This window comes from Stenotrophomonas sp. 22385, assembly GCF_052045085.1.
GTDB lineage: Bacteria > Pseudomonadota > Gammaproteobacteria > Xanthomonadales > Xanthomonadaceae > Stenotrophomonas.
Map to the genome: position 1 here is coordinate 469088 of NZ_JBQEOG010000001.1, position 112162 is coordinate 581249.

The window sequence follows — 112162 nt, forward strand, 5'->3', positions numbered from 1 at the left end:
CAAACCCAGCCTTGAACGTGTCGGGCTTGATGAAGCCGAAACCGTCGCTCCCGGTTTCGATCACGAACTCAGGCGTGGGTGCGAAACCGGTGTAAAGCTGCGCCGTGGTCTCGCCCGCATCCGGCGCCAGCGCTGACACGTAGACCAGCCCGGCCACCTTGTCGTGCACACCCGCTTCGGTGATCACCGTGCCGCCCCACGAATGCCCGACCAGGATGGCTGGCCCATCCTGGCGATCCAGCACGCGCTGGGTGGCCTTCACGTCGTCAGCAAGCGAAGTCAGCGGGTTCTGCACGATCGACACGTGGTAGCCACGCGCGGTCAGGTCGTCATACACCCCGCGCCAGCCGCTGCCATCGGCGAATGCGCCATGCACCAGCACGACGTTGTGCACCGGTTGGCCGCGTACGGCATCGCTGGCCTGGGCGGGTGAGAGGGCGGCCGCCAGGGCGACCGCGAACACTGCAGGGATGAGCTTGAACATGGACGACTCCTCGGGATGGTGGGATTGCGGGGGCGGCGTTGGCCGGCAGGGGTACTTTGCCGGGCCCAGCTGAACGATCGGTCGCATAAAGTCCTGATAAATTGATCAAGCGTCCAAATCGGCCGGACCTGTGTATCTCATACCGTCGGCACCGTCCCGCCGTCGATGGTGTACTCCGTGCCCGAAATCGACGCCGCCCGTGGCGAGACCAGGAACGCGATGAGGTCGGCCACTTCGCCCGGCTGCGCCGGTCGTCCCAGCGGAATGCCGCCCAGCCCGTCCATGACCCGTTTCCTGCCGCCTTCGTAATCAGTCTGCGCTTCCGCAGCGATGCGTTCGACGAAGGCGACGGCGGCGTCGGTTTCAATCCAGCCCGGGGCGACCCGCACCACCCGCACGCCCTTCGGGGTGACTTCCTTCGAGAGCGCTTTGCTGTAGGTGGACAGGGCGGCCTTCGCGGCGGCATAGGCGGTGGTCGCCTCCGGCAGCGGCAGGGTGCGCTGGATCGAGGTGACATGCATGATCACGCCGGATCCCTGCGCGATCATCGCCGGCAGCAGTGCGCGATCCAGCCGCACGGCGGACATCAGGTTGAGGTCCAACGCGCGTGCCCATTCGGCATCATCCAGCGCCGCGAACCCACCGGCAGGTGCCGATGAGCCACCCACCACATTGATCAGCACGTCGATACCGCCAAGGCGATGCAGCGTTGCCTCGCCGGCCCGGAGGGCGCCTTCGGCGCTGGCAAGATCTGCTTCCATGTAATGCACCCCCTTGATGGGGGCCTGTGGCAAGGAACGCGCTGTTGCCACCACACGTGCGCCCAGCCTCGCCAGCAGCTCGACCACCGCCGCGCCAAGTCCGCGCGTGCCGCCGGTCACCAGCACGCGCTTCCCGGTCAGTTCCAGATCGAAGTTCATGCCCCGATCTCCAGCCGGGCGATCTTCCCGCGCTCGAGGGTGAAGGCGTAGCGCAGGTCCAGCGGGCTGCCGGGGAAGTCGCCCGACACGGTGCTGGTGACCAGGTAGCTGCGGCCATGGCGTTCCAGCGCGTGCGGCGTGGCCGTGTAGGTATATCGGGCGGATGCATCGGTCTTCCACGCCTCGATGGCCGCAGGCCCGGTATGGGTATGGCCCTCGTCCAGGACTACCCCGTCGCGGGTGAAGCAGCGGGCCACGGCCGCCGCGCCCTGGCTGTCGGCCTGGAAGTAGGCGGCTATCGGCTCGGGCAGGTTCAGGTCTTTCATGGCAATGCTCCAGTGGGTGTGGAGCAAGGTTGAGCTTTCCTCATAGCGAAGAGAATCGCCTATGATCGAATCAGGTCATGTAGAGAACGGTGCATAATGCGCGGCTCTGAATTTGCGGAACTCAAGGCCTTCGTGGCCGTGGTGGAGCGGTCCAGCTTCGCCCGCGCAGCCGATCACCTGGGGCTGTCGCCGTCCGCGCTCAGCCAGGTCATCCGCCAGCTCGAAGCGCGCTTGGGCGTTCGGCTGTTGAACCGCACCACCCGCAGCGTGTCGCCTACCGAACCCGGACGCCGCCTGCATGAGCGCATCGCGCCGATGCTGCGTGACATGGACGACGCGGTTGCGCAGGCCGTGGGTGCCAATGCGCGTGCGGCGGGCACGCTGCGGATCAACACGTTGAGCATGGCGGCGAAGAAGGTGATCGCGCCCCGCCTGGGTCGGTTCGCGCAGGCGCATCCCGAGGTGGTGCTCGACATCGTGATCGACGACGGCCTGAGTGATATCGCCGGCGAGGGATTCGACGCCGGCATCCGCGTGGGTGGCCGCCTGCAGAAGGACATGGTGGCCGTGCGGCTCACCCCGGACATCGAGCTGCTGGCGGTGGCATCACCCGGGTACCTGGCAAGGTTCGGTGAACCTGGAACGCCGGCGGACCTGAGCCAGCACGCCTGCATCAACTGGCGTTTCCCGGGCAGCGGAAAGCTCGCCGGTTGGGAATTCAGGAAGAAGGGAAAGACCGTCGAGTATTTCGGCGAGGGCACGGTGATCTCCAACCACCAAGACATCATCGTGCCCGCCGCGCTGCAGGGGCTTGGCATCCTGTATGCCTACAACGATGACGGCATCGCCGAGGCCTTGCAGGATGGACGGCTCAAGCGCGTGCTCGCTGACTGGTCACCGACCGTACCGGGGCTGTTCCTTTACTACTCCAGCAGGCGCTATCTTCTTCCCGCACTTCGCGCCTTCATTGATTGCCTGCTGGATCGTGATCTGGGCAGTGACGATCCCACCCTTACAGCCAGTACCGGAGTGCCATGAGCATCAGACGCGGTTTTTCCTCACGCACCGTCGCGCTGCTTGCGGTTGCCTCGCTCCTTCTCACGGCATGTGGGCGAACCAGCCGGGAGCCGGTGTTTTCATCGGGCCCGCTGAAGGTGGTGGCGGTGACGGAAAGTACGCTGGACATCAACAGCAGCCAGTACCGGCACCACACGACCTACGTGCTTTACCTCGACGGCGAAACGCTTTCCGACGCCGGGTTTGCCACCCTGTTGCGCGACGCGGATGCCGCCAACCAAACGTTCGTGCATACCGAGGCCATCGCCCTCGACCCGAACGCCGTGCTGCTCGCCTCCGCGACCCGGGACGGGAGGCAGTGCTGGTCGACCCGGATTGCAGTGAAGGGCGCGGCGGCCGCGCTGGAGACCATCAACAAGGGCAGCATTGACTGCAGCACACGAACAGCGCCCTCCGGCTGGCGGGCGCTGTATGACGAATCCAGCAGCCTGCTGCTGATCCGCGACCACCCCTTCCATGCCTATCCAGTGGCGGGATATTGGTATCCGCTGTGGATAGAGGACGATGTCGTTGCGCTCTATCAGGAGCAGGAAGAAAAGGAGCGCCTGGTGGTGAAGCTCGCCCGGATCTCCTCTGGGCAGACGCTTGCCGAGCAGGCGTTGCCCATGGCGCAATTTGCCGAACCCGAGCTGCTCAACGCATCGGCGCAAGCGCGGCAGCAGTGGCTGTTCGACAACTTTTCCGTGGCTTTGGCGCCGCAGGCATCCATAACCCTTCGACCCGACAACCAGCTCAAGACGATAACGCCGGAGCGGTGGGCGGAGTACAAGGAAATCGAGCGCCAGGACCGGGAGGCGGATGCGAGAGCACGCGCGGCTGGTGAGGCATGGGACAGGGCACAGCGCGAGGCGCTGACGAGGGACGAGGCGGCGAGGCAGCGCCGCCCCGGTGACTGACGCCGGACGTACAGTCCGGCACCGGATCATTTCTGCTGCAGGAACGCCAACAGATCCTGGTTGACCTTGTCCTTGTGCGTTTCGGTCAGGCCGTGCGGCGCGCCGGGGTACACGATCAGCTTGGCACCCTTGATCAACCCGGCCGACATACGGCCGCCGACACTGATCGGTACGATCTGGTCGTCGTCGCCATGGATCACCAGCGTCGGGACGTCGAACCGCTTCAGATCCTGGCGGAAGTCAGTGGCCGAGAACGCGGCAACCGAATCGTACGTGCTCTTGAGTCCTCCCAGCATGCCCTGCGCCCACCAGGAATCGATCAACGCCTGATTGGGCTTCGCTCCAGGGCGGTTGTAGCCGTAGAACGGACCGCTTGGAATGTCCTTGAACAGTTGCGCCCGGTTTTCCAACTGGCCCTTGCGCAGGCCATCGAACACGTCGATGGGGACGCCGCCGGGGTTGTCTGCGGTCTTCAGCATGAGAGGCGGCACGGCGCTGATCAGCACGACCTTCTTGACCCGACCGGTACCATGGCGCCCTACATAGCGCGCCACTTCACCGCCACCGGTGGAGAAGCCCACCAGGGTCACGTCCTTCAGACCGAGCGTGTTGATCACCGTGGCCAGGTCGTCGGCGTAGTGATCCATGTCGTTGCCGTCCCATGGCTGGCTGGAGCGGCCATGGCCGCGGCGGTCGTGCGCCACCACGCGGTAGCCGTGGTTGGCCAGGAACATCATCTGCGCGTCCCAGCTGTCCGAATCCAGCGGCCAGCCGTGGCTGAAGGTGACCACCGGGCCATCCTTCGGGCCCCAGTCCTTGTAGTACAGCTGCACGCCATCGGCGGTGGTGATGGTGCTGGGGGTGTGAGCAACGGCGGTGACCGCGGCTGGATTCACCGCTGCCGCCGCCTGTGCGGCGGCGCCGGACTGGATGGCCAGGGCCAACGCAGTGGCGGCCAGGGTGCGGGTAAGCATGTTCATGGGATGGTCTCCTGCAAAGGGAAAGGGATGCGACAGGCGCTAGATTGAACCCCTCGGCTGGACTCGGGATGTCTGAAAATCCTTGAAACTTTACCGAGGGTACAAACTGCGACGCAGGAGTCAGAAGTCCCAGAACACCGGCACCCAGCGGAAGACCTCGCCGTCGGCCGCAACGCGGCCGACCGACGGGAACGGCAAATGGGTGGCCACCAGCATCTCGCCGGTGCCGGCCAGTTCGTTGAGAAGGGTGATACGCACCTGCGCAGCACCTTCAGGATCGTGCTCAAACCCGTTGTGCCAGTTTGGCTGCTCGAAGCCGACCGCGAAGATGGCATCACCGGCAAAGGTCAGTGCATCGCCGTTCGAGTTCAGACGCACCACGCTGTGGCCGGGCGTATGGCCGCCGGTGCGGTGCGCGCTCACGCCGGGCGCGATCTCGTGCACATCGTCAAAGGTGTGCACGTAGCGTCCGTACTCGTCGAGGAAGTGGGTAGCGGTGGCGCGCAGCGCATCCGGGAAGCCGGGCGGCATGTTGGTGCGGGTGAAGTCGGGCGCCTTCCAGAAGGCCACTTCGGCGGCGGCCACGTGGATGCGCAGCTCGGGATGCAGTTGCTTCTTTACGCCGTCCACCAGCAGGCCACCGATGTGGTCCATGTGCAGGTGGGTGATCACCACGTCGGTGATCTCCCCAAGGTTGATGCCCGAAGCGCCAAGACGGCGGATCAGCTGGCCAGCGCGCGGCAGGTTCAGGTCAGGGTCCATGCCCAGGCCGGCGTCGATCAGGATGTTGCGGTCGCCGCTGCGCACCACCATCACGTTCAACGCCCAGTCCAGCGCATCCGGCGGCAGGTACATCTCTTTGAACCACGGCGCGCGCTCGGCGGCGGAGACGTTGTGGCCGAGCATCTGAGTGGGCAACGGCAACACGCCGTCGCTGACCACCAGCACGTCGATATCGCCGACCTTGAGCGCGTAACGTGAAGGAACCAGTTCGTCGAGCGCGGGCGGGTGCGGAGCTACGGTGTTTTCCAGGCTGAACATGAGGAAATCTCCTTGGCGGGATCCACGGCAGGGGCGCCGTGCAGGATCAGCCTGGGGGAGCGGCCGCGCGGCCGGTAGATCCGTGGGCGGGTACGCGGTGTTGTCCAACCGGCAGCAATGGAAGCGAGCGATTTCTGAAAGCCGCTTCCAGCGGATGACGCTCCAATACCTGCTCGCCGTGTGTGGCGAGAAACCGCGAATGCAGTCGTTGGCAACGGGTTATGGCTGTATGAAGCAGAGAGGATGCGTTGCGGACGCGGGTTCGATTCCCGCCAGCTCCACCACCTGTGCATCCGTCGTGGTGCCCAGCTGAAGGGGCTGCACTGGTTTCGACGTGGCGAGCAGTCAATGTGGACAGCCCGAGAGGCGACCGACGTAATCGGCGCAAAAACTGTAATCGCCAATGATGATTACATCGATCAGAACGAACAGGGCACCCTGCTCGCAGCCTGATTCACGCAAGCGCACGTGATCACCAAACGCGCAGCCACCCCGCCGGCAACGGCGGGGTGGCACTTTGAGTTCCGAGGGCGGGAGGTACGCCTCAGCATGGACTTGCGCAGGAACATTTATTGTGCATACAATAAATACATTCGAACTGACCTATGACGCTGCCAAAAGCGCTCGGAATGTAGTTCAGCGCGGTCTCTCTTTTGAGCTTGCGCGCACGTTCGATTTTCAAACGGCGTTGTTTACCGTGGACGAGCGAAAGGACTACTGAGAGGTGCGTCACCGTGGCTTGGGATGGGTTGGCAACCGTCTACACGTTCTGGTGTTCACCGAAACGTTGCACGGAATTCGGGTGATCAGTTTCCGCAAGGCCAACGAGCGAGAGGCGAGGCAGTATGAAAAGGCAGATGGGTGCCGAGGCCCCTGACCTGGAAAATCCGGAATGGTCTTCAGCCGATACCAGTCGCGCGGTAAAGTTTGATGGTCTGCCGGAGACGCTGCAGCGCAAGTTGCGTGGTCGTCCCAAGGCAGTACAGACCAAAGAGCGAATCACCATTCGGCTTTCGCCGGACGTATTGGAGGCGTTCCGTGGAACAGGCGCTGGCTGGCAGACCAGGATGGATTCGGTCCTGAGGGAGTGGGTGTTGGCCCATAAGGGAAAAAGCCGCGTATAGGCACGCGGAGGGTCCGCATGGATGACGTAGTCAGGAAGTATTGGATATGGGGTGCGCTGCAGATCGTGCTCGCCGTAGCAGTGTCTGCGCTTGTCTTCTGGCTGCAACGCCGTCAGTGGATGGCGGCGCCACCCGAACCTGGCACCGAGATCTACGCCCATGACTGGAGCTTCCAGTGGATGGTCTTCGCTGTGCTCTGGGCGCCATCGGTATTACTGGCGACCTATGTGCTGCTGGGCCTTGAGCTGCTGGCGCTCAGGATAATGCGGCCCAAGGCTTTCGAGCAGGGCAGGCAAAAAGCATGCGATGGACCATGACGGTGACCATCGCATGCCCAACTTGCCTGTATCAGAACTTCCAACCCACCCGCGCATAATAGAACCCGCCGTTGAAGCCATACGGCGAATGCACCGGGTACTCCGCGCCGGCCACGCCGGACCACGGGTTCTTGGCCGGGGTGCGGTCGAACAGGTTCTGTGCGCCCAGGCTGAAGTACAGGCCCGAATCGAACTTCCAGCCCACTTCGGCATCCACGATCAACGCACTGCCGCCGTAGATCGGCAGGCCGCCATCGGCCGCCGAGATCACGCCGCTGTCCAGGTGATCCTCATACCAGGAGCTGTAGTAGTTGAAGCGCAGGTTGGCGTTGAAGATCTGCCGTTGGTGGTGGACGCTGAAATAGCCCTTGGTCTTGGGCAGTGATTTCTCCAGCTTGTACACGCGCGCTTCGTCGATGAAGTCCGGATTGAAGCGGTCCACCTCGGTCTTGTTCCAGTTGGCCGCCAGTGAGTACGTGGTGGTGCCACCGAAGTGGTCGCTCTTGAAGCTGGTGACCAGATCCACGCCGGTGGTGGTGGTGTCGAACGCGTTGCCGAAATAGGTCACCTGCGAGATCGAGGCCGCTTCCGGGTTGCCGCCGGCCACCAGCGCCGCACGTTCTTCCGGGGTCACCGCGAAGCTGGTACTCAGCGCGATGCGGTCTTCCACCTTGATCTGGTAGCCATCCAGGGTGAGCAGCCAGTCGCCTTCGGTCCATACCGCACCCAACGAAAGGTTCTTGGACTCTTCCGGCGTCAGTGGCTTTGCGCCCTTGAGCTGCGCGATGGGATTGGTCGGCGGCAGGGTGGCGATGTCTTCCAGTGCGGTACCACCGAACACGGTGCTGATCTGGCTGATGTTGGCCTGCCCCGGCGTGGGCGCGCGGAAGCCGGTGTTGTACGCGCCGCGCAACGCAAAGTGCTCATTGAAGTCGAAGCGTGCGGTGACCTTGCCGTTGGTGGTGCTGCCAAACGAATCGTAGTCCTCGAATCGCACTGCGCCGGCCAGCAGCAGGCGTTCGGTGACCTGTGCTTCCAGGTCGGCATAAGCGGCCCAGTTGCGGCGGTCAAAGGTGCCCGCGGTGCGAGCGCTGAAGCCGTTGAAGCCGTTGGAGCCCAGTGCAAAGCCCTGCTCGGTGAGCGGACCGATGGCGGTGGAGGGGCCGTCGCCGGGACTGATCTTGAAGCTCTCTTCGCGCCACTCCGCACCGGCCGCCAGGCGCAGCGGCTGGGCAGTGAAGCTGGCCGCGATATCCCGCGTCACATCGACATTGAAGCTCTTCTCGGTCTGCGTGTTGCCACCGGGACGGAAGTACAGCCCGTCAGGTTGATCCGGGCCGAGCGAAGCATTGACGGTGTTGTAGATGATGAACTCGATATCGTTGCGGCCCCAGGAACCGCTTACGTCCCAGTACCACTCGCCCAGGTTGCCCTTGGCACCGGCGAAGATCGAGCTGTCTTCCAGCTTGCCGCCGAAGCGGGGGGTGAAGCCGCCGGGCAGGCTGGAGAGGAACGTGTAGCAGTTGGCCGGCAGCGCAGCCACCGCCGCCCCCACCCCGCTGTAGGGCAGCAGGTTGCCGGCGCCATCGCGCAGCGCGATGGTGGGGCACGCGCCGACGCCGGTAAGGTTGCCTACCAGCAGCGTCTCGCCACCGTCGTTGGAGTACACACCCGAGCGTGCGGTGGGGTCGCGGAAGTAGAAGCCGCCGTCCACGTCGCGCTTGGCGTAATTGCCGAACAGATAGAAGTCCACCGCGTCGGTGGTGAGGCCAAGGTTGGCGACCAGCTTCAGGTCGTCATCGACCTTGGGCGAACCCCATACCTGCGCCGGGTCGCCCACGCCGGGGTAGCCGGCGGCGATGGCGGCCGCCGCGTCATCGCGCTGCACGCTGCGCGAGGTATCGTCGGCCTTGCGCCACTCGGCCGTGAGGGTGGCAAAGCCGCGCTCGGTCAGCGGCAGGCCGATCTGCGCCGAGTACTGGGTGGTGAGGCCGTCGCCCTTGTAGTACTGGCCGGCGAACACTTCGGCGGTGCCACCTTCGCGCAGTTTCTTCAGGCCGAAGTTGATCACGCCGGCAATGGCGTCCGAACCGTATTGGGCGGCGGCGCCGTCGCGCAGCACGTCCACCTGTTCCAGGGCCAGCGAGGGAAACACGGAAAGGTCCGGGCCCTGTGCGCCGTCGGACAGACCATGGCCCAGGAAGGTGATGACCGCCGCGCGGTGGAAGCGCTTGCCGTTGACCAGCAGCAGGGTGTTGTCGGGAGGCAGGCCACGCAGGTTGGCCGGGCGGATCAGGCTGGCCGCGTCATCGATGGGAATGGTGCTGACGTTGAACGAAGGGACCAGCACTTTGAGCTGGTCAAGCGCATCGGTGGCGCCCTGGTTGCGGAATTCTTCGCCGCTGATGATGTCGATCGGGACGGCCGAGGAGGAAACGGTGCGGGGCTTGGTGCGGCTGCCCAGTACCGACACTGTATCCAGCGTGGTGGCCTGTTCGCCGGAACCCGATGTGCTGCTGTCCTGCGCCATGGCCACTGAACTGGTGACCAGCAGCGCGGCGGCCAGTGCCGCCTTTACCGCAGATGCCAACGGCGAAATTGCTTTCGGAGCGTGAACACACTTGCCAATGCGGTCGTTCATGCATGCACCTTGCAGTCTGATTGTGGGTAGGTCGTTCTCGTTACGTGCTCATCCGGTTGGTTCTCCTTGCGTGCCAGGGGGCTGGTGCGCTGCACAAATACTTAACAGAACGTAAACAGTACTGCAACGTATCTTTCGTTTTGACCTCATTCGTTCAAGCCAAGTGAGGCAAGCGGCGCCCGCTTTCGCCGCCCGCGCGGGGGGCAAAACGGGGAAAAGTGTGAGTCTCATCCCGGACGAAATCAGATCTTCTGCGCGATTTCGGAGGGGGCTGGCGTCGCAACCCCTCTGGAATCAGGGCGCGTCCAGGGATGCCTGCAAGGCGGCCGCGAGGGCCGCATCGCCGCTGACCAGGTCCTCCCAGCGCAGATCGAGCCCCTTTCGGTGGCCTTTGCGCACCAGCTTCAGACCCTCGGGGTCGAGGGTCAGTGTGTAGGACTCATCGCCGATCTGGACTTCGCGGCGCAGGGGTTTGTCGAGCGGCGTCATGGACGTGGTCTGCCGTCATTCGTCCTGCAGCGATCCGCGGATCGATCGCGCCAGGTCACTGCGGGTAAACGGCTTGCCCAGGATCGCGATGTTGCGGCCAGCCGCGCCACTGGCGTCGATGTCGCGTGGGTAGCCGGAGGTGAACAGCACCCGCAGCGCGGGTTTCTGGGCCTGCGCCCGCTTGGCCAGTTCCCAGCCGGACATGCCGGGCATCACGATGTCCGAGAACAGCAGGTCGACGCTGACGTCGGTGCGCTCAAGCAGGCGTATCGCCGAGGGACCGTCGTGCGCTTCGAGCACGCGGTAGCCAAGCTGGCGCAGGGTGTCCACGGTGTACGCACGGACGTCATCGTTGTCTTCGGCGACCAGTACCGTGGCTTCGTCCTGCATTTCGTAGCCGCCCAGGCCACGCTGCTCGGTCTGGGCCGCTTCGGGCAGTTCGACCGCCGAGCGCGGGAACAGCAGGGTGATCGAAGTGCCGGCGCCGGGCACGGAATCGACCAGCACATGGCCACCGGACTGCTTGACGAATCCATACACCATGGACAGCCCAAGCCCGGTGCCGCGGCCGACCTCCTTGGTGGTGAAGAACGGCTCGAACACGCGGGTCAGGGTTTCGGCGGACATGCCGTGGCCGGTGTCCTTGACCCGCAGCATCGCGTACTGGCCCGGCGGCACGTCAGGGTTCTGCGCCGTGAAATCGTCGTCGAGGTGGGCGTTGTCCACCTCGATCACCAATCGGCCGCCCTCGGGCATCGCGTCGCGTGCGTTGACCGCCAGGTTGAGCACCGACGCTTCGAGCTGGCTGGGGTCCACTTCCACGCACCAGATGTCCGGGTGGTGCACGATCTCCAGCTGCACCAGCTCGCCCAGCGAACGGTGCAGCATGTCTTCCATGTCGCGCACCTGTGCGTTGAGGTCGACCGGCAGGCTGCGCAACGGCTGTCGGCGTGAGAAAGCGAGCAGGCGCTGGGTTACGTTGGCCGCGCGCATCACGCCCTTGAGCGCGTTGTCCAGTGCGCGCGCTGAGCCCTCGGCGGCATCACCGAGGCGATCGGTAAGCAGCTTGGCGTACTCCACGTTGCCGGCAATCACCGTCAGGATATTGTTGAAATCGTGCGCGATGCCGCCGGTGAGCTGGCCCACGGCTTCGATCTTCTGGCTCTGTCGCAGCGCTTCCTCGGCCTGTCGGCGCGCAGTGGTTTCCACTGCCTCGGAGACCACCGCCGTGATGGACCCCTGGTGGTCAAGCAGCGGCCGGAAGGAGAACTCGAAGGTTCGCTTGCCCGTGGGCAGGCGCAGGTCCAGTTCGTGGCGCGAGGCACTGCCGGCAGCGGCCTCGAGCACGGCCTGGCAGACGATGGCCGGCACACCCTCGGTATCGGCAAACCAGGCGGCCTCGCAGTACAGCGCTCCGCGCACCTCCTCCTTGGTTGCCAGGATCGCGGCCAACGAAGCGGAATTGGTATCGATGATGTGCCCATCGAGGGTCAGCAGGTTCTGGTGCTGGAAACTGGATTCGAACAGCGCCTGCAGGCGGCTTTCACTGCGGTGCAGTGCCGAGGTGCGTTCGTTTACCTGCCGCTCCAGCGATTCGTTGCTGGCCGTCAGCAGCGCCTGGGCCTGCTTGAGCTCGCTGATGTCGCGGGCCATGGCGTAATAGCCCAGCACCCCGCCGCCCGCGTCCAGCTCGGGAACGAAGTCCACCTGGGCATGGCGCGGCGCGCCGACCCTGCGGTACGCCAGCGTTTCGAAACTGACCCTTTCGCCCCGCAGCACCTTGTCCAGGTGTTCCTGCAGAACGGCAAATCCCTCGTCACCGACCATCTCGCGGGCATGCCGGCCAACCATTTCATCAGGCGTAAGGCCGTGCCATTCCATATAGGCCTGGTTGGCGAACCGGTAATGATGGTCACGGTCGAGATAGGCGATCAGCGCCGGCAATGAGTCGGTGATCAGGCGCAGCCGCTGGTGGCTTTCGCGCAGCGCATGCTCTACCTGCAGCAACCGGCGTCGCTCCTTGGCTTCGTTTATCGCGCGCAGGATCGCGTCGGGCAGGCGTTGCAGGCGTGACTTGACCACGTAATCGCGGGCGCCGCGCTTCAGCGCTTCGACCGCCAGTTCTTCGCTGAGGGTGCCGGAGACGAAGATGAAGGGCACCTCTGGTGCCAGCGCGCAGGCCAGCTCCAGCGCCAGATCACCGCTGAAGCCAGGCAGCACGTGGTCGGCCAGGATCACATCGAAGTCGTGCGCTGCCAGCGCGTCTCGCATGCCCTGGTCGGACCAGGTGCGCTCGAAGGTGAACGGCAGGCCGGCGCGCCGAAGCTGCAGGGTGATCAACTCCGCGTCGAGCGCGCTGTCCTCCACCATCAGGATGCGGATCGGTGTGGCGGGCAGATCGTCAGCCATCTTTGCGGCTCTTGGCGCCAAAGAGCGTGCCGTGCGGCGGCGGCTGGTTGGTGATGCCCCAGAACATGCCCAGGCCCTGGATTGCCTCAAGGAACTCCTTGAAGTCCACCGGCTTGACCACGAACGCGTTGACGCCCAGCTCGTAGCTGAGGATGAGGTCCTGTTCTTCGCGCGAGGAGGTCAGCATCACCACCGGGGTGCTGCTGAGCGCCGCATCGGTACGGATTTCCTTCAGCACTTCCAGTCCATTGAGCTTGGGCAGCTTCAGGTCCAGCAGCACCACCACCGGGCCGCCGTGCATGGCGCCCTCGTAGCGGCCTTCGCTGCGCAGGTACTGCAGCGCTTCCACGCCGTCCCGCACATGGGTGACTTCGTTCAGCAGCTGGCAGCGCGCAAGTGCAGCCAGCGTCAGCTCAGCGTCCTTCGGATTGTCCTCCACGAGCAGAATCGGCCGCAGGTCTCTCATACTTTGTCTCCAGTAGCAAAGGGAATGGTGAAGAAGAATTTGGCGCCCACTCCCAACTGGCCTTCGGCCCACGTCCTGCCGCCGTGACGGGTGATGATGCGGTTCACGTTGGCAAGGCCAATGCCAGTGCCTTCGTATTCGTCGGAATGATGCAGGCGCTGGAAAACGCCGAACAGCTTGTCCACGTAGCGCATGTCGAAACCGCAGCCATTGTCCTGGACGAAGAACACGTGCTCGGTATCGGTGCGGTAGTGACCCACTTCAATGACCGGGTGCGCGGTGTCCCGGGTGAACTTTATCGCGTTGGACAGCAGGTTCTGCCAGACCAGGCGCAGCATGCCAGGGTCGGCCTGCACGCGCGGAAGGCTGGGCACCCTCCAGGCGATGGTGCGACCTTCGTACTCCATGTCCAGTTTGTGTCGTACATCCTGTACCAACGCTGTCATGTCCATCGAGATCTGACCCATCGTAGACCTGCCCATCTGCGAGAAACTGAGCAGGTCGTCTACCAGTGTTCCGGCAGATTGTGCGGATTCGACGATGGTATCGAGGTATCTCTTTTCTGAATCGTTCAACCTTTCTCCTGCAGCTGCCCACAGCAGTTCCGAATAGCCCACGATATGGCGGAACGGTGCGCGCAGGTCATGGCTGACCGAGTAGGAGAACGCCTCAAGTTCCTTGTTGCTGCGCAACAGCTGCTCGTTGAGCGCGGCCATCTCTTCTGCCTTGCGCAGCACGATGTCGACGATGGCGGTGCGCAGCTCCATTGCAGCATCGCGGTCGACCTCGTTCCATGGCAGCGACTGCTTGCGCACCGTTTCCTTCCAGCCCTCGAACGAGGTGCGTGGCGACAGCGGCAGGCCGGTATCCTCCTTGCGCGGGTCGCCGCCCCAACGCACGGTCCGCACCACTTCCGGCCGGAACCACAACACGAAGCTGTCGTGGATCTGGGAAATGGAAATGGCGAGCACGCCGCTGGCCACGTCCGAGAAGGCATCGGCGGGGTCCCACTCCAGCGGCAGGCGATCGGTGCAGATCAGGTCGCCTTCGTCCTGCCGGGCGGTCAGCCACTGCACCAGCTGCATCACCTGGCTCTGGCTGGGACATTCACCGTGCAGGATGCATTCGCCCCGGTGCACAATCGCCGCGCCAGCAGACTGGGTGAGCGCCAGCAGGTTCTGCTGGTCGCGGCCCAGTGCGGCCATGAAATCCTGATCGCCGGCCATTCGTCCGAGCAGGCGCACCTGGATGGCGCGGCGCGCGATGCGCTCTTCCACCATTGCAGCGCGTTCCTTCAGCGAAATCTGCAGGGACAGGATCTGCCCGATGAATTCGCAGGCCGTGCGCACGTGGTACGGCACCCGCTTGGGTGCCTTGTTGTGGCAGGAAATCAGGCCCCACAGTTCGCCTTCGCGCAGCAGCGAGATCGACATCGAGGCACCGGTGCCCATGTTGCGCATGTACTGCAGGTGCACCGGGGAGACGCTCCGCAGCATCGCCGGGCCCAGGTCGGTCGGCGGCGCTGAGGTGACATCGGCCGCGCGGACCAGGGGCACCGGCTGATAGTCATTGTCGGCGATCAGCCGCACCCGGTTCTGCCGGTACAGCTCACGGGCCTGGGCGGGAATGTCCGATTCGGGAAAGCGCAGGTCCAGGTAGCTTGGTAGCACGCCGTTGCCGTTCTCGGCCACCACCGCGCCATTCCAATCCGTGTCGAACTGGTAGACCAGCGTGCGGTCGAAGCCGGTCAGCGCGCGGATCTGCAAGGCCGCCAGTTCGCACAGCTCGCGGGTGCCCGGTACCCGCTCGATCTCCACCATGAAGGCACGGATGGCGGGGTACAGGTCTTCCAGCGAACCCGGTTCGCCCGGTACGGGCTCTTCGAGCTCCACGATCAGATCGTCGGCCAGGCGGTGCGCAAGGGTGTGATGCCCGCCATGGCCACCGACAGGGTGCGCACCAAGAAACTGGGTCGAACCCGGCGCAAGCGCTTCCAGCGCCGGTCGACAGCTCGCCAGTGCGCCACCCAGCACCGTATCAATGGTCTGGCCCAGCGGGTCGCCCAGCGTCTCCATCAGATCCGCTCGCGCGAGGGCACGGGCTTTGACGGTCAGCGTCCGGGGGTCCAGGACGAGGACCAGGCCGTAGGGTTGAATGGCTCCTGGAGTACGGATCGGTTCCCTGGCACAGCTGTTGAGATCCAGGGCGTTGTGTTTCGAGTTCCAGGACGACATTCGTTCAATCCCCCAAGGGGTGCGTGCTAACGCCCATAGCTTCGCATATCCCCACCTCCGTCTCTGTGAGGAGGCCGGGTGTGAGGCGCGCTACGGCCTGGGTGGGCGTTCATAGTCGTCGGGGGTGGCGGTGTGCTCCTGCTCAGGCATGTCCTTGTCCTTCCACCGGGCATCGTCATTGCGAAGCTTGTCCGGGGTATGTGCCTTCTGCTGGTCGTCCTCGCCTTCCAGCGGATTGGAAGAGGGCGCGTTCATAGGCAGGACTCCGATGTTCATGGGATTGAGACAAGCTTGCGGGCGTGCAGGTGAGCGCGGCGTCCGTGCCGGGTGCACGACATCCACACGCCGGGCTCACCCCCCAGCCACAGGGGGCGCGGTATCCCTTGGGCATGGACCAGATTTCCGAACATGCCGCGCCGGCGCTTGAAGCAGCCGCGCGTGAGGTGCTTGAGCGCCAATCCTCGTTGCCGCTCCCTGGCCGGGGGCACACTCTGGAGCGTTGGCGTGCGTTGGCCGCCATCGCCGGACGCGACCTGTGCGTTGCCAAGGTGATGGAAGCACACTACGACGCACAGGCCATCCTGGCCGATCTGCATGCGCCCGCATTGGCCGAGGGCCTGCTGGCGGCGGTGTGGGCGGCCGAGGGACCGCAGGCGACGCTGCGGTTCGATGAAGAAACCAGCACCGTGAGTGGCGCCAAGCCTTGGTGCTCCGGCGCCGGCCTGGTCGATGTCGCCCTGGTCACCGCGCACTGTGGCCAGGGTTCGCGCCTGGTCTGTCTGCGCACCGATGCCCCCGGCATACTGCTGCAGCCGCAGAGCTGGCATGCGACCGGGATGGCAGGCATTCCCAGTGGGACGGTGCAGTTTGACCGCGTGCACGTCGAGGCCGTCGGCGCCAGGGGCGCCTACCTGGCCCGGCCGGGCTTCTGGCACGGCGGCGCCGGTATTGCAGCCTGCTGGTATGGCGCGGCGGTAGCGTTGGCGTCGCCCCTGCAGCGCTCACCGCGCGTGGACAACGATGCACAGACCGCTGCGTTGCTGGGCCAGGCCGACATGGCACTGGAGTCCTCGGCCGCACTCCTGCGCGAGCTGGCTGCCTGGATTGATGCGATGCCCGCCCAGCCTCATCAGTCCGACGTTATAAGGGTGCGCAGCGTTGTGGAGCGCAGCTGCATGCAGGTGCTGGACATCGTAGGCCGTGCGCTTGGGCCGGGGCCGATGTGCCTGGAGCCGGACCATGCCCGGCGCTGGGCCGATCTCACGGTGTTCATCCGGCAAAGCCATGCCGACCGCGACTGGGCCGCACTGGGTCGGGCCATCAAGGGTCAGGAGCAGCCATGGACGCTGTAGCCGTCCGGATCGAAGGACAGGGCACGCCGGAGTCGGCGTGGCAAGGCTGTGCGTGGTTGGAGGCATTGCCCTCGGTGGAAGCCGACACCGTTCTGCTGGGGGCGCGACGGCTCATCGTGGTGTCCCCCCATCCGGACGATGAGGTGCTCGGTTGTGGCGGCCTGATGCAGGCCGCCGCCGCCCAGGGCTGCGCGGTGCAGGTGATCTCGGTGACCGATGGCGAAGCCTGCTATCCCGACCATCCGCGCCTGACACCGGCACGCCTGCGTGACGCGCGTCGCCGCGAGCTGGCCGTGGCCCTGCAGGCCTTGGGCATGGACGCCACGCATGTGACCTCGCTGGGGCTGCCCGATGGCGCGGTGGCGCGCCACGAAACCGACCTGGCCGCACACCTCGGCGCACGCTTGTCGGCAGGGGATGTCGTGTTGGCACCTTGGATCCATGATGCGCATCCTGACCACGAAGCGGCAGGGCGCGCGGCGCGTGCCGCGGCAGCCAGTTGCGGTGCCAGGAGCCTGCAGTATCCGGTCTGGGCGTGGCACTGGCTGGATGCCCAGGCACCTGCCGGCCCTTGGACGTCCGCGCAGCGCATTGCCCTCTGCCCGGCGGCACGCGCCCGCAAGCGGGAGGCAATCGCGGCGTTCGCTACGCAGACCGGGGAAGGGGAGGCGCTCGGCTGCGAGCCGATCCTTCCCGAGCACGTGCTGGACCGGTTCCGGCGCTCTTTCGAGGTGCTGATCGGATGAACACCCGCGCCTACTTCGAGCAGATCTACCAACAGCCCGATCCCTTCCAGTACCGCAGCCGCTGGTACGAGGCGCGCAAGCGCGCGCTGACGCTGGCGTGCCTGCCCCGGCAGCGGTACCGCAACGCATGGGAACTGGGGTGTTCCAATGGCGTGCTGAGTGCGGAGCTGGCAACGCGCTGCGACGCGCTGCTGGCGACCGACCTCAGTGAGGCGGCCCTGCAGGACGCGGCCGGCTCGACCCGGCACCTGTCGAACGTCCGCCTGGAGCAGGCCCGCCATCCGGAACAATGGCCTGACGGGCGCTTTGACCTGATCGTGGTCAGCGAGGTCGGCTATTACCTGGCGCCGCAGGCCGTGGTGGCGATGGCGGAAAAACTGCGCGCCAGCCTTGCCGATGACGGCCTGCTGCTGGCGTGCCACTGGGTACATCCATTCGATGAGGCGCTCAGCTCAGCCCAGCAGGTGCACCGCGCGTTTGCCCGGGGCCTGGATGAGGCCTTCTGTTACCAGGACGCTGACCTGCTCATGCAGGCGTGGAGTCGCGAGCCGACCAGCGTTGCCCGCTGGGAAGGCCTGCGATGATCGGCGTGATCGTGCCCGCACACAATGAAGCGCATGCCATCGGTCGCTGCCTGGCGTCGATCGCCGTGGCTGCCGCACATCCCGGTCTGCGCTGCGAGCCGGTGCGGGTGGTGGTTGCGCTGGACGCATGCAGCGATGCCACGGCGGCGGTATGTGCCGAGCATGGGGCGCTCACCGTGGTGGTGGACGCCCAGTGCGTCGGTACTGCGCGGGCAGCGGCGGCCAGCCACGCATTGGCGCAGGGCGCGCGCTGGATCGCCAGTACCGACGCCGACACCGCCGTGCCACCGGACTGGCTGTGGCGGCAAAGTCGATGCGGCGCCGATGCGTTCTGCGGCGTGGTTGAAGTGGCCGACTGGCTCGACTATCCAGAAGGCGTGCGCAGGGCATTCTCCGAGCGGGAAATCGTGCAGGACGGACACCGGCACATCCACGGAGCCAATCTGGGGATGAGCGCAGCGGCTTACCTGGCGGTGGGCGGCTTCAAGGCCCTCCGCACGGGAGAAGACGTTGCACTGGTTGAAGCACTGGCCGGCAACGGCGCCCACATTGCCTGGCTGGCCCGGCCCGCCGTGGTGACAAGTGCCCGGCGCACGGCGCGTGCGCCGCACGGCTTCAGCGGCTTCCTTCGCGCGCTGGAACGGGAGGTGGTAAGCGCCGGGACCTCGCTGCTGCCCGCACGCATGGTGCCCGAATGATGGAGCAGCCCGCCGACCTGCTGGGTTGGGCCGCCACGGCCGTGTTGATCGCCACGCTGGCGCGGCAGATCTACAAGCAGCACCAGGCCGGGTCGGTGGAAGGCGTCTCCACCTGGTTGTTCGTCGGTCAGATCACGGCCTCGCTGCTGTTCATTGCTTACAGCGCGCTGCTCGGCTCTACGGTGTTCGTGGTGACCAACAGCCTGATCCTGATCACGGCAGTGGTCGGGCAGGTGCTCGCGATACGCCGGCGCAAGGTGTCGAAGCGGCCAGTCGGGCATGGGCAGTGAGCGGCAGGGTCCCCGGATTCTGAATAATTCAGGCATGTGCGCGCGACCTCCAGGTGTCAAGGGTTGCCGTCATGGTCCACGTAGCTGAATTCATTTAAGCTCAGTCTCATTCCAGGCCCCGGCGCGTCGCGTGCCGGGGCCTTCCCCCTTCCTACCCGGGATCTCCTCATGGCGGCCATGCAGCAGCGCACCATCGACCTTCTTCGTACCCGCCAGGACTTCGTGTTGGAGCAGTGGGTCGACCATCTGGCCGCTTCCGGCCAGAGCCAGGATGCCCGCCTCAGCGCGCGTGAGCTGGACGCACAGGTACGCGAATTCTGGCGCCTGTTCCAGGCGGCCCTGTCCCCTGCCGGCAATGGCGTCGCCGGCAGCGAGTGGCAGGAAACCCGCCAGTTCCTGGAACAGCTCTCGCGCGACCGCGTGCTCAAAGGCTTCAGTTCCTCGGAAACCGCCAGCTTTCTGTTCTCGCTCAAGCGCCCGCTGTTCGAGCTGGTCCAGCAGAACTTCGCCGACGATCCCAAGGCGGTCGGTGAACAGCTGTGGGCGATCTCCGAGCTGATCGACGGTCTTGGCCTGCACAGCGTCAACGTCTACCAGAAAACCCGCGAGGATGTGATCCAGCGCCAGCAGGAAGAAATGCTGGAACTGTCCACCCCGGTGGTGAAACTGTGGGAGGGCGTGCTGGCGCTGCCGATGATCGGCACGCTCGATTCGCAGCGCACCCAGGTGGTGATGGAATCGCTGCTGCAGCGGATCGTCGACACCGGTTCGGAAATCGCCATCATCGACATTACTGGCGTGCCCACCGTGGACACGCTGGTGGCCCAGCACCTGCTCAAGACCGTCACCGCCATCCGCCTGATGGGCGCCGACGCGATCATCAGCGGCGTCCGGCCGCAGATCGCACAGACGATCGTGCACCTGGGCCTGGACCTGCAGGGCATCGTCACCAAGGCCAACCTGGCCGATGCATTGGCACTGGCGCTCAAGCGCACCGGCCAGACGGTGACCAAGGCGGCCCGCTGAAATGGACCGCATTCCGATCCTGCAGATGGGCGATCTGCTGCTGGTGACCATCCAGGTCGACATGCATGACCAGCTCGCGCTGACCCTCCAGGATGACCTGACCGAACGGATCCAGAAGATCTCCGCGCGCGGCGTATTGATCGACATCTCGGCGCTGGACATCGTGGATTCGTTCATCGGCCGCATGATCTCCACCATTTCGTCGCTGGCGCGGATCATGGATGCCACCACGGTCGTGGTGGGCATGCAGCCCGCCGTGGCGATCACGCTGGTGGAGCTGGGTCTGACCCTGACCGGTGTACGCACCGCGCTGAATGTCGAACGTGGCATGGATCTGCTGCGCATGGACCTGATGCGGCAACCTGACGAAGAGGCGCCATGACGGCGGTCAGTGGATCCTTGCCGATCCGTGTCGAACAGGACGTCGTGCTGGCCCGCCAGGCCGCCCGCCAGGCGGCCGTGGCGTGCAGGATGCGGCTGATCGACCAGACCAAGCTGGTCACCGCGGCCAGCGAGCTGGCCCGCAACGCCGTGATCTACGGCGGGGGTGGCAGCATGGAGTGGGACGTGGTGGACAGCGGTCTGCGGCGTGGCCTGCGCCTGGTGTTCTCCGACAACGGGCCCGGTATTCCCGATATTGCCCAGGCGCTGACCGATGGCTGGACCTCCGGCAGCGGCATGGGCCTGGGCCTGTCCGGCTCGCGCCGGCTGGTGGACCAGTTCCAGCTTGAGAGCGAGCCCGGCAGGGGCACCCGGGTTTCCATCACAAAATGGATCTGAACTTCTCTGGCCGGGTGACACGGGTCGTGGTGGTGGAAGAGGTCACGCAGGTAGGGCAGGCCCGGCGCGAAGCGCTGGCCATGGCCGACGCCATCGGCTTCGATGAAGTGGATGCCGGCCGCGTGGCCCTGGCCGCCACCGAGCTGGCCACCAATGTGATCAAGCACGGACGCGGCGGGCGCATGTACCTGTCGGTGGTGTGCGGTCGCGGGGGGGAGGGTATCGAGCTGTGCACGCTCGATGCCGGGCCGGGCTTCTCGCTCGCGCAGTCGCTGCCTGACGGCTATTCCACCGGCGGCACCCAGGGCCTGGGGCTCGGCGCGATCCAGCGCCAGGCGACCGTCCTAGACGCCTGGTCCGACGACAAGGGCAGCGTGATGGTGGCGCGGATCTATGCCAGCCTGGCCGCCCGCAACGTGGACGTGCCCTATGGCGCGCTGCGCCTGGCCATGCACCATGAGGTGGCCTGCGGCGACGCCTGGCACCTGCATGCCGATGCCCAGGCGGTGGTCGTGACGTTGATCGACGGACTGGGGCACGGGCTGCCCGCGGCCGATGCCGCCCACGCCGGCGTATCGGCCGCGGCCGCGTGCGGCGTTGCTGCGCCGGCGGACGTGATCGCAGCGATGCACGCCGGCATGTCGGGAACCCGGGGCGGCGCAGTGGCGGTCGCCCGTGTGGAGGTCGCCAGCGGCGCGCTCCAGTTCGCCGGCATCGGCAACATCTCGGCAGGCCTCCACGAGGCGACCACGACGCGCGGCATGGCCTCGCATCCCGGTATCGTCGGGGTCCAGTTCCGCAAAGCGCAACCATTCCATTTTCACGCGACCGCAGGCACGCTTCTGCTCATGCACAGTGATGGATTGCAGGCCCGTTGGAGCCTGCGCGACTACCCCGGCCTGTTCCATCGCCACCCGGCCCTCATAGTGGCGGTGCTGCAGCGCGATTTCGATCGTGGCCGCGACGACACCGGCCTCATCGCCCTGCGGCTTGGAGACCTGCATTGAACGCGCTTTCGCCCGAACAGGAAATCGTCCGGCTCCGCGCGCAGGCCGACGCACTGCGCGCGGAGCTGGAAGAAACCAACCAGGGCGTACTGGCCCTGTACGCCGAACTGGACCAGCAGGCCGAGCAGCTGCGCGAGGTCTCCGAACTCAAGAGCCGGTTCCTGTCCTACATGAGCCACGAGTTCCGCACCCCGCTGGGCTCCATCCTGAGCATGACCCGGCTGCTGGAAGACGGCATGGACGGCCCGCTGACCGACGACCAGCGCCGCCAGGTGCGGTTCATCAGCGGCTCGGCGACCGAGTTGCGCGAAATGGTCGACGACCTGCTGGACCTGGCCAAGATCGAAGCAGGCCGGATCACCATCTCGCCGGCCTGGTTCGACCTGATGGACCTGTTTGCGGCGCTGCGCGGCATGTTCCGGCCACTGATTGAAGAAAACCGGGTGGACCTGGTGTTCGAAGATCCGCCGGCGTTGCCCCTGCTGTACACCGATGACAAGAAGCTGGCGCAGATCCTGCGCAACTTCATCTCCAACGCGCTGAAGTTCACGCCCAATGGCCAGGTGGTGGTATCGGCGACGCTGCTGGACGAGCACTCGGTGTGTTTCAGCGTGCGTGACACCGGCATCGGCATCCCGCAGGACCTGCTGCCTACGTTGTTCGAGGATTTCGTGCAGGTGGACACCCCGCTGCAGAAGCGTCTGCGCGGCACTGGGCTGGGTTTGTCGTTGTGCAAGCGCTTTGCCGAACTGCTGGGTGGCCAGGTCGGCGTGACCAGCGAACTGGGCGTCGGTTCGGAGTTCCATGTGAAGCTGCCGCTCAAACTGGCTGCCGCGGAGGCCGCCGATGCCGACGCGTGACCGGATCCTGATCGTCGATGACAACGCGGCCACCCGCTATTCGGTGCGCCGGGTGCTGGAACACCACGGGTTCCGCGTGGAGGAAGCCGGTACCGGCAGCGACGGCCTGGCGCAGCTGAACGCGCAGGATTTCGGCGCTCTGGTGCTGGACGTCAACCTGCCCGACATGAGCGGTTTCGACGTCGTTCGCCAGTTGCGCGAAGACCCGCGCATGCAGCTGCTGCCGGTCGTGCATGTGTCGGCCGCCTCGATCGCCACGGGGGACCTCATCACCGGCCTCAACGCCGGCGCTGACGCCTACCTGGTGCATCCGGTGGATCCGGACGTGCTGCTGGCTACCCTGCGCAGCCTGCTGCGTGCGCGCCGCGCTGAAGATGCCCTGCGCGAGGCCGAAGCGCGCTTTGGGGAGATTTTCCGCCAGGTCAACGCGCCGATCGGCGTGCTGGATGCGCACCTGCAGGTGCATGAAGCCAACGACGCCTTCAAGCGGCTGCTCGGTGGCAATCTGGAGCCTGGACGCATCGAGGCATTGCTGGGCCACCAGTTCGGGCCGATGAGCGCGCTGAAGGTGGCGGTGGGTGAAGGCGAGCGCTGGCAGGGCACCTTTGCACTGCAGGTGCAGGGCAGCCGGCGCGTGACCGAATGGCGGGTGACGCCCTACAGTGCGCCCGGCCTGGGCCTGGTGCTGGTCGAAGACATCACCGAGCGGCACGTGCGCGAACTGGAGCAGCGCCAGGAACTGGAAAGCGCCAACAGCGAGCTGGCGTTCCAGATCGCCGAGCGCGAGCGCACGGAAATGGAGCTGATGCAGGCCCAGAAGATGGATTCGCTGGGCCAGCTGACCGGCGGCATCGCGCACGATTTCAACAATCTGCTGACCACCATCATCTCCGGCCTGGACATGATCGAGATGGCGGCCAGCAGCGGCAAGTGGGACAAGGCCAGCCGCTATGTGGACATTGCCACCGCCTCGGCGCACCGCGCGGCCGCACTGACCCAGCGCATGCTGGCGTTTGCCCGCAAGCAGCCGCTGGACCCGCAGACGTTCGACGTGGTGGCCCGGGTGCGATCGCTGGAAGACATGCTGCGGCGCTCGATTGGGGAGAATATCGAACTGGAACTGGAGCTGGGCACCGAACCGCTGATGGCCATGGCCGATCCCAACCAGTTCGAGAACGTCATGCTCAACCTGGTCATCAACGCGCGCGATGCGCTGGCCGGCCAGGGCCTGATCCGTATCCGCGCAGGCCGTGCGACGGTCGAACGCGATCACGAGCTGTCGCCGGGCAGTTACATCAGCGTCAAGGTGATCGACAACGGCACCGGCATTCCGCTGGACCTGATCAACAAGGTGTTCGAGCCATTCTTCACCACCAAGCCGCAGGGCGAAGGTACCGGCCTGGGTCTGTCGATGACCTATGGGTTCGCACGTCAGTCGGGCGGCAGCGCCCGTATTGCCAGCGAGCAGGGTGAAGGTGCCGAGATCGAACTGCTGTTGCCCGAGGGCCAGCAACAGGTCGAGCTGCAGGCCGAATCAGCAGCGGAGATGCATGTTCAGCGGGGACATGCCGAACGCATCCTGCTGGTGGACGACACCGATTCGGTACGGATGATGGTGCGCGAAATGCTGGTCGAGGTCGGCTACCAGGTCGTGGAGGCCACCAACTCGCAGCAGGCATTGCTGGAACTGCATTCGACCCGTGCCGTGGACCTGTTGCTGTCCGACGTCGGCCTGCCCGGCATGAACGGTCGCGACCTGGCCGATGCGGCGCGCGCGCTGCGCCCGGCCCTGCCGGTGCTGTTCATCACCGGCTATACGGAAAGTGCGGCGGTACGCAACGAGTTCCTGGGCGAGGGCATGTCGTTGCTGCCCAAGCCGTTCAGCGTGCACGAGCTGCTGCACAGCGTTGGCACGATGTTCCGCACGCATCAGTAACCGCCTACCGGTTGGGTCTCGAACCGCTCGCCGAAGCCGGTGATGTGCGGGCGTGCCCGGGCAATGGCCTGCTGTACGCCCGGCAGGGCCAGCGAGGCGTGGTGGAGCTCAATGCTGTCCCAGACCTCCGTGATCCAGATCGCGTCGGCATTGGCCGGATCCTTGGCCACCACGTAGCTGCGGCACCCGGGCATGGCCTGGGTGCCCTCCAGCAGGATCGCGATGACCGCGTCGCGCTCGCCGGGAGCAATGTTCATCCTGCCGATCAATCCGTACATGGGCGTGTGCCTGAGAGAAGGACCGGTCAGGGTGCGCCGCGCTACCTGGCGTCGTCAATGCGCTACCGCCCTCACTGAACAGGGTCAGGATCCCGCGCTCAACATCTCCAGCACAGCGCCGTTACCAGCGTATGACCCGGATCCGGCGTGCGTTGCACCCTGCCGGCCGGTCCGCAATGGACTGCGTGACGTAGTAGCGGCGCCCACCGGCGCGCGCTGTTCTGTACTCCTGCCTGGAACACTTCATGTCCGCGTCCCGCTCGTCCGCTTCCAAGCGCCCCGGCAGCATCGCCAACCGGCTGATGCTGGGTACCGCGCTGATCGCCATGCTCTGCTTTGGCGTGACCGCCGCCCTCAGTTATCGCGAAGCCAGCCAGGCGCTGCTCGAATCCTCGCGGCGGACGATGCAAAGCCAGGCCGAGGCCGAATCGAACCGGGTCGGCGCAGATCTGGCCATCGCATTTGCCACCAGCCAGGCACTGGCTGACAGCCTGGTCGTGCAGCACCGCGCTGCCACCCTGTCGCGTGCGACCGCCGCACAGGTGCTGCAACAGCAGCTGCAGGCTCACCCGGAATGGGTGGGCCTGGGCACGTTGTGGGAACCGCAGGCCTTTGATGGCAGGGACGCCGACTTCGTCGGCGCCGAGGCCCACGACGCCACCGGGCGCTTCATGAGCTATTGGGCCTGGCAGGATGGCGCGCCGGTGCAGGATGCACTCAAGGGTTATGACGTCCCCGGCGAAGGCGACTGGTACCTGCGCCCGCGTGAACTCAAGCGGCAGGCCGTCAGCGAACCGTACCGTTACGAGATCGGCGGCAGGCAGGTACTGATGACCACGCTGTCGACCCCGGTGCTCGACAACGGCCAGTTCCTGGGCGCGGTCACCGTGGACTTCGGCCTGGCCGCGCTCCAGGAGCGCCTGGCGGCGCTGCGCCCGATGGGGCAGGGCCACGTTGAACTGATTTCACCCGGCGGCATCGTGCTGGCCGCGCAGGATGCCAGGCAGATCGGCCAGCGCCGCGACGATCCCGTCACTGCCCAGGTCCTTGCAGCCGTGGCCCGCGACCAGCGCTTCGAGGCGTTCACGCCCGATGCCGCGGGCAACGTGAAGGCGTACGTGCCGCTGCGCATCGGTGCCAGTGAAGAACGCTTCGCGCTGGGCGTGATCGTGCCGTACGCATTGATCACCGAACAGGCGCGGTCGCTGCTGTGGATCATCCTTGGCGTTGGCCTGGGCGCCGCGCTGGTGCTCAGCGCCAGCGTGTACGTGCTGCTGCGCCGGCAGGCGATCCGCCCGCTCGCCGACGCCGTGCGGCTCTCGGCCGAGGTCGCCGAAGGCCGCCTGGACACTCCGCTGCCGCCGCCACGCGACGACGAAGTAGGCCGCCTGCTCGACGCCATGCAGCGCATGCGAGGCCAGCTGCGCGCCGTGATGGCCGCCCAGGCCGAGATGGCGCAGCGCCATTCGGCAGGCGAACTCGGTTTCCGGATGGATGCGCAGGCCTTCCCGGGCGAGTACGGGCGCATGGTCGAAGACACCAACCAGCTGGTGGGCGCCAACATCGCCGTCACCCGTCGACTGGTCGAGGTGATGCAGAGGTATGCAGTGGGTGACCTGTCGCAGGACATGGACCGCCTGCCCGGCGAGCAGGCCGTGTTCACCGACGCCATGGATACCACCAAGGCCAACCTGCGCGCGATCAACACCCAGATCCGCGACCTGGCGGGGGCCGCCGCGCGCGGCGATTTCAGCCAGCGCGGCGATGGCCTGCGCTTCGACCATGACTTCCGCGCCATGGTCGAAAACCTCAATACGATGATGCAGGTCAGTGACGACAACCTGCAGCAGATCTCTGCGCTGCTGCGCGCGATCGCCGCCGGCGACCTCACCGCGCGCATGCATGGCCAGTTCCACGGCGTGTTCGCACAGATGCGCGACGATGCCGATACCACCGTGACCCAGCTGACCGACATCGTCGGCCGTATCCAGCAGGCCACAGACAGCATCAACCTGGCGGCTGGCGAGATCGCTTCGGGCAACAGCGACCTGTCGCGCCGCACCGAACAGCAGGCCGCCAGCCTCGAGGAGACCGCCGCGTCGATGGAGGAACTGACGTCCACCGTGCGCCAGAACGCCGACCACGCCGTGCAGGCCAACCAACTGGCGGCCGGTGCGGCCAACGTAGCCGAACAGGGCGGGAAGGTGGTAGGCCAGGTAGTGACCACCATGGCCGGGATAGAGGCCGCGTCAAAGCGTATTGCCGAGATCATCTCGGTGATTGATGGAATTGCCTTCCAGACCAACATCCTGGCGCTCAACGCCGCCGTGGAAGCGGCGCGTGCCGGCGAGCAGGGTCGTGGTTTTGCGGTGGTGGCCTCGGAAGTCCGCGCGCTGGCCCAGCGCTCGGCCGGGGCGGCCAAGGAGATCAAGCACCTGATCGACGATTCGGTGGAGCAGGTCGCCGAAGGCGCGGCGCTGGTGCATACGGCCGGGCGTACGATGGAAGAGATCGTGACCGGCGTGCGTCGGGTCAATGACATCATGGCTGAGATTTCCGCCGCCTCGAAGGAACAATCCGCCGGCATCGAGCAGGTCAACCAGACCATCACCCAGATGGACGAAACCACCCAGCAGAATGCGGCGTTGGTGGAAGAAGCGACTGCCGCGGCGCGTGCGATGGAAGAGCAGGCCCAGCAGCTGGGCACCGCCGTGGCGATCTTCCGCACGGCGACGGGTGCCCCGGCGGCAGCCCCCGCAGCACCGCGCAGGGTCGTCGGGCAGACGCGGGGGGCGGTGCGTGCTGGAGCGCCAGCCGTCGAGGCCGAACCGGAAATTTCCTGAGCAACGAAAAAGCCCGGTCATGGACCGGGCTTTTCAGGCATGCGAGCTGCGTGGCTTACCAGCGCATGCCCTGGAAGGGGTTCCAGCTGGTGTCGCCCTTCACCTTTTCCAGGTAGTAGTTGTAATTGGTGGTGAGCGCGATGAACAGCGTCCACGCAATCGCGATGCCACGGCCGATCGGGTCGGGCAGGAATGCCAGTACCACGCCGAGCACCAGGGTCAGTCCCAGGATGGTCAGGGCCTTGCGCCACATCCCTAGAATGAAGAGATAGATGCAGCCGAAGAACAGGGCGAAGAAGTTGAAGTTCACCTTGAGCTTCTGTCCGAACGGCAGCGCCTTGTAAGCGGCCTTGAAAGCCGGCGAGTTCGGCGCTCCATAGGTGTTGAAGAAGTCGAACCGGAACTGCCACTTCGGGCTGAACGATGAAGCGATGTTGGAATCCATATCCACTTTCTGAGGTTGAAAACGGTTACATGATAGTCGGTGACTATCAAACGGCGCCAGTTTTCGGACCTGGTGCGGTGCTGACCCGGCGCTGCCTGGGCGGCGTCACACATTCGTCCACGAATTCATATAGGGTTCGCATTCCCCGCGGCATGGGAGCCGTGCGGAGCATTGGAAAGGATCGAGAACCAGAACATGTCGAGTGTAGTGATGTCCCCTGAGCGCCCTGAAGCCGGCCCGCGGATCCTGCCGTGTCCGGTTGCCACCCAGGCCCAGCATCTGCTTGCACAGCTGCAGTTTTCCCACGTCGGCTCCCGTGCCCTGGCGCACATGCCGGTGGAGAGCGATGTCGCCGTGGAAACCACCCCGGTCTGAGCGGTCGCCCGGCAGGGCGCACACCGCCAGCTGATCGACATCGTTGCCGTCCTGCCTGGCCTGGCGGCGGCTTGCCTGCGCAGATCCGGACCCGGTGCGTCTGTCGCCGACCGACCCGCGCTGGAAGCGCCGGCGTCCACCCACGACGGGATTTACTGAATCCTGAATAGGGCAAGCCTTGCAGCGCAAGGCTTGCGCCGGTTTGTGGCACGCTGCTGCGGCTGGGGCAGTCCGGGGTTTGCTGAATGGGGAGAAATGCCCAAACGCCCCTTCGCGCCCGGCTTACATTTGGCCCCCTATGCTGAGCCGCATTTTTCGCCTCAGTGCCGTTGGAGAGTTCGTGGGTTCCGGTAGTCACAGACATCAGCAGGGCGCCGGCCATGGCCACGCCGCTGCACGGCACAGCAGCAGTACCCGGTGCAACCGCACGCAGGGTAGCCACGCATGAGTGTGCAGGCCGTCAACGCCGTGATGGATGCCGGTCGCTCGGTGCTGCCCGCTGAAACCCCGATGGGGATGCCCGAACAGACGTTCACCCAGGGCCGCCTGCGCACCCCGCGCCAGCGCACCGCGCCGCGGATGATCGCGCTGCGACGCTTCTATATCTTTGGCGGCACAGCGGCAATGACCGCGGCCGCCACCCACATGATGTGGAAGGTGCTGGCCACCAACGGCATCACGGTGCTGGAAGGCTGCCTGCTGGTGCTGTTCGTGGCGTTGTTTGCCTGGATCGCGCTGTCTTTCGCGGGCGCGCTGGCCGGGTTCCTGACCGCGGTGTTCGACCGGGGCTACAAACTGGGCATCGACCCGGACCAGCCGCTGCCGCAGGTGCACACCCGCACCGCACTGCTGATGCCCACCTACAACGAAGATCCGCGGCGGCTGCTGGCCGGCCTGCAGGCCATCTACGAATCGGTGGCCAGTACCGGTCAACTGGAGCAGTTCGATTTCTTCGTGCTCAGCGATACCCGCCGCGAGGACATTGGCGCGGCCGAGGAGCAGGCGTTCGCCGAGCTGTGCGATGCGGTAGGCGGGCATGAGCGCCTTTTCTACCGGCGCCGGGGCGACAACAGCGGGCGAAAGGCCGGCAACATCGCCGACTGGGTGCGCCGCTTTGGCGGCGGCTACCCGCAGATGTTGATCCTGGATGCCGACAGCCTGATGACCGGCGATACCATCGTGCGCCTGGTGGCCGGGATGGAGCACAATCCAGACGTGGGCCTGATCCAGACCCTGCCGGCGGTGATCGGCGGGCGCACGCTGTTCGCGCGCATGCAGCAGTTTGGCGGACGTGTGTACGGCCCGGTGATCGGGCGCGGCGTGGCATGGTGGCACGGCGCGGAGAGCAATTATTGGGGCCACAATGCGGTGATCCGTACCGAGGCCTTCGCCGAGAACGCAGGGCTGCCGCCGCTGCCAGGCCGGCAGCCGTTCGGCGGCCATGTGCTGAGCCACGATTTCGTCGAAGCGGCGTTGATGCGCCGCGGCGGTTGGGCAACCCACATGGTGCCCTACCTCAAGGGCAGCTATGAGGAAGGTCCACCCACGTTGACCGACATGCTGGTGCGCGACCGCCGCTGGTGCCAGGGCAACCTGCAGCACGCCAAGGTGGTGGGTTCGCGGGGCCTGCACTGGGTCAGCCGCACGCACATGATGATCGGCATCGGCCATTACTTCACGGCGCCGATGTGGGCGATGCTGATGCTCATCGGCATTGCCATCCCGCTGTTCCAGGGTGGCATCGACTTCAGCGAAGTGCTGCATCTGTCGCCGGGTGTGTACTGGCGACAGCAGGATGAAACCCAGGTGATCCGCATGTTCGCCATCACCATGGCGGTGCTGCTGCTGCCCAAGGTGCTGGGTTACATCGCGATGTTGATCGACCCCGCCGAGCGCCGCGGCTGTGGCGGTGGCATCCGCGCATTCGTGTCGATGCTGCTGGAAACGGTGCTGGCCGCGCTGATGGCGCCAGTGGTGATGTACGTGCAGTCACGCGGCGTGGCCGAAGTGCTGGCGGGCAAGGATTCGGGCTGGGATGCACAGCAGCGCGACGACGGTGGCATTTCCTGGCCGGCGCTGATCAAAGGTTACGGCGGCCTGAGCGTGTTCGGGTTGTTCATGGGCGCGCTGGCCTATGCGGTATCGCCGGCCCTTGCGGCGTGGATGGCGCCGGTGGTGGTGGGCATGGTGCTGGCCATTCCGGTGGTTGCGTTGACCTCCGGACGCCGCGCCGGCGACCTGCTGCACCGCCTGCGCCTGATGGAAATCCCCGAAGAAACCACGCCGCCGATCATCCTGCAGCGCGCCGCCGAACTGCGCCGCGCCGCCGCCCAGCGCGCCGCGCCCTGACATCTGGCCCCATAATGCGGCCAGAACGTACTGGAGCCGCACGATGTCGCACGCGTTGGAAACCGTAGTCAACGAAACCGCCGCCAACCCGCAATGGGCCGTGCTCTGGCTGCACGGGCTGGGCGCGGACGGGCATGATTTCGCCCCGATCGTGCCGGAGCTGCTGCGTCCGCACTGGCCGGCGATCCGCTTCGTGTTTCCGCACGCCCCGGTCCAGCCGATCACGATCAACAACGGCGTGCCCATGCGCGCCTGGTATGACATCGTCAGCATGGACTTCCGATCCCGCGCCGACGCCGCCGGCGTGGACGCCTCGGTGCGTGCGCTGGATGCCCTGATCGACGCCGAAGTCGCGCGCGGTATTGCCGTCGAGCGCATCCTGCTTGCCGGCTTCTCACAGGGCGGGGCGATCATCCTCAGCGCTGCATTGCGTTCGACCCGGCCCCTTGCCGGTCTGATCGCGCTGTCCACCTACCTGCCGGACCCGCAGGCGGCGGTGGACGCGGCGGTGCCCAACGGTGCGCGGCCACCGGTGTTCATGGCCCATGGCGCGCAGGATCCGGTGATCCCCCAGGCGATCGCGGCCGACACCGCCCAGCGACTCACGGCCGCCGGCTTCCCGCTGCAGTGGCATTCCTATTCCATGGCCCACCAGGTCTGCGCCGAAGAACTGCAGGCGCTGGGCGACTGGCTGGACGAGCGCTTCGCCACGGCCTGAGCCATGAACGACCCCCGCCAGCAGCTGTGGTTGCCCGAGCTGTGCCGCCTGCCGCGGCTGGGCGCAATGCTCGGTCTGGCCGAGCTGGTGGTGGTCGTGGTGGCACTGGCACCCGATGGCAGCCGCCAATGGAGCGTGTCCGACTTCCTGGCGGCCAGCGGCCTGGCCCTGTGGCTGGCGCTGGCGGTCACCGTAAGCCTGTGCGCGGCACGCGCGACCTTGTCGACGTTGCCCGAAGCGCTGGGTTCGGCCGTGGCAGTGGGGATGACCGCGATGATCGCGGCGGTGTGCACGGGCATCGTGCATGCCCTGTATGCGGCGCTGGGTACACAGAACTTTGCAGGGGACGTGGGGTTCTGGCGCTTTACCCTGGGCTGCGCCACCGTCACCGCGCTGATCGTGGCGCTGGCCTTGCGTTACTTCTACGTAAGCGACCGCTGGAGCGCGCAGACCGTGGCCAACGCGCGCGCGCAGGCCGACGCACTGCAGGCGCGGATCCGCCCGCATTTCCTGTTCAACAGCATGAACCTCATCGCCAGCCTGGTGCGGCGCGATCCGGAGGTGGCCGAGCGCGCCGTGCTCGATCTGTCTGACCTGTTCCGTGCTGCATTGGGTGCGGGCGAGGGAGACTCCACCCTGCAAGCCGAGTGCGAGCTGGCAGAAGCCTATCTGTCGATCGAATCGCTGCGGCTGGGGGAGCGCCTGCAGGTGGAATGGCACCGCGCAGAGACCTTGCCATGGACCCTGCCGATGCCCCGCCTGGTGCTGCAGCCGCTGGTGGAGAACGCGGTGCTGCACGGCATCTCGCGGCTGCCCGGGGGCGGCACCATCGTCATCGCGCTGTCCTGCGAAGGCGCGCAACTGCACATCCGCATCCAGAACCCTGCGCCCGATCCGGATGCGCGTGCGCTGCCGTTGATGCAGGGCGCCGGGCATGCGCAGCGCAACATCGCGCACCGGCTGGCGTGGCGCTTCGGTCCGGGCGCACGGATGACGGGAGCATGGAACGACGGCTACTATGCCTGCGACATCTTCGTCCCTGTTCCGTGAGGAAGCCTGCTTGAGAGTTGTCATCGCCGACGACGAGCCGCTCGCCCGCGAGCGTCTGCGCAGCCTGCTGGCCGAACAGGCAGGGGTCGAGGTGGTGGCCGAAGCAGAGAATGGCGAGCAGGCGCTGCATGCCTGCGCCGAGCTGCAGCCGGATCTGGTGCTGCTGGATATCGCCATGCCCGGCCTGGATGGCCTCGAGGCTGCGCGCCACCTGGCCACGTTCGACCCGCGCCCGGCGGTGGTGTTCTGCACTGCTTACGATGCACACGCGCTGTCGGCGTTCGAGGCGGCGGCCATCGATTACCTGATGAAGCCGGTGCGCAGCGAGCGGCTGGTCGCCGCGCTGGAGCGTGCACGGACCTTCCTGGCGGGCCGCAATGGGCAGCCCAGCGTACCCAGCCAGCAGGCGCGCACGCTGTTGTGCGCGCGCCTGCGCGGCAGCCTGCGGCTGATCCCGATCGATGACATCCACTACCTGCAGGCCGAGGAAAAGTACGTGGTGGTGCACCATGCGCGCGGTGAGGACCTGATCGAGGAATCGCTGAAATCGCTGGAAGAAGAATTTGCCAGCCGTTTCGTGCGCATCCACCGCAACTGTCTGGTGGCCCGCCACGAACTGGTCGAGCTGCGACGAAACGCCGCAGGCCAGGTCCAGGCCGTGCTGCGCCATGGCAAGGCCCCGCTGGAAGTCAGCCGGCGCTGCGTGGCCAGCCTGAAACAGGATTTGAAGCACCTGTGAAGCGGTCACGGCGCACCAGTAGGTAGCGTCCGTTGGTCGATATGCCTCCCGCCGGCGATAATGGGCGCATGACCACCCTGCGCATCGCCACCCGAAAGAGCCCGCTTGCCCTCTGGCAGAGCGAACATGTCGCTGACTGCCTGCGCCGGGCCCATCCGGGCCTGGACGTGGTGCTGGTACCGATGAGCACCCGGGGCGACGAAGTGCTGGACCGCTCGCTGGCTGCGATCGGCGGCAAGGGTCTGTTCCTGAAGGAGCTGGAACTGGCCATGCTGCGCGGCGATGCGGATTGCGCGGTGCACTCGCTCAAGGACGTGCCGATGGAGCTGGACGCGCCGTTCGCGTTGCCGGCAATGCTGACCCGGCACGATCCGGCCGACGGCTTCATTTCCAACCTGTACGCCTCGGTGGACGCGCTGCCGATCGGTGCGCGGGTTGGCACCTCCTCGCTGCGCCGCCAGGCCCAGCTGCGCGCGCTGCGTCCGGACCTGGAACTGCTGGACCTGCGCGGCAACGTCAACACGCGCCTGGCCAAGCTCGACAACGGCGGTTACGACGCTATCGTGCTGGCCGTGGCCGGCCTGGAACGACTGGGGCTGGGCGGGCGCATCGTGGCGCGGCTGCGGGCACCGGAGTGGTTGCCGGCGCCGGCGCAGGGCGCGGTCACGGTGGAATGCAACGGTGGCGATGCGCGGGTGATGGCGCTGTTCGCCCCGCTCGACGATGCACGCACGCGTGCCTGCGTGGAAGCCGAGCGCGCCATGAACCGTGCGTTGCACGGAAGCTGCCACGTCCCGGTCGCCGGCTACGCGCAGTGGGAAGGTGAAAACCTGTTCCTGCAGGGCCTGGTGGGTGGCGTGGCGGATGGCCGCCTGATCCGCGCCGAAGCGCGCGGCCCGGGCAATGACCCGGATGCGCTCGGAAAGGCCGTGGCCCTGGGCCTGCTGGAGGGCGGCGCCGGCGAATTGCTCGCCGTTTGAGGCGTGCCGACCAACGGTCGACACCTACCGCGGGCGTCACCGGTGGGTACCGACCGTTGGTCGGTACCCACCGCGGGGATCATTTGAATTTGTAAACCACGTTCATCGTGGTCAGGGTATCGGTCTTGCGCTTGTCTTCGGCTACGTCGCTGTTGTAGCGCGCCTGCCAGGCCGCCTTCAGCGCCAGGTGCTCGTTCATGCTCACCGACACGCCCAGATCATTCTGGCCGAAGGTGTTGTACGAACCCGACTCCACCAGCAGGGTGTTGACCAGGTCGGTATTGGGAGTCAGCGAATACTTCACGTCGAACAGCCCGCGGCCGATCAGGCCGGTACGGGTTTCGTCGTCTTCGGTGTTGTGCGTGCGGCGCACACCGGGGCCGATCTGCGCATCCATGTAGAAGCGGTCACCTTCCACCAGCCGGGTGCCGTAACCCAGGCCGAATGAGCTCTGGCGGTCGTAGGTGGCGAAGTCGTCGCGCTCGTAGCGCACCGTGGCAGTGATCTGGCGGTGCTCACCCAGCTGCAGCGCGCTGCCGGCGCTGCCGGTGTAGCGGTTTGCGGTGGTGTTGCTGCGCTTGGTGACCGTGCCGTCGTCGGCGGTTTCGGTGTATTCCGAACGCGAGCGCAGGCCGAACAGGTCCATGCTGTGCACCCAGTCGTCATCGGTGTAGCGCAGGCGCAGGCGGCCGTTGGCGCTTTCGGTGTTGCTGTTGCCCCGTGCGGAGGCAAAGCCGAGTTCACCGCCACTGCCGCTCCAGGGCGAGGTCATCGCGGCCAGGTCGGTGGTGTCCTGGGCAAAGGCGGCCGGGGCACTGAGCAGCAGGGAAGCAAGCAACGTCACGCGCAGGGACATCAACGGTTCTCCGGATCAACAGGGGGGAGGAGCAACACGTGATGATACTTGATGCCTTCACGCCGTTTTTCCTTTTCCGGCCCGTGCTTTAGGAGGGGTTTGGACTTGTCGCCTGTTCAGGGCACCGCGATCTGCAACGTCGGGTCGTCAAAACGGCTGTAATCCACCGTGACCTTGAAGGGCTTGCCCTGGGTCTGCCCCTGGCGTTCGATCCGCACCGGAAGGCCGGCAGCGTTGATCCAGTACAACATGCCGTCAGGTGCGGCGCTGGCATGGCGCACGCGGTAGCGGCGGGCGGGCTGCCCATCCACGCGTTCCTCTCCCAGTGCCTCCACCTGCAGGTCGGCGGCGGTGGCATCGGCCGGCAGCGGGCTTCGCCATTGCGCCAGCAGGCCCGGAGGCACCGGTACCTGGCGGACTTCGCCGGCGCGCTGCAGGAAGAATGTGTCGCCGATGATGGTCTGCACGCCCTCGTCGGTCTGCAGCCGGTACCGGTCCGGTGCCACGAATTCCATGCGGGCGTCCAGCGTACGCGGCCCCTGCATGTGCAGGTTGGCGTGGAAGCTGCGCAGCTGCCCGAAGCGCTGGCTGGCGGCCAGCACCGCCTGCGCGGGATCGCTGGCCACCGGTACCGGCGGCGTGGCGGCTGCAGGCGCGGCGGGCACAGGTGCCTGCCCGCAGGCAGACAGCAGCAGGGACAGGAAGGCAACGGCAGGCAGGCGCATGGCGGGCGTCGGGCGGACAGGGGGCCCCACGATAGCCGAAGTTCGGATCCGGGCCGCCACAACGACGGCGACTCGGACATAATCGGGTCATGGACCGATATGAACGCATCAACGCCCTGCATCGTCTGCTGAAGTCCGCCCGCTATCCGGTCACGGTGGCGACTCTGCAGGAAAAACTGGCATGTTCGCGCGCCACCGTCTATCGCGACCTGGCCTTCCTGCGCGATGCGCTGATGGCGCCGGTGGAGGGCGATGGCGAGGCCGGCTTCCGCTACCAGGACAACGAGAGCGAGCGCTTCGAGCTGCCCGGGCTGTGGCTCAGCTCGGAAGAGCTGCACGCCCTGCTGGCCTCGCAGCACCTGCTGGCGCGCACCGGCGGCGGTGTTCTTTCGTCGGTGCTGGCACCGCTGCAGCAGCGCATCGAAGGGTTGCTGGCCGCGCAGGCCGGCGTGTCGACCTGGCCGGTGGACCGGGTGCGCGTCATCCCGCACCGCGGCCGCAAGTTCGACGAGGCGAGCTTCCGCGCCGTGGCATCGGCGGTGCTGGAGCGCAAGCAGCTGGCCTTCGAGTACCGGGCCCGTTCCACCGACGAGGCGACCAAGCGCACCGTGTCGCCGCAGCGCATGACCCACTATCGCGACAACTGGTACCTGGACGCCTGGGATCATGGCCGCGAAGGGCTGCGCAGCTTTGCCGTGGACCGCATCTACAAGGCCCGGGTGGTCGACACGGTGGCGCGCGACGTGGACGACACCGAGCTGGACGAGCAGCTGGGCGCCAGCTACGGCATCTTCTCCGGCCCGCCCAAGGGCTGGGCGACCATCGTTTTCAGTGCCAAGGCCGCGCGCTGGGTGGCCGACGAGCATTGGCATTCCAAACAGCAGGGCCGGTTCCTGGCCGACGGCCGCTATGAGCTCAAGGTGCCCTACAGCGTCTCGCGCGAGCTGCTGATGGACGTGCTGCACTACGGTTCGGATGCGGAGATCATCGAGCCGACCGTGCTGCGCGAGCAGGCCAAGGCGCTGCTGATGATGGCGCTGAGCAATTACGAATAACGTTCATGCCTCCCGGTCATATGGCCGGGATACCCGGCTGGCCGGGGCTTGGGGTATGGTTGGCTGCTACGCAGCCCCCCGGATTCCGTCCCCATGAAAAAGATCCTGTTGCTCCCGTTGCTGGCCGCCACGCTGGCCTTGGCCGCCTGCGGCAAGCCTGCCGCCGATTCCAGCAGACTGGTGGTCGCGGCCACAGCGGTGCCGCACGCCGAGATCCTGGGAGTGGTCAAGCCGATCCTGCAGAAGGAAGGCCTGGAGCTGGACGTGAAGGTCTTCAACGACTACGTGCAGCCCAACGACCAGCTGGTGCAGAAGCAGGTGGACGTGAACTACTTCCAGACCGAGCCCTACCTGGACGCCTACAACCGCGACCGCAAGACCGACCTGACCAAGGTCATCGGCGTGCACATCGAACCGTTCGGCGCCTATTCGCGCCGCTTCAAGTCGCTGGCCGATCTGCCGGTGGGTGCCGACGTGGTGATTCCCAACGACCCGAGCAACAACAGCCGCGCGCTGATCCTGCTGCACAAGGCCGGCGTGATCACGCTCAAGGACCCGAGCAACGCACTGGCCACCCAGCGCGACATCATCGCCAACCCGAAGCAGCTCACCTTCCGTGAACTGGACTCGGCCATGTTGCCGCGCGTGCTCGACCAGGTGGACCTCGCCCTGATCAACACCAACTATGCGCTGGACGCGGGCCTCAACCCGACCGAGGACGCGCTCGCGATTGAAAGCAAGGATTCGCCGTACGTGAACTTCCTGGTCGCTCGCCCGGACAACAAGGACGATCCGCGCGTGCAGCAGCTGGCCAAGGCGCTGACCAGCCCCGAGGTGAAGGCCTTCATTGCCGAAAAATACAAGGGCGCAGTGCTGCCGGCGTTCTGATCGGGCGCGAGCCGACCAACGGTCGGCTCCTGCCCGGGGGTGGACCGACCGGCGGCCGGTCCGCCGGTCAACCTACCCGGAACCCCATCGTCGCTTCCACCGCCTGGACCCATCCGGCGTACAACGCCTCGCGTTCGGCCGCCGCCATCTGCGGCACGAACCGGCGATCCAGCGCCCACTGCTCGGCGATCTCCGCGCGGCTGCTCCAGAACCCGGTCGCCAGGCCGGCCAGGCAGGCCGCTCCCAGCGCGGTGGTTTCGGCCACCTTCGGGCGCAGCACCGGCACGCCCAGCAGGTCGCTCTGGAACTGTGCCATGAAGTCATTGGCGATCGCGCCCCCGTCGGCGCGCAGTTCCTTCAGTTCAATGCCTGCATCGCCCTGCATCGCGGCCAGCACGTCGCGGGTCTGGTAGGCCATTGATTCCACCGCCGCGCGGATGAAGTGTTCCTTGGTGGTGCCCCGGCTCAGGCCGAACACCGCCCCGCGCACATCACTGCGCCAATACGGCGCGCCGAGGCCAACGAAGGCCGGCACCATGTAGACCCCGCCGTTGTCGGCCGCGCGTTCGGCATAGGCCTGGCAGTCGCTGGACTTGCCGAACATGCGCAGCCCGTCGCGGAGCCATTGCACGACGGAGCCGGCCACGAAGATGGACCCTTCCAGTGCGTATTCCACCTGGCCGTCGATGCCCCAGGCCAGCGTGGTGAGCAGCCCATTGCGGGAGGCCACCGCACGCGCACCGGTATGCATCAGCATGAAACAACCGGTGCCATAGGTGTTCTTGACCATGCCCGGTTCGAAGCACGCCTGGCCGAACAGCGCGGCCTGCTGGTCGCCGGCGATGCCGGCGATCGGAATGTGCTGGTCGAAGAAGAACTGCGCGCGGGTGGTGCCATACACTTCGCTGGAGCTGCGTACCTCCGGCAGCATCGCGCGCGGGATGTCCAGCAGGGCCAGGAGTGCGTCATCCCAGGCTAGGGTGTGGATGTTGAACAGCAGCGTTCGGGACGCATTGCTGTAGTCGGTGACGTGCACCGTGCCGCCGGTAAGGTTCCACACCAGCCAGCTGTCGATGGTGCCGAACAGCAGCTCACCGCGTTCGGCACGGGCCTGCGCGCCGTCGACATGATCGAGGATCCAGCGGATCTTGGTCGCCGAAAAATACGCATCCACCAGCAGGCCGGTGCGCTCACGGATCAGGGGTTCGTGGCCGCCCGCCTTGAGGCGCTCGCAGATATCGTTGCTCTGTCTGGACTGCCAGACGATCGCGTTGTGGATGGGCTGGCCGGTAGCCTTGTCCCACACCACGGTTGTTTCGCGCTGGTTGGTGATGCCGATCGCAGCGATCTGGCGTGGATCGACCTGCTCGCGGTTGAGCAGCTCGGTCAGGGTGGTATAGACACTGGTCAGGATCTCGCGCGGATCGTGTTCCACCCAGCCAGGCTGTGGAAACACCTGGGTGAACTCGCGCTGCGCCACCCCGGCCATCCGGCCGGCGCGGTCGAACAGCATCGCCCGCGAGCTGGTGGTGCCCTGGTCGATGGCGATTACGTAGCGTTTGTCCATACGGGATCCCCGGGTTGCAGCCGGCACCATGCAGGGCCGATGGTAACGCCGGTGGTGCCATCGATGCGCGCTGTCCGTACGGCGCGTTGCCGGCTACGTGGCAGGCTGAAACAACAACGGGCCCGCGAGGGGCCCGTTGTACTGCTACTACATTCAGCGGAGACGCTTAGAAGCGCGCACCGATACCAAAGCCCACGGTCCACGGATCCAGCTTGGCTTCGTCGCCGGTGCCGTTGCCGTTGACGGTCAGCTCCGGGCGCGAATGCATGTAGCGGGCATCGGCACGGGCGAACCAGGTGCTGTTGATGTTCATGTCAACGCCGACAGTGCCGATGGCGCCCTTGGCGGTTTCCAGGCCGATGTGGCCGGCATCGCTGGCCAGCTCCTCGTTGCTGAAGTTCGACTCGTAGTAACCGACGCCCACGAACGGACGGAACACGTTGTCGGCTTGGCCGAAGTGGTACTGCCCGCTCAGCGCGATCGGCTGCTGCTCAACCGTGCCCAGCTTGGCATTGTTGGCACCGCGCACGCGGTGGTCGAACTTGTCGGCTGCGCCCCACAGTTCCACGGCCCAGTTGTCGTTGATGTAATAGCTGAAGCTCAGCGTCGGCGCCGGACCGCCATCGACCTTGTCGATGCCTTCCAGCGGATCGTTCTTTGGCTGCAGCAGCGCAACGCCGCCGACAACGGCGAAATGCTTGCCCGACGCGGTGTCGGTGGCGCTGTCCTGCGCGAAGGCGGCAGGTGCGAAGGCAAGGGCAGTCAGGGTAGCCAGGGTCAGGGTGCGGATGGAGCGCATGGGGGAATCTCCTCAGGTGTTTTTTTTTTCTGGGCCCCCTTTGCAGCGGGGCGAAGCAAACGTAGTCCCCGCAACATGAATCGAATCCGACGCGCGTTAAAATTTAGTTTGTTCTGTTCAGCCAGCAGCGCGGAATCCCTGCGCTGGCGCGCGATCATGCCGTGCGGGACATTCATGCATCTGGAGACACTGTGACGAACCCAAGCCTGTGTATTGGCCTGCCTGCGCAGGTTCGGGCGGATTGCCGCGTGCTTGTGCTGGGTTCGATGCCGGGTGCGGCGTCGCTGCATGCTGCGCAGTACTACGCGCATCCACGCAATCGATTCTGGCCCTTGATGTCCGCACTGACCGGGATCGACGCGCGCCTGCCTTACCTCGACCGGCTGCGGGCGTTGCAATCGGCCGGTGTTGGACTGTGGGACGTGATCGGGGAGTGCGAGCGGCGTGGCAGCCTGGATACCGCCATCCTGCGCGGCAGTGAAGTGCCCAATGCAGTGGTCCAGCTGGTTGACCGGTTGCCCTCGCTGGCGGCAATCGCCTGCAACGGCGGCACTGCACACGCCGCTTTCATGCGTTACATCCAGCCCGTGCTGGGCGAACGTTCGAGGTCACTTGCCGTGTGGTCGCTGCCCTCGACCAGCCCGGCCAATGCGGCATGGCCGCTGCCGCGCCTGCAGGTGGCGTGGCAGCCCGTGGCCGATGTCCTGGCCGGCTGAGCCGGACCACCGCGGGACAATACGGTACCGACTGGAATACCCGCCGCGGCAGTGTCCATCCCTGCTGCAACAGGCTGTCCCGGGACAGTGTCAGTGAAAATTGCCCAAGCTGGTTGGCGCTGACGCCTCATGCCCCCACAATAGGCGATTCCCTACACCAGATTGCCGGAGTTATCCCCATGGCCGAAATCAAGGAAGCACTTGTCCCCGATATCGGTGACTACAGCGATATCCCGGTAATCGAGGTGCTCGTCGCCGTTGGTGACGCCGTCAAGAAGGATCAGGGCCTGGTCACGCTCGAGTCGGACAAGGCGACGATGGAAGTGCCGTCCTCGGTCGCTGGCGTGGTCAAGGAAATCAAGGTCAAGGTTGGCGACAACCTGTCCGAGGGCAAGGTCGTGGCGCTGATCGAAGTCGCCGACGCCGCCGCCGCGCCTGCCCCGGTAGCGGCGCCTGCACCCGCGCCGGCCAAAGCGGCTGCCGCCGCGGCCCCGGCCCCGGCCACCCAGAGCGCGCCCGCTGCTGCACCGGCTGCTGCCGGCGCTGGCCCGGTTGAAGCGCTTGTGCCCGACATCGGCGATTACACCGACATTCCGGTCATCGAAGTACTGGTCGCCGTCGGCGACACGGTCAAGAAGGATCAGGGTCTGGTGACCCTGGAATCGGACAAGGCCACGATGGAAGTGCCCTCGTCGGTTGCCGGCGTGGTCAAGGAAATCAAGGTCAAGGTCGGCGACACCCTCTCACAGGGCAAGGTGGTGGCCATCATCGACGCCGACGGCGCTGCCGCACCGGCCCCGAGCCAGGCCGCCGCCGCGGCCGCCCCGGCCGCTGCCGAAACCGGCACCAAGGTGGAGCCGGTCGCCGTGCCGGCCCAGCCGGACAAGCTGGCCGCGCGCGAAATCGCCAGCGCCCCCTCGGCCGGTGCGCCGAGCAGCCCGCCGGTGCAGTTCAACGCCGACAGCGTGCTGCCGTCCAAGGTGCCGTACGCCACTCCGGCGGTGCGCGTGTTCGCCCGCGAGCTGGGCGTGGACCTCAACCAGCTGACCGGCACCGAAAAGGGCGGCCGCATCACCAAGGCCGACGTGCAGAAGTTCGTCAAGTCGGCGCTCACCGGCGCGGGCGCCCCTGTTGCCGGTGGCACGGCCGCCACCGGTGGTGGGCTCAACCTGCTGCCGTGGCCGAAGGTCGACTTCAGCAAGTTCGGCGAGGTGGAAACCCAGCCGCTGTCGCGCATCAAGAAGATTTCCGGTGCCAACCTGGCGCGCAACTGGGCGATGATCCCGCACGTCACCCAGTTCGAGCAGGCCGACATCACCGATCTGGAAGGCCTGCGCGTGGCGCTGAACAAGGAAAACGAGAAGGCCGGCATCAAGCTGACCATGCTCGCCTTCCTGATCAAGGCCAGCGCTGCGGCGCTCAAGCAGTTCCCGGAATTCAACGCCTCGCTGGATGCGGCCGGTGAGAACCTCACCCTGAAGAAGTACTTCAACATCGGCTTCGCCGCGGATACCCCGAACGGCCTGGTCGTTCCGGTGATCCGCGACGTCGACAAGAAGGGCGTGGTGCAGATCGCGCAGGAAACCGGCGAGCTGGCCAGGAAGGCGCGCGACGGCAAGCTGGGCCCGGCCGACATGAGCGGCGGCTGCTTCTCGATCAGCTCGCTGGGCGGCATCGGTGGCACCGCGTTCACCCCGATCGTCAATGCACCGGAAGTGGCCATCCTGGGCGTGTCCAAGTCCTCGATCCAGCCGGTCTGGAACGGCAAGGAATTCGCTCCGAAGCTGATGCTGCCGTTGTCGCTGAGCTACGACCACCGCGTCATTGACGGTGCGCTGGCCGCGCGCTTCACCACGTACCTGTCGCAGGTGCTGGCCGACATGCGGCGCGTGCTGCTGTGAGGCAGCGCCTGGCGGGCGTTGCGGTGATATTGGCCGCCCTGGTCGTTGCGCCCGGCGCGTCCGCCGCGTGCACGACCGATCTCGGCCGCGGCTGGCCGCCGGCGGTGGGCAACTATGGCCAGGCCGTGGAAACCCTGTTCGACGGCAAGGCACAGCCCGCGCTGGCGCTGACCATCCTGCCCAAGGGCGGGGTGGAAACCGGCGTGGCGCTGCTGCCCGGCAGCCAGGACCAGGCGTGGACCCTGCGCTACAGCCAGGCCGACAAGCGCGTGTACAACTGGAACAACAGTGCGCGCGGGGGTGGCCTGGAGCTGCGCGTGGACCAGGAACCGGACCAGTATCAGGTCGCCATCCCCGCCGCGCTGGCCCAGCGCCTGGTGCGCAGCTGGCAGGCCGCCCTTGAATCGGGCGTGCCGGCCGGGCGCAAGGCGCCGGTGACCGATGGCGAGGTGCTGTCCTTCCAGGTGGCGGGTGAGCGCTACAGCGGGCCCCGCTGGGAGTGCGGCGCCGGCAAGTTGATGATGAAACAGGTGGCGCTGCTGATCGAAGCCAGCGACACCAAGGAAAAGAAGCTCGACCGTCGCTGGCAGGATCTGGACGAGTCGCTCGACGAACTGCAGCAACTGCTCGCCGGCAACGCCGGCTGAGACCCAGGAGAACAACAATGGCCGCTATTGAAATCAAGGTTCCCGACATCGGCGATTACAGCGCGGTGCCGGTGATCGAACTGCTGGTCGCCGTGGGCGATACGGTGAAGAAGGACCAGGGCCTGGTCACGCTGGAATCGGACAAGGCCACCCTGGAAGTGCCGTCTTCGGCGGCCGGCGTGGTCAAGGAAATCAAGGTCAAGCTCGGCGACACGCTGTCCGAGGGCGACGTCGTGGTGGTGCTGGACGCCGAAGGCGCCGCTGCCGCACCGGCCGCACCTGCGGCCGAAGCGCCGAAGGCCGCCGCGCCGGCCAGCAAGCCGCCGGTGACCCCGTCGCACCGCGCCCCGGCCGAACCGGCCGCGCCGCAGCCGGCGCTGTCGTCGGGCAAGCCGGCCGACATCGAATGCCAGATGGTGGTGCTGGGGGCAGGCCCGGGCGGTTACACCGCCGCGTTCCGCTCCGCCGACCTGGGGGTGGATACGGTGCTGATCGAACGCTACGCCAGCCTGGGCGGCGTGTGCCTCAACGTGGGCTGCATTCCGTCCAAGGCGCTGCTGCATGCCGCCGCGGTGATTGATGAAGTCGCCCACGCCGGCGATTTCGGCGTGGAATTCAGCGCCCCGAAGATCACCCTGGACAAGCTGCGCGGCTACAAGGAAAAAGTGGTCACCCAGCTGACCAAGGGCCTGGCTGGCATGGCCAAGCAGCGCAAGGTACGCACGGTGCAGGGCGTGGCCACCTTCGTCTCGGCCAATGAGCTGGAGATCGTCGGCGACGACGGCAAGACCCAGCTGCTGCGCTTCCAGCAGTGCATCATCGCCGCTGGCTCGCAGGCGGTGAAGCTGCCGAACTTCCCGTGGGACGACCCGCGCGTGATGGATTCCACCGACGCGCTGGAGCTGGCCGACATTCCCGGCTCGCTGCTGGTGGTCGGTGGCGGCATCATCGGCCTGGAAATGGCCACCGTGTACGCCGCACTGGGCAGCAAGGTGACCGTGGTGGAGTTCATGGACCAGCTGATGCCCGGAGCCGACAAGGATCTGGTCAAGCCGTTGGCCGACCGCCTGAAGAAGCAGGGCGTCGAGGTCCACCTCAAGACCAAGGCGTCCGGCGTGAACGCGGACAAGAAGGGCATCACCGTGACCTTCGAAGCCGCTGCCGAAGGCGAGAAGCCGGGCCTGGAGCAGGGCAGCTTCGACCGCGTGCTGGTGGCCGTGGGCCGTTCGCCGAACGGTAAGAAGATCGGTGCCGAGAAGGCGGGCGTGGGTGTTACCGAGCGTGGCTTCATTCCGGTGGACCGCCAGATGCGCACCAATGTGCCGCACATCTTTGCCATCGGCGATATCGTCGGCAACCCGATGCTGGCCCACAAGGCCACGCACGAGGGCAAACTGGCGGCCGAAGTGGCTTCGGGCGAGAAGAAGGAATGGGTTGCGCGGGTGATTCCGTCTGTGGCCTACACCAACCCGGAAATCGCCTGGGTCGGCGTGACCGAGACCGAAGCCAAGGCGCAGGGCCTGAAGGTCGGCGTGGCCAAGTTCCCGTGGGCCGCCAGCGGCCGCGCGATCGGCATCGGTCGCACCGAAGGCTTCACCAAGCTGATCTTCGACGAGGACACCCACCGCATCATCGGCGGCGCGATCGTCGGCGTGCATGCGGGCGACCTGCTGGCCGAGATCGGCCTGGCGATCGAGATGGGCGCCGAAGCCGAAGACATCGGCCACACCATCCACGCCCACCCGACGCTGAGCGAATCGGTGGCGATGGCCGCGGAAATCTACGACGGCACGATCACCGATCTGTATATCCCGAAAAAGAAATAAAAGAAGCCCGGCGAAAGCCGGGCTTTTTTTATTCCGGTAGCTCACGACCGTTGGTCGTGAGACCGATTCCAACAAAAAACCCGGCGAAAGCCGGGTTTTCTGTGCGGTAACACACCAACCAACGGTTGGATCAGAACGAAACGCTGATGCCGGCCACGGGGCCCTTGAACTCCTGCTTCAGGCCGATGGTGCCATCGCTGCCACTCTGGTCGACGTCCAGGCGGAACCAGTCGTAGCCGGCAAACATGCCGAAATTGTCGGTGAACTTGTAATCGACGATCACGTTGGCACGGGTCAGGTCGCCGTCGTAGTCATCGAAGTTGCCCCAGTCGGTGTTCAGGTACTGGCCCTGCGCGGTGATCATCCACTTCTCGGACGGAGTGATGGTGAAGCGCGCACCCACCACCGGCGCCACACCGTCGGCCTTCTCATCCAGGAACTGGCCCTGGTACACGGTGCCCAGGTCGGCATAGGCCTTGGTGCTCACCTTGGCGTATTCCGCACCCAGCTGCAGGCCGAGGTCGAACTTTTCGGTATCCACCACCGAGTAGTCGTACACCAGGCTGGCCACCTGGTACTTGAGCTCGCCCTTGACGAAGCTGCCGGCCGGCACGGTTTCACCACCGAAGCTGATCCCGTCATTGAGGGTCTCGCGGCGATCCTTGTCGTACTTGAAGTAGTTGAAGATCAGACGCTGGCGGTCGCTGATGCGGAACAGGCCGTCAATGCGCGGTTCCCATTCCTTGCCACCCAGGCCGAAGTCCTCGGAGAAGCCCACATCCTGGCCCAGCACCGTGGTGTTGCCACGGATGGTGTTGTCCGAATCAATATTCATGGCGCCCAGGCGGAGCGCGAAGCGGTCGTCGCCCTCCGCGGCGCTGGCGGACGTGGCGTGGGTGAGGGCGGCCATGGCCAGCGGCAGGGCGAGCAGGGGAAGCAGACGCATCGTGGGTGTCCTTGCAGTGATTCGATGGAATGGAATCACTCTGCCCGAGCATCGCGTCCACCATTCGTGAACGTATGGTGGACGGCATGTGTACCGTTCATGCGGAGGCTGGCCGGACAGTGCGCTTGATCACGTTACGGCGCCAACGATGGCGTGGCCGGAAAGAGGGCGGCCCCGGAGAGAGCTCGGGGCCGCCCGGTACCGGCCTGCATCAGGGGCGTCGACGAGGATCGAATGGCAGGCCCAACCCTATGACCGGCCCTCACGACCAAAGTTCAATATGGTGCGACGCGACATGAATTGGGGCCCCCATTGGCGGGATCGGCCCCGGCTGCGGGCCAAAATCTGTGGCGATGCAGCAACTTGCGGCGTCCGGGATGAACAGGCGCAGGTTGTCTCGCAAATTGTCCCGTTGCTATAATTTGGCGGCTCGACGGGGCATAGGCAGTTGCAGCCCCGGTCACTCCTCCCACAACCATGCAGGACATACGTGTGCTGAACTCCGTTGACGCGGGTCGGCGACTGATGCTGCGCGCAGCGGTGTACCCGCTGGCCGCAGTGGCTGTCCTGGCCCTGGCCTTTCTGCTGCTGGCAGGTCCCAAGTACGCGCTCGGCGCGCTGGCCTCGGGCGTGGCGGTATCGGCAGGCGGCTGGGTGGCGGCGCGGATGGCGCTGGGGGGCGGAGTGCAGGCGGCAGGTTCAGCGATGTCGCGGCTGATCCTGGCGGTGGTGGCAAAGTGGGCACTCGTATTCGGTGTCCTGGCGGTGGGTTTCGTGGTCTTCAAGCTGCCTGCACTGGCGCTGCTGGCCGGAATCGCCGTCGGACTGATGTTCCAGGTCCTGGCTCTGGCCAGGCGCTGATCCAATTTATTTAACTCAAGGTTCCGGACACATGGCAGGCGAGGCGCTTACACCCACCTCCTACATCCAACATCACCTGCACAACCTGACGTTCCACATGCAGGAAGGTGGTTTCTGGGCAATTCACGTCGACACCATTGTGACCTCGGTCCTGATGGGGTTGTTGATGGTGTTTGGCTTCTGGATGGCCACCCGCAAGGCCACGGCCGGAGTGCCGGGCAAGTGGCAGGCGTTCGTGGAGATCTGCCTGGAATTCGTTGACCGCCAGGCCAAGGACACCTACCACGGCACCAGCAAGCTGGTGACCCCGATCGCGATCACGATCTTCTTCTGGATCCTCCTGATGAATCTCATCAAGATGATCCCGGCCGACTTCATCGCGCTGCCGCTGGAAGCGCTGGGTATCCCTTACTGGAAGCCGGTTCCGACCGCCGACGTCAATGCCACCCTGGGCATGTCGATCAGCGTGTTCTTCCTGATGCTGTTCTTCGCGCTGCGTGCCAAGGGCCTGGGTGGTTTCACCAAGGAATTCCTGACCGCGCCGTTCGGCAAGTGGATGATGCCGTTCAACCTGATCCTCAACATCGTCGAGTGGCTGAGCAAGCCGATCTCGCTGGCGATGCGACTGTTCGGCAACATGTTCGGCGGCGAAATCGTGTTCCTGCTGATCTGGGTGCTGGGCAGTGCCGGCATCATGGGCGCCATCGCAGGCGGTGCCTTCGGCCTTGGCTGGATGCTGTTCCACCTGCTGGTGATTCCGCTGCAGGCATTCATTTTCATGATGCTGTCGATCGTGTACCTGAGCCTGTCGGAAGACGCTCACTGAGTTTCCGCTTCACCCTTCATCCGTTTCATTACCCTTAGCTACTTAAGTTTCCGGAGATAACCCATGTACTTTGCCGTCCTGACCAACCTCGCCCAAGTCCAGAGCTCCACCGTCCTCGCCGTCGGCATCATGATCGGCCTGGCCGCGCTGGGTGCCGGTCTCGGTCTGGCCATCATGGCCGGTAAGTTCCTGGAATCGGCTGCCCGCCAGCCGGAACTGATCCCGGTGCTGCAGGTCCGCATGTTCATCACCGCCGGCCTGATCGACGCCGCGTTCATCATCTCGGTCGCCGTCGGCCTGCTGCTGGCCTTCGCCAACCCGACCATCGCTGAGTTCGTTGCGCGTCTGCCGGCTGCTGGCTGATCCAGCGAAAGCGAAACGATCAGGCGCCTTGAGCGCCTGATCGCGGATGAAGGAACGGATGCGCCGCTCCTGCGGCGCTTCCACCCCATCACCCCAGATTGAGCGAACCCCATGGAAATCGGTTTTACCCTCGTTGCCCAGGCACTGGCGTTCGCCGGTCTGATCTGGATCATCGCGACCAAGATCTGGCCGCCGCTGATGAACGCCATCGAAGAGCGCCAGCAGAAGATCGCTGAAGGGCTCGCTGCTGCCGATCGCAGCCAGAAGGATCTGGCGCAGGCACAGGAAAAGGTCAACGAAGCACTGAAGGATGCGCGCACCAAGGCCAACGAGATCATCGACCAGGCCCATGCCCGCGCCAACCAGATCGTTGATGCTGCCAAGAATGAAGCCATCGTCGAAGCGAACCGCCAGAAAGAACTGGCCCACGCCGAGATCGAACTGGCCGCCAACCGTGCCCGCGAAGATCTGCGCAAGCAGGTGTCCGTGCTGGCCGTGACCGGTGCCGAAAAGCTGCTCAAGCGCGAAATCGACGCCAACGCCCACAAGGCGCTGCTCGACGAGCTGGCCTCGGAGATCTGATCGATGAGCCAGGCCCTCACGCTTGCACGCCCGTATGCCCGCGCCGCGTTCGCGACCGCGCGCGACGAAGGCACGTTCGCGCCGTGGTCGGACGCGCTTGCGTTTTCCGCCCACGTAGCCGCCGATCCGCGCGTGTCGGCCCTGCTGTCGAACCCGGAGCTGGGCCGTGACGATGCCGTCGCGTTGCTGGCGCCGGAAAAGGCAGGCGAGTCGTTCGGTCGCTTCCTGGCCATCCTGGCCGAAGCGCACCGGCTTCCCTTGCTGCCGGAAATCGCAGGTATGTACGACCAGCTCCGTGCTGAAGCCGAACACGTGGTGAAAGCCACGGTGACCTCGGCCGCCGAGCTGTCCACCGCTGAGCTGGACGCCATCAAGGCCGCGCTGCGCAAGCGCTTCGGCCAAGAGGTCGACGTCACCACCGCCATCGATGCGTCGCTGATCGGCGGCGCGGTGATCGACGCTGGCGACGTGGTGATCGATGGCTCGCTCAAAGGCAAGCTGTCGCGCCTGCAGACCGCGCTCGCTAACTGAATTCATTTAACGTCCGGCGTGATCGCCGGCACTAGGACTTGACGATGGCAACCACGCTCAACCCCTCCGAAATCAGCGAACTGATCAAGAACCGCATCGAGAAGGTCAAGCTGGCCGCGGAATCGCGCAACGAAGGCACCGTGACCAGCGTGTCCGACGGCATCGTGCGCATCTTCGGCCTGGCCGACGTGATGCAGGGCGAAATGATCGAACTGCCGAACAACACCTTCGCCCTGGCCCTGAACCTGGAGCGCGACTCGGTCGGCGCCGTGGTCCTGGGTGGCTATGAGCACCTGCGCGAAGGCGACGTGGCCAAGACCACCGGCCGCATCCTGGAAGTGCCGGTCGGTCCGGAACTGCTGGGTCGCGTGGTCAACGCCCTCGGCGAGCCGATCGACGGCAAGGGCCCGATCGCTGCGCAGGCCACCGCGCCGGTAGAGCGCGTTGCCCCGGGCGTGATCTGGCGCAAGTCCGTCGACCAGCCGGTGCAGACCGGCTACAAGTCCGTCGACTCCATGATCCCGATCGGCCGCGGCCAGCGCGAGCTGGTCATCGGTGACCGCCAGACCGGCAAGACCGCCCTGGCCATCGATGCGGTGATCAACCAGAAGGACACCGGCATCAAGTGCGTGTACGTCGCGATCGGCCAGAAGGCGTCGACCGTGGCCAACATCGTGCGCAAGCTGGAAGAAAACGGCGCCCTGGCCCACACCGTGGTCGTGGCCGCCACCGCATCCGAATCGGCTGCCATGCAGTACATCAGCGCCTATTCGGGCTGCACCATGGGTGAGTACTTCATGGACCGCGGCCAGGACGCCCTGATCGTGTACGACGACCTGTCCAAGCAGGCCGTGGCCTACCGCCAGATCTCGCTGCTGCTGAAGCGCCCGCCGGGCCGTGAAGCCTACCCCGGTGACGTGTTCTACCTGCACTCGCGTCTGCTCGAGCGCGCAGCCCGCGTTTCGGAAGAGTACGTGGAGAAGTTCACCAACGGTGCCGTCAAGGGCCAGACCGGTTCGCTCACCGCGCTGCCGATCATCGAAACCCAGGCCGGCGACGTGTCCGCGTTCGTGCCGACCAACGTGATCTCGATCACCGACGGCCAGATCTTCCTGGAAACCGACCTGTTCAACTCGGGCATCCGCCCGGCCGTGAACGCCGGTATTTCGGTGTCGCGCGTCGGTGGTGCGGCCCAGACCAAGATCATCAAGAAGCTGTCGGGCGGCATCCGCATCTCGCTGGCCCAGTACCGCGAGCTGGCTGCGTTCGCGCAGTTCGCCTCGGACCTTGACGAAGCCACCCGCAAGCAGCTTGAGCGCGGCCAGCGCGTCACCGAGCTGATGAAGCAGAAGCAGTACGCCCCGATGTCGATCGCCAACCAGGCGCTGTCGATCTACGCCGTCAACGAGGGTTACCTCGACGACGTGCCGGTCAACAAGCTGCTGGCCTTCGAAGAAGGCCTGCATGCCCACTTCGCCAACACCCAGGGCGAACTGGTCGGCAAGGTCAACGCCACCGGCGGTTGGGACAACGACATCGAAGCGGCCTTCAAGAAGGGCATCTCCGAGTTCAAGACCACCGGCAGCTGGTAAGCCGCTTCGTGGGGTGGGGAGTGTTTCCCCGCTGCGCAAACGACAAAGCGGGGCATGGCCCCGCTCTACGGGAATAAGAGATGGCAAGCGGACGCGAAATCAAAACCAAGATCAAAAGCGTGCAGAACACCCGCAAGGTGACCCGTGCGCTTGAAATGGTCTCGGCCTCCAAAATCCGCAAGGCGCAGGAGCGGATGAAGACGTCGCGTCCGTATGCGCAGGCGATGAAGCAGGTGATCGGCCACCTGGCCCAGGCCAGCACCGATTACCAGCATCCGTTCCTGGTCCAGCGCGAGCAGGTGAAGCGCGTGGGCTACATCGTGGTCTCTTCCGACCGCGGCCTGGCCGGTGGCCTGAACAACAACCTGTTCCGCAAGATGCTCGGCGACGTGCGCGAGTGGCAGGACAAGGGCGCCGAGATCGATCTGGTGACCATCGGCCAGAAGGCCTCCACCTTCTTCCGCCGCGTCAAGGTCAACATGGTCGGCAGTGTCACCCACATGGGCGACGTGCCGCACCTGGAACAGCTGATCGGTGTCATCAAGGTCATGCTCGATGCCTTCTCCGAAGGCAAGGTCGACCGTGTGTACCTGGTCTACAACCGCTTCATCAACACGATGACGCAGAAGGCCAGCTTCGACCAGTTGCTGCCGTTGCCGGCGGCCGAGAAGCAGGTTGCACACCACGACTGGGATTACCTGTACGAACCCGACGCCGCGACCGTGCTCGAGCACGTGATGACGCGTTACGTCGAATCGCTGGTGTACCAGGCAGTGCTGGAAAACGTCGCGTCCGAGCATGCAGCCCGCATGGTCGCGATGAAGTCGGCCAGTGACAACGCCAACAAGCTGATCGGAACCCTGCAGCTGGTCTACAACAAGGCCCGCCAGGCAGCGATCACCCAGGAAATTTCGGAAATCGTCGGCGGCGCGGCAGCAGTCTGACGCGCGCAGTCAAAGCATTTAAATTAGAGGATGCAGCAATGAGTCAGGGCAAGATCGTTCAGATCATCGGCGCCGTCGTCGACGTGGAATTCCCCCGCGAGTCGGTGCCGAAGGTGTACCACGCGCTGAAGGTGGACAACACCGACATCACGCTGGAAGTGCAGCAGCAGCTCGGTGACGGCGTGGTCCGTTGCATCGCGCTGGGCTCCACCGACGGCCTGAAGCGCAACCTGGTGGCCACCAACACCGAACGCGCCATCTCGGTGCCGGTCGGTGCAGGCACCCTGGGCCGCATCATGGACGTGCTGGGCCGTCCGATCGACGAAGCCGGTCCGGTGACCGCCAGCGACAGCTGGGAAATCCACCGTGAAGCGCCGTCGTACGAAGACCAGTCCCCGGCCACCGAGCTGCTGGAAACCGGCATCAAGGTCATCGACCTGATGTGCCCGTTCGCCAAGGGCGGCAAGGTCGGCCTGTTCGGCGGCGCCGGCGTCGGCAAGACCGTCAACATGATGGAGCTGATCAACAACATCGCCAAGGCGCACAGCGGCCTGTCCGTGTTCGCCGGCGTGGGCGAGCGTACCCGTGAGGGCAACGACTTCTACCACGAGATGAAGGACTCCAACGTCCTGGACAAGGTCGCGATGGTGTACGGCCAGATGAACGAGCCGCCGGGCAACCGCCTGCGCGTCGCGCTGACCGGCCTGACCATGGCCGAGTACTTCCGCGACGAGAAGGACGAAAACGGCAAGGGCAAGGACGTGCTGCTGTTCGTCGACAACATCTACCGCTACACCCTGGCCGGTACCGAAGTGTCGGCACTGCTGGGCCGCATGCCATCGGCCGTGGGTTACCAGCCGACCCTGGCAGAGGAAATGGGCGTTCTGCAGGAGCGCATCACCTCGACCAAGAACGGCTCGATCACCTCGATCCAGGCCGTCTACGTGCCGGCCGATGACTTGACCGACCCGTCCCCGGCGACCACCTTCGCCCACCTGGATTCGACCGTGACCCTGTCGCGTTCGATCGCCTCGCTGGGTATCTACCCGGCGGTGGATCCGCTGGATTCGACCAGCCGCCAGATGGACCCGCTGGTCATCGGCCACGAACACTACGACACCGCCCAGCGCGTCCAGCAGACCCTGCAGAAGTACAAGGAACTGAAGGACATCATCGCCATCCTGGGCATGGACGAGCTGTCCGAAGAAGACAAGCAGGCCGTGTCGCGCGCCCGTAAGATCGAGCGCTTCTTCAGCCAGCCGTTCCACGTGGCCGAAGTGTTCACCGGCTCGCCGGGCAAGTACGTCTCGCTGAAGGACACCATCCGTGGCTTCAAGGCCATCGTCGATGGCGAGTACGACCACCTGCCGGAACAGGCGTTCTACATGGTCGGCAGCATTGAAGAAGCGGTCGAGAAGGCCAAGAAGATGGCTGAGAAGGCCTGATCATGAGCACCATCCGTTGCGACATCGTCAGCGCCGAGCAGGAAATCTTCCGTGGTGAAGCGACTCTGGTCGTGGCTACGGGTGAGCTTGGCGAACTGGGCATCGCGCCCAAGCACGCCCCGCTGATCACCAAGCTCAAGCCGGGCAAGGTGGTGGTCACCCTGAGCACGGGTGAGCAGCTGGACTTCGCCATCTCCGGCGGCATCCTCGAGGTGCAGCCGCAGGTCGTGACCGTGCTGGCCGACACCGCGATCCGCGCACAGGACATCGACGAGTCCTCGGTCCGCAAGGCCAAGGAAGAAGCCGAGCGCATCCTGGCCAACCGCGGCGAAGCGATGGAAGTGGCCGAAGCCCAGCAGAAGCTGGCCGAAGCCGTGGTCCAGCTGCAGGCGCTGGAGCGCCTGCGCAAGACCCTCAAGCACTGAGTTCCAGCGCTTACCGCTGCATCGACAACGCCGGCTTCCGCCGGCGTTGTTGTTTCCGGCGCCCCGGAAAGCGGCACGTTGACGGCCGGCGTTCTAGAATCGCAGCCGTCACCTTTGATCAGCTTCCCTCACATGACCCAAGCCCTGCACGTCATCATCCTCGCCGCCGGCGCTGGCAAGCGCATGAAGTCCGACCTGCCGAAGGTCCTGCAGCCGATTGCCGGCCGCCCGATGCTGGCGCACGTGATCGATACCGCGCGCCAGCTGCGCCCCGACGCCATCCATGTGGTGTACGGCCACGGTGGTGAAGCGGTGCGCGCGGCGTTCGCCGACCAGCCTGACCTGCAGTGGGCCGAGCAGAGCCAGCAGCTGGGCACCGGCCACGCCGTGCAGCAGGCCATGCCGCAGGTGCCCGATGCTGCCACGGTGCTGGTGCTGTACGGCGACGTGCCGTTGATCCGGGTTGATACCCTGCAGCACCTGCTGTCGCAGCCGGGTCGGCTGGCGGTGCTGGTGGCCGACATGGTCAACCCGACCGGCTACGGACGGATCGTGCGCAATGCTGAAGGCAAGGTCGGCGCCATCGTAGAGCAGAAGGATGCCAGCGAAGAACAGCTGGCCATCCGCACCATCAACACCGGCATCATCACCGCCGAATCCACGGCGTTGCGTACCTGGCTGTCGCAGCTGTCCAACAGCAACGCGCAGGGCGAGTACTACCTGACCGACGTGTTCGCTTCCGCAGCGCGCGACTACACCCCGGCCGACATGGCCTTCGTCGTCGATGCCCAGGAGGCGGAAGGTGCCAACGATCCCTGGCAGCTGTCGCAGCTGGAGCGTGCCTGGCAGCTGCGCGAAGTGCGTGCGCTGTGCGGCCAGGGGGCGCGCGTGATCGATCCGGCGCGCGTGGATATCCGTGGCACGGTCACGGTGGGGCGCGACGTGCAGATCGACGTCAACGTGATCCTGGAAGGCACCGTGGTGCTGGGCGACGGGGTGAGCATCGGCCCGTTCACCCGGCTCAAGGATGTCACGCTGGCCGCCGGTACCGTGGTCAAGCCGCATTGCGACCTGGACGGTGTGGTCAGCGAGGGCGCGGCCGAGATCGGCCCGTTCGCGCGGCTGCGTCCGGGCACCGTGCTGGCCGAGGGGGCGCATGTAGGCAACTTCGTGGAGACCAAGAAAGTGCACCTCGGTGCCGGCAGCAAGGCCAACCACCTCACCTACCTGGGTGATGCGGTGATCGGCAGCAAGGTCAACATCGGCGCCGGCACCATCACCTGCAACTACGACGGCGTGAACAAGTCGCAGACCACCATCGGTGACAACGCCTTCATCGGCTCCAACAGCTCGCTGGTGGCCCCGGTGACGATCGGACAGGGCGCGACGATCGCGGCGGGTTCGGTGATCACCCGCAATGCGCCGGAAGGTGAGTTGACCGTCGCGCGCGCGCGCCAGCAGACGATTGAAGGCTGGCATCGCCCCACCAAACGTTGACGCGTGACGACCAACGGTCGTCACCTACCGCTGGCAGCTACGCCGCAACCGGCAGGTACCCACCGTTGGCGGGTAGACCGCACCGGGTAGGTGCCCACCGTTGGTGGGTAGACCGCACCGGGTAGGTGCCCACCGTTGGTGGGTACGCTTCACCCAGGCAGGAAAATCGCCACGCACAACCCGCCCTCGCGGCGGTTCTGCAACGATATGCGGCCACCGTGGGCTTCGACGATTTCGCGGGTAAGCGCCAGGCCCAGCCCGGTGCCATTGCGCTTGGTGGAATAGAACGGCATCAGCGCGTTCTGCAGCACCGCTTCGTTCATGCCCTTGCCACGATCCAGCACTTCAAGCCGCAGCCACTGCGGCAGGCGGGTCAGGCGCAGCTCCACGTCATCGTTGGGTGGCTCGGCTTCGTTGCATGCCTCATGTGCGTTCTTGAGCAGGTTCAACAGCGCCTGGCCGAGCTGGGCGATGTCGACGCGGCCCTCCAGGTCATCAGGAATATCAGCCATGCGGAATGGAATCTGCAGCTGCAGGCCGGCCAGAAACTGTTTCCACTGCACGTTCTGCAGCTGCGGCTGCGGCAGCTTGGCAAAGCGCGCGTAGCCGCGGATGAAACCCTCCAGGTGCCGCGAACGGTCCTCGATGGTGGCGAACACCTCTTCCAGGCGGTCGATCTTGCCGCGCCGGACCAGCTCGCCGCCCGAATGCGCCAGAGACGCAATGGGGGCCAGCGAGTTGTTGAGTTCGTGGCTGATCACCCGGATCACCTTCTTCCAGGTCTGCACTTCCTGTCGCCGCAGCTCGGCGGTGAGCAGGCGGATCAGCAGCAGGTCGTGCGGGCGCCCGTTGAGATGGAAGCTGCGCCGCGACAGGTGGTAGACCTGCTCGTCATCGTCGTCGGCCTCATCATCCACGTCGCCGGCGCCGCTTACCGCGAACAGGCTGTCGCCGCCGCGCTCGATGGCGTCGCGCAGTTCCACCGGCATGGTTTCGAGCACGTTCTGCATGGCCTGGCCTTCCAGTTTCCAGCCGTTGTGCAGCAGCTTGCGTGCGGCCAGATTGGAGAACACCACACGCTGCACGCCGTCACCACCGTTGGCCAGCAGCAGCATCGAGACCGGCGTGTTCTGCACCATGGTGTCCAGCAGCAGCTCGCGCTGCACCAGCCCCTGGCGTTGTTCGCGCAGCACATCGCCCAGCTCGCGGTGTGCCTGGACCAGGTCGCCCAGCTCATCATTGCCCGGCCAGTACACGCTGAAGTTGTATTCGCCATCGCGGTAGCTGCTGGTGGTGCCCGACAGCGCCCGCAGCAGCGAGCGTACCGGCGCGGTCGCGCGACGCAGTGTCCACCACATGAGTACCAGCAGCGCCACGCTCGACACCAGCGCGACCAGCCAGCCCCGGTCCATCCAGTAGGCCAGCAGCCACGGCCCGGCCGCAGCCAGCGCCAGCACCGGCAGCAGGCGCAGGAACAGGCGGAAGGTGAACGAGGTGCGCTTCATTCGCGCGGAATGCCGTAGCGGTCCATGCGGCGGTACAGGGCCTGCCGACTCAGGCCGAGTTCGGCTGCGGCCTGGGCAATGATGCCGTGGCTGTGCGACAGCGCCGATTCGATCCGGCTGCGGTCCGGATCGGCGGTAGGGGCAGCCGCACGGGGCGCGGCAGCGCGTGGCAGGTTCAGGTCTGCCACTTCAATGCGCGGCCCCTGCGCTAGCAGGCCGGCGCGCTGGATCACGTTGCGCAGCTCGCGCACGTTGCCCGGCCACGCATGGCGCTGCAACGCGCTGGCGGCGGCATTGGACAGTGGCTTGCCATCGCCCAGGAAGCGTTCGGCCAGCGGCAGGATGTCGCCCGGGCGCTCGGCCAGCGGTGGCAATGCAAGTTCCACCGTGTTGAGGCGGTAGTACAGGTCTTCGCGGAACTCGCCGTCGCGGATCATCGCCGGCAGGTCGGCGTTGGTCGCGCTGATCACGCGTACCTTGACCTGACGCTCGCGGTTGGAGCCCAGCCGCTCGAATCGCCCGGTTTCCAGCACGCGCAGCAGTTTCATCTGGCCGCCCAGCGACAGGTTGCCGATCTCGTCGAGGAACAACGTGCCCCCATCAGCGGCCTCGAACTTGCCTTCGCGCGCTTTGTTGGCGCCGGTGTAGGCCCCGGCCTCGGTACCAAACAGTTCGGCTTCGATCAGTTCGGAGGGAATGGCGCCGCAATTGAGCGCCACGAATGGACCCTTGGCGACCAGCGAATTGGCCTGGATGATCTCGGCGATCTTCTCCTTGCCTGCGCCGTTGGGCCCGGTGATCAGTACGGGCAGCTCCGAGCGCGCGACCTGGCAGGCCAGGTTCACCACGCGCTCGCTGGCCGGGTCGGCCACCACCGCGCCGCGCAGGTCGTAGCGCGCTTCCAATGCGTTGCGGTCACGCTGCTCACGCGCACGGCGGCGGTCGAGTTCACGGCGGGTCTCAGACAGCTCCAGCAGGTTGTTGACCGTGGTCAGCAGCTTGCGGTCGTCCCACGGCTTGGCCAGGTAGTCGGCCGCGCCGGCCTTGACCAGGTCCACCGCACTGCTCAGGTGGGTCCAGGCGGTGAGCAGGATCACCGGCAGATCGGGGTGGCGCCCGCGGATCTGCTGGAACAGCGCCTCGCCTTCTTCACCGGAGGTGGTGTCCTCGGTGAAATTCATGTCCTGGATGACCAGGTCCACCGGTTGCTGCTCCAGCAGCGCCAGGCCTTCGTCCGGCGACAGCGCGTGCATGGCGTCGATGTCGTGGACCGAGAACAGGACCTCCAGCGCGGTAGCCACGCTGGCGTTGTCGTCAATGATCAGGATCGAAGGCATGCGGCAACGAAAGACCGGAAAGTAGGCAGAGAGTACCCGAGCGCCGGGCCCCCCGGCAGGGTGGGGCCCGGAAACCGCTTACGGACGGTCCGGCGGCGAAGGCGGCGCCGGAGGCCGCGGTGGCGGTGGCGGCTGCACCGCGCGCCATGCCGCCGTCGGCACGCTGATCACCTGGTCGCGACCGGCGCGGCGCACCGTGACCGGCACGCTGGGTTTGTCACTGGCAGACAGCGCGTCGGTCAGCTCCCCCACCTTGTGTACGGGAACCCCGTCCACGCGCAGCACCTGGTCGCCGGCCTGAACGCCGAAGCGGCCGGTCGGCGTGGCGGCGGTGATGCTGACCGTGCCCTGTGCGGAAGCGATGCCCAGCCGGGCACCATCCTGGCGCCAGTCCATGCGGGAGGATTCGGTGCGGGTGCCTTCGGCGCAGGCCGTGCTGCTGAGCAGCAGCAGGGCAGCAAGCGCGATGCGGATCGAGGAAGTTGTCATGTCATGCGCTCCGGGTGGCAACGGCTGGCGGCACGGCTGCAGCGCGGTGGGCGGGGCCGAACACCGCCACCTGGCCAAGCAGCCACAGCAATGCCGCGCCGATGGGCAGGTAGGTGATCGGCATGCGCGGCAGCTCGTAGGCGCCCATCAGCCACAGGTTGATCGAATACGCCAGCAGCATGCCCAGCACGATACCCACGGTGGCCAGCAGGAAGTTCTCGGTCTGGAAGTAGCGCAGGATCTGCCCACGGGTGGCGCCCAGCGCACGGCGGATGCCGATCTGCTTGGTCCGCTGCTGCACCCAGAAGCTGGCCAGGCCGACGATGCCCAGCGCGGTGACCACCAGCAGCGCAACGCACACGGTGATCAGCAGGCCGACCATGGCGCGGTCGTTCTGGAAGTATTTCTCGCGCTGTTCGGTGTAGGTGAGCTTGGCGCGCACCATGCGGCTGGTGTCCACCTTCTCCAGCGCGGCCACGGCGGCGGTGAGCACTTCCTGGCGGCGCGCCGCATCGGTCACCCGGATCAGGTACGTGCCCACATCGTAGTTGACCCGCACCGGCAGGATCATCGAATAGCCGGTGTCCGACTCCACCGTCACCGGGCGCGCCAGTTCCTTCACAACGCCTACGATGCGCAGCGGCATGCGCCCGCTGTAGATGGTCTTGCCGACCGCCTGCCCATCGGGGAACAGCTTGTTGGCGGCCTTGCTGCTCAGGATCACCGCAGAGCCGCGCTGCTCGATGGTGGTGTCCTTCTCGACGTCTTCCAGGTTGGCGAACTCGTCGCCTTCGAAGTCGCGGCCGGCCACCAGCTGCAGGCCCATCGTATCCAGCGTACCTTCCATCGAGAAGTACTGCGCGGCGTTGAAGTTGGGGCGCTCCTGATCGGGGATCAGCGACAGGCTGGTATTCCAGGAGTTGCGCCGGAACGGCAGCTGGTTGATCGCCACTGCGTTCTTGACCCCGGGAATGGAACGTAGCGCGGCCAGGTCCTCACGGGTACGCGCCGTGGCGTTGACCTGGGTGCCGATGCCGCCCAGGCGCACTTCAAGCAGTTCCTGCTCGGCAATGCCGCTGGGCTGGTTGATCTTCTCAAGGCGCTGGCCGATCAGGAACAGCGCGTTGCAGACGATCGCGCAGGTCAGCGCGATCTCCAGCACGATCAGTGCGGCGGCGGTCTTGTGCCGGCGCAACGTGCTCAGGATGGGTCGGATATCCATGGTGTGCTCCGGTTCCTTACTGCGATTTGAGTTGGATGGCGGGCGCGACCTGCATGGCGCGCAGCGCCGGCAGGAAACCGGCCAGCAGGCTGGCGGCCAGGGTCAGGCCGAAGGTGAGCAGCAGCATCCTGCCGTCCAGCGTGGCCAGCTTGGCGTAGTCCACCGGCTGCTGGCGCACCGCGTACAGCCCCAGCAGGGCCAGACCCAGGCCCAGCACGCCACCAGCCAGGCCGACGGTGCCGGCTTCGACCAGCGACTGCAGGAAGATCTGGCCACGGCTGGCGCCCAGTGCGCGGCGCACGCCGATCTCGCCACTGCGGCGCAGGAACTTGGCCAGCAGCAGGCCCACCGTATTGATCAGGCACACCGCCAGGAAACCCAGGGCCAGCCACAGCTGCAGGCGCACGTCGCTTGGCACCACCTGCTTGTAGTCCAGCCACTCCATCACGTTGCGCAGGCGGACGTTGGACGGGCGCTGGAAGCGACCTGCGGCTTTCTGCTGCGCCGAGTAGTTCTCCAGGTAGGCGCGGTAATCGCCGGCGTCGGCCGGCGAGGCCAGCTCCACCCAGTACTGCATCCACACGCACGGCGCGTTCAGTGCGGTTTCTTCGCCGTTGGCGTTGTCCCAGCAGTTCATGTTGCCGTTGCGGCCGAAGTTCAGGTCCAGCGCGGTGAACACCGGCACGAAGATGTCTTCGCTGTCGCCGTAGCGGCCGGTTTCCAGGTCGTAGAAGTGCGGGTTGGGATTCCATTCGTCCAGCACGCCCACGATGTTGAAGGTGTGCCCATCCATGCGCAGTGGCTTGCCCACGCTGTTCTGGCCATTGAACAGTTTCTCGTTCAGCGCCTTGGAGATCACCGCCACGCGGCCACGGCCTTCGTCCTGGTCGGCTTTCCAGCCCTGGCCGTACTTGAACGGTGCATCGAACATGGTGAAGAAATCGGTGGAGGTGTAACGCGCATCGGTGGTGAACGGGCGCAGCGTGCTGTTGTCCGGTTCCAGGGTGACGCCACCGCCGGTCATCAGTACCTGGTGCTTGGCCTTCTTCTCGCGCAGCAGGGTTTCGCCGTCGAAGCGGGTGACCTGTTCTTCGGGTTCCTCGCTGGGCTGGTAGCCGATCATCGGGCGCGGATCGACCTGCACGTTGAACAGGCGGTCGCTCTTCTGCGGAATCGGATCACCCGACAGCACATGGAACACGGTCAGGGTGGTCATGGAGGCGCCGATGCCCAGCGCGATGGCGATCACCATCAGCGCGGTCAGCACCTTGTTGCGCCGGAAGCTGCGCAGGGCCAGTCGGAAATAGTAGGCGAGCATGGTGGCGGGCCTCAGTCGTTGAGCGTGGCGACGGCAACGCGCGGGGTGGCCAGCACCGGTTCGCGCACCAGGTCGGTGGCCTGGCCATCGACGATGTGCACGTTGCGCTGGGCACGCGCGGCCAGTTCCGGGTCATGGGTGACCATGACGATGGTGGTGCCGGCGGCGTTGATCTCTTCCAGCAGTTCCATCACCCCACGGGCCATCTGGCTGTCCAGGTTGCCGGTCGGTTCGTCGGCCAGCAGCAGGCGAGGGCTGCCGGCCAGGGCGCGGGCGATGGCCGCGCGCTGCTGCTGGCCGCCCGACAGTTCGGAGGGGTAATGCTTCATGCGCGAGCCCAGGCCCACCTGGCCCAGCGCACGTTCGATGCGCTGCCTGCGCTCGCTGGCCGGCATGCCGCGGTAACGCAGCGGCACGTCGACGTTGTCGAACAGGTTGAGGTCGGAGATCAGGTTGAAGCCCTGGAAGATGAAACCGATCTTCTGGTTGCGCAGGCGGCTGCGGGCGTCGTCGCCCAGTTTGCTCACGTCCTGCCCATCGAGCATGTAGGTGCCGCTGGTGAAGGTTTCCAGCAGGCCGGCAATATTGAGGAAGGTGGTCTTGCCCGAACCGGACGGGCCGGTCACCGCGACGAACTCACCCTCGCGCACGTGCAGGTCCAGCGAACGCAGGGCATGGGTTTCCACCTGTTCGGTGCGGAATACTTTGGCGACCGAGCGCATCTCGAGCATGGCTGTTTCCTTGGTTGGAGAGGTGAGGGTGATCAGTTGATGGAGACGGATTCGGCATCGCCGAACAGTTCAGCGCCGGAGACAACCACGCGGTCGCCGGGTCGCAGGCCGGACAGGATTTCCACTTCGCCCAGGCTGCTGACACCCAGCTGCACCGGACGGCGGATCGCGGTATTGCCCTCCATGACGTAGGCCTGGCCGTTGCCCTGTTCCACGAACGGGCCACGTTCGACCTTGATGACGTTGCGGCGGGTATCGAGCACGATCCGCGACTGCATGCGCTGGCTCTGGCGCAGGCCCTGCGGCTGCTTGTCGGTGAAGCGGATGCGGGCGTTCACTTCGCCGGCCACCACTTCGGGCGACACCGCGCTGATCTCGCCCGGGAACGGCTGGCCGTTGCCGCTGGTGAGCTGGGCCGGAATGCCGATCGACAGGTCGCGGGCGAAGCTTTCCGGCACCTTGATCTCGATTTCGAAGCGCGACAGGTCGACCACGCCCAGGATCGGGGCGTTGGCCGCCACCTGGGTGTGCTGGGTGGCCTGCACCTGGCCTACCTGGCCATCGAACGGCGCGCGCAGGGTCAGCGCGTCCACCTGGCGCTGCACTTCCTCCACCACCGCGCGCTGGCGGTCGGCCAGCAGGCGCTTGTTGCGGGCATCCAGGTCCGCGCCCTGACCCTGCAGGCGCGCGTCGGTCCGGGCATTGGCCAGGGAAATGTCGGCCTTCTTCAGGCTGTCGTTGGCTTTGGCCAGGTCGATCTGCGGTACCGCGCCACCGTCGTAGCCGCGCTGGTAGCGCTGCAGGTCGCGTTCGGCGGCCTGGCGCTCGATGTTGGCCTGGTCGGTTTCCTTGCTGGCCTTGGCCCGCGCCAGGGTGGCATCGAGCACGGCGCGGCTGGCTTCGGCTTCCAGGCCGGCCAGGGTGGTGCGCTCCTGGGCCAGCTTGCTGCGCAGCTCGGGGCTGTCGATCACCGCCAGCTCCTGGCCTTTCTTGACCACGTCGCCGGCCACCACCTTCAGGTCCACCGTGCCGGCGGAGATCGCGTACAGGATCGGGCTGTTGGCGGCGATCACCCGGCCATCGGCGGCCAGGTCGCGGACCAGGTCGCCCTGCTTGACCTCGGCGATGCGCACCCGCGCGCTGTCGAACGAGCGGCTCGCGCCGAGCCAGGCGCGGGCGGCAAAGCCGATCGCCAGCACCACCACCAGCGCGGCGATGCCCGGCCACAGCCAGCGCTTCCACGGCGCGGCCGTGCCCGGGGTAGAGAGGGTCTGGTCCTGTGCGGAAGTGTCGCGGATCATCGGGCTCGTTCGCGGTTGGGGATGCGATATGCCAAGCACACCGCGTGCCAACATTCCGGCCTTTGAAAACAATGGGTTGCGAAGTCTGCGCGATTGTCCGGGTGTCCGCGGACAGCGCAGCGGACACTTTTGTTAAGCGGACAGCGTCCAAGCCGTACGGCCGCCCACGCTAGAATGCGTGTTCGACAGCAGGGATCTGAATCTATGTGCGGGATTGTGGGAGCGATCGCGGATCGCGATGTGGTGCCGGTACTGATCGAAGGACTGAAGCGGCTGGAATACCGGGGCTACGACTCGTCCGGCATCGCGGTGCTGGACCAGACCCGTGCCCAGGCCGACGTGCGCCGCGTGCGCCGCACCGGGCGCGTGGCCGAGATGGAAAAGGCCGCCGTTGCCGAAGGCTTCGACGCCACCCTCGGCATTGGCCATACCCGCTGGGCCACCCACGGCGGCGTGACCGAAGCCAATGCCCACCCGCACATCAGCCACGGCGTGGCGCTGGTGCACAACGGCATCATCGAGAACCATGAAGAGCAGCGTGAGCGCCTGCGTGGGCTGGGCTACGTGTTCGAGTCGCAGACCGACACCGAAGTCATCGCCCACCTGATGCACCACAACCTCAAGAACGGCGACAGCCTGCTGTCGGCGCTGCAGCGCACGGTCAAGGAACTGACCGGTGCCTACGCGCTGGCGGTGATGAGCCGCGCCGAGCCGGACCATTTCGTGTGCGCGCGCATGGGCTGCCCGCTGCTGGTGGGCCTGGGCCAGGGCGAGAATTTCGTGGCCTCCGACGTGTCGGCGGTGATCTCGGCCACCCGCAACGTGATCTTCCTGGAAGAGGGCGACACCGCCGACATCCGCCGCGATGGCGTGCAGGTGTATGACGAACACAACCAGCCGGTGGACCGGGGCGTGCACCAGTCGGACGTGTCGCTGGCCTCGCTGGAGCTGGGCCCGTACCGCCACTTCATGCAGAAGGAAATCCACGAACAGCCGCGCGCGCTGGGCGACACCATCGAAGCGGCGATCGACGCCGGTGGCTTCCCGGCCGAACTGTTCGGCAAGAATGCCGAAAGCGTGCTGGCCGGCATCGAAGGCGTGCAGATCCTCGCCTGCGGCACCAGCTACTACGCTGGCCTGACCGCACGCTACTGGATCGAATCCATCGCCGGCCTGCCGTGCAGCGTGGAGATCGCCAGCGAGTACCGCTACCGTGCCGCGTATGCCAACCCCAAGCACCTGATCGTCACCATCTCGCAGTCCGGTGAAACCCTGGACACGATGGAGGCGCTGAAGTACGCCAAATCGCTGGGCCACCTGCACACGCTGTCGATCTGCAACGTGCCGGAGAGCGCCATTCCGCGCGCCAGCGAACTGGTCTGCTACACCCGTGCGGGCGCCGAGATCGGCGTGGCCTCCACCAAGGCGTTCACCACCCAGCTGGCCGCGCTGTTCCAGCTGACCGTGGTGCTGGGCAAGCTGCACGGCCGCGTCGATGCGGCGCAGGAAGCGGAGTACCTGGAGCAGCTGCGCTTCCTGCCGGGCAGCGTGCAGCACGCGCTCAACATGGAACCGCAGATCGCCATCTGGGCCGAGCGTTTCGCGCGCAAGAGCAGCGCCCTGTTCCTCGGTCGTGGCCTGCATTACCCGATCGCGCTGGAAGGCGCGCTCAAGCTCAAGGAAATCACCTACATCCACGCCGAGGCCTACCCGGCCGGCGAGCTCAAGCACGGCCCGCTGGCGCTGGTGGATGAGGACATGCCGGTGGTGGTGATTGCGCCCAACGACAGCCTGCTGGAGAAGGTCAAATCCAACATGCAGGAAGTGCGCGCCCGCGGCGGCGAACTGTTCGTGTTCGCCGACCAGGACAGCAACTTCGTCGAATCCGAAGGCGTGCACGTCATCCGCACCCCGCGCCATGCCGGCGTGCTCAGCCCGGTGGTGCACACCATCCCGGTGCAGCTGCTGGCGTACCACACTGCATTGGCGCGCGGCACCGACGTGGACAAGCCGCGCAACCTGGCCAAGAGCGTGACGGTGGAATAGCCATCGACCAAGGTCGATGGCGGGTAGGTAACGACCGTTGGTCGTTACGCTTCTCCAAAAAGGGCGATCCTGAGGGGCCGCCCTTTTTGTTTTCCTCCGCCCGCCGGCCAGCCCGTTGCCAGCGTGAATGTAACGTTATAACATCGCGCCTCATTTGAAGGGGGATGTATGCGTCGCCACGTTCTAGCAGTTGCCGTTCTACTCACCATCCATAGCGCCTACGCAGCGGACGAGACCACGCTTCCAGAGGTCACCGTCGAAGCCGACCGCCCGTCGCGGGTCGATACCGTGGTCGTGGTAGAAAACATCCAGGCCCAGAACCGCACGCTTGGCAACATGCTCGAGCATGTGTCGGGCGTGCAGAGCAGCGCCTTCGGGCCGAATGCCGGCGCGCCGGTGATCCGCAGCCTGGGCGGCAACCGCGTGCAGGTGCTGGAGGACGGTCAGTCCATCCTTGGCATGAATGCCTTGAGCGGCGACATCAACGTGCCCTTCGACCCGCTCTTCGTCAGGCGCGTGACCGTCAACAAGTCCTCCGACACGGTGCGCCATGGCGGCAACGCGCTCGGCGGCAGCGTCGACATCGATTCGGGCCTGGTTTCCCGTGAGATGGAAAGCAAAGACCAGGAAATGGAGCTGGTGCTGCGGCAGGGGTTCAACGATGTCGACGCCCAGGGCTTCCGCATGAACTTCAACAACCAGCGCAACGTGTCCACCAACGTGCAGATGTCCGTGCAGCGGATGTCGCATTACGACATCCCGGGCGACAGCAAGGCCGATGTATGCAACAGCCAGCTGTTTCCCGCCGCGGGCGGGGTCAACAGCGCGCTGGCCGATGCCTGCCAGAAGGAAGCGCGGATACAGCAGGTCTACAACAAGGCCTCGCAACCGTACATCGACCAGTTCATGACCGAAAACCCGGATTGGGCCGACGGCGAATTCTCGTACTACACCAACCGGCCCACCTCGGTGTGGATGGGCAGGACCTACGTCAATCCGGCAAACCCGCTGTACCAGGAAGGCACGCCGTCCTACGTGCAGAACCGGATCAACCGCGACGTCACCCCCAACTATCGCAGCACGCTGGGCAACAGCTATTCCCGCAACACGCACCTGGCCGTGGGCTCGACCTACTTCTTCGACCGTGGCTACCTGGCGGCCAGCATGGACTCGAAAGACAGCGAGTACGGCGTGCCCGGCTTCTCGATGGACAACCTCTCCTTCGGCACCGATCTCAGCCAGAGCCGACCGGTCGGCGTGAAACTCACGCAGGACCGCTACACGCTGGAAGGCACCCTGCGCGACCCGGTCCCTTTCCTCGAAACCGCCGAGCTCAAGCTGTCGCAGCTGAGCAACACATCGGGGGAGTACCTGGGCAGTTCGAAAGCCAACGCGTACGACTTCGAGATCTTCCAGGCAGAACTGCTGCTGGCCCACCAGCCGGTGGGCCCCCTGAGCGGTCTGTTCGGTGCCAGCCACCGCAACCGGACCATCCGCGGCAGTGGACCGCAGCGTTACCTTCCGGACGTGGACACCGAGGGCTTGGCTGCCTTCATCAAGGAAAGCCTGGACTTCAATTGGGCATCCTTTGACGCCGGCTTCCGCCACGAGCGCGTCGAGCACACGATCCAGCACAGTGCCTTCACCACCTCCAGGAACTCACCGAACGCCCCGCTGGAGGACCGCGCGTTCACGTTCAACAGCTACAACGCGGGTGGGTACGTGCAGCTGGGCCGCCTGTTTGGCGCCAAGGCCCGCTATTCCTCCTCGGCGCGCGCGCCTGACGTCAACGAGCTGTACGCCAGCAACCGGCACTATTCGGTGTTGACCCAGGAGGAGGGCGACCAGGACCTCAAGCCAGAGCGCGCCCGCAATGCCGAGTTCACCCTGTTGTTCAACAAGGGGGGCTTCGACATCACCGCCACCGCCTACCGCATGAAGATCGAGAACTTCCTGTACCAGGGCTACTCCGGCCTGCAGACTGCCAATCGCCTGCCCCTGAAGTACTGGAAGCAGACGGACACCACCGTCAAGGGCTTCGAAGTCGATGTTTCGCAGTCACTCGATCTGGGCAGCTACGGCAAGCTCGCGTTCTCGGCGTTTTCAGATCTGGTGAAGAACAAGGCCGACAACCCGGACTCCCTGCGCGCGCACAACGACGGCGAGTACCTGCCCAACATGCCGACCAACCGCTTCGGTGCCAATGTGGCCTGGGAGAGCGGTGGCTGGAAGGCGAGGGTGTCCAGTACGTACTACGACAAGCAGAAGTACCTGGGCAAGAACGTGAGCCAGGAGATACCGCTGGATGCGTTCAACCTGCTGGACGCCCAGCTCAGCTATGCCTTCGCCATGCGCAATGCAGTGGTGCAGGGCGTGGAGGTCTTCCTCAGTGGATCCAATCTGCTCGATGAGGACGCCCGGCCGCACAACTCGCCGCTGAAGTACATCGCACCGCTTCCCGGGCGTGGCTTCCAGGTGGGCGTGACCGTGAAGCTGTAACCGTCACGGTGATGGAGCTGCTCGTAATGGCCGCCACGTGTGGCGGTGTGGTGGCCTGCACGTGCCGGGGAACGGCAAGACATCAGGGAGTACGCGCCCCGGTAGCTGCCAGCCTCGGCGCGACCTTGGTGCTGTGGGCGCAGGCGAACGCCTTCTCGCCATCGACGTCGGCGCTACCCCTCATGCTGGCCCTGACGGGAAGCGCATTGATGATCGCTGCGCTGGCAGAGAACCGTCGCTTGCTGTCGCTGTGGATGCACGGACGGGACGCACATGCAAGACGATCCTGATCGGTGCCGGAGGCCGAAGGTCGCCGCCAGATCGCCAGCCTCAAGCTGGCAGCAACGGGCACGTGCTCGACCAGGAAGTAAATGGGTAGGTGCCGACCGTTGGTCGGTACACCCTCGAACAAAGGGCGGCCCACCGGGCCGCCCTTTGCCGTTTCTGGCGTCGGGAAAACTTTAGTCAAGTCCGCCCGCGACATTCAGCGTCGGTTCTAGTCGAAATGCGATTCTCGGGGTGTCAGCCGCTGGCTGCGTCAATCGGTCCCACCACGCAAGGCGTGTGGCTTCACCCAGTCTGCAACAGGAAAAAGAATGAACGTCCGCGAACTTCTGCAATCCAAGAAAGACTCCGTTGTCACCATCGACGTCGAAGACACGATCGGCGCCGCCGCCCACAAGATGAGCGCGCACAAGATCGCCGCGCTGGTGGTGATGAAGGACGATGTACCGGTCAGGATCATCTCCGAGAAAGACATCGTGCGCAGCTTGGCCGACGACGGCCCGCAGGCTGGGCGCCGGGTCATTTCCACGCTTCCCTCGGCGGGCCTGGAAGGCATCGCGCCCGAGGCGACCCTGAAGCAGGCCATGGCGCTGATGACCTATTCGCGCCATCGCCACCTGATGGTGACCGAGGGCAGCACGCTGGTGGGCATCCTGAGCCTGGGTGACATCGTCAAGAACCTGCTCAACGAGCTGGAGCTGGAGAAGGCGGTGCTGCAGGACATCTATATGGCCGCACACTGAAGAAGGCGGGGCAGTGGAGCGGACGTCCAGTCCGCTTCCACGCGGCGATGCGACGCTGGAGTGGCATCACGCACTGAGCGGTTCGCTCTATTCGGTGCGGCCGTTTCCAGCGTGGGTCGACAGCCTCTCCAGGTCACCCAGCAGCAGCCGATACGCTTCTTCCTGCGCTGCACCCACAGGCTGCCGCAACACCCAGGAAGGGTGCACGGTCGCAAAGCCCCGCGTACCATCTTCGAGTGTGTGCCAGCGGCCACGGTCGCGGCCCAGGTTGAAGCCGGGGCCAAACACGGCGCGCGCTGCACTGGCGCCCAGGCAGACGATCACCTTCGGGCTCACCTGTTCAATCTCCGCCAGCAGCCAGGGCCGGCACGCATTGATATGGGTGACCTGCGGCTTGGAATGGATGCGCTTCTTGCCGCGCCGCTCGTAACGGAAGTGCTTCACCGCGTTGGTCAGGTACAGCGTGCTGCGATCGATGCCCAGTGCCTGCAGCGCCCGGTTCAACAACTGCCCCGCCGGCCCGACGAAGGGGTGGCCGCTCAGGTCCTCCGAATCGCCGGGTTGCTCGCCAACGAACATCACCTGCGCATCGCGCGGGCCTTCGCCGAACACGGTCTGGGTGGCTGGCTCCCAGAGCGGGCAGCGCCGGCAACCAGCGGCCGCGGTGCGCAGCTCGTCGAGGGAATCGCCGTTCGCGGTTGCCGGGCCGCGCAGGGGAATGTGCTGCTCCGGTATCCGACGTTGTGGTGCCTGCGCTTCACGGTCATGCATTTCCTGCACGCGGTCACCGGCATCGCGCACCAGCGTGGGCAGCAGGCTCGCCTCCGGCAGGTGCTTCCAGTACCGGGTCGGCATTTCCTGCTGCATCATCCGGGTGTTCAGGCGGGCGGGATTGAAGATGTTGGCGTAGTAGGTGCGCCACAGTTCTTCGCGCGCATCCTCCACCGGCGCATCGGCCTGCTTGCTTCCGGGGCCGAAGGCCAGTTCCTGTCCGTCCCAGCGCACGCTGCGGGTGGGGGTGAGGATCGCCCAGCGCATGCCGGCGAAGCGGCGCGCGAAGAACGGCGCGACCCGGTCCACGATGTGGTGCTCGGGTTCGAACCACGCGATGAACGCGTTGTCCTCGCCGGGTACCTCGCGGAAGCGCACGAACGCTTTCATCTTGTGGCTGTCACGGCGTACCGCCTGGCCCAGTGCCATCGCACGCAGCACGTCGGGGTCGGCCGGGTTGGTCAGCAGGTCGCGCTCGCCATGCACGATGCGCCAGAGCATGCGGTACAGCAGCGCGTGTCGCTGTGGATCGCTGTGGCACAGGCAGGTGGACGCCAGTTCGACGAAGGATTTCGGCACGGGGATGGTTTTGCCGTCGCTTTCCGCAGGAGGCAAGCTCGCGAGCGGCGGCGCGTCCAGCAGCGAGGCGTGCCCTTCCTGCAGCCAGTCAAGGTGTTCGGGCGCAACGCCATGCTGCAGCCCCAATCGCGCCGCATCACGCCATGCCTGCACCGACCATGCCGGATCGACCCGCACACTCCAGCGGCTCATGCGGCGTCGGGAAACAGCGAGGCCTGACGCGGTGGCGGCGCCAGTCGTGCACGCAGGGCGGTGGGGTCATCCAAGGCGCGGCGCGGGTGATGGTCAGCCAGCTGCACGAACGGCAGCAGCTTGCTCATCGGCGCGCGCAGGCGGGCCACGTCGGCCACGCGCAGGCGCCCGTGGCGGCGTGCCATCAGCACGCGCTTGACGTTGCGCACGCCCAGCCCGGGCACGCGCAGCAGCATCTCCTTGGATGCCACGTTGAGGTCCACCGGGAAGCGCTCGGGGTGGCGGATCGCCCAGGCCAGCTTCGGGTCGATGTCCAGGTCGAGCATGCCGTTCTGCGTGGTGTCGGTGATTTCCTCCACGCCATAGCCGTAGAAGCGCAGCAGCCAGTCGGCCTGGTACAGCCGATGTTCGCGCGCCAGCGGCGGTGCCTGCACCGGCAGCAGCCGGCTGGCATCCGGGATCGGGCTGAACGCGGAGTAGTACACCCGGCGCATGCGGTAGTTGCCGTACAGGTTGTCGGCGGCGCCGAGGATCTGGTGGTCGCTGGCGCCGTCGGCGCCGACGATCATCTGCGTGCTCTGGCCGGCAGGGGCGAAGCGGGGTGCACGGGCGCGACCGGCGCGCTTGGTGGGGGAGGTTGGCGCCGGTGCCGCCACCGTAGTGGGCTTGGAGTCGCTGGCGGCCTTGGCCTCCTTGGCTTCTTCGATGCGCCAGCGCAGTTCACCCATTGCGCCGCGAATGGAGGGCAGCGATTTTTCCGGCGCGAAGCTGCTCAGGCCTTCCTCGGTGGGCAGCTCGATGTTGATCGAGAGGCGGTCGGCATAGCGCCCCGCCGCCGCCAGCAGTTCCGGAGACGCTTCCGGAATTGTCTTGAGGTGGATGTAGCCGGAGAAACGATGCGCCTCGCGCAGCTGCCGCGCCACCTCCACCATCTGCTCCATGGTGTAGTCGGCATTGCGGATGATGCCGCTGGAGAGGAACAGACCTTCGATGTAGTTGCGCTTGTAGAAATCCATGGTCAACGCAACCACCTCGGCGACGTTGAAGCGCGCTCGCGGCACATTGCTCGAAACCCGGTTCACGCAGTACGCGCAGTCGTAGATGCAGAAGTTGGTGAGCAGGATCTTCAGCAGCGATACGCAGCGCCCGTCGGGTGTGTAGCTGTGGCAGATACCGGCGCCTTCGGTGCTGCCTATGCCGCCGGAGCTGCGCGAATCGCGGCGTCCCGCGCCACTGGAGGCGCAGGACGCGTCGTACTTGGCGGCATCGGCCAGGATCGCCAGTTTGCGTATCGTCTCCATGGGGAAACGGTAGGGGCGGCCAGTCTCATGTTGTGAGACTGGGGTCGGCGCCGGCTGAAGCGTTCAGGGGGCCGGCGTGGGCGCAGCCACCCAGAGGGTGGCTCTACGAAGGCGCGTCTGGGTTACGACGATACTCAGAACGTGACTTTCACCGAGTCGGCGCTGTAGCTCGCCGGGCCGTGGTACACGACCTCGATGTTGTTGCCGTCCGGATCGATCGCGAAGGCGGCGTAGTAGCCCGGGTGGTAGGGGCGTTCGCCGGGGGCGCCGTTGTCCTTGCCGCCTGCGGCCAATGCCGCCTTGTGGAAGGCATCGACGGTGGCGCGGTCGCGGGCCTGGAAGGCCAGGTGGTGGCGGCCGGTCAGTTCACCGGCGGCCGCTTCGCTGTCGGCGGTGGAAATGAACAGCTCATCGGCCCAGAAATACGTGTCGCCCTCGCCGGCGATGGGAATGCCGATGGTGTCGAACACGGCCTGGTAGAAGCGGCGGCTGGCCGGGAGGTCACGCACGATCAGTTGCAGGTGGTCGATCAGCCGGCCGCGGTGCAGTTCCATGGTTTCCATGCGGGTTCCTTCGGGTGGAAAGGAACGCAGGTATACCATCGGCGGTGCACGCCCGCCTTGGCAGGGCGTGCACATTGTTGAAGCCGGGCAATCAGCCGATCGGGGTGTTGGAAATGATCTCCACCCAGTAGCCGTCCGGGTCCTTGATGAAGGCAAGGTGCTTCATGCGGCCGTCTTCCAGACGCTTCTGGTAGGGCACCTTGAGATCGTCAAAGCGCTTGCAGGCGGCGTGGATGTCGGGCACCGACACACAGATGTGGCCGAAGCCACGGGGGTCCTGGTTGCCGTCGTGGTAGACCGGGCCGTCCTGGGTTTCGGTGCCGTGGTTGTGGGTCAGCTCCAGCACGCCGGGAAGGCCGGCCATCCACAGCCGACGCGCATCGTCGCCTTCCGGGATCTGCGTACCCGCCGGCAGCAGGGCCAGGAAGTACAGGCTGAACTGGGCTTCGGGGAAATCACGCTGGTCGAGCAGGCGGAAGCCGAGCACGCGGGTGTAGAAGTCCAGCGAGGCGGCGGCGTCCTTGACGCGCAGCATGGTGTGGTTGAACACGAAGCCGGTGGTTTCGGCCGGCGCTTGGGCGGCAACGCCCGGCTGGGACTGCAGGGAGGCAAGGCTCATGGGGGATCCTGTGGGAGGCCGCGCAACGCGGCTGGCCGTTCATTTTAGCGGGGCGCCGGCAAGGGGACGTAGAATGCTGCATCTTCCTGGCCCATCGTCGACATGTCGCAGCGTGAATGGGTGGCCGCCGCCATCCGCAAGATCGAAGCCGATTTCAACCGTTCGGCCGATACCCACCTCATTCCGATGGACCTGCCGGGCCACCCGGGCATCGAGCTGTACTTCAAGGATGAATCCAGCCATCCCACCGGCAGCCTGAAGCACCGCCTGGCGCGCTCGCTGTTCCTGTACGCGCTGGCCAACGGCTGGCTGCGCGAGGGACGCCCGGTGATCGAGGCGTCCAGCGGCTCCACGGCGGTGTCTGAAGCCTACTTCGCGCGCCTGCTGGGCCTGCCGTTCATTGCGGTGATGCCGGCGACCACCTCGCCGGAAAAGATTGCCGCCATCGAATTCCACGGCGGCCGCTGCCACCTGGTCGAACGCGCCTGCGACCTGAACTGTGATTCGGAAAAGCTGGCCCGCGAAACCGGCGGCCACTTCATGGACCAGTTCACCTACGCCGAACGCGCCACCGACTGGCGCGCCAACAACAACATCGCCGAATCCATCTTCAAGCAGATGGCCGAAGAGCCGCACCCCGTTCCGGAATGGATCGTGTGCAGCCCCGGCACCGGCGGCACCGCCGCTACGCTGGGCCGCTACGTCAGCTATCGCCGGCACGACACCCGTATCCTGTGTGCAGACCCGGAAGTGTCGGTGTTCTTCGACGGTTACCGCGCTGCCCTGGCCGGTGAACCGTGGCGCGAGCTCACCTGCAGCGGTGGTTCGCGGGTGGAAGGCATCGGTCGGCCCCGGGTGGAATCGAGCTTCATCCCGACCAGCGTGGATGCCATGGTCAAGGTGCCCGACGCGCTGAGCCTGGCCGCCATGCGCCATGTCAGCCGCCAGCTGGGGCGCCGCGTCGGCGGCTCCACCGGTACCAATTTCATCGGCGTGCTGCATGCCGCCGAGCGCATGCGTGCGGCCGGGCGCAGCGGCTCGATCGTGACGATCCTGTGCGACAGCGGCGAGCGCTATGCGCACAGCTACTACAACCCGGACTGGTACCCGCGTCAGGGCATCGACGTGGAGCAGGCCGATGCGGTGATCGCCGCGGCGGTGGCCGGGCAGGGCCTGCCGGAGCTGCCCAACGCCGCGCTGGAAGCGCTGTACTGAGCAACACCGACCGGTGAACGGCCACGAACCCGTGGCCGCCGGGGCTTGTGCAGCACCGGGTCCGGTGCCATATGGTGGGAAACGCCGGCGTGCCGGCCCCGCTGTCTGGAGACCCCGCTGTGACCCCTGCCAATCCCCTGCTCGATTTTTCCGGCCTGCCCCGTTTCGATGCGATCCAGCCCGAGCACATCGGCCCGGCCATCGATACCCTGTTGGCCCAGGCCGAGGCGGCGGTGAAAGCGGCCGAAACCGTGCAGCCGGTCAGCTGGGCCCGTTTCGTCGAGCCGCTGGACGATGCCACCGAACGCCTGTGGCGCGCCTGGGGCCAGGTCAGCCACCTGCAGGCAGTGGTGAACACGCCTGCGCTGCGCGAGGCCTACAACAGCAACCTGCCCAAGGTGACCCGCTTCGGCAGCGCCCTCGGCCAGAACCTGGCGCTGTTCCAGCAGTACCGCGCCTTGGCGGCCACGCCGGAAGCGGCGCAGTATGACCCGGCCCGGCGCAAGGTGCTGGACAACGCTCTGCGCGATTTCCGCCTGGGCGGCGCCGAACTGGACGAGGCCGGCAAGGCGCGGTACAGCGCGATCCGCGAGGAGCTCTCGGCGCTGTCGGCGACGTTCTCGCAGAACGTGCTTGATGCCACCGATGCCTGGTCGCTGCACGTGGAAGACCGCAGCGAACTGGCCGGCCTGCCCGAGGATGTGGTGGCCGCTGCCCGTGCCGCGGCGGAGAAGGATGGCCTCCCGGGCTGGAAGCTGACCCTGCAGATGCCGTGCTATCTGCCGGTGCAGACCTATGCCGAACACCGCCCGCTGCGCGAAGCGCTGTACCGCGCCAACGCGCTGCGTGCCTCCGAGTTCGGTGATGCCAAGCTGGACAACAGCGTGCACATCGACCGCATCCTGGCGCTGCGCGCCGAGCTGGCCTCGCTGCTGGGGTTTGCCAGCTACGCCGAATACTCCATCGAAACCAAGATGGCCGAAGACGCGCCGCAGGTGCTGGGCTTCCTGCGCGATCTGGCAGCACGCGCCAAGCCCTACGCGCAGCGCGACCGCGCCGAGCTGGACGCGTTCGCCCGCGACGAACTGGGCCTGCCTGCGTTGGAAGCGTGGGACCTCGCCTTTGCCTCCGAGAAGCTGAAACAGGCGCGCTACAGCTATTCCGAGCAGGAAGTGAAGCAGTACTTCACCGAGCCGAAGGTGCTGGAGGGCCTGTTCAGCGTCATCCACGGCCTGTACGGCCTGCAGGTGCAGCCCGACCAGGCGCCGGTGTGGCATCCGGACGTGCGCTTCTTCCGCCTGGTCGATGCGCAGGGCGCGCTGGTCGGGCAGTTCTACCTGGACCTGTACGCGCGCGAGGGCAAGCGTGGCGGCGCGTGGATGGACGACTGCCGCAACCGCCGCGACACCGCCCATGGCGTGCAGACGCCGGTGGTGTACCTGGTGTGCAACTTCGGCAAGGGCGCCGAAGGCAAGGTGTCGACCTTCAGCCACGACGAGGTGACTACGCTGTTCCATGAAATGGGCCATGGCCTGCATCAGTTGCTGACCCGCATCGGCGAGCTGGGCGTGGCCGGCATCAACGGCGTGGAGTGGGATGCGGTGGAACTGCCGAGCCAGTTCATGGAGAACTTCTGCTGGGAGTGGGACCGCGTGCAGGCGATGACCGCGCATGTGGAGACGGGCGAGCCGCTGCCGCGCGCGCTGTTCGAGCGCATGCTCGCCGCGCGCAACTTCCAGAGCGGCATGTTCACCGTGCGCCAGCTGGAGTTCGCGCTGTTCGACATGCAGCTGCACAGCAGCTTCGACCCCGTGCAGGACAGCGTGCTGCAGCTGCTTGAACGCGTGCGCGACGAAGTGGCGGTCAACCGCCCGCCGGAATGGAACCGCTTCCCGCACCAGTTCAGCCACATCTTCGCCGGGGGCTATGCGGCGGGATACTACAGCTACAAATGGGCCGAGGTGCTCAGCGCCGATGCGTATGCGGCGTTCGAGGAAGCGCCGGATCAAGTGGCCGAAACCGGCAAGCGCTTCCGCGATGAAGTGTTGTCACGCGGTGGCAGCCGCAGTGCAGCGGAGAATTTCGCCGCGTTCCGCGGGCGCGCACCGAACGTGGACGCGCTGTTGCGCCATAACGGCATGGCCGGTTGATCCCGTGTACCGACCAACGGTCGGCACGGCGCTGAATCATTCGGCGTAAATCATCGTGCGGCTCATGCCGCCATCCACCACATGGTCCTGCCCGGTGATGAACCCGGACAGGTCCGAGAGCAGGAACACCGCCAGCGCACCGATATCCTCGGGCTGGCCGACCCGGCCGACTGCATGCTGGGCATGGTCGCGGCGCGACAGCTTCGGCGTGCGCCGCCGCGCCGGGGCCTGCCACGCATCGGTGGTGATCCAGCCGGGGCTGATGCTGTTGACCCGCACCTGCGGCCCGCTGCTGATCGCCAGCGCGTGGGTAAACGCCACCAGCCCGCCCTTTGCCGCAGCATAGGCTTCGCTGTCCGGCTCGGACTGCCACGCGCGGGTGGAGGCGATGTTGATGATTGACCCGCCGGCCTTGTCCGCCGCCTGCGTGCGCAGCGCCGGCAGTGCGTGTTTGCTGCACAGGAACGCCCCATGCAGGCTGGACAGGCGGCGCTGCCATTCGGCCAGCGTCATCTCCGCCAGTGGGGTGCCATGCGCGCTGGCGATGCCGGCGTTGTTGACCAGCCCGTCAATACGTCCGAACCGTTTCAGCGTGGCCTTGACCAGCGCCTGTACGCTGCGTTCGCGGGCCACATCCGCACGCTGGAAGGCGGCGCGCTCGGGCAGTGCCCATTCCTTCAGGCAGGCGCGGCCGGCGTCGGCGTCCAGGTCGGCGATCATCACGCTGCCTCCCGCCCCCAGCACCGCCTGCGCGATGCCACGGCCCACCCCCTGCGCACCACCGGTGACGATCACCACGCGGTCGCGCAACGGCTGCGCGGGCCAGTCAGTGATGGCCGGGGTCAGTGGCATCGCGGGGTGTCCTTGCGGCCGAGCAGGCGGGTCCAGCCTTCAATGCCCAGCTTGTCGAGGGTTTCAATGTTGCGTTCGACGATCACGTCCGGATCCGGGAACGCGGCCACCGCGCGTTCCACGCTGTCTTCGCGCAGCAGGTGCAGGGTCGGGTAAGGCGCGCGGTTGGTGTAGTTGCTCACATCATCCGGCGCGACCCCGGCGAACTGGTACTGCGGGTGGAAGCTGGCCACCTGCAGGATGCCCTGCAGGTCCAGCGCCTCGATCGCGGCATCGGCGTTGTCGAGGAAGTCGTTGTAGTCCAGGAAATCGGTCAGCACGTCCGGGTGCACGATCAGCGTGGTGTCGATCTGCTCGGCCGGGGTGTCGCGCAGCAGCACCAGTTCTTCGGCGAGTTCTTCCACCAGTGCTTCGATGGTGGTCGCGTCGCTGAGCACGAAGCGCACCTGGTCCTTCACGTACACCGCCTTGGCGAACGGGCACAGGTTCAGGCCAATGACGATCTGCTCCAGCCAGCGCCGGGTTTCCGCGATGGGATCGCTGCCGTCAGGCGCGGTGTCGGCGGGCAGGGGCAGGTCATTCATGGCGGGCGATTTCGCGGGCTGGGCAGCGCATTGTACGGGGGCCGGCCAGGGCGGGCGTGATCGGGCCAGGGCCGGGCAGGGCCCGGCACCCGGCGCGCTGGATCAGTCGCGGAAATTGTCGAATTGCAGCGGGACCTCGAACTTTTCCTTTCTCAGCAGGGCCATCACGTCCTGCAGGTCGTCGCGCTTCTTGCCGGTCACGCGCAGCTTGTCGCCGTTGATCTGGCTATCGACCTTGAGCTTGGCTTCCTTGATCGCTGCGGCGATCTTCTTGGCAACCTTCTGTTCGATGCCCTGTTTAACCGTGATCTTCTGGCGGGCGCCGGCGAGATTGGTTTCGATATCGCCGAATTCCAGGCAGGCGGCGTCGATCTTCCGCGCGGTCAGGCGCTGGCGCAGGATGTCGGTCATCTGCTGCAGCTGGAAGTCGCTGGGAGCGGACTGGCTGATCACGCTGTCTTCCAGCACGAACCTGGCATCCACGCCCTTGAAGTCGAAACGGGTGGACAGCTCGCGGTTGGCCTGGTCGACCGCGTTGGTCAGTTCGTGGATGTCGACTTCGGAAACGACGTCAAATGAGGGCATGGGGATTCTCCTGCAGGTGAAGCCCCCATTCTAACCAACCGTGCATGGACGTCCCGGCAGGGGCGGCGATAATGGGCCATGAACACCCAACGCTCCCCCTCCCGTGCCGTCGCCTGGATGCTGATGGCGGTGGCCTGCTTCTCGCTGATGGATGCGGGCATGAAGCAGCTCGCCTCCAGCTACCCCACCCTTCAGGTCACCTTCCTGCGCGGCGCGGCTTCGTTGCCGTTCGTGCTGGTCTGGGTGCTGGCCACGGCCGGCCCGCGCTCGCTGATCCCCGTGCGCTGGGGCCTGCACCTGCTGCGCGGCCTGCTCGGCATGGCGATGATCGGCTGCTTCGTGTTCGCGCTGCGCAGCCTGCCGCTGTCCACCGCCTACACCATCTATTTCGTCGCACCGCTGCTGATCGCAGCGCTGTCGGTGCCGCTGCTGGGTGAGCATGTCGGGCCGCGCCGCTGGATCGCCATCGGCATCGGCCTGGTCGGAGTGGTGGTGGTGCTGCGCCCCGGGGTGGACGGCTTCATTTCGGTGCCGGGGCTGATGGTGCTGCTGGCGGCCACGGCCTACGCGGTGGCCGCCATCACCGTCAGCATGCTGACCCGCACCGATACCCCCCAGTCCATGGTGGTGTGGTTCCTGGTGATCCTGGCGCTCGGCGCGGGCCTGCTGGCCCTTCCGGACTGGCAGCCGCTGCAGCTGGGACACGCCGCGCTGATCGCCGGAATGGGCCTGGCCGGAGCCGGGGGCCAGGTAGCCCTGACCCGCGCCTTCCAGCTCGGCGAGGCCTCGTTGATCGCCCCGCTCGAATACACCGGGCTGGTCTGGGTGATTGGCTGGGACCTGGCGTTCTGGGGCGTGCTGCCGGACCGGTTCACTTGGCTGGGCGCAGCGATCATCGTGGCCTCCGGCCTGTACCTGCTGCACCGCGAGCGGGTCCGCCAGGTCCGTGCGCCGCAGCCGCTGGACCACCCCTGAGCCCCGCCAGGCGGGCGACGACGTTTCCTTATAAGCAAAGGGAATATCATTCGAATCTGCCGCGCGGGCCAGGGCCGTCCCGCGCTGGTAGGCTGCACGCCCCCTCCCGTCGATGCCCCGGTTGACCGCGAAGTGATCGAGTTCCAGCGCCTGCACAAATCCTACGCCGTCGGTGGCCGCGCGATCGCCGCGCTGCAGCCGCTGGACCTGACCATCGAGGCCGGCGAAGTGTTCGGCATCATCGGCCATTCCGGCGCGGGCAAATCGACCCTGATCCGGCTGATCAACCGCCTGGAAGAGCCGACCGGTGGCCGCCTGCTGATCAACGGCGAGGATGTCACCGCGCTGGACCGCGATGGCCTGCGCGCGCTGCGCCGCAGGATCGGCATGATCTTCCAGCACTTCAACCTGCTGTCGTCGCGCACGGTCGCGGCCAATGTGGCCTTCCCGCTGGAGCTGGCCGGCACTCCACGGGCGGACATCGACGCAAGGGTAAGCGAACTGCTGCATACCGTGGGCCTGGAAGCGCACGCCAACAAGTATCCGGCACAGCTGTCCGGCGGTCAGAAGCAGCGCGTCGGCATCGCCCGCGCCCTGGCCACCCGCCCGCAGATCCTGCTGTGCGATGAAGCGACCAGCGCGCTCGACCCGCAGACCACCGCCTCGGTGCTCAAACTGCTGGGCCGGATCAATCGCGAGCTGGGCCTGACCATCGTGCTGATCACCCACGAGATGGATGTGATCCGCCGCGTCTGCGATCGCGTGGCCGTGCTCGATGCCGGCCACCTGGTGGAAACCGGGCCGGTCACCGAGGTGTTCCTGCATCCGCAGCACCCGACCACGCGCCGCTTCGTCAACGAATCCGAGCAGGTCGACGAAGGCGAGCTGCACAAGGATTTCGACGCCGTGGCCGGGCGCATCGTGCGCCTGACCTTCCTCGGTACCGATACCTATGAGCCGGTGCTGGGCCGCATCGCGCGCGAGACGGGGGTGGACTACAACATCCTGTCCGGTCGCATCGACCGCATCAAAGACACCCCGTATGGCCAGCTGACGGTATCGCTGGTGGGCGGCGACGTGCAGGCCGCGCAGGCCGGCTTCGTGGCCGCCGGCGTTCACCTGGAGGAGCTGCGCCGATGATCATCGCTACTGCGGGCGGGTTCTTCCGCCATCTCGACGCGGCCAAATGGGCGGACATCGGCCAAGCGACCGTCGATACCCTGCTGATGCTGGCCGGCTCGCTGCCGCTCACCCTGGCCATCGGCCTGCCGCTGGGCGTGCTGCTGTTCCTGACCGGTTCGCCGCAGCTGCACCGCAAGCCGGTGCTGTACGGCGGGCTGGCACTGCTGGTCAACCTGCTGCGTTCGGTGCCTTTCATCATCCTGATGATCGTGCTGATCCCGATCACGCTGTGGATGATGGGCACCTCGCTCGGCGTGCGCGGTGCGATCGTGCCACTGGTGATCGGCGCAGCGCCGTTCTACGCGCGCCTGGTGGAAACCGCGCTGCGCGAAGTAGACCGCGGCGTGATCGAAGCCAGCCAGGCGATGGGCGCCACCACCTGGCAGCTGGTCAGCCGGGTACTGTTGCCCGAAGCACGGCCGGGCCTGATTGCCGGGGCCACCGTCACCGTGATCGCGCTGATCGGCTTCACCGCCATGGGCGGCGCGATCGGCTCAGGTGGCTTGGGCGATCTGGCCTTCCGCGACGGCTACCAGCGTTCGCACACCGATGTGGCCCTGGTCACCGTGGTGCTGCTGCTGGTACTGGTCCAGCTGCTGCAGATGCTGGGCGATTGGCTGGTAGGGCGGTATTCGCGCAAGTAAATTGATCTGACGTTCGGCCTGATCACCTTACGTTCGGAACCTCGTACCCCAGGCGGTCCACCTGCTCGGGGTGCTGCGGCACGCGCTTGAGCTTGTCGGTGTTGACCCCGTACTGATCGCGCAGGCGGGTGGCCAGCTCCTTGTACAGCTCCTTGTCCATGTCCGGCTTGCGCGCGAAGATCCAGGCCATCTCGCGGCCCGGGTAGCCCAGCATCGCCCAGGAATAGTCCGGCGCCACTTCCAGCACGCGGGTGTGGGTCGGTACCACCTTGTAGAACCAGGTGCGCCAGTTGTGGTTGCCACTCTCCTCATCCACCGAGGCGCGCACGGTCAGTTCCTGCTGCGGCTCGGAGAAACCGTCGCGGAAACGATAGGTGATGGACACCTTCTGGTCGCCGCGCAGCGTGTACTGGTTGACGCTGGCCACGTGGCCACGCTCGACCGGATTCGGCACGCGGCCGATCACATACCAGGTGCCCATGAACTTCTGCAGGTCGATCGGAGCGCTCGTCGCGGTACTGGCCACCGACGGCGGGGTCGGCTTGCTGTCGCCAAAGGAGCAGGCGGCCAACAGCGACAGCGACGACAGCAGCAGGGCAACGCAAAGCGGACGGTTCGATGACATGCGGCGGAAGGCTCCAGGGGCGTGCAGGGGCATGGTGGGTGGGACGACGAAGAACGTCAATGGTCGAAGCGTGGAAGGTCGCAGCCTGTGAGATGGATGCACGGCAAGGTAGCGCATCACTTTCGCACGGAGCCGTGTCATGCCCTTGTCGTCTTCGCGTCATTCCGCTTCTTCACGGTCCACCACGCGGTCGTTCGAAGCGCCGCACCCGCAGGTGCTGCGCGGGGTCCGGCAGGTCGCCCTGGCCGGCCTCGCCCTCGTCCTGGTGTGGCCGGCCGCGCGCGGCGACAGCCAGTGGCTGGGCTGGTTGCCGCTGTGGCTGGTGGGCATGCCGTGTCTGGCCTGGTGGAGCCTGTACCGGTTCCGGCTGCCGCTGGGCCTGTTGCGCCGCCAGGCCCAGCGCCGGCGCGGGCCGCAGGCCAGACGCCGCATCCGGCTGCAGCCGCGCCGGACGGCGCGCCCTGACCTTCGACAGGGGGGAGCGGGGCAGGCCGTGTGATAGCGTCCGGGGGATATGACCGCCTGGAGCCGCAATGTCACGACTCGCCTCTGCCTGCCTGATGGCAGGCCTGTTCTCCGCTGGTGCCGCTGGAAACGCTATGGCAACTGAGACCCCTGCCGATCCCTACGCCTGGTTGGAAGATGTCACCGGCGACAAGTCGCTGGACTGGGTCAAGCAGCAGAACGCCAAGTCCGAAGGCCGTCTGGCCCAGACCCCGGCCTTCAGGCAGATGGAAGCCAGCATCCGCGAGGTGCTCGATTCGGATGCCAAGATTCCCGGCGTGCAGAAGATCGGCGAGTACTACTACAACTTCTGGAAGGACAAGCAGCACGAGCGCGGCCTGTGGCGGCGCACCACGCTGGATGAGTACCGCAAGCCGGCGCCGAAGTGGGAGACCGTCCTCGACCTCGACGCGCTGAACAAGGCCGAAGGCGAGAACTGGGTGTGGCACGGCGCCGAATGCCTGCGCCCGGAGTACACCCGCTGCCTGATCGCGCTGTCGCGCGGTGGCGCCGACGCCGATGTGACCCGCGAATTCGACCTCGCCGACAAGCGCTGGATCAAGGACGGTTTCTTCCGTCCCGAATCCAAGGGCGGGTTGGGCTGGATCGACCGCGATACCGTGTTTGTCTACACCGATTTCGGCAAGGACAGCATGACCACCTCCGGCTACCCGCGGGTGGCCAAGCTGTGGAAGCGCGGCACGCCGCTGTCGGCAGCCAGCGTGGTCTACGAAGGCAAGCCCGATGACATGTACATCGCGGCGATGCATGACGATACGCCGGGGTATGAGCGCAATCTGGTCAGCCGCACGCTGGCCTTCTACAACAACGAGATCTACCTGCGTGCTGACGATGGCACACTGACCAGGATCGATGCGCCGAACTCGGCCGAGAAGGGCCTGCGGAAGCAGTGGCTGACCCTGGAGCTGCGCGATCCGTGGACGGTGGGGGGCAGGACCTATGCCGCCGGTTCGCTGCTGATCACCAGGCTGGACGACTTCATTGCCGGCAAGCGCGACTTCGAGGTGCTGTTCGCCCCCACCGAGACCACCTCGCTGGCCGGCTCCAGCTGGACGAAGAATCATCTGGTGCTCAACGTGCTTGATGACGTCAAAAGCCGCCTGCAGGTACTGACCCCGTCGGCCGAGGGCTGGCAGAAGAGCGACTTCACCGGCGCGCCCTCGTTCGGTACCGTGGCGGTAGGCGCGGTGGATGCCGACGAAAGCGATGCGGTGTGGATGACCGTCACCGACTACCTGACCCCGACCACCCTGGCGCTGGCTGAAATCGGCAAGCAGCCGGAAGTGCTCAAGACCATGCCGGCGTTCTTCGATGCCGAAGGCAAGGTGATCGAGCAGCACTTCGCTACCAGCAATGACGGCACCCGCGTGCCGTACTTCGTGGTGCATGCCAAGGACATGAAGCTGGACGGGTCCAACCCGACCCTGCTGTACGGTTACGGCGGCTTCGAGATCTCGCTGACCCCGTCGTACTCCGGCGGCATGGGCCGCGCCTGGCTGGAAAAGGGCGGCGTGTACGTGGTGGCCAACATCCGTGGCGGCGGCGAGTACGGCCCGCGCTGGCACCAGGCGGCGCTGAAGCAGAACCGCCACAAGGCTTATGAAGACATGGCCGCGGTCGCCCGTGACCTGGTGAGCCGCAGGATCACCTCGCCGAAGCACCTCGGCGTGCAGGGCGGCAGCAATGGTGGCCTGCTCACCGGCAACATGCTCACCCAGTACCCGGAGCTGTTCGGGGCCGTGGTGGTGCAGGTGCCGCTGCTGGACATGAAGCGCTACAGCCACCTGCTGGCCGGCGCCTCGTGGATGGCCGAATACGGCAACCCCGACACTGCCGACTGGGCGTACATTCAGACCTTCTCGCCGTACCACCTGTTCGACCCGAAGAAGACATATCCTCCGGTGCTGTTCACCACCTCGACCCGCGATGACCGCGTCCACCCGGGCCATGCCCGCAAGATGGCGGCGAAGATGATCGAGGCGGGCAAGGATGTGACCTACTACGAGAACATCGAAGGCGGCCACGGTGGCGCGGCGAACAATGCGCAGGCGGCGCACATGTCGGCGCTGGCTTACAGCTTCCTGTGGGAACGGTTGAAATAAGAGGGTGTGCCGACCAGCGGTAGCCACCGATCGTTGGTCGGTGGGCATCTCCGGGTGGTGGGGCGTCTGGTTGGCTCCACCCCTTTTGAACGCCGCGCGTGATGCGCGGCGTTTTTTTACCGGGCGGCAGGCGCCGACTGTTGGGCGGTGCGCTTCCACGTGTCCAATCCGCGCGTGATCCTCGCCACGGCTTCCTGCAACCGCGGGATTTCCTGCGTATACGCCAATCGCACGTGCTGGTTGGCGCGGTAGTGGCCAAAATCCAGGCCCGGGGTGAATGCCACATGCTCCGTTTCCAGGAAATGCGCGCAGAACGCCTGCGCGTCATCGGTGAACGCGCTTACATCGCAGTAGAGGTAGAACGCGCCCTCGGGTTCGACCTCGATGCGGAATCCGAGCGCACGCAGGGCCGGCAGCAGGTAATCGCGCCGCGCCTGGAAGGCGCGGCGGCGCCGTTCGAACATGGCGATGGTCTCCGGCTCGAAGCAGGCCAATGCGGCGTGCTGGGCAATGCTCGACGCGCTGATGTACAGGTTCTGCGCCAGCTTCTCCAGCTCGGGCACGGCCTGGGGCGGTGCCACCAGCCAGCCCAGCCGCCAGCCGGTCATGCCGAAGTACTTGGAGAAACTGTTGAGAACGAACGCCTCGTCGTCCACCTGCAGCACGCTGGACGCGTCCATGCCGTAGGTGAGCCCGTGGTAGATCTCATCCACCACCAGGTGGCCGCCGCGTGCCTTCAGTGAATCCGACAGTGCGGCCAGCTGCGCGGCCGACAGCACCGTGCCGGTCGGATTGGCCGGCGAGGCCACCAGGGCGCCGACGCTGGCGGCATTCCAATGGGTGTCCACCAATGAGGGGGTGAGCTGATAAGCGGTCTGCGGTCCTACCGGCACCAGTTGCGCTGCGCCTTCCACCAGCCGCAGGAAATGCCGGTTGCATGGGTAACCCGGGTCGGCCAGCAGCCAATGGCGGGCCGGATCGACCAGCAGGCTGCTGGCCAGCAGCAGCGCGCCGGAGCCGCCCGGGGTGACCAGGATGCGTTCCGGGTCCAGGTCCAGGTTGTAGCGGGTGCCGTAGAAGCCGGCGATGGCCGCGCGCAGGGCCGGCAATCCACGCGCGGCGGTGTAGCGGGTATGCCCGGCGGCCAGCGCGGCCTGGCCGGCCTGCACGATGGGCGCGGCCGTGGTGAAGTCCGGCTCGCCGATTTCCAGGTGGATCACATCATGACCGGCCTGTTCCAGCGCCTGCGCACGGGCCAGCAGGGACATCACGTGGAAGGGTTCGATTTCCTGGCTGCGGCGGCTGTAGCCGGCCGTGGGGATGCGAGTGCTCATACGCCCCATGATAGGCGAGGGCCTGCGCGCTTGCCGCGGGTACCGCTGCGCCGCCAGACTGGCCGCCATTGCATTCACTGGCAAGGAGCCCTATTTCGTGAAATCCCCTGTCCTCTTTCTGGTTGCCACCCTGATGACTGCTTCCGTGCATGCCGCCCCCGCGCTGACCCCACCCGACGCCGAGAAGCATCCGCACCCGGTCACCACCCCGTTCGGCGCAACCCGCAACGACGATTACTACTGGCTGCGGGACGACAAGCGCGAAGCACCCGCCATGCTGGCCTACCTGAATGCGGAAAATGCCTACACCGACCAGGTGATGGCCCCGCTCAAGCCGCTGCAGGAGACCCTGTACAAGGAAATCGTTGGCCGGATCAAGCAGGATGACGCCAGCGTGCCGGCGCGCGAGCGCGGTTACTGGTATTACAGCCGCTACGAAACCGGCAAGGACTACCCGATCCAGGCGCGCCGCAAGGGCAGCATGGAAGCGCCGGAAGAAATCCTGCTCGACCTCAACAGGATGGCCGAAGGCAAGGGCTATTTCGACGTGGGCGATGCCGACGTCAGCCAGGACAACCACCTGCTGGCCTGGGCCGAAGATGACGTGGGCCGCCGCCAGTATGTGATCCGCTTCAAGGACCTGCGCACGGGTGAGGTGCTGCCGGACCGCATCGAGAATGTCTCCGCCAACGTGGTCTGGGCCGACGACAATCGCACGCTGTTCTACGTGGAAAACGACCCGGAAACCCTGCTCACCGTGCGGGTGAAGAAGCACGTGCTGGGTACCCCGACCCACAGCGACGTGCTGGTGTACGAGGAAGCGGACGACAGCTTCTACATGGGCGTGGGCCGCACCCGTGACGACCGCTTCATCACCATCGACCTGCACAGCACGGTCAGTTCGGAAACCCGCTACGCGCCGGCCGCCAATCCGCAGCAGTTCAGCGTGCTGGCCCCACGTGCGCGCGACGTTGAATACGACGCCGACCATTTCGGCGGGCGCTGGGTGATCCGTACCAACGATGCCGGCGCGAAGAACTTCAAGATCGTCACCGCGCCTACCGATGCCACTGCACGCAGCCAGTGGACCGACTGGGTCGCGCACGATGACAACGTACTGGTGGAGGGCTTCGAACTGTTCGACGGCTTCACCGCGATCGCCGAGCGCTCCAACGCGCTGGAGCGGGTGCGCCTGCTGTTCGCCGATGGGCGCCAGGACTACGTCAAGGCCGACGAGCCGGTGTACTCCATGGGCCTGGCCGCCAATCCCGAAGCGGATACGCCGTGGCTGCGCTACGCCTACACCTCGCTCACCACGCCGACCACCACCTACGAACTCAACACCGTCACCGGCGAACGCCGCCAACTCAAGCAGCAGCCGGTGATCGGCTACGACCCGGCGCAATACACCACCGAGCGGGTCTGGGTCACCGCGCGTGACGGTGCGAAGGTGCCGGTGTCGCTGGTCTACCGCAACGGCTTCAAGAAAGACGGTACCGGCGCGTTGTACCAGTACGCCTATGGCAGCTACGGCATGTCGATGGACCCGGGCTTCAACCAGACCGTGGTCAGCCTGTTGGATCGCGGCGTGGTCTATGCGATCGCGCATATCCGCGGCGGCGAGGAAATGGGGCGTACCTGGTATGAGGACGGCAAGCTGCTGAAAAAGCAGAACACCTTCAACGACTTCGTCGATGTCACCCGCGAACTGGTCCGCCAGGGCTATGCCGCCAGGGACCGGGTGGCCGCATCCGGTGGCAGTGCCGGCGGCCTGCTGATGGGCGCGGTAGCCAACCAGGCCCCGCAGGATTACCGGGTAATGGTGGCGCAGGTGCCGTTCGTGGACGTGGTGACCACCATGCTGGATGCCAGCATCCCGCTGACCACCAACGAGTACGACGAATGGGGCAACCCGGAGAACCGCGAGTACTACGATTACATGCTGGGTTATTCCCCCTATGACAACGTGCAGCGCCAAGCCTACCCGGCGCTGTTCGTCGGCACCGGACTGTGGGACTCGCAGGTGCAGTACTGGGAGCCGGCCAAGTGGGTGGCGCGGCTGCGCGACGACAACACCGGCACCGCGCCGATCGTGTTCCGAACCAACATGGAAGCCGGTCATGGCGGCAAGTCCGGCCGCTTCCAGCGTTACCGGGAGCTGGCCGAGTCGTATGCGTTCGTGCTCGACCAGCTGGGCGTCACTACGGCGCGGTGACGCTGCGTGCCCGCGCCGACCATCGCGGTCGGCGCGCGGCCTCGCTATCCTGACGGCATGACCCCGCCCGAACGCCCCGAGCCTCCCGATGCCCCGCCTGCGCGGCCACCGGTGCGCTTCCGCTGGGCATGGTGGTTGCTGGCGTATGTCAGCCTGGGCACCGGCATCGTCGGCATCTTCGTGCCTGGCCTGCCCACCACGGTGTTCATCCTGATTTCGGCCTGGGCCGCCTCGCGCGGCTCCGAGCGCCTGCACACCTGGCTGCTGCAGCACCCCCGGTTCGGCCCGGCCATCGGCAACTGGCAGGCGCATGGCGCGGTCAGCCGCAAGGGCAAGTGGATGGCCACCGTGACCATGGCGGTGTGCGCCGGCATCATGCTGTGGTGCGTGCCCGTCGCCTGGGTGAAGTGGCTGTCGATCGGCTGCATGACGCTGGTCGCGGCGTGGCTGTGGCGCCGGCCGCTGCCGCCCTAGCATCGCCTGGGCCGGCCAACGGCCGGCACTGCCCGCGCCGGCCCCCACCTGGACATTCATTGAATCGGCACACCTGTCCTTTCGCTCACCGCTATACTCGGGCCATGAGCATCCCCCATCGCAATCGCATCCTGATTCCGTTGGCAGCGCTGGCGCTGCTGTTCCTTTCGGCCTGTGGCAACAAGGGCCCGCTGGTCATGCCGCAGAAGCCGGTGCCGGTGGAAGAGCAGGTGGTCGAGCCCGCCGCCGATGCCGATGCCGTCCCCGAAGACACCGATTCCACCGACGATCCGCCGGTCGTGCCTGATCCGGTCGACCCGCAGCTCGACTCCGACGACGGGAATGAGTAAGGCCGCCTCCACCGCGCTGCGCTTCAGCAAGATGCACGGCGCGGGTAACGACTTTGTCGTGCTCGATCTGCGCGACGGTACTCCCGCGCCCACTCCAGCGCTGGCGGCCCAGCTGGCCAACCGCCATACCGGCGTAGGCTGCGACCAGATCCTGACCATCGAGCCGCCGCGCGCGGAAGGCTCGGTTGCGGCCTACCGCATCTGGAATTCGGACGGTTCGCAGTCCGAGCAGTGTGGTAACGGTGCACGCTGCGTCGCCGCCTGGCTGGTGCGTGATGGGGCGGCGCAGGGCGAACGTTTCAACATCGACAGCCCGCTGGCCACTCATGGCATTGAACGTATCGGCGCCGACCAGTACGCGGTGGCCATGGGCGTGCCGCGCTTCGAACCGGACCAGGTGCCGCTGCTGGGCTTTGCGCGCGCGCGCGAGGAATACCTGCTGCCGCTGCAGGGCGATACCGTGCGCTTTGGCGCGGTCTCCATGGGCAACCCGCATGCCGTGATCGAGGTGGGCCTGGTCGATGCCGCGCCGGTTGAACGACTGGGCCCCTTGCTGCAGCAGCACGCGACCTTCCCGCAGTCGGTCAATGTCGGCTTCGTGCAGGTGATCGATCCGCAGCATGCGCGCCTGCGCGTGTTCGAACGCGGCGTCGGCGAAACGCTGGCCTGCGGCAGTGGCGCCTGCGCCGCCGCCGTGGTGATGATGCAGCGCGGCCGCCTGCAGCGCGACGCCACGGTGTCGCTGCCCGGTGGCGACCTGCGCCTGCGCTGGCCGGCCGACGACGCCCAGGTGGTGATGTCCGGCCCGGCTGCATTCGTCTTCGAAGGGGAGTGGAACGCATGAGCGACAGCATCGAGAAGATCGGCGCCCATGAAGTCGCCGCGTGGCTGCGCCGGCACCCGGCGTTCCTGAAGCAGTTCCCGGACCTGGCCTTGACCTTGGTGGTGCCGCGCGACGATGGCCCCACCGCGTCGCTGGCCAGCTACCAGCTGGAAGTGCTGCGCGACAAGAACCGCGAGCTGTCGCGCCGGCTGGCCGACCTGGCCGCCAACGCGCAGGTCAACGAACGCCTGGCCGTGCGCACCCACCAGCTCACGCTGGCGCTGATGAAGCAGGACAGCGCCGCTGATACCCTGCGCGCCATGGCCGCCTCGCTGGAGGAAGACTTCGCCGGTGACCTGGTGCGGCTGGTGGTGTTGCACCCGGTGCAGGGCCTGGAGCACGCGCCGTGGCTGCAGGTGATCGAAGAAGGCAGCCCGCTGCTGGCATCGTTCCGCGATTGCCTGAAGGATGGCGAGCCGATCTGCGGCCGTTTGCAGCCGGAGAAGAACACCGTGCTGTACGGCGGGCGCGTGGATGAAGTGCAGTCCAGCGCATTGCTGCCGCTGCCGGGCGTGGGCCTGATCGCGGTGGGCAGCCATGACGGCAACCGCTTCTACCCGGGCATGGGCACGCTGTTCCTGCGCATGATGGGCGAAGCGCTGGTCGTGGCACTCAAGCGCTTCGACCCGGCCTGAGACCGCACCGGCGCCATCCCGCATGAACGCCGTCCAGGATTTCCTCGGGTACCTGCAGGTGGAGCGCCGCGCGTCGGCGCACACGCTGGATGCCTACCGGCGTGACCTGGCCGCCCTGGATGCCTGGGCGACCCAGCAGGAGGGCAACGCCGAAGGGCTGGATGGTGCGCAGCTGCGCCAGTTCATCGCGGCCGAACACCGCCGCGGGCTGGCACCAAAATCGCTGCAGCGCCGGCTGTCGGCCTGCCGCAGTTTCTACGCGTGGCTGCTCAAGCACCATCGCATCGCGGTCAGTCCCGCCGCCGGCCTGAAGGCACCAAAGGCGCCGCGCAAACTGCCGCAGGTCCTCGATGCCGACGAAGCGGTGCGCCTGGTGGAACTGCCCACCGACGCGCCGCTCGGTCTGCGCGATCGCGCGCTGCTTGAGCTGTTCTATTCCTCCGGCCTGCGCCTGAGCGAACTGTGCGCGCTGATCTGGCGTGACCTGGATTTCGCCACCGGCCTGGTCAACGTGCTCGGCAAGGGCAATCGCCAGCGCCGCGTGCCATTTGGCTCGCATGCGCGCGAGGCGTTGGTGGGCTGGCGTGCGGAAAGTGGCGGCGGCGATGCGCAGCCGGTGTTCCCCGGGCGCAAGGGCGGGCCGATCACCCAGCGCGCGGTACAGATCCGCATCCGCCAGCTGGCCCAGCGCCAGGGTTTGTTCAAGCACGTGCACCCGCACATGCTGCGGCATAGTTTCGCCAGCCATATCCTCGAATCCTCCGGCGATCTGCGCGGCGTGCAGGAGCTGCTGGGCCATGCCGATATCGCCACCACCCAGATCTACACCCACCTGGATTTCCAGCATCTGGCCAAGGTGTACGACGCGGCGCACCCACGGGCAAAGCGGCGCACGGGCGACAACGAAAGCTGAACCGGGCCAGTGCGTCACCCGGGCGCAGGGCAGGGTGGCTTGAAGGATCAGCACGTGGCCCCACCTCTGTTCTTGTCACCCCGGAGGCTCCATGGACCCCAGTCAGAATCCCAACGTGTTTCACGCCACCACCATCATTTCGGTGCGCCGCAACGGCCATGTCGCCGTAGCCGGCGACGGCCAGGTCACCCTCGGCCACACGGTCATGAAGGGCAATGCGCGCAAGGTCCGCCGCTTGGGCCGCGAGGGCCAGGTGCTGGCCGGGTTCGCCGGTGCCGCCGCCGACGCGTTCACCTTGTTCGAGCTGTTCGAAGCCAAGCTCGAGAAGCATGGCCAGCTGCAGCGCGCCGCCGTGGAGCTGGCCAAGGATTGGCGTACCGAACGCCGCCTGGGCAAGCTCGAAGCGCTGCTCGCCGTGGCCGACAAGGACACCTCGCTGATCATCAGCGGCACCGGTGACGTGATCGAACCGGAAGACGGCATCATCGCGATCGGCTCCGGCGGTTCCTACGCCTTGTCCGCCGCGCGCGCACTGCTGGCCCACACCGAACTGGATGCGCGCACCATCGCCACCGAATCGATCAACATCGCCGGCGACATCTGCATCTACACCAACCGCAACGTGGTGGTCGAGGAGCTTTGACCCTGCGGGTCAAAGCTCGTAGAGCCACGCCCTGCGTGGCTGCGTTACCCGTCCAGCCACGCAGGGCGTGGCTTTACGCCCACCGTTACGTGTCTTACCGCATCCGGTCAGCCCCACCATTCCTCCAGAATTTTTTGTGAGCGCACCATGCCGCACAACAACGAATCGTCTTCCGCCACCATGACCCCGCGCGAAATCGTGCAGGAGCTGGACCGCCACATCGTCGGCCAGCACGACGCCAAGCGCGCGGTCGCCATCGCCCTGCGCAACCGCTGGCGGCGCATGCAGCTGCCTGCCGAGCTGCGCGATGAAGTGATGCCCAAGAACATCCTGATGATCGGTCCGACCGGTGTCGGCAAGACCGAAATCGCACGCCGCCTGGCCACCCTGGCCAAGGCCCCGTTCGTCAAGGTTGAAGCCACCCGCTTCACCGAAGTGGGCTACGTCGGCAAGGACGTCGAACAGATCATCCGCGACCTGGCCGATACCGCGGTCAAGCTGTACCGCGAAATGGCCAAGGTGCGCGTGCGCAACCAGGCCGAAGAGCGCGCCGAAGACCGCATCCTTGACGCATTGCTGCCGCGTCGGGCCGGCGGCATCGGCTTCGACCCGGACGCTGCCCGCAACGAACCGTCCGCGCAGGACAACGAAACCCGCATCAAGTTCCGCCGCATGCTGCGCAACGGCGAGCTTGACGATCGCGAGATCGAACTGGAAGTGGCCGCCAATGTCGGCGTGGACATCATGACCCCGCCGGGCATGGAGGAAATGGGCCAGCAGCTGCGCCAGATGTTCTCCAGCCTGGGCGGCGGCAAGGCGCAGAAGCGCACCGTGACGATCAAGGCCGCGCGCCCGCTGCTGGTGGAAGAAGAAGCCGGCAAGCTGGTCAACGAAGACGACATCCGCAGCGCCGCGATCGAAGCCTGCGAACAGCACGGCATCGTGTTCATCGACGAGATCGACAAGGTCGCCAAGCGCGGCGACAACGTCGGCGGCGGCGATGTCTCCCGCGAAGGCGTGCAGCGCGATCTGTTGCCGCTGGTGGAAGGCTCCAACGTCTCCACCAAGTACGGTACGGTCAAGACCGACCACATCCTGTTCATCGCCTCCGGTGCGTTCCACCTGGCCAAGCCGAGCGACCTGATTCCCGAACTGCAGGGCCGCTTCCCGATCCGCGTGGAACTGGGCGCCCTGAGCAAGCAGGACTTCGTGCGCATCCTGACCGAGCCCAAGGCTGCGCTGACCAAGCAGTACGAAGCGCTGCTGGCCACGGAAGGCGTGACCGTGAACTTCACTGATGAAGCCGTGGATCGCCTGGCCGAAATCGCGTTCCAGGTGAACGAGCGCCAGGAGAACATCGGTGCGCGCCGCCTGCACACCGTGCTGGAGCGGCTGCTGGATTCGCTGAGCTACGAAGCACCGGACCGCGATGGCGAAACCCTGGCCATCGATGCCGCCTACGTCGACAAGCACCTGGGCGAGCTGGTCAAGGATCCGGACCTGAGCCGGTACATCCTGTAACGGATGGAATGTTGGATCAAAAGCGGCGGCACCTCGGTGCCGCTGTTTCTGTTTACGTCGATCGGGGGGCAACGGCCTTCTGCGAGCGAGGTCATGCGTAACCGAACGTTGCAGCGTTCACGGCAGTCGTTTGGGAACCGACCCTACCCGCCCCGTGTCGCTCGCGTAGAGCCCCGCCCTGCGTGGCTGCTCTTCCCAGCCGCCCGCGCAATGCATGGAGGGGAGGCCGGCGGGCAGCCCCCGTAGGGACTGTCAAAAACATGGATGTTTTTGCCAAGCCTCCAGGGATGGATTCACGGCGTGTCCCGTAGGGGGCTGCCCGTCGGCCTCCCCAGCACGGATCAACTGAGACGCTGCTTTCAAGCTTTCAAGCCGCGCCGCCGAATCAAACCTCGTCGTCAGTCGGCAACGCAGTAGGCGGCGCACCCGGGGTAAACACACCCGGCATCACGAAGGCACCGAAGATCGCGTCCAGCGTCTGCTGGCCATCGCGTTCAAGCTCGAACAACTGCGGTTCCAGCATCGCGCTGTACAGCACGCCGGTCAGGCTGGTGCTGACGATGCGTGCCACCGTGTCCACGTCCACCCCCGGCCGCAGTTGGCCCAGCGAGGCCGCACGCTGGAAGGCGGCCGCGAAAATCGCCAACTCCTCACGTGATGCCTCCAGCTGCAGCTGCTGCATGGCCTGGCTTTCCACCGAGAGATCGTTGCGCAGCATGATCTCCATCATGTTGCGCAGCCGTTCGTCGGTGGCCAGTTCGTGGAACGAGACCAGCAGCGCCGAGCGCAGGTCCAGCACGGGCGTGTTGCGCCGTGACGAGGTCGTGCGCCGCAGCCGCTCGATGAACGGCACCCGCTCGCGGTCGATCATGGCCGTGAGCACTTCGGTCTTGTTCTTGAAATGCCAGTACACCGCGCCCCGGGTGTAACCGGCGCGCTCGCCGATCATCGCCAGGCTGGTGTTGGCGACCCCGAATTCGTGGAAGCAGCTCTGGGCCGCATCGAGGATGCCTTCCCGGGTGGCTTGGGCTGCCTCTTTGGTTTTTCTGGCCATGGCGCGGTGTGCATGTGCTGGATGAAACCGGCCTGAATTGTACCCGTTTACAAACAAACATACATGTATGTATATTTGCGCCCCACTGCTCCCCGGTGAGGCACGGCCGTACCTGCGTGCCGTCCCCCGGTGGATCCGCCTGTGTGTGTGGTTCGACCTGTCGTCGTCCGGCCCTCCGGTTCGTCGAAGCCGGGTTGGCCTCTTCTTTCCGTCCTTTGCGAGCCCCCCATGACCCGTTCTCCCTACCGCCTTCTCGCGCTGTCCCTCGTGGTCGCCCTGACCGTGTCTGCCTGCGGCGGGGGCGGTGAGGGGGCTCCGCAGGGCGGCCCGGGGCAGGTCACCGTGGCCACCCTGAAGGCCGAACAGGTCGGCCTCACCCGCGAGCTGCCGGGCCGCACCAATGCTTTCCTGGTGGCCGAAGTGCGCCCGCAGGTCAGCGGTATCGTCGCCCGGCGGCTGTTCACCGAGGGGGGGCTGGTCACTGCCGGCCAGCCGCTGTATCAGGTGGATGACGCCAGCTACCGCGCAGAAGCCAACAGCGCCCGCGCCCAGTTGGCCCGCGCCGAAGCCACCGCCAATGCCGCCCGTCTGAGCGCCAGGCGCATCACCGAGCTTGCCAAGGTCGATGCGGTCAGCCAGCAGGACCTGGAAAACGCCGTGGCCGCCCAGAAACAGGCCGAAGCCGATGTCGGCGCCGCCAAGGCCGCGCTGGACGCGGCCAACGTCACCCTGGGCTTTGCCCGGATCACCGCGCCGATCAGCGGGCGCATCGGCAAGTCCAGCGTCACCCAAGGCGCGCTGGTCAGCGCCGGCCAGGCGGACGCGCTGGCCACGGTGCAGCAGCTCGACCCGATCTACGTCGACCTGACCCAGTCGGCCAGCGAACTGCTGCAGCTGCGCCGCGAGCTGGCCAGTGGCCGCCTGCAGGACAACCAGAGCCTGCCGGTGACGGTGCTGCTCGATGACGGCACCGAGTTCGACCACAAGGGCACCCTGGAATTCTCTGAAGTCAGCGTCGACCCCACCACCGGCAGCTACGCGCTGCGGGTCAAGGTCGCCAACCCCGACCAGGTGCTCATGCCCGGCATGTACGTGCGTGCCGTTGTAGGCAGCGGCGTACGCGACAACGCGCTGCTGGTGCCCATGCAGGGCGTCGCTCGCGACGCCAAGGGCGACACCAGCGCCATGGTGGTCGGCAAGGACAACAAGGTCGAAGTACGACCGGTCAAGGTCAGCCGCGCGCTGGGCAGCAAGTGGCTGGTCGAAGACGGCCTGAAGCCCGGCGACAGGGTCATCGTTGAAGGCCTGCAGAAGATCCAGCCGGGCATGCCCGTGCAGGCCACCGAGATGGGCGCCGCGCCGGCCAAGCCGGCCACGCCGGCGGCCGCGGCCGCGGCCGACAAGCAGTAAGCGGAGAATTCCATGGCTCGTTACTTCATTGATCGCCCCATCTTCGCGTGGGTGATTGCGATCATCATCATGCTCGCCGGTGCGCTGGCGGTGCTCAAGCTGCCGGTGTCGATGTACCCGGAAGTGGCACCGCCCGCCGTCGAGATCAGCGCGTCCTACCCGGGCGCATCGGCCAAGGTGGTCGAGGACTCGGTGACCCAGATCATCGAGCAGAACATGAAGGGCATCGATGGCCTGATCTACTTCTCCTCCAACAGCTCGGCCAACGGCCAGGCCACCATCACCCTCACCTTCGAAAGCGGCACCGATCCGGACATCGCCCAGGTCCAGGTGCAGAACAAGCTGCAGCTGGCCATGCCGCTGCTGCCGCAGGAAGTGCAGCGCCAGGGCATCAACGTGGCCAAGTCCAGCAGCGGCTTCCTGCAGGTGATCGGCTTCGTCTCCAACGATGGCAGCATGGATGCCAATGACATTTCCGACTACGTCGGCTCCAATGTCGTCGATCCGCTCAGCCGCGTGCCCGGCGTGGGCAACATCCAGGTGTTCGGTGGCAAGTACGCCATGCGCATCTGGCTGGACCCCAACAAGCTGCACACCTACAAACTCTCGGTGGATGACGTCACCGCGGCGATCACCGCACAGAACGCCCAGGTGGCCATCGGCCAGCTCGGCGGCGCGCCGTCGGTCAAGGGCCAGCAGCTCAACGCCACCATCAACGCGCAGGACCGTCTGCAGACCCCGGAACAGTTCCGCAACATCCTGGTCCGCGGCGGCACCGATGGCAGCGAGCTGCGCCTGGGCGATGTCGCCCGGGTCGAGCTCGGCGCCGAAAGCTATGACTTCGTGACCCGCTACAACGGCAAGCCCTCCAGCGGTATCGCCATCACCCTGGCCACCGGCGCCAACGCGCTGGATACCGCCAATGGCGTGCGCGCCGCGCTGGATGACCTGAAGGAAAACTTCCCGGCCGGCCTCGAATCGGTGGTGCCGTATGACACCACCCCGTTCGTGCAGGTCTCGATCAAGGGCGTCATCAAGACGCTGATCGAAGCCATCGTGCTGGTGTTCGTGGTGATGTACCTGTTCCTGCAGAACTTCCGCGCCACCCTGATCCCCACCATCGCCGTACCGGTGGTGCTGCTGGGCACGTTCGGCATCCTGGCCGCGCTGGGCTTCTCGATCAACATGCTGACCATGTTCGCCATGGTGCTGGCGATCGGCCTGCTGGTGGACGATGCCATCGTGGTCGTGGAGAACGTCGAACGCATCATGTCCGAAGAAGGGTTGTCGCCGTTGGAGGCCACCCGCAAGTCGATGAGCCAGATCACCGGCGCACTGGTCGGCATCGGCCTGGTGCTGTCGGCGGTGTTCGTCCCGATGGCCTTCATGAGCGGCTCAACCGGCGTCATCTACCGGCAGTTCTCGGCCACGATCGTGTCCGCGATGGCGCTGTCGGTGCTGGTCGCCATCGTGCTCACCCCGGCGCTGTGCGCCACCATGCTCAAGCCGCTGAAGAAGGGCGAGCACCACGTGGCACACAAGGGCCTGGCCGGTCGCTTCTTCGGCGGCTTCAACCGCGGCTTCGACCGTTCCAGCGAAACCTACCAGCGCGGGGTCAAAGGCATCCTGGCGCGGCCGTGGCGCTTCATGGCCATCTTCGTGGCGCTGGCCGTGGCAATGGGCGTGCTGTTCGCGCGCCTGCCCAGCTCGTTCCTGCCCAATGAAGACCAGGGCATCCTGATGGCGCTGGTGCAGACCCCGGTCGGCGCCACCCAGGAACGTACCCTGGAGGCGATGTACAAGCTGGAAGACCACTTCCTGAAAAACGAAACCGACGCCGTCGAATCGGTGTTCTCGGTGCAGGGTTTCAGCTTCGCCGGCATGGGCCAGAACGCGGGCATGGCCTTCATCAAGCTCAAGGACTGGAAGGAGCGCGATGCCGACCAGGGCGTCGGCCCGATCACCGGGCGTGCGATGGCCGCACTGGGCCAGATCAAGGACGCCTTCATCTTCGCCTTCCCGCCGCCGGCCATGCCGGAGCTGGGCATCGGTTCGGGCTACACCTTCTTCCTGAAGGACAACAGCGGCCAGGGCCACGAGGCCCTGCTCAACGCGCGCAACCAGCTGCTGGGCGGCGCCGGGCAGAGCAAGCTGCTGGCCAACGTGCGCCCGAACGGCCAGGAAGACACCCCGCAGCTGCGCATCGACGTGGACGTGGAAAAAGCCAATGCGCTCGGTCTGTCCACCAGCTCGATCAACAGCACCCTGGCCGCCGCGTGGGGCAGCAGCTACATCGATGACTTCATCGACCGGGGCCGGGTCAAGCGCGTGTACGTGCAGTCCGATGCGCCGTTCCGCATGAACCCGGACGACTTCAACCTGTGGTCGGTGAAGAACAGCGCCGGTGAGATGGTGCCGTTCAGTGCCTTCGCCTCCAAGCGCTGGGATTACGGTTCGCCGCGCCTGGAGCGCTACAACGGCGTGTCGGCGATGGAAATCCAGGGTGAGCCCGCACCGGGCGTGGCCTCGGGCGACGCCATGGCCGAGATCGAACGCATCGCCAAGGACCTGCCGCCGGGCTTCGAGATCGAATGGACCGCGCTGTCCTACCAGGAACGCCAGGCCGGTTCGCAGACGCCGCTGCTGTACACGCTGTCGCTGCTGATCGTGTTCCTGTGCCTGGCTGCACTGTATGAAAGCTGGAGCGTGCCGACCTCGGTGCTGCTGGTGGCGCCGCTGGGCATCCTTGGCGCGGTGCTGGCCAACACCATGCGCGGCATGGAGCGCGACATCTACTTCCAGGTGGCGATGCTGACCACGGTGGGCCTGACCAGCAAGAACGCGATCCTGATCGTGGAGTTCGCCAAGGAAAACCTGGAGAAGGGCGTGGGCGTGCTGGAAGCCACCATGCACGCGGTACGCGACCGCCTGCGGCCGATCATCATGACCTCGCTGGCCTTCGGCCTGGGCGTGCTGCCGCTGGCCATCGCCTCCGGGGCCGGCTCGGGTGCGCAGCGCGCGATCGGCACCGGCGTGCTCGGCGGCATGATCGTCGGCACCGTGCTGGGCCTGTTCTTCATTCCGCTGTTCTTCGTCGTGGTGCAGAAGCTGTTCAACCGCGGCAACAGAAACAGTGGGTCCCGACCGTCGGTCGGGACGAACTCCAATCAAGGTGACACCCATGAATAAGGCGCTCCTTGCCCTGGCCATGACCGCCGCCCTCTCCGGCTGCGCCATGCTCGAGCCGCGCAGTACCGAGGTCGCCCCGGCGATCCCGGCGCAGTGGCCGGCCACCACTTCCACCGCTGCGGCGGTGGAAGTGGCCGACATCGGCTGGCGCGATTACTTCGTCGACGAACGCCTGCAGTCGCTCATCGCCCAGTCGCTGGAGAACAATCGCGACCTGCGCGTGGCCGTGCTCAACGTGGACAAGGCGCGCGCGCAGTACCGCATCCAGCGTGCTGATCGGGTGCCCGCGCTCGGCGTGCAGGGGCAGATGACCCGCAGCGGCGGCGATGTGCCGGTCACCGAGCAGTTCAGCGCCAACCTGGGCGTGGTCGAGTTCGAACTGGACCTGTTCGGCCGCGTGCGCAACCTGAGCCAAGCGGCGCTGCAGCAGTACTTCGCCGAGGCGGCCAATCGCCGCAACGCGCAGTTGTCGCTGGTGGCCGAAGTGGCCAATGCGTGGCTGACCCTGGGCGCCGACAGCGAACAGCTGAAGATCGCCGAGGCGACCCTGGCCACCCATGAGGATTCGCTGCGCCTGAGCGAGGCACGGCACCAGCTCGGTGGCGCCTCGGCGCTGGAGCTGAGCCAGACCCGCACGCTGGTGGAAACCGCGCGCACCGATGTGGCCCGCTACCAGGGCCAGGTCGCGCAGGACCGCAACGCGCTCGCGCTGCTGGCCGGTGGCCCGATCGACGAGGCGTTGCTGCCCGACAGCGAAGCCACCGACGTGGCCGCAGTGCGCGCGGTGCCGGCGGGCGTGCCCGGTGAGGTGCTGCTGCGCCGCCCGGACGTGATGGCGGCCGAGCACACGCTGCTGGCAGCCAATGCCAACATCGGCGCGGCGCGCGCGGCGTTCTTCCCGTCGATCAGCCTGACCGGCAGCGTCGGGTCCACCTCGTCGGAATTGTCGGGACTGTTCGATTCCGGCACCCGCGCGTGGAGCTTCATGCCCACGCTGAACCTGCCGATCTTCCAGGGCGGCAAGCTGCGCGCCGGACTGGGCGTGGCCAACGCCAACCGCGATATCGCATTGGCTCAGTACGAGAAGGCGATCCAGTCCGGGTTCCGCGAGGCCGCCGATGCGCTGGCGCTCAACGACAGCCTGGATGCGCAGCTGGCTTCACAGCAGGCGCTGGTGGCGGCGGCCGAGCAGGCACGGACACTGTCGCAGGCGCGCTATGACGCTGGGCTGGACAGCTTCCTGACCCTGCTCGACGCGCGGCGGACGGCGTACACCGCGCGGCAGTCGCTGGTGACCACGCAGTTGAACCGGTTGTCCAACCAGGTGGCGTTGTACAAGGTGTTGGGTGGCGGGTGGTATGAACGCGGGGACGTTGCCGCGCGGTAAGGGAATCCGAGGAAGCCACGCAGGGCGTGGCTCTACGCGGATGGTGCATCGTAGAGCCACGCCCTGCGTGGCTTCGCGGTCCTCACCCGTTCGGCTTTTCTGCCCGTACTTTGTCCAGCGCCTGCGTGGCATCGCGTGCCATCTGCTCGTAGGTGCGGCGAATCTCTTCCAGCCGCTCCTCATCCAGTTCTTCAAGGTCCAGCAGTTCGTTGTTGGCCTCGGCAGTCACCCGGATCAGCTCGTCGAGCTTGATCTGGATCGCGGCGGTGTCGGCGTTCTGGCTGTGCTGGATCAAAAACACCATCAGGAACGTGATGATGGTGGTGCCGGTGTTGATCACCAGCTGCCAGGTGTCGTTGAACTTGAATACCGGCCCGCTCAGGGCCCAGATCAGCACGATGCTGACCGCACCGAGGAAGGTCCACGGCGTACCCGCCGCGTAGGCCGCCTTCTTGGCGACGAGGTTGAAGACGCTGCGAAGTTTCATGGGTGCCAGGGCGGTGGATCGGGACCCATCAATGGCAGGCGCGCCGTGTAGGCGCGGTGCAGCCGCGGCTCAGGCGGTGGCGGTCAGGCGCGGGCGGGCATTCTGGTCGTGCTGGCTCATCAGATACACGTGTTCCCATACCTGTTCAACGAACCTGCGTGCCTCGTCCGGACTCAGCTTCGCCATGATCTGGCCCGCATAGTGGCTCTGGAAAGCCTGCTCACGGTCTTCATCGCTCGCCTTGGGATGGGTAATCAGCGAATCGCAGGCGAACTTGATCCAGGGCATGTAGTGCCCGAACGAGGCGGACGGAAGATCGCCGTCCGAGTGCTTCTGTCGCCAGTAACCGACTTCAGCGTCCACATTGATCACGGCGGGGATGGAAAGCGGGACAGAGGACATGGTTGCTTCGATTCGAATGAAGGAAAGGCATCCTGATAGTGCGTAACCGCCGGTGCATGCAGCGTCATGGCGATGTGCAGCGGGTGTGCGCGGGGCCCCATTCAACTGAAGCATTCATGACTGCGCTGCGCCGTCCGCATGAGGGACGGCGCATCCGGCATGTTCCACTGCGCCGATGCGCAGCAACCGGCGCTTACTCGCCGATGTCTTCGTTCCAGACCTCGGGATGTGCGGAGATGAATCCGCCCAGCAGGTCGATGCATTCCTGGCTCTGCATGTCGATCACCTGCACGCCGTTCTCGCGCAGCCAGTCGATGCCGCCCTGGAAGGTGACCGATTCACCCACCACCACCGTGCCGATGTTGAACTGGCGCACCAGGCCACTGCAGTACCAGCAGGGGGCCAGGGTGGTGACCATGATGGTGTCCCGATAGCGGCGCTGGCGGCCGGCCTTGCGGAATGCATCGGTCTCCCCGTGCACGGACGGGTCGCCTTCCTGGACCCGGCGGTTGTGGCCGCAGCCGAGCAGGCGGCCGTCGTTGTGGTAAAGCGCCGCGCCGATGGGGATTCCGCCCTCTGCCAGGCCCTGGCGGGCTTCGGCAATGGCGGTCTGGAGCAGGGCGGCGTAGTCGGGAGTGCTGATCATGGGCGGTCCGTTCAACTGAAGGGGCCATCATAAGGTGCCGCCGGCCGGCCAGCGGTGCGATAATCGGGGCCATGAGCGAATCCCCCTACAAGACCGGCACCACCCATTTCGGCTTCCGCGATGTCGCCGCCAAGGACAAGCAGAAGCTGGTGGGCGAAGTGTTCACCTCGGTCGCGCGCAACTACGACCTGATGAACGACCTGATGAGCCTGGGCATCCACCGGGCGTGGAAGCGCTACTACGTGGCCACCGCGCAGGTGAAGCCGGGCGACAGCGTGCTCGACCTGGCCGGCGGCACCGGCGACATCGCCGCACTGCTCAAGGAACGCGTGGGCGACGACGGCCAGGTGGTGGTCGGCGATATCAATGCCGGCATGCTCACCGTGGGGCGCGACCGCCTGACCAACCGCGGCCTGGTGGCCGGCCTGGATTTCGTCCAATGCAACGCCGAGGCGCTGCCGTTCCCGGATGCCAGCTTCGACCTGGTGACCATCGCCTTCGGCCTGCGCAACGTGACCGACAAGGACGCCGCCCTGCGCGAGATGTACCGCGTGCTCAAGGTGGGCGGCCAGGCGCGGGTGCTGGAGTTCTCCGAAGTCACCGCCGACTGGTTCAAGCCGATCTACGATTTCCACTCGTTCAAGATCCTGCCCAGGCTGGGCCAGCTGTTCGCCCGTGACGGCGACAGCTACCAGTACCTGGCCGAGAGCATCCGCAAGCATCCGCCGCAGGAACAGCTCAAGACCATGATGGGCGAGGCCGGTTTCGCGCGCTGCCATTACAAGAACCTGACCGGCGGCATCGTGTCGATCCACTCCGGCTACAAGGTTTGAGACACCGGTCCGGTTCCCGCTGAGGGAGCTCGGCCACACTGCAGGCAGGTTGCCAGAGAGGGCCTGCCATGCGTCTCTACCGCGGCCTGGCCCGCGTGTTTCCCCGTTCGTTCAGCGCCAAGCTGATGACGGTCGTGTTCATTGGCGTACATGTGCCGCTGCTGGTGCTGCTGCTGTGGATGGCCTTCAGCGGCCGCTACCAGCAGGAGACCATGTGGGCCGTGGTGGGCGTGGTGCTGGGCGCCACCCTGGTGGGGACGGGCATGGCGATGATGGCGCTGTACCGGCTGATGGCGCCGCTGCGCCAGGCCGCCGAGGCGCTGGAGGCGTATTACGACGAGCAGCGCCTGCCGCACCTTCCGGACCTGGGCCACGACGAAATCGGGCGCCTGCTGCGCGGGATCAACCGCAGCCTGCACGGTGTCGATGCCGGCCTGCGCGACCTGCGCCGCAGCGTGCTGCTCGACCCGCTCACCCAGGCGCTGAACCGGCGCGGCTGCGAACAGGCGCTGGCCGATTCGGCCCGGCAGGCGCAGGCGCGGCGGCAGCCGCTGACCCTGTTCGTGGTCGATCTGGACAACCTCAAGCCCATCAACGACGCGCACGGCCACCTGGCCGGCGACCAGGTGCTGGTGCGGCTGGTGGTGTCGGCGCGGCAGTGGCTGCAGCCCGGCGACTGGATCGGGCGCTGGGGCGGGGATGAGTTCCTGCTGGCGGTGCACGATAGCCACGAGGTGGCCTGCCGGCGGCTGAGGGAGTGGCTGGAACGACTGGCCGGGCCGGGCGACCCGGCCGACCCGCCGCTGAGTGCCAGCGCGGGCGCCGCCGGATACCGGCCGGGCGAGGACCTGCGCGAGTTGTACCGGCGTGCCGATACCGCGATGTACCGGGCCAAGGCCGCCGGCGGCGCCCGGCTGTTGTGCGAGGGTGACTGAATGGGGAATAAGGCGTAGACGGGGGTAAACTGGCGGTTTCACCCTGATCGGTCCCGATTCATGCGATCCCCGTTCCTGCTGATTCCCCTGGCCGTCGCGCTTGCCGCCGGCTGCTCCAAAGAGCCCGCCGCGCCGACCGCGGCCCCCGCCGGCCAGCCGAGCGCCGACACTGCCGTGAAAGCCGTCAACCGCAGCCACGATGAAAGTTCCTACGCCGAACCGGACAAGGTCGTCATCAAGGACCTGGGCCTGGACCTGAAGCTGGATTTCGACAGCAGGCAGATCGGCGGCACCGCCACCTACACCCTGGAGTGGAAGGACAAGGCAGCCAAGCAGCTGGTGCTGGACACCCGCGAGCTGACCATTGAAAAGGTCGAAGCCGTCGCTGCCGATGGCACCACCGCGCCGCTGCAGTTCGTGCTGGCGGCGGCCGACAAGGTGTTCGGCAGCAAGCTGACCATCGAAGCCCCGCAACAGCCGGGCAACGTGCGGGTCACCTACCACACCGCGCCGACCGCCTCGGGCCTGCAGTGGCTGGAGCCGTCGATGACCGAAGGCAAGCAGCTGCCCTTCATGTTCAGCCAGTCCCAGGCCATCCACGCGCGTTCGTGGGTGCCGCTGCAGGACACCCCGAGCGTGCGCTTCACCTACAGCGCGCACGTGGCCTCGCGCCCGGACGTGATGGTGCTGATGAGCGCCGACAATGATCCCAAGGCCGCGCGTGACGGTGATTACACCTTCAAGATGCCGCAGCCGATTCCGTCCTACCTGCTGGCCATCGCCGCCGGCGACCTGGTGTTCGAGCCGATCTCCGGCCGTTCCGGCGTCTGGGCCGAACCGACCATGGTGGGCAAGGCCGCCAAGGAGTTCGAAGACACCGAGAAGATGATCGGTGCAGCCGAAAAGCTCTATGGCGAGTACCGCTGGGGCCGCTACGACATGCTGGTGCTGCCGCCGTCGTTCCCGTTCGGCGGCATGGAAAACCCGCGCCTGACCTTCGCCACCCCGACCGTGATCGTGGGCGACAAGTCGCTGGTCTCGCTGGTGGCCCATGAGCTGGCGCACAGCTGGTCGGGCAACCTGGTGACCAACTCCAGCTGGAAGGACATCTGGCTCAACGAAGGCTTCACCACCTACGTGCAGGGTCGCATCACCGAAGCGCTGTATGGCCAGGAAATGGCCGAGATGGAGCGCGAAATCGACCAGAACGACCTGCTGGCCGAGGTCAAGGACATGAGCCCGGCCGACCAGGCCCTGGCGCTCCCGCCGCTGACCGAACGCGATCCGGACGAGGCGCTGAGCAACGTGGCCTACGTCAAGGGCTCGTGGTTCCTGCAGTTCCTGGAACAGCGCTTCGGGCGCGAGGTGTTCGATCCGTTCCTGCGTGGCTGGTTCGATGACCATGCCTTCCAGAGCGCCAACACCGACCAGTTCGTCGAATACCTGAAGAAGAACCTGCTGTCCAGGAAGCCCGGCGCGGTGACCGACGCCGAGCTGAAGGCATGGCTGGACGAGCCGGGCATCCCGGCGTTCGCCACCAAGGCGCGTTCGCGCAACTTCTCCATCGTGGATACCGCGCGCATTGCGTGGCAGGGCAGCGGCAAGCTGCCGAGCGCGCAGATCACCAGCGAGTGGGGTACCCAGGAATGGGTGCACTTCATCGACGGCATGGGCAAGACCCTGCCCGTGGACAAGCTGGCCGCGCTGGACAAGGCATACGCGTTCACCGGCACCGCCAACGGCGAAATCGCCATGCGCTGGTACCCGCTGGCGATCCGCAGCGGCTACCTGGAGGCCAATGAGGCCGCCGGTGCCTTCATCGAGCGCGTTGGTCGCCGCAAGCTGATCCTGCCGATCTACGCCGAACTGGTGAAGACCCCGGAAGGCCTGGCATTCGCCAAGGCGGCCTTCGAGAAGGCCAAGCCCAGCTACCACCCGATCACCACCGCATCGGTGCAGGACATGCTGGACAAGGCAAGCGCCGGCAAGTAACCGCCAGCACTGCGTTGATCAGGAACGGCGGGGGAAACCCCGCCGTTTTTCATTGTTAAAGTAGGCAGGTGACGCCCGCTGGCGTCCTCGCTGACACCTGGAGCCCGTAATGAAACGACTGATCCTTGCCGCCACTTGTGCGCTCGCCCTGGCTGCCTGCAGCAACCCGGAAGAAGAGCGCAAGGCGCAGGAAGCCGCGACCGCCGCCGCCAAGGCACAGCAGGAAGAGAAGGCCGAAGGCGTGGCCAAGCAGTACGACATGGCCGTGGCCGCGCAGGACTGGGAGCGCGCGCGCATCCATGGCGGTTCGCTGCTGGACCAGTACAAGGACACCGATGTGGCCGCGCGGATCGAGCCGGGCTACGCCGAGGTCAAGGCCAAGGCCGAAACCGCGCGCGAGCTGCGCCGCATGCAGGGCCTGTGGCAGTACAACCAGGTGCCGGTGGGCAGCAAGGGCAACCAGGTCTCGGCGTCGATCTACAGCAAGGAGCGTGTGGATGTGGACGGCAGCGGCCCCAAGCCGGTGCAGCTGATCTTCCGCGACCACCCCGAGTGGAAGCGCCATGCCTACCTGGTGCTGCAGGCCGGTGATTTCCGCTGCCCGCAGTGCACGGTGAAGGTGACCGTCGACGACGGCAAGCCGATCTCGATGGCCGCCTGGCGCCCCAAGACGGATGAGGCCATCGCCATGTTCATCACCGACCAGAAGGCGCTCTGGAAGCTCGCCCGCAAGGCCAAGACCATCACCCTCGAATTCCCGGTCAAGGCCGGCGGCACCCGCACCGCAGTATTCGAAACCGGCGGCGTAGACGCCAGCCGAATGCCGAATTGGTGGAATTAACCGAGCGGTGAGGCAAAGTGTCGACCAACGGTCGACACCTACCGAAATGACGGGCACCCCATGGCCCGATATCACGCGACCCGGTAGGTACCGACCGTTGGTCGGTACGGACGGCAAGGGTACTTTGCTGGAGAAACAGCCCCCTTCTGTTAAGGGGGCGCGCCGACAGGCGCGGGGTTAGGTGGAATGCAATGGGGCCCGCGATTCGCCAACGGCGAATCGTGGGCAGCGGTTGATCGCAGCGCGATCAACCGTTAAGCGCGTAACCGAACTGCTGTTTGAACTGCTCGTTGAACTCTTCGAACGTGAAACGCTGGTTCTGGGTACCCGGGTGCTCCACCTTGAGCGCGCCCATCAGGTTGCCCATGCGGCCGATGGTCAGCCAGTCGTAGCCCTTCTCGATGCCGTAGATCAGGCCGGCGCGGAAGGCGTCGCCGCAGCCGGTCGGATCCACCACGCGACGCTCGTGCGCCGGCGGGATGTCATAGGTCTTTTCCGGGGTGTGGATGACCGCGCCCTTGGGGCCGCGGGTAGTGATGTAGGCCTTGACCCGGCTCACGATCTCCTTTTCGTCCCAGCCGGTGCGCTCCTGCAGCAGGTTGGACTCGTAGTCGTTGACCACCACGTAGTCGGCCTGCTCGATGAAGGTGCGCAGCTCCGGGCCGTTGAACAGCGGCATGGCCTGGCCCGGGTCGAAGATGAACGGCACGCCGGCCTCGAAGAACTCCTGCGAGTTCTGGATCATGCCCTCGCGGCCATCCGGGCCGACCAGGCCCAGGGTCACGCCCGGTACGTCCTTCACGTGGTTCTCGTAGGAGCGCATCATCGCGCCCGGGTGGAAGGCCGTGATCTGGTTGTTGTCGTGGTCGGTGGTGATGAACGCCTGCGGGGTGAACAGCTCGTCGATCACCTTGATCCGGCTCAGGTCGATGCCCAGGCCCTGGAAATACTCGCGGTACGGGCCGAAGTCCGAGCCCACCGTACCCATCGGGATCGGCTCCCCGCCCAGCAGGTGCAGGTTGTAGGCGATGTTGCCGGCGCAGCCACCGAACTCGCGGCGCATGCGCGGCACCAGGAACGACACGTTCAGGATGTGCACCTTGTCCGGCAGGATGTGATTCTTGAACTGGTCCGGGAACACCATGATGGTGTCGAAGGCAAGAGAACCACAGATCAAAGCGGACATCGATTAAGGCCTATGCGGAAGGGGTCTGAGGCCCGGCAGGCGGGCAACGAAACGGCGCCCTCAGGCGCCCAATGGCGCAAAGGTTAACGGGTGCGGCGCCGCAGGGCCAGAACCCCGGCTGTCCGGATTGGGCTGAATGGCCGCCAAGGCTGGCGTTGACGGACATTTCTCCTTGCTCGCGCACAGGGGGATTGCTAGGCTTGTCGACCTCGAATTCTGCCCAATTTTTCGCCATCCCGCGTTGGGCGCGACACCCCTCAGGATCAACTCCCAGATGTTCAAGAAACTGCGTGGCATGTTCTCCAATGACCTGTCCATCGACCTGGGCACGGCCAATACCCTCATCTACGTGCGCGGGCAGGGGATCGTGCTGAACGAACCGTCGGTCGTGGCCGTGCGCCAGGACCGTGCCATCGGTGGCACCCGCTCGGTGGCCGCCGTCGGCGCTGAAGCCAAGCAGATGCTGGGCCGTACCCCGGGTCACATCACCACCATCCGCCCGATGAAGGACGGCGTCATCGCCGACTTCACCTACACCGAGGCGATGCTCAAGCACTTCATCAAGAAGGTGCACAAGTCGCGCTTCCTGCGCCCGAGCCCGCGCGTGCTGGTCTGCGTGCCGGCCGGTTCGACCCAGGTCGAGCGCCGCGCCATCAAGGAATCGGCCGAGGAAGCCGGAGCCCGCGATGTGTTCCTGATCGAAGAGCCGATGGCCGCCGCGATCGGCGCCGGCATGCCGGTCACCGAAGCCCGTGGCTCGATGGTCATCGACATCGGCGGTGGCACCACCGAAGTGGCGGTGATCTCGCTGAACGGCATTGTCTATTCGGCCTCGGTGCGCATCGGCGGCGACCGTTTCGACGAGTCGATCACCAACTACGTGCGCCGCAACCACGGCATGCTCATCGGTGAAGCCACCGCTGAGCGGATCAAGGTCGAGCTGGGCTGCGCTTACCCGCAGGCAGAGGTCATCGAGATGGAAATCTCCGGCAGGAACCTCGCCGAGGGCGTGCCGAAGATGATCAAGATCAATTCCAACGAAGTGCTTGAAGCCCTGCACGAACCGCTGTCGGGCATCGTCAGCGCGGTCAAGCTGGCGCTGGAGCAGACCCCCCCGGAACTGTGCGCCGACGTCGCCGAGCGCGGCATCGTGCTGACCGGTGGCGGCGCCCTGCTGCGCGACCTGGACCGCCTCATTTCCGAAGAAACCGGCCTGCACGTGCAGGTGGCTGACGACCCGCTCACCTGCGTGGCCCGTGGGGGCGGTCGTGCGCTGGAGCTGGTGGACATGCACGGCAACGAGTTCTTTGCGCCGGAGTAAGCCGTACCGGTCCTGTGTGTTGGACGCGCCCCTGCGGCGTGATGCCCGCTGCGTGCCCGCCACGCCGGGCATCGCAGCGCCGGGGCGTTGTTGCATCCTGGTGCCGCCGAACATGGCGGCACCGCGCTCCCTTTCCACTTTGTCCAGTCGAAGCCAGTCGTGCCGCCCTACGCCGGTCCTCCCGTAGCCTCCCGCCAGGGTGATGCCAGCAGCCCCCTGCGGCTGCTTGCCTATCTGGCCCTGGCCATCACCCTGATCGTGCTCGACGACCAGGCCGGCTGGCTGGCGCGCGCACGCGCCCAGGCCAATGTGCTGGTGCAGCCGGTATGGGCGCTGGCCGGACTGCCGGGCCGGCTGGGCACGCAGGTCAAGGACAACGCTGCCAGCCACGGCCAGCTGGTGGCTGAAAACCGCGAGCTGCGCAATCAGCTGCTGATCGCCAATGCACGCCTTACCCGCCTGCAGACCGCCGCGCTGGACAACGCGCAGCTGCGCGAGCTGCTGAACGTGGCCGAGCGCAGCGGACTGGACGTGCAGTTGGCCCCGATCCTGGACATCGACCTGGACCCGGTCCGGCAGCGCCTGGTGCTGGCTGCCGGCACCCGCGATGGCGTGCACACCGGGCAGGCGGTGATCGATGCCGGTGGCCTGATGGGGCAGGTGATCGCCACCACCGGCAGCACAGCCACCGTGCTGCTGCTCACTGACCCGGACCACGCGGTGCCGGTCACCGTGGCCCGCAATGGCGTGCGCCTGATCGTGTACGGCCGCGGCGATACCCTGGAACTGCGCGACATTCCGCTCAGTGCCGGGGTGGAAGTAGGCGACGAGATCGTCACCTCCGGCCTCGGCGGCCGTTTCCCGGCCGGTTTCCCGGTCGGAAAGATCACCGCCCTGCGCCCGGACGACACCCACGCCTTCCTGGTCGGCGAACTCAAGCCCGCCGCCCAGCTCGACCGCGGCCGCGACGTACTGCTTTTGAGGCCAGGGGCAGCAATCCGCGTGCCTGTGGCACGCGAACTGCTTCAGCCGGATTCTTCTGCGACCAATCCGGCTGCCGGGGGGGCATCCCCCCTTGTCCCCGCGCCTTCGGCGCGCCCCCTTGAACAACAAGGGGGCTCCTCGCCGGCGACATTGGTGCCGCCATCGTCAACGGGGCCGACCCCATGAGCCGCCTGCGCGACAAACCCTGGGTGCTCCCGGTCAGCATCGTGCTGGCGCTCCTGCTGGGCCTGCTGCCGTTGCCGGCGCTGCTGCAGCCGCTGCGTCCGTACTGGCTGGCGCTGGTGCTGGCGTACTGGGTCATCGAGGCACCGGACCGGGTCGGTCTGGGCGTGGCCTTCAGCTGCGGCGTGATCGCCGACCTGCTCTACGGCGGCGTGCTCGGCGAACAGGCGCTGCGGTTGGTGATGCTCACCTTCATCCTGCAGCGCTTCCGTGCGCGCATCCGATTCTTCCCGATGTCCCAGCAGGTGCTGGCGATCGGCGGCCTGCTGTTCAACGACCGCATCGTCAGTGCCGTGGTCCACATCGCCGTGGGCGAGCCGACCCTGCCATGGTCGTACTGGTGGGCGCCGCTCCTGGGCATGGGCCTGTGGCCGCTGGTGTTCGTGCTGCTCGACGCAGTCCGTTTCGGACGTCGCGGGCGCTGACATGTACGTGCGCCGCCAGGCCAAGAATCCGCGCGCCGAAGCCGAGCAGTTCCGGCGCCGTGCCGCGCTGGGCTTCCTTGGCGTGCTGGTCTGCCTGGTCGGGCTGGGCGGCTGGTACTTCAAGCTGCAGGTGCTGGACCACGACATCTACGCCACCCGTTCTGAAGCCAACCGCATCAAACCGCGGCCGGTGGTGCCCGGGCGCGGCATGATCTACGACCGCAATGGACGCCTGCTGGCCGAGAACGTGCCCGCCTTCCGGCTGGACATCACCCCGGACAAGGTCAAGGACATGGATGCCACCCTGGCGGGGTTGGCGAAGATCCTCACGATCACGCCGGAAGACCTGGAAACCTTCAACAAGTCGCGCAAGGCCCGCCGCAGCTTCCTGCCGGTAACGCTCAAGCTGCGGGTCACCGATGAGGAGATGGCGCGTTTTGCGGTGGACCGCTGGCGCTATCCCGGGGTGGAGCTGGAACCCTACCTGACCCGTCGCTACCCCTATGGCGACCTCTTCGCGCACATCATCGGTTACGTCGGCCGGGTCGACGACAAAGACCTGGAGACTCTGGGCGAGGGCAATGCTGCGCTGACCCACATCGGCAAGTCCGGGCTGGAGCGCTATTACGAGCAGCAGCTGCGCGGCAAGGTCGGTTACGAACAGGTCGAAACCAACGTGCAGGGCCGGGCCATCCGCACCATCGGCCGGGTCGCGGCGCAATCGGGCAACGACCTGCGCCTGTCCATCGATGCCGACCTGCAGCGGGCCATGGTGGCGGCCTTCGGCGATTTCGACGGCGCCGCCGTGGCGATGGATCCGCGCACGGGCGAGATCCTGGCCATGGTCAGCCTGCCCTCTTACGACCCGAACCTGTTTGTCAACGGCATCTCGCATGCCGACTTCAAGGCACTCAACGACAACCCCTCGCGGCCGCAGTTCAACCGCCTGGTGCTGGGTGGCGTAGCGCCCGGCTCGACCATCAAGCCGCTGATCGGCCTGGCCGGGCTGGACAGCGGCGTACGCAAGCCCGAGGACAAGGTTCTCTCCACCGGCATGTTCTACCTGCCCGGCACCTCGCGTGGCTGGGGCGATGCCAACCGCGGCGGCCACGGCTGGACCGACCTGCGCAAGTCGATCACCCAATCGGTCAACACGTATTACTACAAGCTGGCGCTGGACCTGGGCATCGAACGCTTCGACCACTACATGGGTTACTACGGCTTCGGCGAGCCGACCGGCATCGACCTCACCGGCGAGATCGGCGGCATCCTGCCGTCGCCGCAGAACAAGTACAAATCACGCAAGGAACGCTGGTATCCCGGGGACACGGTCAATGTCAGCATCGGCCAGGGCGACTGGAAGGTCACCCCGCTGCAGCTGGTGCATGGGGTGGGCGGCATTGCCGATGGCCAGCTGCGCACTCCGCATCTGGTGATGCAGCAGCGCGAGAGCTTCGACGCGGATTG

At 66.2% G+C, this 112162-nt stretch carries 106 protein-coding genes (2 of these 106 cut by a window edge); 67 read left to right on the forward strand and 39 right to left on the reverse strand.

Annotated elements, in window-relative coordinates; all coding sequences use genetic code 11:
* The 3 genes from ACTJI4_RS01975 to ACTJI4_RS01985 form a co-directional block, all read right to left on the reverse strand.
* Positions 1-484, reverse strand: partial view of an alpha/beta fold hydrolase gene (locus tag ACTJI4_RS01975; protein WP_392918647.1) — the 5' portion only. 296 nt of this gene lie to the left of the window's left edge; 484 of the gene's 780 nt are visible here — the first part of the coding sequence; its start codon is at positions 482-484; its stop codon lies beyond the left edge, outside the window.
* A gap of 137 nt (positions 485-621) precedes the next feature.
* Positions 622-1404: an SDR family oxidoreductase gene (locus ACTJI4_RS01980; RefSeq protein WP_440868368.1), complete on the reverse strand. Its 783-nt coding sequence runs from the start codon at positions 1402-1404 to the stop codon at positions 622-624.
* Positions 1401-1730 carry a nuclear transport factor 2 family protein gene (locus tag ACTJI4_RS01985; RefSeq protein ID WP_392918641.1) on the reverse strand — a complete coding sequence of 110 codons (330 nt, stop codon included), beginning with the start codon at positions 1728-1730 and terminating at the stop codon, positions 1401-1403. Before ACTJI4_RS01985 ends, ACTJI4_RS01980 begins: the two co-directional genes overlap by 4 nt.
* A 96-nt stretch (positions 1731-1826) precedes the next feature.
* Between ACTJI4_RS01985 and ACTJI4_RS01990 the strand changes: the two genes are divergently transcribed.
* Both ACTJI4_RS01990 and ACTJI4_RS01995 read left to right on the forward strand, forming a co-directional pair.
* Positions 1827-2768, forward strand: coding sequence for a LysR family transcriptional regulator (locus tag ACTJI4_RS01990; RefSeq protein ID WP_440868369.1), 942 nt, complete (start codon positions 1827-1829; stop codon positions 2766-2768).
* A complete protein-coding gene (locus tag ACTJI4_RS01995) occupies positions 2765-3703 on the forward strand; it encodes a hypothetical protein (RefSeq protein WP_440868370.1) in 939 nt (312 codons plus the stop codon). The genes ACTJI4_RS01990 and ACTJI4_RS01995 overlap by 4 nt, the downstream gene beginning before the upstream one ends.
* Positions 3704-3729: 26 nt before the next feature.
* On the opposite strand, the gene ACTJI4_RS02000 is transcribed toward ACTJI4_RS01995, so the two are convergent.
* Both ACTJI4_RS02000 and ACTJI4_RS02005 read right to left on the reverse strand, forming a co-directional pair.
* The gene (locus ACTJI4_RS02000) at positions 3730-4683 is read right to left on the reverse strand and encodes an alpha/beta fold hydrolase (protein WP_440868371.1); all 954 of its coding nucleotides are present in this window, start codon (positions 4681-4683) and stop codon (positions 3730-3732) included.
* A gap of 120 nt (positions 4684-4803) precedes the next feature.
* Entirely contained in the window at positions 4804-5724 is a 921-nt protein-coding gene (locus ACTJI4_RS02005; RefSeq protein ID WP_440868372.1) for an MBL fold metallo-hydrolase, read from the reverse strand.
* Positions 5725-6569: 845 nt separating this feature from the next.
* Between ACTJI4_RS02005 and ACTJI4_RS02010 the strand changes: the two genes are divergently transcribed.
* Positions 6570-6848, forward strand: coding sequence for a BrnA antitoxin family protein (locus tag ACTJI4_RS02010; protein WP_392918623.1), 279 nt, complete (start codon positions 6570-6572; stop codon positions 6846-6848).
* 17 nt (positions 6849-6865) lie between these two features.
* Positions 6866-7165, forward strand: a complete 300-nt coding sequence (locus ACTJI4_RS02015; RefSeq protein ID WP_440868373.1) for a hypothetical protein — start codon at positions 6866-6868, stop codon at positions 7163-7165.
* 31 nt (positions 7166-7196) lie between these two features.
* On the opposite strand, the gene ACTJI4_RS02020 is transcribed toward ACTJI4_RS02015, so the two are convergent.
* The 6 genes from ACTJI4_RS02020 to ACTJI4_RS02045 all read right to left on the reverse strand — a co-directional run bounded on the left by ACTJI4_RS02020 (position 7197) and on the right by ACTJI4_RS02045 (position 15659).
* Complete coding sequence (locus ACTJI4_RS02020; protein WP_440868374.1) at positions 7197-9806, reverse strand: TonB-dependent receptor plug domain-containing protein; 2610 nt, start codon at positions 9804-9806, stop codon at positions 7197-7199.
* A 294-nt stretch (positions 9807-10100) separates the two neighbouring features.
* On the reverse strand, positions 10101-10295 hold the full coding sequence (locus tag ACTJI4_RS02025) for a hypothetical protein (protein WP_392918614.1): 195 nt from the start codon (positions 10293-10295) through the stop codon (positions 10101-10103).
* Between the two features lie 15 nt (positions 10296-10310).
* Complete coding sequence (locus ACTJI4_RS02030; protein WP_440868375.1) at positions 10311-12704, reverse strand: PAS domain-containing protein; 2394 nt, start codon at positions 12702-12704, stop codon at positions 10311-10313.
* The gene (locus ACTJI4_RS02035; protein ID WP_392918609.1) at positions 12697-13170 is read right to left on the reverse strand and encodes a response regulator; all 474 of its coding nucleotides are present in this window, start codon (positions 13168-13170) and stop codon (positions 12697-12699) included. Before ACTJI4_RS02035 ends, ACTJI4_RS02030 begins: the two co-directional genes overlap by 8 nt.
* Positions 13167-15404 carry an ATP-binding protein gene (locus ACTJI4_RS02040; RefSeq protein ID WP_440868376.1) on the reverse strand — a complete coding sequence of 746 codons (2238 nt, stop codon included), beginning with the start codon at positions 15402-15404 and terminating at the stop codon, positions 13167-13169. The genes ACTJI4_RS02035 and ACTJI4_RS02040 overlap by 4 nt, the downstream gene beginning before the upstream one ends.
* Before the next feature lie 90 nt (positions 15405-15494).
* Positions 15495-15659 carry a hypothetical protein gene (locus ACTJI4_RS02045; RefSeq protein ID WP_392918603.1) on the reverse strand — a complete coding sequence of 55 codons (165 nt, stop codon included), beginning with the start codon at positions 15657-15659 and terminating at the stop codon, positions 15495-15497.
* Positions 15660-15793: 134 nt separating this feature from the next.
* Between ACTJI4_RS02045 and ACTJI4_RS02050 the strand changes: the two genes are divergently transcribed.
* The 11 genes from ACTJI4_RS02050 to ACTJI4_RS02100 all read left to right on the forward strand — a co-directional run bounded on the left by ACTJI4_RS02050 (position 15794) and on the right by ACTJI4_RS02100 (position 24683).
* Positions 15794-16756 (forward strand): acyl-CoA dehydrogenase, encoded by a 963-nt coding sequence (locus ACTJI4_RS02050; RefSeq protein WP_392918600.1) that lies wholly within the window; start codon positions 15794-15796, stop codon positions 16754-16756.
* Complete coding sequence (locus ACTJI4_RS02055; protein ID WP_440868377.1) at positions 16744-17502, forward strand: PIG-L deacetylase family protein; 759 nt, start codon at positions 16744-16746, stop codon at positions 17500-17502. Before ACTJI4_RS02050 ends, ACTJI4_RS02055 begins: the two co-directional genes overlap by 13 nt.
* Complete coding sequence (locus tag ACTJI4_RS02060; protein WP_392918593.1) at positions 17499-18086, forward strand: class I SAM-dependent DNA methyltransferase; 588 nt, start codon at positions 17499-17501, stop codon at positions 18084-18086. Before ACTJI4_RS02055 ends, ACTJI4_RS02060 begins: the two co-directional genes overlap by 4 nt.
* A complete protein-coding gene (locus tag ACTJI4_RS02065) occupies positions 18083-18784 on the forward strand; it encodes a glycosyltransferase (protein WP_440868378.1) in 702 nt (233 codons plus the stop codon). Before ACTJI4_RS02060 ends, ACTJI4_RS02065 begins: the two co-directional genes overlap by 4 nt.
* Positions 18784-19074, forward strand: coding sequence for a PQ-loop repeat-containing protein (locus tag ACTJI4_RS02070; RefSeq protein ID WP_392918894.1), 291 nt, complete (start codon positions 18784-18786; stop codon positions 19072-19074). Before ACTJI4_RS02065 ends, ACTJI4_RS02070 begins: the two co-directional genes overlap by 1 nt.
* A 168-nt stretch (positions 19075-19242) precedes the next feature.
* Complete coding sequence (locus tag ACTJI4_RS02075; RefSeq protein ID WP_392918587.1) at positions 19243-20100, forward strand: STAS domain-containing protein; 858 nt, start codon at positions 19243-19245, stop codon at positions 20098-20100.
* Position 20101: 1 nt separating this feature from the next.
* Complete coding sequence (locus ACTJI4_RS02080) at positions 20102-20482, forward strand: STAS domain-containing protein (protein WP_392918585.1); 381 nt, start codon at positions 20102-20104, stop codon at positions 20480-20482.
* Entirely contained in the window at positions 20479-20880 is a 402-nt protein-coding gene (locus ACTJI4_RS02085) for an ATP-binding protein (protein WP_392918582.1), read from the forward strand. The genes ACTJI4_RS02080 and ACTJI4_RS02085 overlap by 4 nt, the downstream gene beginning before the upstream one ends.
* Complete coding sequence (locus ACTJI4_RS02090; protein ID WP_440868379.1) at positions 20871-21887, forward strand: ATP-binding protein; 1017 nt, start codon at positions 20871-20873, stop codon at positions 21885-21887. Before ACTJI4_RS02085 ends, ACTJI4_RS02090 begins: the two co-directional genes overlap by 10 nt.
* Positions 21884-22747 carry a sensor histidine kinase gene (locus ACTJI4_RS02095; RefSeq protein WP_440868380.1) on the forward strand — a complete coding sequence of 288 codons (864 nt, stop codon included), beginning with the start codon at positions 21884-21886 and terminating at the stop codon, positions 22745-22747. The genes ACTJI4_RS02090 and ACTJI4_RS02095 overlap by 4 nt, the downstream gene beginning before the upstream one ends.
* A complete protein-coding gene (locus ACTJI4_RS02100; RefSeq protein WP_440868381.1) occupies positions 22734-24683 on the forward strand; it encodes a response regulator in 1950 nt (649 codons plus the stop codon). The genes ACTJI4_RS02095 and ACTJI4_RS02100 overlap by 14 nt, the downstream gene beginning before the upstream one ends.
* Here the strand turns inward: ACTJI4_RS02100 and ACTJI4_RS02105 are convergent.
* Positions 24677-24961 (reverse strand): putative quinol monooxygenase, encoded by a 285-nt coding sequence (locus tag ACTJI4_RS02105; protein ID WP_392918571.1) that lies wholly within the window; start codon positions 24959-24961, stop codon positions 24677-24679. The genes ACTJI4_RS02100 and ACTJI4_RS02105 overlap by 7 nt on opposite strands.
* A 245-nt stretch (positions 24962-25206) precedes the next feature.
* On the opposite strand from ACTJI4_RS02105, the gene ACTJI4_RS02110 reads away from it, so the two are divergent.
* Positions 25207-27804, forward strand: a complete 2598-nt coding sequence (locus ACTJI4_RS02110) for a methyl-accepting chemotaxis protein (RefSeq protein ID WP_440868382.1) — start codon at positions 25207-25209, stop codon at positions 27802-27804.
* Positions 27805-27859: 55 nt separating this feature from the next.
* Here the strand turns inward: ACTJI4_RS02110 and ACTJI4_RS02115 are convergent, their stop codons facing one another.
* Positions 27860-28249: a DUF2628 domain-containing protein gene (locus ACTJI4_RS02115; RefSeq protein WP_392918565.1), complete on the reverse strand. Its 390-nt coding sequence runs from the start codon at positions 28247-28249 to the stop codon at positions 27860-27862.
* Between the two features lie 195 nt (positions 28250-28444).
* Between ACTJI4_RS02115 and ACTJI4_RS02120 the strand changes: the two genes are divergently transcribed.
* The 6 genes from ACTJI4_RS02120 to hemC all read left to right on the forward strand — a co-directional run bounded on the left by ACTJI4_RS02120 (position 28445) and on the right by hemC (position 34460).
* Positions 28445-28624, forward strand: a complete 180-nt coding sequence (locus ACTJI4_RS02120; protein WP_392918562.1) for a hypothetical protein — start codon at positions 28445-28447, stop codon at positions 28622-28624.
* A 444-nt stretch (positions 28625-29068) separates the two neighbouring features.
* Positions 29069-30973, forward strand: a complete 1905-nt coding sequence (mdoH, locus tag ACTJI4_RS02125; protein ID WP_440868383.1) for a glucans biosynthesis glucosyltransferase MdoH — start codon at positions 29069-29071, stop codon at positions 30971-30973.
* A 43-nt stretch (positions 30974-31016) separates the two neighbouring features.
* On the forward strand, positions 31017-31691 hold the full coding sequence (locus tag ACTJI4_RS02130) for an alpha/beta hydrolase (RefSeq protein ID WP_392918557.1): 675 nt from the start codon (positions 31017-31019) through the stop codon (positions 31689-31691).
* A gap of 3 nt (positions 31692-31694) precedes the next feature.
* Complete coding sequence (locus ACTJI4_RS02135) at positions 31695-32741, forward strand: sensor histidine kinase (protein WP_392918555.1); 1047 nt, start codon at positions 31695-31697, stop codon at positions 32739-32741.
* 10 nt (positions 32742-32751) lie between these two features.
* Positions 32752-33480 (forward strand): LytR/AlgR family response regulator transcription factor, encoded by a 729-nt coding sequence (locus ACTJI4_RS02140; protein ID WP_392918552.1) that lies wholly within the window; start codon positions 32752-32754, stop codon positions 33478-33480.
* Positions 33481-33548: 68 nt separating this feature from the next.
* A complete protein-coding gene (hemC, locus tag ACTJI4_RS02145; protein WP_440868384.1) occupies positions 33549-34460 on the forward strand; it encodes a hydroxymethylbilane synthase in 912 nt (303 codons plus the stop codon).
* A gap of 79 nt (positions 34461-34539) precedes the next feature.
* Here hemC and ACTJI4_RS02150 read toward each other — a convergent pair whose 3' ends face one another.
* Both ACTJI4_RS02150 and ACTJI4_RS02155 read right to left on the reverse strand, forming a co-directional pair.
* Positions 34540-35316: a DUF481 domain-containing protein gene (locus tag ACTJI4_RS02150; protein WP_392918546.1), complete on the reverse strand. Its 777-nt coding sequence runs from the start codon at positions 35314-35316 to the stop codon at positions 34540-34542.
* A 116-nt stretch (positions 35317-35432) separates the two neighbouring features.
* The gene (locus ACTJI4_RS02155) at positions 35433-36041 is read right to left on the reverse strand and encodes a LolA family protein (RefSeq protein ID WP_440868385.1); all 609 of its coding nucleotides are present in this window, start codon (positions 36039-36041) and stop codon (positions 35433-35435) included.
* A gap of 89 nt (positions 36042-36130) precedes the next feature.
* Between ACTJI4_RS02155 and ACTJI4_RS02160 the strand changes: the two genes are divergently transcribed.
* On the forward strand, positions 36131-37096 hold the full coding sequence (locus tag ACTJI4_RS02160) for a helix-turn-helix transcriptional regulator (protein ID WP_440868386.1): 966 nt from the start codon (positions 36131-36133) through the stop codon (positions 37094-37096).
* Between the two features lie 93 nt (positions 37097-37189).
* Positions 37190-37984 (forward strand): MetQ/NlpA family ABC transporter substrate-binding protein, encoded by a 795-nt coding sequence (locus ACTJI4_RS02165; protein WP_440868387.1) that lies wholly within the window; start codon positions 37190-37192, stop codon positions 37982-37984.
* A gap of 67 nt (positions 37985-38051) precedes the next feature.
* Here the strand turns inward: ACTJI4_RS02165 and glpK are convergent, their stop codons facing one another.
* Positions 38052-39551: a glycerol kinase GlpK gene (glpK, locus tag ACTJI4_RS02170; protein ID WP_440868388.1), complete on the reverse strand. Its 1500-nt coding sequence runs from the start codon at positions 39549-39551 to the stop codon at positions 38052-38054.
* A 166-nt stretch (positions 39552-39717) separates the two neighbouring features.
* On the reverse strand, positions 39718-40350 hold the full coding sequence (locus ACTJI4_RS02175) for an OmpW/AlkL family protein (RefSeq protein ID WP_392918533.1): 633 nt from the start codon (positions 40348-40350) through the stop codon (positions 39718-39720).
* A gap of 191 nt (positions 40351-40541) precedes the next feature.
* Between ACTJI4_RS02175 and ACTJI4_RS02180 the strand changes: the two genes are divergently transcribed.
* The 4 genes from ACTJI4_RS02180 to lpdA all read left to right on the forward strand — a co-directional run bounded on the left by ACTJI4_RS02180 (position 40542) and on the right by lpdA (position 45440).
* Complete coding sequence (locus ACTJI4_RS02180; RefSeq protein ID WP_440868389.1) at positions 40542-41066, forward strand: DNA-deoxyinosine glycosylase; 525 nt, start codon at positions 40542-40544, stop codon at positions 41064-41066.
* Positions 41067-41245: 179 nt separating this feature from the next.
* Positions 41246-42967, forward strand: a complete 1722-nt coding sequence (aceF, locus tag ACTJI4_RS02185; protein WP_440868390.1) for a dihydrolipoyllysine-residue acetyltransferase — start codon at positions 41246-41248, stop codon at positions 42965-42967.
* Between the two features lie 23 nt (positions 42968-42990).
* Complete coding sequence (locus tag ACTJI4_RS02190; protein WP_440868391.1) at positions 42991-43614, forward strand: hypothetical protein; 624 nt, start codon at positions 42991-42993, stop codon at positions 43612-43614.
* A 17-nt stretch (positions 43615-43631) separates the two neighbouring features.
* Positions 43632-45440, forward strand: a complete 1809-nt coding sequence (lpdA, locus tag ACTJI4_RS02195) for a dihydrolipoyl dehydrogenase (RefSeq protein WP_440868392.1) — start codon at positions 43632-43634, stop codon at positions 45438-45440.
* A 130-nt stretch (positions 45441-45570) separates the two neighbouring features.
* Here the strand turns inward: lpdA and ACTJI4_RS02200 are convergent, their stop codons facing one another.
* Complete coding sequence (locus tag ACTJI4_RS02200; protein WP_392918516.1) at positions 45571-46386, reverse strand: hypothetical protein; 816 nt, start codon at positions 46384-46386, stop codon at positions 45571-45573.
* Between the two features lie 492 nt (positions 46387-46878).
* Here ACTJI4_RS02200 and ACTJI4_RS02205 point away from each other — a divergent pair, with 492 nt between their 5' ends.
* From ACTJI4_RS02205 to glmU, 10 genes are all read left to right on the forward strand, one after another.
* Entirely contained in the window at positions 46879-47247 is a 369-nt protein-coding gene (locus ACTJI4_RS02205) for a hypothetical protein (RefSeq protein ID WP_171966783.1), read from the forward strand.
* Between the two features lie 31 nt (positions 47248-47278).
* Positions 47279-48073 carry a F0F1 ATP synthase subunit A gene (gene atpB, locus ACTJI4_RS02210; protein ID WP_068854103.1) on the forward strand — a complete coding sequence of 265 codons (795 nt, stop codon included), beginning with the start codon at positions 47279-47281 and terminating at the stop codon, positions 48071-48073.
* A gap of 63 nt (positions 48074-48136) precedes the next feature.
* Positions 48137-48436: a F0F1 ATP synthase subunit C gene (atpE, locus tag ACTJI4_RS02215; RefSeq protein ID WP_145479115.1), complete on the forward strand. Its 300-nt coding sequence runs from the start codon at positions 48137-48139 to the stop codon at positions 48434-48436.
* 111 nt (positions 48437-48547) lie between these two features.
* The gene (locus tag ACTJI4_RS02220) at positions 48548-49018 is read left to right on the forward strand and encodes a F0F1 ATP synthase subunit B (protein WP_068854101.1); all 471 of its coding nucleotides are present in this window, start codon (positions 48548-48550) and stop codon (positions 49016-49018) included.
* A 3-nt stretch (positions 49019-49021) separates the two neighbouring features.
* Positions 49022-49549, forward strand: coding sequence for a F0F1 ATP synthase subunit delta (locus ACTJI4_RS02225; protein WP_392918510.1), 528 nt, complete (start codon positions 49022-49024; stop codon positions 49547-49549).
* Between the two features lie 44 nt (positions 49550-49593).
* Positions 49594-51141 (forward strand): F0F1 ATP synthase subunit alpha, encoded by a 1548-nt coding sequence (gene atpA, locus ACTJI4_RS02230; protein WP_068854099.1) that lies wholly within the window; start codon positions 49594-49596, stop codon positions 51139-51141.
* 80 nt (positions 51142-51221) lie between these two features.
* On the forward strand, positions 51222-52085 hold the full coding sequence (gene atpG / locus ACTJI4_RS02235) for a F0F1 ATP synthase subunit gamma (protein ID WP_392918507.1): 864 nt from the start codon (positions 51222-51224) through the stop codon (positions 52083-52085).
* 38 nt (positions 52086-52123) lie between these two features.
* Positions 52124-53530: a F0F1 ATP synthase subunit beta gene (gene atpD, locus ACTJI4_RS02240; protein WP_392918504.1), complete on the forward strand. Its 1407-nt coding sequence runs from the start codon at positions 52124-52126 to the stop codon at positions 53528-53530.
* Positions 53531-53532: 2 nt separating this feature from the next.
* On the forward strand, positions 53533-53955 hold the full coding sequence (locus ACTJI4_RS02245) for a F0F1 ATP synthase subunit epsilon (RefSeq protein WP_392918501.1): 423 nt from the start codon (positions 53533-53535) through the stop codon (positions 53953-53955).
* Positions 53956-54087: 132 nt separating this feature from the next.
* Entirely contained in the window at positions 54088-55452 is a 1365-nt protein-coding gene (gene glmU / locus ACTJI4_RS02250; RefSeq protein ID WP_392918499.1) for a bifunctional UDP-N-acetylglucosamine diphosphorylase/glucosamine-1-phosphate N-acetyltransferase GlmU, read from the forward strand.
* Between the two features lie 149 nt (positions 55453-55601).
* Here glmU and ACTJI4_RS02255 read toward each other — a convergent pair whose 3' ends face one another.
* The 7 genes from ACTJI4_RS02255 to ACTJI4_RS02285 form a co-directional block, all read right to left on the reverse strand.
* Positions 55602-56957, reverse strand: a complete 1356-nt coding sequence (locus ACTJI4_RS02255) for a sensor histidine kinase (protein WP_392918496.1) — start codon at positions 56955-56957, stop codon at positions 55602-55604.
* On the reverse strand, positions 56954-58294 hold the full coding sequence (locus ACTJI4_RS02260) for a sigma-54-dependent transcriptional regulator (protein ID WP_440868393.1): 1341 nt from the start codon (positions 58292-58294) through the stop codon (positions 56954-56956). The genes ACTJI4_RS02255 and ACTJI4_RS02260 overlap by 4 nt, the downstream gene beginning before the upstream one ends.
* 78 nt (positions 58295-58372) lie before the next feature.
* Positions 58373-58783, reverse strand: a complete 411-nt coding sequence (locus ACTJI4_RS02265; RefSeq protein WP_440868394.1) for a PDZ domain-containing protein — start codon at positions 58781-58783, stop codon at positions 58373-58375.
* Between the two features lies 1 nt (position 58784).
* On the reverse strand, positions 58785-60005 hold the full coding sequence (locus tag ACTJI4_RS02270; protein ID WP_392918488.1) for an ABC transporter permease: 1221 nt from the start codon (positions 60003-60005) through the stop codon (positions 58785-58787).
* Between the two features lie 16 nt (positions 60006-60021).
* Positions 60022-61323, reverse strand: coding sequence for an ABC transporter permease (locus ACTJI4_RS02275; protein ID WP_440868395.1), 1302 nt, complete (start codon positions 61321-61323; stop codon positions 60022-60024).
* 11 nt (positions 61324-61334) lie between these two features.
* A complete protein-coding gene (locus ACTJI4_RS02280) occupies positions 61335-62054 on the reverse strand; it encodes an ABC transporter ATP-binding protein (RefSeq protein ID WP_392918482.1) in 720 nt (239 codons plus the stop codon).
* A gap of 32 nt (positions 62055-62086) precedes the next feature.
* Positions 62087-63355 (reverse strand): efflux RND transporter periplasmic adaptor subunit, encoded by a 1269-nt coding sequence (locus ACTJI4_RS02285; protein WP_392918479.1) that lies wholly within the window; start codon positions 63353-63355, stop codon positions 62087-62089.
* Between the two features lie 204 nt (positions 63356-63559).
* On the opposite strand from ACTJI4_RS02285, the gene glmS reads away from it, so the two are divergent.
* From glmS to ACTJI4_RS02300, 3 genes are all read left to right on the forward strand, one after another.
* Positions 63560-65401, forward strand: a complete 1842-nt coding sequence (gene glmS / locus ACTJI4_RS02290) for a glutamine--fructose-6-phosphate transaminase (isomerizing) (protein ID WP_440868396.1) — start codon at positions 63560-63562, stop codon at positions 65399-65401.
* A gap of 168 nt (positions 65402-65569) precedes the next feature.
* Positions 65570-67900: a TonB-dependent receptor gene (locus ACTJI4_RS02295; protein WP_440868397.1), complete on the forward strand. Its 2331-nt coding sequence runs from the start codon at positions 65570-65572 to the stop codon at positions 67898-67900.
* Positions 67901-68496: 596 nt separating this feature from the next.
* Positions 68497-68928: a CBS domain-containing protein gene (locus tag ACTJI4_RS02300; RefSeq protein ID WP_392918470.1), complete on the forward strand. Its 432-nt coding sequence runs from the start codon at positions 68497-68499 to the stop codon at positions 68926-68928.
* 87 nt (positions 68929-69015) lie between these two features.
* Here the strand turns inward: ACTJI4_RS02300 and ACTJI4_RS02305 are convergent, their stop codons facing one another.
* The 4 genes from ACTJI4_RS02305 to gloA all read right to left on the reverse strand — a co-directional run bounded on the left by ACTJI4_RS02305 (position 69016) and on the right by gloA (position 72953).
* Positions 69016-70470, reverse strand: coding sequence for a UdgX family uracil-DNA binding protein (locus tag ACTJI4_RS02305; RefSeq protein WP_440868398.1), 1455 nt, complete (start codon positions 70468-70470; stop codon positions 69016-69018).
* Entirely contained in the window at positions 70467-71771 is a 1305-nt protein-coding gene (locus ACTJI4_RS02310; RefSeq protein WP_392918464.1) for a putative DNA modification/repair radical SAM protein, read from the reverse strand. Before ACTJI4_RS02310 ends, ACTJI4_RS02305 begins: the two co-directional genes overlap by 4 nt.
* A 134-nt stretch (positions 71772-71905) precedes the next feature.
* Positions 71906-72334, reverse strand: a complete 429-nt coding sequence (locus tag ACTJI4_RS02315) for a VOC family protein (protein WP_193069514.1) — start codon at positions 72332-72334, stop codon at positions 71906-71908.
* Between the two features lie 91 nt (positions 72335-72425).
* Complete coding sequence (gene gloA / locus ACTJI4_RS02320; protein ID WP_440868399.1) at positions 72426-72953, reverse strand: lactoylglutathione lyase; 528 nt, start codon at positions 72951-72953, stop codon at positions 72426-72428.
* A gap of 102 nt (positions 72954-73055) precedes the next feature.
* On the opposite strand from gloA, the gene ACTJI4_RS02325 reads away from it, so the two are divergent.
* The gene (locus tag ACTJI4_RS02325; RefSeq protein ID WP_093534005.1) at positions 73056-74168 is read left to right on the forward strand and encodes a PLP-dependent cysteine synthase family protein; all 1113 of its coding nucleotides are present in this window, start codon (positions 73056-73058) and stop codon (positions 74166-74168) included.
* A 119-nt stretch (positions 74169-74287) separates the two neighbouring features.
* Positions 74288-76318 carry a M3 family metallopeptidase gene (locus ACTJI4_RS02330; protein WP_440868400.1) on the forward strand — a complete coding sequence of 677 codons (2031 nt, stop codon included), beginning with the start codon at positions 74288-74290 and terminating at the stop codon, positions 76316-76318.
* Positions 76319-76354: 36 nt separating this feature from the next.
* Here ACTJI4_RS02330 and ACTJI4_RS02335 read toward each other — a convergent pair whose 3' ends face one another.
* The 3 genes from ACTJI4_RS02335 to ACTJI4_RS02345 form a co-directional block, all read right to left on the reverse strand.
* The gene (locus ACTJI4_RS02335) at positions 76355-77170 is read right to left on the reverse strand and encodes an SDR family oxidoreductase (RefSeq protein ID WP_392918455.1); all 816 of its coding nucleotides are present in this window, start codon (positions 77168-77170) and stop codon (positions 76355-76357) included.
* A complete protein-coding gene (locus ACTJI4_RS02340) occupies positions 77161-77754 on the reverse strand; it encodes a DUF1415 domain-containing protein (RefSeq protein WP_440868401.1) in 594 nt (197 codons plus the stop codon). The genes ACTJI4_RS02335 and ACTJI4_RS02340 overlap by 10 nt, the downstream gene beginning before the upstream one ends.
* A 102-nt stretch (positions 77755-77856) precedes the next feature.
* A complete protein-coding gene (locus tag ACTJI4_RS02345) occupies positions 77857-78339 on the reverse strand; it encodes a YajQ family cyclic di-GMP-binding protein (RefSeq protein ID WP_392918450.1) in 483 nt (160 codons plus the stop codon).
* 78 nt (positions 78340-78417) lie between these two features.
* Here ACTJI4_RS02345 and ACTJI4_RS02350 point away from each other — a divergent pair, with 78 nt between their 5' ends.
* The 3 genes from ACTJI4_RS02350 (at position 78418) to ACTJI4_RS02360 (ending at position 81140) form a co-directional block, all read left to right on the forward strand.
* Positions 78418-79314 (forward strand): DMT family transporter, encoded by an 897-nt coding sequence (locus tag ACTJI4_RS02350; protein ID WP_392918447.1) that lies wholly within the window; start codon positions 78418-78420, stop codon positions 79312-79314.
* A 132-nt stretch (positions 79315-79446) separates the two neighbouring features.
* Complete coding sequence (locus ACTJI4_RS02355; RefSeq protein WP_440868402.1) at positions 79447-80454, forward strand: methionine ABC transporter ATP-binding protein; 1008 nt, start codon at positions 79447-79449, stop codon at positions 80452-80454.
* Entirely contained in the window at positions 80451-81140 is a 690-nt protein-coding gene (locus ACTJI4_RS02360; RefSeq protein WP_217535714.1) for a methionine ABC transporter permease, read from the forward strand. The genes ACTJI4_RS02355 and ACTJI4_RS02360 overlap by 4 nt, the downstream gene beginning before the upstream one ends.
* A gap of 22 nt (positions 81141-81162) precedes the next feature.
* Here ACTJI4_RS02360 and ACTJI4_RS02365 read toward each other — a convergent pair whose 3' ends face one another.
* Positions 81163-81765, reverse strand: coding sequence for a lipocalin family protein (locus ACTJI4_RS02365; RefSeq protein WP_392918442.1), 603 nt, complete (start codon positions 81763-81765; stop codon positions 81163-81165).
* Between the two features lie 139 nt (positions 81766-81904).
* Here ACTJI4_RS02365 and ACTJI4_RS02370 point away from each other — a divergent pair, with 139 nt between their 5' ends.
* Entirely contained in the window at positions 81905-82264 is a 360-nt protein-coding gene (locus ACTJI4_RS02370) for a hypothetical protein (RefSeq protein ID WP_440868403.1), read from the forward strand.
* Positions 82265-82298: 34 nt separating this feature from the next.
* On the forward strand, positions 82299-84392 hold the full coding sequence (locus ACTJI4_RS02375) for a prolyl oligopeptidase family serine peptidase (protein WP_440868404.1): 2094 nt from the start codon (positions 82299-82301) through the stop codon (positions 84390-84392).
* A 116-nt stretch (positions 84393-84508) separates the two neighbouring features.
* Here ACTJI4_RS02375 and ACTJI4_RS02380 read toward each other — a convergent pair whose 3' ends face one another.
* Positions 84509-85726 (reverse strand): pyridoxal phosphate-dependent aminotransferase, encoded by a 1218-nt coding sequence (locus tag ACTJI4_RS02380; RefSeq protein WP_440868405.1) that lies wholly within the window; start codon positions 85724-85726, stop codon positions 84509-84511.
* Between the two features lie 133 nt (positions 85727-85859).
* Between ACTJI4_RS02380 and ACTJI4_RS02385 the strand changes: the two genes are divergently transcribed.
* The 8 genes from ACTJI4_RS02385 to hslU all read left to right on the forward strand — a co-directional run bounded on the left by ACTJI4_RS02385 (position 85860) and on the right by hslU (position 93360).
* Entirely contained in the window at positions 85860-87941 is a 2082-nt protein-coding gene (locus ACTJI4_RS02385) for a S9 family peptidase (RefSeq protein ID WP_440868406.1), read from the forward strand.
* A gap of 57 nt (positions 87942-87998) precedes the next feature.
* Positions 87999-88415, forward strand: coding sequence for a YbaN family protein (locus ACTJI4_RS02390; protein ID WP_392918428.1), 417 nt, complete (start codon positions 87999-88001; stop codon positions 88413-88415).
* A gap of 104 nt (positions 88416-88519) precedes the next feature.
* Positions 88520-88765 carry an LPS translocon maturation chaperone LptM gene (gene lptM / locus ACTJI4_RS02395; protein ID WP_392918425.1) on the forward strand — a complete coding sequence of 82 codons (246 nt, stop codon included), beginning with the start codon at positions 88520-88522 and terminating at the stop codon, positions 88763-88765.
* Positions 88758-89609: a diaminopimelate epimerase gene (dapF, locus tag ACTJI4_RS02400; RefSeq protein ID WP_392918422.1), complete on the forward strand. Its 852-nt coding sequence runs from the start codon at positions 88758-88760 to the stop codon at positions 89607-89609. The genes lptM and dapF overlap by 8 nt, the downstream gene beginning before the upstream one ends.
* Positions 89606-90283 carry a DUF484 family protein gene (locus tag ACTJI4_RS02405; protein WP_392918419.1) on the forward strand — a complete coding sequence of 226 codons (678 nt, stop codon included), beginning with the start codon at positions 89606-89608 and terminating at the stop codon, positions 90281-90283. Before dapF ends, ACTJI4_RS02405 begins: the two co-directional genes overlap by 4 nt.
* Positions 90284-90305: 22 nt before the next feature.
* Positions 90306-91196, forward strand: a complete 891-nt coding sequence (gene xerC / locus ACTJI4_RS02410; RefSeq protein ID WP_440868407.1) for a tyrosine recombinase XerC — start codon at positions 90306-90308, stop codon at positions 91194-91196.
* Positions 91197-91287: 91 nt separating this feature from the next.
* Positions 91288-91839 (forward strand): ATP-dependent protease subunit HslV, encoded by a 552-nt coding sequence (gene hslV, locus ACTJI4_RS02415; RefSeq protein WP_017356659.1) that lies wholly within the window; start codon positions 91288-91290, stop codon positions 91837-91839.
* A 147-nt stretch (positions 91840-91986) separates the two neighbouring features.
* Positions 91987-93360: an ATP-dependent protease ATPase subunit HslU gene (gene hslU / locus ACTJI4_RS02420; RefSeq protein WP_392918892.1), complete on the forward strand. Its 1374-nt coding sequence runs from the start codon at positions 91987-91989 to the stop codon at positions 93358-93360.
* 385 nt (positions 93361-93745) lie between these two features.
* Here hslU and ACTJI4_RS02425 read toward each other — a convergent pair whose 3' ends face one another.
* On the reverse strand, positions 93746-94414 hold the full coding sequence (locus ACTJI4_RS02425; protein WP_392918412.1) for a TetR family transcriptional regulator: 669 nt from the start codon (positions 94412-94414) through the stop codon (positions 93746-93748).
* Between the two features lie 228 nt (positions 94415-94642).
* Between ACTJI4_RS02425 and smeD the strand changes: the two genes are divergently transcribed.
* From smeD to ACTJI4_RS02440, 3 genes are read left to right on the forward strand one after another with little or no spacing between them, the layout of a single operon-like run.
* Entirely contained in the window at positions 94643-95824 is a 1182-nt protein-coding gene (gene smeD / locus ACTJI4_RS02430; RefSeq protein WP_440868408.1) for a multidrug efflux RND transporter periplasmic adaptor subunit SmeD, read from the forward strand.
* Between the two features lie 12 nt (positions 95825-95836).
* Positions 95837-99013, forward strand: a complete 3177-nt coding sequence (gene smeE / locus ACTJI4_RS02435) for a multidrug efflux RND transporter permease subunit SmeE (protein WP_440868409.1) — start codon at positions 95837-95839, stop codon at positions 99011-99013.
* On the forward strand, positions 99006-100400 hold the full coding sequence (locus ACTJI4_RS02440) for an efflux transporter outer membrane subunit (RefSeq protein ID WP_440868410.1): 1395 nt from the start codon (positions 99006-99008) through the stop codon (positions 100398-100400). The genes smeE and ACTJI4_RS02440 overlap by 8 nt, the downstream gene beginning before the upstream one ends.
* An 82-nt stretch (positions 100401-100482) precedes the next feature.
* Here ACTJI4_RS02440 and ACTJI4_RS02445 read toward each other — a convergent pair whose 3' ends face one another.
* The 3 genes from ACTJI4_RS02445 to ACTJI4_RS02455 form a co-directional block, all read right to left on the reverse strand.
* Positions 100483-100887: a low affinity iron permease family protein gene (locus tag ACTJI4_RS02445; RefSeq protein WP_440868411.1), complete on the reverse strand. Its 405-nt coding sequence runs from the start codon at positions 100885-100887 to the stop codon at positions 100483-100485.
* Between the two features lie 69 nt (positions 100888-100956).
* A complete protein-coding gene (locus ACTJI4_RS02450; protein WP_392918400.1) occupies positions 100957-101289 on the reverse strand; it encodes a hypothetical protein in 333 nt (110 codons plus the stop codon).
* Between the two features lie 193 nt (positions 101290-101482).
* Complete coding sequence (locus ACTJI4_RS02455; RefSeq protein WP_392918398.1) at positions 101483-101935, reverse strand: nucleoside deaminase; 453 nt, start codon at positions 101933-101935, stop codon at positions 101483-101485.
* A gap of 71 nt (positions 101936-102006) precedes the next feature.
* On the opposite strand from ACTJI4_RS02455, the gene ubiE reads away from it, so the two are divergent.
* From ubiE to ACTJI4_RS02475, 4 genes are all read left to right on the forward strand, one after another.
* Positions 102007-102768, forward strand: coding sequence for a bifunctional demethylmenaquinone methyltransferase/2-methoxy-6-polyprenyl-1,4-benzoquinol methylase UbiE (gene ubiE, locus ACTJI4_RS02460; RefSeq protein ID WP_392918395.1), 762 nt, complete (start codon positions 102007-102009; stop codon positions 102766-102768).
* A 68-nt stretch (positions 102769-102836) separates the two neighbouring features.
* Positions 102837-103703: a GGDEF domain-containing protein gene (locus ACTJI4_RS02465; RefSeq protein ID WP_392918392.1), complete on the forward strand. Its 867-nt coding sequence runs from the start codon at positions 102837-102839 to the stop codon at positions 103701-103703.
* 60 nt (positions 103704-103763) lie between these two features.
* Positions 103764-105695, forward strand: a complete 1932-nt coding sequence (locus tag ACTJI4_RS02470; protein ID WP_440868412.1) for a M1 family metallopeptidase — start codon at positions 103764-103766, stop codon at positions 105693-105695.
* A gap of 109 nt (positions 105696-105804) precedes the next feature.
* Positions 105805-106536 (forward strand): hypothetical protein, encoded by a 732-nt coding sequence (locus ACTJI4_RS02475; protein ID WP_440868413.1) that lies wholly within the window; start codon positions 105805-105807, stop codon positions 106534-106536.
* 247 nt (positions 106537-106783) lie between these two features.
* Here the strand turns inward: ACTJI4_RS02475 and ACTJI4_RS02480 are convergent, their stop codons facing one another.
* Positions 106784-107722: a carbohydrate kinase family protein gene (locus ACTJI4_RS02480; protein WP_392918385.1), complete on the reverse strand. Its 939-nt coding sequence runs from the start codon at positions 107720-107722 to the stop codon at positions 106784-106786.
* A gap of 274 nt (positions 107723-107996) precedes the next feature.
* On the opposite strand from ACTJI4_RS02480, the gene ACTJI4_RS02485 reads away from it, so the two are divergent.
* The 4 genes from ACTJI4_RS02485 to mrdA all read left to right on the forward strand — a co-directional run.
* The gene (locus tag ACTJI4_RS02485; RefSeq protein ID WP_038686189.1) at positions 107997-109043 is read left to right on the forward strand and encodes a rod shape-determining protein; all 1047 of its coding nucleotides are present in this window, start codon (positions 107997-107999) and stop codon (positions 109041-109043) included.
* A gap of 159 nt (positions 109044-109202) precedes the next feature.
* Positions 109203-110213, forward strand: coding sequence for a rod shape-determining protein MreC (gene mreC, locus ACTJI4_RS02490; protein WP_440868414.1), 1011 nt, complete (start codon positions 109203-109205; stop codon positions 110211-110213).
* Positions 110210-110695, forward strand: coding sequence for a rod shape-determining protein MreD (gene mreD, locus ACTJI4_RS02495; RefSeq protein WP_282247217.1), 486 nt, complete (start codon positions 110210-110212; stop codon positions 110693-110695). Before mreC ends, mreD begins: the two co-directional genes overlap by 4 nt.
* A gap of 1 nt (position 110696) precedes the next feature.
* Positions 110697-112162 carry the 5' portion of a penicillin-binding protein 2 gene (mrdA, locus tag ACTJI4_RS02500; RefSeq protein ID WP_392918378.1) on the forward strand. The gene runs 598 nt beyond the window's last position, so only the first 1466 of its 2064 coding nucleotides appear in the window; the start codon lies at positions 110697-110699; its stop codon lies beyond the right edge, outside the window.

Coding starts and splice junctions, on each gene's coding strand:
- ACTJI4_RS01980 (WP_440868368.1), bottom strand. CDS start 1,404: ATGAACTTCGATCTGGAACTGACCGGGAAGCGCGTGCTGGTGACCGGC.
- ACTJI4_RS01985 (WP_392918641.1), bottom strand. CDS start 1,730: ATGAAAGACCTGAACCTGCCCGAGCCGATAGCCGCCTACTTCCAGGCC.
- ACTJI4_RS01990 (WP_440868369.1), top strand. CDS start 1,827: ATGCGCGGCTCTGAATTTGCGGAACTCAAGGCCTTCGTGGCCGTGGTG.
- ACTJI4_RS01995 (WP_440868370.1), top strand. CDS start 2,765: ATGAGCATCAGACGCGGTTTTTCCTCACGCACCGTCGCGCTGCTTGCG.
- ACTJI4_RS02000 (WP_440868371.1), bottom strand. CDS start 4,683: ATGAACATGCTTACCCGCACCCTGGCCGCCACTGCGTTGGCCCTGGCC.
- ACTJI4_RS02005 (WP_440868372.1), bottom strand. CDS start 5,724: ATGTTCAGCCTGGAAAACACCGTAGCTCCGCACCCGCCCGCGCTCGAC.
- ACTJI4_RS02010 (WP_392918623.1), top strand. CDS start 6,570: ATGAAAAGGCAGATGGGTGCCGAGGCCCCTGACCTGGAAAATCCGGAA.
- ACTJI4_RS02015 (WP_440868373.1), top strand. CDS start 6,866: ATGGATGACGTAGTCAGGAAGTATTGGATATGGGGTGCGCTGCAGATC.
- ACTJI4_RS02020 (WP_440868374.1), bottom strand. CDS start 9,806: ATGAACGACCGCATTGGCAAGTGTGTTCACGCTCCGAAAGCAATTTCG.
- ACTJI4_RS02025 (WP_392918614.1), bottom strand. CDS start 10,295: ATGACGCCGCTCGACAAACCCCTGCGCCGCGAAGTCCAGATCGGCGAT.
- ACTJI4_RS02030 (WP_440868375.1), bottom strand. CDS start 12,704: ATGGCTGACGATCTGCCCGCCACACCGATCCGCATCCTGATGGTGGAG.
- ACTJI4_RS02035 (WP_392918609.1), bottom strand. CDS start 13,170: ATGAGAGACCTGCGGCCGATTCTGCTCGTGGAGGACAATCCGAAGGAC.
- ACTJI4_RS02040 (WP_440868376.1), bottom strand. CDS start 15,404: ATGTCGTCCTGGAACTCGAAACACAACGCCCTGGATCTCAACAGCTGT.
- ACTJI4_RS02045 (WP_392918603.1), bottom strand. CDS start 15,659: ATGAACGCGCCCTCTTCCAATCCGCTGGAAGGCGAGGACGACCAGCAG.
- ACTJI4_RS02050 (WP_392918600.1), top strand. CDS start 15,794: ATGGACCAGATTTCCGAACATGCCGCGCCGGCGCTTGAAGCAGCCGCG.
- ACTJI4_RS02055 (WP_440868377.1), top strand. CDS start 16,744: ATGGACGCTGTAGCCGTCCGGATCGAAGGACAGGGCACGCCGGAGTCG.
- ACTJI4_RS02060 (WP_392918593.1), top strand. CDS start 17,499: ATGAACACCCGCGCCTACTTCGAGCAGATCTACCAACAGCCCGATCCC.
- ACTJI4_RS02065 (WP_440868378.1), top strand. CDS start 18,083: ATGATCGGCGTGATCGTGCCCGCACACAATGAAGCGCATGCCATCGGT.
- ACTJI4_RS02070 (WP_392918894.1), top strand. CDS start 18,784: ATGGAGCAGCCCGCCGACCTGCTGGGTTGGGCCGCCACGGCCGTGTTG.
- ACTJI4_RS02075 (WP_392918587.1), top strand. CDS start 19,243: ATGGCGGCCATGCAGCAGCGCACCATCGACCTTCTTCGTACCCGCCAG.
- ACTJI4_RS02080 (WP_392918585.1), top strand. CDS start 20,102: ATGGACCGCATTCCGATCCTGCAGATGGGCGATCTGCTGCTGGTGACC.
- ACTJI4_RS02085 (WP_392918582.1), top strand. CDS start 20,479: ATGACGGCGGTCAGTGGATCCTTGCCGATCCGTGTCGAACAGGACGTC.
- ACTJI4_RS02090 (WP_440868379.1), top strand. CDS start 20,871: ATGGATCTGAACTTCTCTGGCCGGGTGACACGGGTCGTGGTGGTGGAA.
- ACTJI4_RS02100 (WP_440868381.1), top strand. CDS start 22,734: ATGCCGACGCGTGACCGGATCCTGATCGTCGATGACAACGCGGCCACC.
- ACTJI4_RS02105 (WP_392918571.1), bottom strand. CDS start 24,961: ATGTACGGATTGATCGGCAGGATGAACATTGCTCCCGGCGAGCGCGAC.
- ACTJI4_RS02110 (WP_440868382.1), top strand. CDS start 25,207: ATGTCCGCGTCCCGCTCGTCCGCTTCCAAGCGCCCCGGCAGCATCGCC.
- ACTJI4_RS02115 (WP_392918565.1), bottom strand. CDS start 28,249: ATGGATTCCAACATCGCTTCATCGTTCAGCCCGAAGTGGCAGTTCCGG.
- ACTJI4_RS02120 (WP_392918562.1), top strand. CDS start 28,445: ATGTCGAGTGTAGTGATGTCCCCTGAGCGCCCTGAAGCCGGCCCGCGG.
- mdoH (WP_440868383.1), top strand. CDS start 29,069: ATGAGTGTGCAGGCCGTCAACGCCGTGATGGATGCCGGTCGCTCGGTG.
- ACTJI4_RS02130 (WP_392918557.1), top strand. CDS start 31,017: ATGTCGCACGCGTTGGAAACCGTAGTCAACGAAACCGCCGCCAACCCG.
- ACTJI4_RS02135 (WP_392918555.1), top strand. CDS start 31,695: ATGAACGACCCCCGCCAGCAGCTGTGGTTGCCCGAGCTGTGCCGCCTG.
- hemC (WP_440868384.1), top strand. CDS start 33,549: ATGACCACCCTGCGCATCGCCACCCGAAAGAGCCCGCTTGCCCTCTGG.
- ACTJI4_RS02150 (WP_392918546.1), bottom strand. CDS start 35,316: ATGTCCCTGCGCGTGACGTTGCTTGCTTCCCTGCTGCTCAGTGCCCCG.
- ACTJI4_RS02155 (WP_440868385.1), bottom strand. CDS start 36,041: ATGCGCCTGCCTGCCGTTGCCTTCCTGTCCCTGCTGCTGTCTGCCTGC.
- ACTJI4_RS02160 (WP_440868386.1), top strand. CDS start 36,131: ATGGACCGATATGAACGCATCAACGCCCTGCATCGTCTGCTGAAGTCC.
- ACTJI4_RS02165 (WP_440868387.1), top strand. CDS start 37,190: ATGAAAAAGATCCTGTTGCTCCCGTTGCTGGCCGCCACGCTGGCCTTG.
- glpK (WP_440868388.1), bottom strand. CDS start 39,551: ATGGACAAACGCTACGTAATCGCCATCGACCAGGGCACCACCAGCTCG.
- ACTJI4_RS02175 (WP_392918533.1), bottom strand. CDS start 40,350: ATGCGCTCCATCCGCACCCTGACCCTGGCTACCCTGACTGCCCTTGCC.
- aceF (WP_440868390.1), top strand. CDS start 41,246: ATGGCCGAAATCAAGGAAGCACTTGTCCCCGATATCGGTGACTACAGC.
- lpdA (WP_440868392.1), top strand. CDS start 43,632: ATGGCCGCTATTGAAATCAAGGTTCCCGACATCGGCGATTACAGCGCG.
- ACTJI4_RS02200 (WP_392918516.1), bottom strand. CDS start 46,386: ATGCGTCTGCTTCCCCTGCTCGCCCTGCCGCTGGCCATGGCCGCCCTC.
- atpB (WP_068854103.1), top strand. CDS start 47,279: ATGGCAGGCGAGGCGCTTACACCCACCTCCTACATCCAACATCACCTG.
- atpE (WP_145479115.1), top strand. CDS start 48,137: ATGTACTTTGCCGTCCTGACCAACCTCGCCCAAGTCCAGAGCTCCACC.
- ACTJI4_RS02220 (WP_068854101.1), top strand. CDS start 48,548: ATGGAAATCGGTTTTACCCTCGTTGCCCAGGCACTGGCGTTCGCCGGT.
- ACTJI4_RS02225 (WP_392918510.1), top strand. CDS start 49,022: ATGAGCCAGGCCCTCACGCTTGCACGCCCGTATGCCCGCGCCGCGTTC.
- atpA (WP_068854099.1), top strand. CDS start 49,594: ATGGCAACCACGCTCAACCCCTCCGAAATCAGCGAACTGATCAAGAAC.
- atpG (WP_392918507.1), top strand. CDS start 51,222: ATGGCAAGCGGACGCGAAATCAAAACCAAGATCAAAAGCGTGCAGAAC.
- atpD (WP_392918504.1), top strand. CDS start 52,124: ATGAGTCAGGGCAAGATCGTTCAGATCATCGGCGCCGTCGTCGACGTG.
- ACTJI4_RS02245 (WP_392918501.1), top strand. CDS start 53,533: ATGAGCACCATCCGTTGCGACATCGTCAGCGCCGAGCAGGAAATCTTC.
- glmU (WP_392918499.1), top strand. CDS start 54,088: ATGACCCAAGCCCTGCACGTCATCATCCTCGCCGCCGGCGCTGGCAAG.
- ACTJI4_RS02255 (WP_392918496.1), bottom strand. CDS start 56,957: ATGAAGCGCACCTCGTTCACCTTCCGCCTGTTCCTGCGCCTGCTGCCG.
- ACTJI4_RS02260 (WP_440868393.1), bottom strand. CDS start 58,294: ATGCCTTCGATCCTGATCATTGACGACAACGCCAGCGTGGCTACCGCG.
- ACTJI4_RS02265 (WP_440868394.1), bottom strand. CDS start 58,783: ATGACAACTTCCTCGATCCGCATCGCGCTTGCTGCCCTGCTGCTGCTC.
- ACTJI4_RS02270 (WP_392918488.1), bottom strand. CDS start 60,005: ATGGATATCCGACCCATCCTGAGCACGTTGCGCCGGCACAAGACCGCC.
- ACTJI4_RS02275 (WP_440868395.1), bottom strand. CDS start 61,323: ATGCTCGCCTACTATTTCCGACTGGCCCTGCGCAGCTTCCGGCGCAAC.
- ACTJI4_RS02280 (WP_392918482.1), bottom strand. CDS start 62,054: ATGCTCGAGATGCGCTCGGTCGCCAAAGTATTCCGCACCGAACAGGTG.
- ACTJI4_RS02285 (WP_392918479.1), bottom strand. CDS start 63,355: ATGATCCGCGACACTTCCGCACAGGACCAGACCCTCTCTACCCCGGGC.
- glmS (WP_440868396.1), top strand. CDS start 63,560: ATGTGCGGGATTGTGGGAGCGATCGCGGATCGCGATGTGGTGCCGGTA.
- ACTJI4_RS02295 (WP_440868397.1), top strand. CDS start 65,570: ATGCGTCGCCACGTTCTAGCAGTTGCCGTTCTACTCACCATCCATAGC.
- ACTJI4_RS02300 (WP_392918470.1), top strand. CDS start 68,497: ATGAACGTCCGCGAACTTCTGCAATCCAAGAAAGACTCCGTTGTCACC.
- ACTJI4_RS02305 (WP_440868398.1), bottom strand. CDS start 70,470: ATGAGCCGCTGGAGTGTGCGGGTCGATCCGGCATGGTCGGTGCAGGCA.
- ACTJI4_RS02310 (WP_392918464.1), bottom strand. CDS start 71,771: ATGGAGACGATACGCAAACTGGCGATCCTGGCCGATGCCGCCAAGTAC.
- ACTJI4_RS02315 (WP_193069514.1), bottom strand. CDS start 72,334: ATGGAAACCATGGAACTGCACCGCGGCCGGCTGATCGACCACCTGCAA.
- gloA (WP_440868399.1), bottom strand. CDS start 72,953: ATGAGCCTTGCCTCCCTGCAGTCCCAGCCGGGCGTTGCCGCCCAAGCG.
- ACTJI4_RS02325 (WP_093534005.1), top strand. CDS start 73,056: ATGTCGCAGCGTGAATGGGTGGCCGCCGCCATCCGCAAGATCGAAGCC.
- ACTJI4_RS02335 (WP_392918455.1), bottom strand. CDS start 77,170: ATGCCACTGACCCCGGCCATCACTGACTGGCCCGCGCAGCCGTTGCGC.
- ACTJI4_RS02340 (WP_440868401.1), bottom strand. CDS start 77,754: ATGAATGACCTGCCCCTGCCCGCCGACACCGCGCCTGACGGCAGCGAT.
- ACTJI4_RS02345 (WP_392918450.1), bottom strand. CDS start 78,339: ATGCCCTCATTTGACGTCGTTTCCGAAGTCGACATCCACGAACTGACC.
- ACTJI4_RS02350 (WP_392918447.1), top strand. CDS start 78,418: ATGAACACCCAACGCTCCCCCTCCCGTGCCGTCGCCTGGATGCTGATG.
- ACTJI4_RS02360 (WP_217535714.1), top strand. CDS start 80,451: ATGATCATCGCTACTGCGGGCGGGTTCTTCCGCCATCTCGACGCGGCC.
- ACTJI4_RS02365 (WP_392918442.1), bottom strand. CDS start 81,765: ATGTCATCGAACCGTCCGCTTTGCGTTGCCCTGCTGCTGTCGTCGCTG.
- ACTJI4_RS02370 (WP_440868403.1), top strand. CDS start 81,905: ATGCCCTTGTCGTCTTCGCGTCATTCCGCTTCTTCACGGTCCACCACG.
- ACTJI4_RS02375 (WP_440868404.1), top strand. CDS start 82,299: ATGTCACGACTCGCCTCTGCCTGCCTGATGGCAGGCCTGTTCTCCGCT.
- ACTJI4_RS02380 (WP_440868405.1), bottom strand. CDS start 85,726: ATGAGCACTCGCATCCCCACGGCCGGCTACAGCCGCCGCAGCCAGGAA.
- ACTJI4_RS02385 (WP_440868406.1), top strand. CDS start 85,860: ATGACTGCTTCCGTGCATGCCGCCCCCGCGCTGACCCCACCCGACGCC.
- ACTJI4_RS02390 (WP_392918428.1), top strand. CDS start 87,999: ATGACCCCGCCCGAACGCCCCGAGCCTCCCGATGCCCCGCCTGCGCGG.
- lptM (WP_392918425.1), top strand. CDS start 88,520: ATGAGCATCCCCCATCGCAATCGCATCCTGATTCCGTTGGCAGCGCTG.
- dapF (WP_392918422.1), top strand. CDS start 88,758: ATGAGTAAGGCCGCCTCCACCGCGCTGCGCTTCAGCAAGATGCACGGC.
- ACTJI4_RS02405 (WP_392918419.1), top strand. CDS start 89,606: ATGAGCGACAGCATCGAGAAGATCGGCGCCCATGAAGTCGCCGCGTGG.
- xerC (WP_440868407.1), top strand. CDS start 90,306: ATGAACGCCGTCCAGGATTTCCTCGGGTACCTGCAGGTGGAGCGCCGC.
- hslV (WP_017356659.1), top strand. CDS start 91,288: ATGGACCCCAGTCAGAATCCCAACGTGTTTCACGCCACCACCATCATT.
- hslU (WP_392918892.1), top strand. CDS start 91,987: ATGCCGCACAACAACGAATCGTCTTCCGCCACCATGACCCCGCGCGAA.
- ACTJI4_RS02425 (WP_392918412.1), bottom strand. CDS start 94,414: ATGGCCAGAAAAACCAAAGAGGCAGCCCAAGCCACCCGGGAAGGCATC.
- smeD (WP_440868408.1), top strand. CDS start 94,643: ATGACCCGTTCTCCCTACCGCCTTCTCGCGCTGTCCCTCGTGGTCGCC.
- smeE (WP_440868409.1), top strand. CDS start 95,837: ATGGCTCGTTACTTCATTGATCGCCCCATCTTCGCGTGGGTGATTGCG.
- ACTJI4_RS02440 (WP_440868410.1), top strand. CDS start 99,006: ATGAATAAGGCGCTCCTTGCCCTGGCCATGACCGCCGCCCTCTCCGGC.
- ACTJI4_RS02445 (WP_440868411.1), bottom strand. CDS start 100,887: ATGAAACTTCGCAGCGTCTTCAACCTCGTCGCCAAGAAGGCGGCCTAC.
- ACTJI4_RS02450 (WP_392918400.1), bottom strand. CDS start 101,289: ATGTCCTCTGTCCCGCTTTCCATCCCCGCCGTGATCAATGTGGACGCT.
- ACTJI4_RS02455 (WP_392918398.1), bottom strand. CDS start 101,935: ATGATCAGCACTCCCGACTACGCCGCCCTGCTCCAGACCGCCATTGCC.
- ubiE (WP_392918395.1), top strand. CDS start 102,007: ATGAGCGAATCCCCCTACAAGACCGGCACCACCCATTTCGGCTTCCGC.
- ACTJI4_RS02465 (WP_392918392.1), top strand. CDS start 102,837: ATGCGTCTCTACCGCGGCCTGGCCCGCGTGTTTCCCCGTTCGTTCAGC.
- ACTJI4_RS02470 (WP_440868412.1), top strand. CDS start 103,764: ATGCGATCCCCGTTCCTGCTGATTCCCCTGGCCGTCGCGCTTGCCGCC.
- ACTJI4_RS02475 (WP_440868413.1), top strand. CDS start 105,805: ATGAAACGACTGATCCTTGCCGCCACTTGTGCGCTCGCCCTGGCTGCC.
- ACTJI4_RS02480 (WP_392918385.1), bottom strand. CDS start 107,722: ATGTCCGCTTTGATCTGTGGTTCTCTTGCCTTCGACACCATCATGGTG.
- ACTJI4_RS02485 (WP_038686189.1), top strand. CDS start 107,997: ATGTTCAAGAAACTGCGTGGCATGTTCTCCAATGACCTGTCCATCGAC.
- mreD (WP_282247217.1), top strand. CDS start 110,210: ATGAGCCGCCTGCGCGACAAACCCTGGGTGCTCCCGGTCAGCATCGTG.